General features: G+C 36.0%; 90 protein-coding genes (2 of these 90 running past the window's edge). 35 read left to right on the top strand and 55 right to left on the bottom strand.

Translation table 11 applies throughout. From position 1 onward, the window contains the following. Both feoB and MG292_RS03440 read left to right on the top strand, forming a co-directional pair. On the top strand, positions 1-376 hold the final stretch of the coding sequence (gene feoB / locus MG292_RS03445; RefSeq protein ID WP_264534091.1) for a ferrous iron transport protein B. It extends 1,727 nt beyond the left edge of the window; the window shows 376 of its 2,103 coding nt (coding positions 1,728-2,103); its start codon lies beyond the left edge, outside the window; it ends in the stop codon at positions 374-376. Positions 377-382: 6 nt separating this feature from the next. Further along, complete coding sequence (locus MG292_RS03440; protein ID WP_264534092.1) at positions 383-505, top strand: FeoB-associated Cys-rich membrane protein; 123 nt, start codon at positions 383-385, stop codon at positions 503-505. On the opposite strand, the gene MG292_RS03435 is transcribed toward MG292_RS03440, so the two are convergent. Then, a complete protein-coding gene (locus tag MG292_RS03435) occupies positions 502-1,320 on the bottom strand; it encodes a ZIP family metal transporter (RefSeq protein ID WP_264534093.1) in 819 nt (272 codons plus the stop codon). The genes MG292_RS03440 and MG292_RS03435 overlap by 4 nt on opposite strands. 97 nt (positions 1,321-1,417) lie before the next feature. On the opposite strand from MG292_RS03435, the gene MG292_RS03430 reads away from it, so the two are divergent. The 15 genes from MG292_RS03430 (at position 1,418) to MG292_RS03360 (ending at position 15,888) form a co-directional block, all read left to right on the top strand. Beyond that, a complete protein-coding gene (locus MG292_RS03430) occupies positions 1,418-2,563 on the top strand; it encodes a lycopene cyclase family protein (RefSeq protein ID WP_264534094.1) in 1,146 nt (381 codons plus the stop codon). Positions 2,564-2,688: 125 nt separating this feature from the next. Beyond that, entirely contained in the window at positions 2,689-3,099 is a 411-nt protein-coding gene (locus MG292_RS03425) for a BrxA/BrxB family bacilliredoxin (RefSeq protein WP_264534095.1), read from the top strand. 195 nt (positions 3,100-3,294) lie between these two features. Next, a complete protein-coding gene (trhO, locus tag MG292_RS03420; protein ID WP_264534096.1) occupies positions 3,295-4,653 on the top strand; it encodes an oxygen-dependent tRNA uridine(34) hydroxylase TrhO in 1,359 nt (452 codons plus the stop codon). Beyond that, positions 4,653-5,894 (top strand): peptidase U32 family protein, encoded by a 1,242-nt coding sequence (locus MG292_RS03415; RefSeq protein ID WP_264534097.1) that lies wholly within the window; start codon positions 4,653-4,655, stop codon positions 5,892-5,894. The genes trhO and MG292_RS03415 overlap by 1 nt, the downstream gene beginning before the upstream one ends. Beyond that, positions 5,894-6,124, top strand: a complete 231-nt coding sequence (locus MG292_RS03410; RefSeq protein ID WP_264534098.1) for a ferredoxin — start codon at positions 5,894-5,896, stop codon at positions 6,122-6,124. Before MG292_RS03415 ends, MG292_RS03410 begins: the two co-directional genes overlap by 1 nt. A 157-nt stretch (positions 6,125-6,281) precedes the next feature. Next, positions 6,282-7,544, top strand: a complete 1,263-nt coding sequence (locus MG292_RS03405; protein ID WP_264534099.1) for a PSP1 domain-containing protein — start codon at positions 6,282-6,284, stop codon at positions 7,542-7,544. Between the two features lie 8 nt (positions 7,545-7,552). Beyond that, the gene (locus tag MG292_RS03400; RefSeq protein WP_264534100.1) at positions 7,553-8,032 is read left to right on the top strand and encodes a gliding motility lipoprotein GldH; all 480 of its coding nucleotides are present in this window, start codon (positions 7,553-7,555) and stop codon (positions 8,030-8,032) included. A 16-nt stretch (positions 8,033-8,048) separates the two neighbouring features. Next, positions 8,049-10,355 carry a penicillin-binding protein 1A gene (locus MG292_RS03395; RefSeq protein WP_280158310.1) on the top strand — a complete coding sequence of 769 codons (2,307 nt, stop codon included), beginning with the start codon at positions 8,049-8,051 and terminating at the stop codon, positions 10,353-10,355. A 177-nt stretch (positions 10,356-10,532) separates the two neighbouring features. After that, complete coding sequence (locus MG292_RS03390; RefSeq protein WP_264534101.1) at positions 10,533-11,249, top strand: CoA transferase subunit A; 717 nt, start codon at positions 10,533-10,535, stop codon at positions 11,247-11,249. 13 nt (positions 11,250-11,262) lie between these two features. Further along, positions 11,263-11,607: a four helix bundle protein gene (locus tag MG292_RS03385; RefSeq protein WP_264534102.1), complete on the top strand. Its 345-nt coding sequence runs from the start codon at positions 11,263-11,265 to the stop codon at positions 11,605-11,607. A 50-nt stretch (positions 11,608-11,657) separates the two neighbouring features. Next, positions 11,658-12,314, top strand: coding sequence for a CoA transferase subunit B (locus MG292_RS03380; protein ID WP_264534103.1), 657 nt, complete (start codon positions 11,658-11,660; stop codon positions 12,312-12,314). Positions 12,315-12,643: 329 nt separating this feature from the next. Then, on the top strand, positions 12,644-13,801 hold the full coding sequence (locus MG292_RS03375) for an esterase (RefSeq protein WP_264534104.1): 1,158 nt from the start codon (positions 12,644-12,646) through the stop codon (positions 13,799-13,801). Positions 13,802-13,983: 182 nt separating this feature from the next. Beyond that, positions 13,984-14,835: an ecotin family protein gene (locus MG292_RS03370; RefSeq protein WP_264534105.1), complete on the top strand. Its 852-nt coding sequence runs from the start codon at positions 13,984-13,986 to the stop codon at positions 14,833-14,835. A gap of 80 nt (positions 14,836-14,915) precedes the next feature. Further along, on the top strand, positions 14,916-15,284 hold the full coding sequence (locus MG292_RS03365) for a hypothetical protein (RefSeq protein ID WP_264534106.1): 369 nt from the start codon (positions 14,916-14,918) through the stop codon (positions 15,282-15,284). 145 nt (positions 15,285-15,429) lie between these two features. Beyond that, positions 15,430-15,888, top strand: coding sequence for a toxin-antitoxin system YwqK family antitoxin (locus MG292_RS03360; RefSeq protein ID WP_264534107.1), 459 nt, complete (start codon positions 15,430-15,432; stop codon positions 15,886-15,888). A gap of 362 nt (positions 15,889-16,250) precedes the next feature. Here the strand turns inward: MG292_RS03360 and MG292_RS03355 are convergent, their stop codons facing one another. The 13 genes from MG292_RS03355 to hemA form a co-directional block, all read right to left on the bottom strand. Then, entirely contained in the window at positions 16,251-17,852 is a 1,602-nt protein-coding gene (locus tag MG292_RS03355) for a fumarate hydratase (protein ID WP_264534108.1), read from the bottom strand. 505 nt (positions 17,853-18,357) lie between these two features. Further along, positions 18,358-19,797 (bottom strand): nucleoside recognition domain-containing protein, encoded by a 1,440-nt coding sequence (locus tag MG292_RS03350; protein WP_264534109.1) that lies wholly within the window; start codon positions 19,795-19,797, stop codon positions 18,358-18,360. Between the two features lie 77 nt (positions 19,798-19,874). Next, positions 19,875-20,345, bottom strand: a complete 471-nt coding sequence (locus MG292_RS03345; protein WP_264534110.1) for a DUF1572 domain-containing protein — start codon at positions 20,343-20,345, stop codon at positions 19,875-19,877. A 101-nt stretch (positions 20,346-20,446) separates the two neighbouring features. Continuing rightward, complete coding sequence (locus MG292_RS03340; RefSeq protein ID WP_264534111.1) at positions 20,447-21,160, bottom strand: 3'-5' exonuclease; 714 nt, start codon at positions 21,158-21,160, stop codon at positions 20,447-20,449. Positions 21,161-21,301: 141 nt separating this feature from the next. Continuing rightward, entirely contained in the window at positions 21,302-21,772 is a 471-nt protein-coding gene (locus tag MG292_RS03335; RefSeq protein WP_264534112.1) for a methylated-DNA--[protein]-cysteine S-methyltransferase, read from the bottom strand. Positions 21,773-21,881: 109 nt separating this feature from the next. Then, a complete protein-coding gene (hemB, locus tag MG292_RS03330; RefSeq protein ID WP_264534113.1) occupies positions 21,882-22,877 on the bottom strand; it encodes a porphobilinogen synthase in 996 nt (331 codons plus the stop codon). 27 nt (positions 22,878-22,904) lie between these two features. Continuing rightward, positions 22,905-23,267 carry a four helix bundle protein gene (locus MG292_RS03325; protein ID WP_264534114.1) on the bottom strand — a complete coding sequence of 121 codons (363 nt, stop codon included), beginning with the start codon at positions 23,265-23,267 and terminating at the stop codon, positions 22,905-22,907. Between the two features lie 40 nt (positions 23,268-23,307). Then, positions 23,308-24,210 (bottom strand): oxygen-dependent coproporphyrinogen oxidase, encoded by a 903-nt coding sequence (hemF, locus tag MG292_RS03320; RefSeq protein ID WP_264534115.1) that lies wholly within the window; start codon positions 24,208-24,210, stop codon positions 23,308-23,310. A 38-nt stretch (positions 24,211-24,248) separates the two neighbouring features. Next, complete coding sequence (gene hemE, locus MG292_RS03315; RefSeq protein ID WP_264534116.1) at positions 24,249-25,274, bottom strand: uroporphyrinogen decarboxylase; 1,026 nt, start codon at positions 25,272-25,274, stop codon at positions 24,249-24,251. A gap of 113 nt (positions 25,275-25,387) precedes the next feature. Further along, entirely contained in the window at positions 25,388-25,996 is a 609-nt protein-coding gene (locus MG292_RS03310; protein WP_342032616.1) for a uroporphyrinogen-III synthase, read from the bottom strand. Next, a complete protein-coding gene (locus MG292_RS03305; RefSeq protein ID WP_264534118.1) occupies positions 25,996-26,622 on the bottom strand; it encodes a putative polyvalent protein kinase domain-containing protein in 627 nt (208 codons plus the stop codon). The genes MG292_RS03310 and MG292_RS03305 overlap by 1 nt, the downstream gene beginning before the upstream one ends. 47 nt (positions 26,623-26,669) lie before the next feature. Next, complete coding sequence (gene hemC / locus MG292_RS03300; RefSeq protein ID WP_264534119.1) at positions 26,670-27,593, bottom strand: hydroxymethylbilane synthase; 924 nt, start codon at positions 27,591-27,593, stop codon at positions 26,670-26,672. Continuing rightward, on the bottom strand, positions 27,586-28,848 hold the full coding sequence (hemA, locus tag MG292_RS03295) for a glutamyl-tRNA reductase (protein ID WP_264534120.1): 1,263 nt from the start codon (positions 28,846-28,848) through the stop codon (positions 27,586-27,588). Before hemA ends, hemC begins: the two co-directional genes overlap by 8 nt. Before the next feature lie 230 nt (positions 28,849-29,078). Between hemA and MG292_RS03290 the strand changes: the two genes are divergently transcribed. The 6 genes from MG292_RS03290 to MG292_RS03265 all read left to right on the top strand — a co-directional run bounded on the left by MG292_RS03290 (position 29,079) and on the right by MG292_RS03265 (position 34,289). Continuing rightward, a complete protein-coding gene (locus tag MG292_RS03290) occupies positions 29,079-29,951 on the top strand; it encodes a helix-turn-helix domain-containing protein (protein ID WP_264534121.1) in 873 nt (290 codons plus the stop codon). 11 nt (positions 29,952-29,962) lie between these two features. Beyond that, on the top strand, positions 29,963-30,967 hold the full coding sequence (hemH, locus tag MG292_RS03285; protein ID WP_264534122.1) for a ferrochelatase: 1,005 nt from the start codon (positions 29,963-29,965) through the stop codon (positions 30,965-30,967). Between the two features lie 74 nt (positions 30,968-31,041). Next, complete coding sequence (locus tag MG292_RS03280; protein WP_264534123.1) at positions 31,042-31,596, top strand: CopD family protein; 555 nt, start codon at positions 31,042-31,044, stop codon at positions 31,594-31,596. Between the two features lie 60 nt (positions 31,597-31,656). Beyond that, positions 31,657-33,072, top strand: a complete 1,416-nt coding sequence (locus tag MG292_RS03275; RefSeq protein WP_264534568.1) for an ATP-binding protein — start codon at positions 31,657-31,659, stop codon at positions 33,070-33,072. A gap of 11 nt (positions 33,073-33,083) precedes the next feature. Next, on the top strand, positions 33,084-33,866 hold the full coding sequence (locus tag MG292_RS03270; protein WP_264534124.1) for an enoyl-CoA hydratase/isomerase family protein: 783 nt from the start codon (positions 33,084-33,086) through the stop codon (positions 33,864-33,866). A 21-nt stretch (positions 33,867-33,887) separates the two neighbouring features. Beyond that, complete coding sequence (locus MG292_RS03265; protein WP_264534125.1) at positions 33,888-34,289, top strand: hypothetical protein; 402 nt, start codon at positions 33,888-33,890, stop codon at positions 34,287-34,289. A 93-nt stretch (positions 34,290-34,382) separates the two neighbouring features. On the opposite strand, the gene MG292_RS03260 is transcribed toward MG292_RS03265, so the two are convergent. The 3 genes from MG292_RS03260 to MG292_RS03250 form a co-directional block, all read right to left on the bottom strand. Continuing rightward, positions 34,383-35,036: an HD domain-containing protein gene (locus tag MG292_RS03260; RefSeq protein WP_264534126.1), complete on the bottom strand. Its 654-nt coding sequence runs from the start codon at positions 35,034-35,036 to the stop codon at positions 34,383-34,385. A 165-nt stretch (positions 35,037-35,201) separates the two neighbouring features. Next, on the bottom strand, positions 35,202-36,188 hold the full coding sequence (locus MG292_RS03255; RefSeq protein ID WP_264534127.1) for an acyl-ACP desaturase: 987 nt from the start codon (positions 36,186-36,188) through the stop codon (positions 35,202-35,204). 9 nt (positions 36,189-36,197) lie between these two features. After that, positions 36,198-36,935, bottom strand: a complete 738-nt coding sequence (locus MG292_RS03250) for a lysophospholipid acyltransferase family protein (RefSeq protein ID WP_264534128.1) — start codon at positions 36,933-36,935, stop codon at positions 36,198-36,200. A gap of 125 nt (positions 36,936-37,060) precedes the next feature. Between MG292_RS03250 and rnpA the strand changes: the two genes are divergently transcribed. The 3 genes from rnpA to MG292_RS03235 all read left to right on the top strand — a co-directional run bounded on the left by rnpA (position 37,061) and on the right by MG292_RS03235 (position 39,987). Continuing rightward, positions 37,061-37,456 (top strand): ribonuclease P protein component, encoded by a 396-nt coding sequence (gene rnpA / locus MG292_RS03245; protein WP_264534129.1) that lies wholly within the window; start codon positions 37,061-37,063, stop codon positions 37,454-37,456. Positions 37,457-37,528: 72 nt separating this feature from the next. Further along, positions 37,529-39,166 carry a S41 family peptidase gene (locus MG292_RS03240; protein ID WP_264534130.1) on the top strand — a complete coding sequence of 546 codons (1,638 nt, stop codon included), beginning with the start codon at positions 37,529-37,531 and terminating at the stop codon, positions 39,164-39,166. Continuing rightward, entirely contained in the window at positions 39,166-39,987 is an 822-nt protein-coding gene (locus tag MG292_RS03235; protein ID WP_264534131.1) for an OmpA family protein, read from the top strand. The genes MG292_RS03240 and MG292_RS03235 overlap by 1 nt, the downstream gene beginning before the upstream one ends. Here the strand turns inward: MG292_RS03235 and MG292_RS03230 are convergent. From MG292_RS03230 to MG292_RS03180, 11 genes are all read right to left on the bottom strand, one after another. Then, a complete protein-coding gene (locus MG292_RS03230; RefSeq protein WP_264534132.1) occupies positions 39,984-40,433 on the bottom strand; it encodes a GNAT family N-acetyltransferase in 450 nt (149 codons plus the stop codon). The genes MG292_RS03235 and MG292_RS03230 overlap by 4 nt on opposite strands. Continuing rightward, positions 40,411-41,433, bottom strand: coding sequence for a DUF4837 family protein (locus MG292_RS03225; RefSeq protein WP_264534133.1), 1,023 nt, complete (start codon positions 41,431-41,433; stop codon positions 40,411-40,413). The genes MG292_RS03230 and MG292_RS03225 overlap by 23 nt, the downstream gene beginning before the upstream one ends. 48 nt (positions 41,434-41,481) lie before the next feature. Next, on the bottom strand, positions 41,482-43,449 hold the full coding sequence (locus MG292_RS03220) for a LysM peptidoglycan-binding domain-containing protein (protein WP_264534134.1): 1,968 nt from the start codon (positions 43,447-43,449) through the stop codon (positions 41,482-41,484). 270 nt (positions 43,450-43,719) lie between these two features. Further along, complete coding sequence (locus MG292_RS03215) at positions 43,720-44,907, bottom strand: phosphoglycerate kinase (protein WP_264534135.1); 1,188 nt, start codon at positions 44,905-44,907, stop codon at positions 43,720-43,722. Between the two features lie 179 nt (positions 44,908-45,086). Further along, positions 45,087-45,695, bottom strand: coding sequence for a porin family protein (locus MG292_RS03210; RefSeq protein WP_264534136.1), 609 nt, complete (start codon positions 45,693-45,695; stop codon positions 45,087-45,089). A gap of 143 nt (positions 45,696-45,838) precedes the next feature. Further along, positions 45,839-46,813, bottom strand: coding sequence for a PorP/SprF family type IX secretion system membrane protein (locus MG292_RS03205; protein WP_264534137.1), 975 nt, complete (start codon positions 46,811-46,813; stop codon positions 45,839-45,841). Positions 46,814-46,830: 17 nt separating this feature from the next. Beyond that, positions 46,831-55,647 carry a T9SS type B sorting domain-containing protein gene (locus MG292_RS03200; RefSeq protein WP_264534138.1) on the bottom strand — a complete coding sequence of 2,939 codons (8,817 nt, stop codon included), beginning with the start codon at positions 55,645-55,647 and terminating at the stop codon, positions 46,831-46,833. A gap of 58 nt (positions 55,648-55,705) precedes the next feature. Beyond that, positions 55,706-57,814, bottom strand: coding sequence for a PorP/SprF family type IX secretion system membrane protein (locus tag MG292_RS03195; RefSeq protein ID WP_264534139.1), 2,109 nt, complete (start codon positions 57,812-57,814; stop codon positions 55,706-55,708). A gap of 1 nt (position 57,815) precedes the next feature. After that, positions 57,816-59,249: a gliding motility-associated C-terminal domain-containing protein gene (locus MG292_RS03190; RefSeq protein WP_264534140.1), complete on the bottom strand. Its 1,434-nt coding sequence runs from the start codon at positions 59,247-59,249 to the stop codon at positions 57,816-57,818. 86 nt (positions 59,250-59,335) lie between these two features. Beyond that, the gene (locus MG292_RS03185) at positions 59,336-60,622 is read right to left on the bottom strand and encodes a hypothetical protein (protein WP_264534141.1); all 1,287 of its coding nucleotides are present in this window, start codon (positions 60,620-60,622) and stop codon (positions 59,336-59,338) included. Positions 60,623-60,706: 84 nt separating this feature from the next. Continuing rightward, positions 60,707-61,150 carry a hypothetical protein gene (locus MG292_RS03180; RefSeq protein ID WP_264534142.1) on the bottom strand — a complete coding sequence of 148 codons (444 nt, stop codon included), beginning with the start codon at positions 61,148-61,150 and terminating at the stop codon, positions 60,707-60,709. Positions 61,151-61,350: 200 nt separating this feature from the next. Here MG292_RS03180 and MG292_RS03175 point away from each other — a divergent pair, with 200 nt between their 5' ends. The 3 genes from MG292_RS03175 to MG292_RS03165 are packed head-to-tail and all read left to right on the top strand — an operon-like array spanning position 61,351 to position 63,411. Then, the gene (locus tag MG292_RS03175) at positions 61,351-62,499 is read left to right on the top strand and encodes a DNA polymerase III subunit (protein ID WP_264534143.1); all 1,149 of its coding nucleotides are present in this window, start codon (positions 61,351-61,353) and stop codon (positions 62,497-62,499) included. 4 nt (positions 62,500-62,503) lie between these two features. Next, on the top strand, positions 62,504-62,887 hold the full coding sequence (locus MG292_RS03170; protein ID WP_264534144.1) for a DoxX family protein: 384 nt from the start codon (positions 62,504-62,506) through the stop codon (positions 62,885-62,887). Positions 62,888-62,895: 8 nt separating this feature from the next. Further along, positions 62,896-63,411, top strand: a complete 516-nt coding sequence (locus tag MG292_RS03165; protein ID WP_264534569.1) for an acyl-CoA thioesterase — start codon at positions 62,896-62,898, stop codon at positions 63,409-63,411. Positions 63,412-63,687: 276 nt separating this feature from the next. On the opposite strand, the gene MG292_RS03160 is transcribed toward MG292_RS03165, so the two are convergent. From MG292_RS03160 to MG292_RS03145, 4 genes are all read right to left on the bottom strand, one after another. After that, positions 63,688-64,578: a PorP/SprF family type IX secretion system membrane protein gene (locus tag MG292_RS03160; RefSeq protein ID WP_264534145.1), complete on the bottom strand. Its 891-nt coding sequence runs from the start codon at positions 64,576-64,578 to the stop codon at positions 63,688-63,690. A gap of 28 nt (positions 64,579-64,606) precedes the next feature. Next, a complete protein-coding gene (locus MG292_RS03155; protein ID WP_280158098.1) occupies positions 64,607-70,312 on the bottom strand; it encodes a LamG-like jellyroll fold domain-containing protein in 5,706 nt (1,901 codons plus the stop codon). Positions 70,313-70,564: 252 nt separating this feature from the next. Next, positions 70,565-83,221, bottom strand: a complete 12,657-nt coding sequence (locus tag MG292_RS03150) for an Ig-like domain-containing protein (RefSeq protein ID WP_264534146.1) — start codon at positions 83,219-83,221, stop codon at positions 70,565-70,567. 119 nt (positions 83,222-83,340) lie between these two features. Continuing rightward, a complete protein-coding gene (locus tag MG292_RS03145) occupies positions 83,341-83,604 on the bottom strand; it encodes a hypothetical protein (protein WP_264534147.1) in 264 nt (87 codons plus the stop codon). Between the two features lie 290 nt (positions 83,605-83,894). Here MG292_RS03145 and MG292_RS03140 point away from each other — a divergent pair, with 290 nt between their 5' ends. After that, positions 83,895-84,968, top strand: coding sequence for a helix-turn-helix domain-containing protein (locus MG292_RS03140; protein ID WP_264534148.1), 1,074 nt, complete (start codon positions 83,895-83,897; stop codon positions 84,966-84,968). Between the two features lie 54 nt (positions 84,969-85,022). On the opposite strand, the gene MG292_RS03135 is transcribed toward MG292_RS03140, so the two are convergent. Next, positions 85,023-85,904 (bottom strand): PorP/SprF family type IX secretion system membrane protein, encoded by an 882-nt coding sequence (locus tag MG292_RS03135; RefSeq protein WP_264534149.1) that lies wholly within the window; start codon positions 85,902-85,904, stop codon positions 85,023-85,025. Positions 85,905-85,930: 26 nt separating this feature from the next. Continuing rightward, entirely contained in the window at positions 85,931-90,580 is a 4,650-nt protein-coding gene (locus MG292_RS03130) for a T9SS type B sorting domain-containing protein (RefSeq protein WP_264534150.1), read from the bottom strand. A gap of 451 nt (positions 90,581-91,031) precedes the next feature. Here MG292_RS03130 and MG292_RS03125 point away from each other — a divergent pair, with 451 nt between their 5' ends. Next, entirely contained in the window at positions 91,032-91,997 is a 966-nt protein-coding gene (locus MG292_RS03125; protein ID WP_264534151.1) for a helix-turn-helix domain-containing protein, read from the top strand. 175 nt (positions 91,998-92,172) lie between these two features. Then, a complete protein-coding gene (recA, locus tag MG292_RS03120; RefSeq protein ID WP_264534152.1) occupies positions 92,173-93,180 on the top strand; it encodes a recombinase RecA in 1,008 nt (335 codons plus the stop codon). 146 nt (positions 93,181-93,326) lie between these two features. On the opposite strand, the gene MG292_RS03115 is transcribed toward recA, so the two are convergent. Continuing rightward, positions 93,327-94,067 (bottom strand): lysophospholipid acyltransferase family protein, encoded by a 741-nt coding sequence (locus MG292_RS03115; protein WP_264534153.1) that lies wholly within the window; start codon positions 94,065-94,067, stop codon positions 93,327-93,329. A 203-nt stretch (positions 94,068-94,270) separates the two neighbouring features. Here MG292_RS03115 and MG292_RS03110 point away from each other — a divergent pair, with 203 nt between their 5' ends. Then, positions 94,271-94,807, top strand: a complete 537-nt coding sequence (locus MG292_RS03110) for a DUF2975 domain-containing protein (protein WP_264534154.1) — start codon at positions 94,271-94,273, stop codon at positions 94,805-94,807. 3 nt (positions 94,808-94,810) lie between these two features. Beyond that, a complete protein-coding gene (locus tag MG292_RS03105; RefSeq protein WP_264534155.1) occupies positions 94,811-95,020 on the top strand; it encodes a helix-turn-helix domain-containing protein in 210 nt (69 codons plus the stop codon). A gap of 31 nt (positions 95,021-95,051) precedes the next feature. On the opposite strand, the gene MG292_RS03100 is transcribed toward MG292_RS03105, so the two are convergent. The 19 genes from MG292_RS03100 to MG292_RS03010 form a co-directional block, all read right to left on the bottom strand. Beyond that, entirely contained in the window at positions 95,052-96,428 is a 1,377-nt protein-coding gene (locus tag MG292_RS03100; RefSeq protein WP_264534156.1) for a murein hydrolase activator EnvC family protein, read from the bottom strand. Between the two features lie 20 nt (positions 96,429-96,448). Next, positions 96,449-97,228, bottom strand: coding sequence for a lipoprotein insertase outer membrane protein LolB1 (lolB1, locus tag MG292_RS03095; RefSeq protein ID WP_264534157.1), 780 nt, complete (start codon positions 97,226-97,228; stop codon positions 96,449-96,451). After that, positions 97,225-98,427: a tetratricopeptide repeat protein gene (locus tag MG292_RS03090; protein WP_264534158.1), complete on the bottom strand. Its 1,203-nt coding sequence runs from the start codon at positions 98,425-98,427 to the stop codon at positions 97,225-97,227. The genes lolB1 and MG292_RS03090 overlap by 4 nt, the downstream gene beginning before the upstream one ends. A 6-nt stretch (positions 98,428-98,433) precedes the next feature. Then, positions 98,434-99,444, bottom strand: a complete 1,011-nt coding sequence (locus MG292_RS03085; RefSeq protein WP_264534159.1) for a sugar phosphate nucleotidyltransferase — start codon at positions 99,442-99,444, stop codon at positions 98,434-98,436. A 101-nt stretch (positions 99,445-99,545) separates the two neighbouring features. Beyond that, positions 99,546-99,980, bottom strand: a complete 435-nt coding sequence (gene dut, locus MG292_RS03080) for a dUTP diphosphatase (protein WP_264534160.1) — start codon at positions 99,978-99,980, stop codon at positions 99,546-99,548. A 1-nt stretch (position 99,981) separates the two neighbouring features. Continuing rightward, positions 99,982-101,445: a lipopolysaccharide biosynthesis protein gene (locus tag MG292_RS03075; protein ID WP_264534161.1), complete on the bottom strand. Its 1,464-nt coding sequence runs from the start codon at positions 101,443-101,445 to the stop codon at positions 99,982-99,984. Positions 101,446-101,534: 89 nt separating this feature from the next. Beyond that, the gene (locus tag MG292_RS03070; RefSeq protein ID WP_264534162.1) at positions 101,535-101,975 is read right to left on the bottom strand and encodes a GNAT family N-acetyltransferase; all 441 of its coding nucleotides are present in this window, start codon (positions 101,973-101,975) and stop codon (positions 101,535-101,537) included. A gap of 70 nt (positions 101,976-102,045) precedes the next feature. Next, positions 102,046-102,906: an ATP synthase F1 subunit gamma gene (atpG, locus tag MG292_RS03065; protein WP_264534163.1), complete on the bottom strand. Its 861-nt coding sequence runs from the start codon at positions 102,904-102,906 to the stop codon at positions 102,046-102,048. Positions 102,907-102,981: 75 nt separating this feature from the next. Next, complete coding sequence (atpA, locus tag MG292_RS03060; RefSeq protein ID WP_264534164.1) at positions 102,982-104,559, bottom strand: F0F1 ATP synthase subunit alpha; 1,578 nt, start codon at positions 104,557-104,559, stop codon at positions 102,982-102,984. 36 nt (positions 104,560-104,595) lie between these two features. Beyond that, positions 104,596-105,129 (bottom strand): ATP synthase F1 subunit delta, encoded by a 534-nt coding sequence (gene atpH, locus MG292_RS03055; RefSeq protein ID WP_264534165.1) that lies wholly within the window; start codon positions 105,127-105,129, stop codon positions 104,596-104,598. A gap of 2 nt (positions 105,130-105,131) precedes the next feature. Continuing rightward, on the bottom strand, positions 105,132-105,632 hold the full coding sequence (locus tag MG292_RS03050) for a F0F1 ATP synthase subunit B (RefSeq protein WP_264534166.1): 501 nt from the start codon (positions 105,630-105,632) through the stop codon (positions 105,132-105,134). 117 nt (positions 105,633-105,749) lie between these two features. Further along, entirely contained in the window at positions 105,750-105,941 is a 192-nt protein-coding gene (gene atpE / locus MG292_RS03045; RefSeq protein WP_008255642.1) for an ATP synthase F0 subunit C, read from the bottom strand. A 103-nt stretch (positions 105,942-106,044) separates the two neighbouring features. Beyond that, entirely contained in the window at positions 106,045-107,160 is a 1,116-nt protein-coding gene (atpB, locus tag MG292_RS03040) for a F0F1 ATP synthase subunit A (RefSeq protein ID WP_264534167.1), read from the bottom strand. A gap of 123 nt (positions 107,161-107,283) precedes the next feature. Beyond that, positions 107,284-107,694, bottom strand: a complete 411-nt coding sequence (locus MG292_RS03035) for a hypothetical protein (RefSeq protein WP_280158090.1) — start codon at positions 107,692-107,694, stop codon at positions 107,284-107,286. Then, positions 107,691-107,924 (bottom strand): AtpZ/AtpI family protein, encoded by a 234-nt coding sequence (locus tag MG292_RS03030; protein ID WP_264534169.1) that lies wholly within the window; start codon positions 107,922-107,924, stop codon positions 107,691-107,693. Before MG292_RS03030 ends, MG292_RS03035 begins: the two co-directional genes overlap by 4 nt. Beyond that, positions 107,914-108,294, bottom strand: coding sequence for a bactofilin family protein (locus MG292_RS03025; RefSeq protein WP_264534170.1), 381 nt, complete (start codon positions 108,292-108,294; stop codon positions 107,914-107,916). Before MG292_RS03025 ends, MG292_RS03030 begins: the two co-directional genes overlap by 11 nt. A gap of 3 nt (positions 108,295-108,297) precedes the next feature. Next, positions 108,298-110,895, bottom strand: coding sequence for a type IX secretion system periplasmic lipoprotein PorW/SprE (gene porW / locus MG292_RS03020; RefSeq protein ID WP_264534171.1), 2,598 nt, complete (start codon positions 110,893-110,895; stop codon positions 108,298-108,300). 87 nt (positions 110,896-110,982) lie between these two features. Beyond that, a complete protein-coding gene (locus MG292_RS03015) occupies positions 110,983-111,678 on the bottom strand; it encodes an ABC transporter ATP-binding protein (protein ID WP_264534172.1) in 696 nt (231 codons plus the stop codon). A gap of 74 nt (positions 111,679-111,752) precedes the next feature. Next, a complete protein-coding gene (locus MG292_RS03010; protein ID WP_264534173.1) occupies positions 111,753-113,222 on the bottom strand; it encodes a DUF5687 family protein in 1,470 nt (489 codons plus the stop codon). Between the two features lie 257 nt (positions 113,223-113,479). Here MG292_RS03010 and MG292_RS03005 point away from each other — a divergent pair, with 257 nt between their 5' ends. Further along, entirely contained in the window at positions 113,480-114,532 is a 1,053-nt protein-coding gene (locus tag MG292_RS03005; protein WP_264534174.1) for a ferredoxin--NADP reductase, read from the top strand. A gap of 233 nt (positions 114,533-114,765) precedes the next feature. Here MG292_RS03005 and MG292_RS03000 read toward each other — a convergent pair whose 3' ends face one another. Next, positions 114,766-115,343, bottom strand: the 3' portion of a protein-coding gene (locus tag MG292_RS03000; protein WP_264534175.1) for a glycosyltransferase family 9 protein. Its footprint extends 436 nt past the window's final position; the window shows 578 of its 1,014 coding nt (coding positions 437-1,014); its start codon lies beyond the right edge, outside the window — the gene reads right to left on this strand; it ends in the stop codon at positions 114,766-114,768.

The following is a 115,343-nucleotide window of genomic DNA, read 5'->3' as shown; positions in this document are numbered from 1 at the left end:
TAAAACCATTGAGCCTGTAATTTCACCTTTGGGTTACGATTGGAAAATTGGCGTAGCGATTATTAGTTCATTTGCGGCAAGAGAAGTATTTGTAGGAACACTCGCGACCATTTATAGTGTAGGCGACAGCAACAACGATACAACCATTAGAAATAAAATGCAGGCAGAAATCCATCCTGAAACAGGCCAAAAGATATTCAATTTTGCCTCAGGAATTTCGCTACTATTGTTCTATGCTTTTGCCATGCAATGCGCCAGTACCATTGCCATTACTAAAAAAGAAACCAACTCTTGGAAATGGCCTTTAGGGCAATTACTATTCATGAGTAGCTTAGCCTATCTAGTAGCTTTGATTGCTTTTCAGATTCTAAATTAACAGGATATGATTCAAGAAATTTTAGCCTTTGGAATACTCCTATTTGCCCTTACTTTTTTAATTCGAAAGTATTTTTGGAAGAAAAAATCAGACAAAAATTGTGGTAATGGCGATTGCGGTTGTAATTAACCTAAAGCAACGTCCAACATCATCATCACAATAAATCCTCCAATAAACCCTAAAGTAGCTATATCAGTATTTTTATCCTGTTGTGTTTCTGGGATTACCTCTTCTACTACTACAAAAATCATAGCTCCCGCAGCGAATGCCAAAGCATACGGCAACAACGGCGTAAAAAAAGTAACTGCAATTGCTCCTAAAACTCCTGCAACTGGCTCTACCAATGCTGACGCCTGACCATACATAAAACTTTTTCTTCTACTCATTCCCATCCGGCGTAACGGCATTGAAACAGCAATTCCTTCAGGAAAATTTTGAATTCCGATACCAATAGCTAAAGTCAATGCTCCTGCAATTGATGCCTCTGGGATTCCAGCTGCTACCCCCCCAAATAAAACTCCTACTGCTAAGCCTTCGGGTATATTATGCAAGGTAATAGCTAATACTAATAATGTGGTTCTTTGCCAAGGTGATTTAACTCCTTCTGTTTCCTGAAAATTAATATGTAGATGAGGCAAAATTTTATCTAACCCAAAAATAAATAATGCCCCTAAGAAAAAACCTAATGAAGCGGGTACTACTTTAAGAAACCCTTCTCCTTCACTCATATCAATAGCTGGTGCTAATAAACTCCAAAAACTAGCTGCTACCATAACTCCTCCCGTAAAACCAAGCATACCGTCTAAAACCATTCTATTCATAGTTTTAAAAAAGAAAACGAACGAAGCTCCTAAAGCAGTTAGAAACCAAGTAAAAAGAGTAGCATACAAAGCCGCCAAAACAGGGTCAATACTCTCGAAGTAATTTATAACCGTTTGAATCATAATTATTTTTTTTACAAAACTACTATATTTATCATTTTTTCAATTATAATACTCCTATTTTTGACATTTGTAATTCTATATTATTTAGTAAATTGTAATGAAGCAATACGACTACATTTTTACAGGTGCGGGCCTATCCGCTTTGATGACAGTATATAAAATGGTCGTGTCAGGAAAATTTCAAAACAAACGCATTTTGCTTTTGGATGAAAATGCCAAACAAACCAACGACCGAACTTGGTGTTTTTGGACAAGAGAAGCAACACTTTGGGATTCGGCTGTTTCTAAAAAATGGGATTCGGCTTTATTTGCTAATGTTCATTTTCAAAGGAAATTAGAGTTACATCCTTACCAATACAATAAAATTCAGGGATTGGATTTTTACAATCAAGTGTTCGAATTGATTGCAACGGGAAAAAATATTGATTTTGTCCAAGAAAAAGTACTCGAAATTGAAGAATCAGAAAGCATAGTTTTGGTGAAAACCGAAACCCAAAGTTTTTCGTGTAGCCAACTTTTTAATTCGATTTACAACCCTTCTCTGGTAATCAATCAGTCTAAATACCCCTTGTTGCAACAGCATTTTGTGGGTTGGTTTATCCAAACCGAAGTACCTGTTTTCAATCCGGAACAAGCTACTTTTATGGATTTTTCGGTAGCGCAAAAAGGCAACACTCGATTTATGTACGTTTTGCCCACTTCAGAAACTGAAGCCTTGTTGGAATATACTTTGTTTTCAAAAGACTTGCTTTCAAAAAAAGAATATGAAACCGAAATCGAAAGTTACATTCAAAAATTAGGTATTCAAAACTATCAAATTGTCGAAAAAGAAGCTGGAACCATTCCCATGACCTGCTATCCTTTTTGGAAACACAACACTCAAAATGTAATCAATATTGGTACTGCAGGAGGTTGGACCAAAGCGAGTACGGGTTTTACCTTCAAAAATGCAGACAAAAAATCAACTGAATTAGTTTCATTTTTAGAAGCTCAAACCAATTTTAGGAAGTTTCATAAAAAGAGTAAATTCTGGTGGTACGATTTACTGCTCTTAGACATTTTGGATCAAAAAAATGAAACGGGATCTGCTATTTTTTCTGCCCTTTTCAAAAAAGGGAATCCGCCACTTATCTTCAAATTTTTAGATGACGAAACTTCGTTTTGGGAAGATTTGCAAGTCATTTGGAAATGCCCAAAAGGACTTTTTATTGAGGCTTTGCTAAAAAGGCTATTTCATTTTTAATTTAGGCTATATAACGATAACAAATCTTTATGATTAGAATCATTCTAAAGACACAATTTCTATTTATCTTTGCCTAAGATTTTTTTAAATCTAACATCGTATATCATAAATCTAATATAATAATTATGTATCCAGAAGAAATGGTAAGACCAATGAAAGCGGAATTAGTTGACGCTGGTTTTCAAGATTTACATACTGCTGAGGCTGTAGAAAACGCCATCAAAGCAGCAGGAACCACTTTAGTAGTAGTGAATTCTGTTTGTGGTTGTGCTGCAAGAAACGCACGTCCAGGAGCAAAAATGAGTTTAGAAGGCGCCAAAAAACCCGATCATTTAGTAACGGTTTTTGCAGGTGTGGACAAAGAAGCCGTTGATGCTGCACGTCAACACATGTTCCCTTTCCCTCCTTCTTCGCCAAGTATGGCTTTGTTCAAAGACGGTGAATTGGTTCACATGTTAGAGCGTCACCATATTGAAGGTCGTCCAGCCGAATTAATTGCTGAAAACTTACAAGACGCTTACGCTGAATTTTGTTAGACTAGCCACAAAGAAAAATATTTACCGCAGATTCACAGATTTTTAATACCAATCTGTGAATCTGCGGTTTATTTTTTAGTCATAATTTGCATTTCTATTATAATTCTTTGTAGGCTTTGTGGTGAAATACTACCTTTGCAACCGAGTTCTTCCATTTAGAACTCATACATAATTTCTCACTTAAACGTTTATAGCATGCAACTGTACAACACCTTAAGCGCAGAAGAAAGAGCCGAGCTAATTGATCAAGCCGGAAAACAAAGACTTACTTTGTCTTTCTATGCCTATGCCAAAATTGAAGACCCTAAAAAATTTAGAGACGATTTATTCATTGCTTGGAATGCCCTTGACGCCCTTGGTCGCACCTATGTGGCCAAAGAAGGAATCAACGCTCAAATGAGTGTTCCAGCCGAGAATTTTGAAGCCTTTCGTGAAACCTTAGAAGCCTATGATTTTATGCGTGGCATTCGTTTGAATGTGGCGGTAGAACATGACGATCATTCGTTTTTAAAATTGACCGTAAAAGTTCGTGATAAAATTGTAGCTGACGGATTGAACGACGAGACTTTTGATGTGACTAATATTGGCGTACACTTGAAAGCGAAAGAATTTAACCAAATAATAGAAGACCCGAACACCATTGTAGTCGATTTTAGAAATCATTACGAAAGTGAAATTGGGCATTTTAAAGGCGCCATCACACCTGACGTGGAAACTTTTAGAGAAAGCTTACCCATTATCAACGAGCAGTTAAAAGATTTTAAAGAAGATAAAAACTTGGTGATGTACTGTACAGGCGGTATTCGTTGCGAAAAAGCATCGGCATACTTCAAGCACCAAGGTTTTAAAAATGTGTACCAATTAGAAGGTGGGATTATCAATTATGCCAAACAAATCAAAGAAGAAGGTTTAGAAAGTAAATTTATTGGAAAAAACTTTGTATTTGACCACCGCTTAGGCGAAAGAATTACAGACGATATCGTTTCGCAATGCCATCAATGTGGAAACCCGTGCGATAATCACACCAATTGCGCTAATGACGGTTGCCATTTATTATTCATTCAATGTGACGAATGCAAAACCGCAATGGAAAATTGTTGTTCTACCGAATGTCAAGAAACGATTCACCTTCCAGTTGAAGAACAAATAAAACTTCGCAGAGGAAAACAAGTTGGCAATAAAGTGTTTAGAAAAGGAAAATCAGAAAAATTAAAATTCAAACATTCGGGCGCGCTTTCGGATACTGCTTTGGCCACAGCCTCAAAGACAACTGATATTCGTCAAAAAATAAAAGTAAAAAAAGTTCTTTTAGGCAAAGTAGAACATTATTATGTTAAAGCACAAGTAGGTCTTTTTATCATTGAAAATAGCGAATTAAAACTTGGAAATAAAATTCTAATATCTGGTCCAACCACAGGAAATCAAGAATTGATTTTAGAAAAAATGTTAGTGAATGGCTCGGAAAATTCAACTGCAAAAGTTGGTGATAAAGTAACATTTGAAGTGCCTTTTCGAGTGCGAAAATCCGATAAATTATTTAAAATAATCAACTAATGACGGCTTCAGGAAAAATAGAATTAATGGCTCCTGCGGGGAATTTCGAATCCCTACAAGCCGCATTAGATAATGGTTGTGATTCGGTATATTTTGGGGTAGAGCAATTAAACATGCGCGCGCGTGCGACTGTGAATTTTGTGTTAGACGATTTACCAGAAATTGCGCGTCGATGCCAAGAGAAAAACGTTAGAACCTATTTAACCTTAAACACCATTATTTACGATCACGATTTATCGATTGTAAAAACGCTTTTGTCCAAAGCAAAAGAAGCGGGTATTACAGCAGTGATTGCCTCAGATCAAGCAGTGATAATGGCTGCAAGAACCATTGGGATGGAAGTTCATATTTCGACTCAATTGAATGTGACCAATATTGAAACGGTAAAATTTTATGCCCTATTTGCTGATACTATTGTGTTATCTCGTGAACTAAGCTTACGTCAAGTAAAAAAAATAACAGACGAAATCGAAAAAGAACAAATCAAAGGGCCGAGTGGAAATTTAGTAGAAATAGAAATTTTTGGTCACGGTGCTTTATGTATGGCGGTTTCGGGCAAATGTTATTTGAGTTTACATTCGCACAATTCATCAGCCAATCGCGGGGCTTGTAAACAAAATTGTCGAAAAAAATATACCGTAATCGACCAAGAATCAGGTTTTGAGATTGAAATTGACAATGAATACATGATGTCGCCCAAAGATTTATGCACTTTAGATTTTTTAGACCAAGTCATTGACTCAGGCATTAAAGTGTTAAAAATAGAAGGACGAGGTCGTGCGGCTGATTATGTCGCTACTGTTATCAAAACCTATCGTGAAGCTATTGATTCGTATTATGAAGGTACGTTTACCAAAGAAAAAATCAACACATGGATGGCAAGTTTAGCAACGGTATACAATCGTGGATTTTGGAGTGGGTATTATCTAGGGCAAAAACTTGGCGAATGGTCAGATAACCCGGGATCAAGTGCCACACAAAAGAAAGTTTACGTTGGAAAAGGAATGCACTATTTTGTAAAATCAAGCATAGCCGAATTCAAAATTGAGGCCTATGATATCAAAAAGGGTGATAAAATTTTAATTACGGGTCCTTCAACTGGAGCTCAAGAATTAATTTTAGAAGATTTTTTCGTAAATGATGCTACTTCTGAAAAAGCAACCAAAGGAGATAGTTGTACTTTTAAAGTGCCTTTCCGTATTCGTTTGTCTGACAAACTCTATAAAATAGTAGAAAACTAATGGTCATTGTTACGCTTCAAAGAGAGAAATGCATTGGTTGCAACTACTGTGTAGAAATGGCGCCAGCACAATTTCAAATGTCTAAAAAAGATGGTAAATCGGTTTTGATCAAATCCGTTAACGCCAAGGGTTTTTACACCTTAAAATCGCCTGATCATACCATTGTTGAAACTTGTGAACTCGCTGAAAAAGCCTGTCCCGTAAAAATAATTTCAGTAAAAGAGGTTTAATCACGATTTTACTGTTTGAAAAAATCCCATTTAGTTTACAAAATGGGATTTTTTCTTTAACAAAAGGTTATAAAACTTACAACTAAAAAATACTATCTTTACACCTGATTCATTTAAGAACTTAAGTTGCATCTATTGCAACACTACATATAAAATTATGGCATGTACAAGTTGTTCAACTACTGATGGTGGCGCACCGAAGGGTTGTAAAAATAATGGGACTTGTGGCACCGATAGCTGCAATAAGTTAACAGTTTTTGATTGGCTTTCAAATATGAGTGCGCCTAATGGCGAAACCCCTTTTGATTGTGTTGAAGTCCGTTTTAAAAATGGTCGAAAAGAATTTTATCGTAATACCGAAAAATTAAGTTTAAGTATAGGCGATATCGTTGCCACTGTTGCTTCTCCAGGCCACGATATTGGAATTGTAACTTTGACAGGCGAATTAGTTCGTGTCCAAATGAAGAAAAAAGGAGTCAATCCTGAAAGCACTGAAATTCCAAAAGTATATAGAAAAGCATCTCAAAAAGACATCGATATTTGGTCTACGGCAAGAGATCGTGAAGAGCCAATGAAAGTTCGCGCACGCGAACTAGCTATTATCCAAAAATTAGAAATGAAAATTTCGGATATTGAATTTCAAGGAGATGGATCAAAGGCCACTTTTTATTACACAGCAAACGACCGAGTTGATTTTAGACAATTGATTAAAGATTTTGCCAAAGAGTTCAATACCCGAATTGAGATGAAACAGGTAGGTTTCCGTCAAGAAGCGTCTCGTTTAGGAGGAATTGGTTCTTGTGGAAGAGAATTGTGTTGTTCTACTTGGTTAACTGATTTTAGAAGTGTCAACACTTCGGCAGCACGTTACCAACAGCTCTCATTGAATCCGCAAAAATTAGCAGGACAATGTGGTAAATTAAAATGCTGCTTGAACTATGAGTTAGACACCTATATGGATGCCCTAAAAGATTTCCCTGATTTTGATACCAAATTACACACTGAAAAAGGAGATGCAATCTGTCAAAAACAAGATATTTTTAAAGGTTTAATGTGGTTTGCTTATACAGATAATTTTGCCAACTGGCATGTCTTAAAAATCGAACAAGTCAAAGAGATTATTGCCGAAAACAAACTAAAGAAGAAAGTAGCTTCCCTAGAAGATTTTGCTATTGAAACAGTTGAAGAACAAGAAAAAAACTTTAATAATGCTGTAGGGCAAGAAAGTTTAACTCGTTTTGACCAACCTAAGAAAAAGAAAAAATCAAATAAAAAACCAAAACAAAACGCAGAAGTAACTGTTGGAATAAATAAACCTGCAAATCAAAACACCAACAAACATTCTGGAAATAATAGACACCACAATAAACGTCCCAATTCTAACAATAGAAGCGGTGAAGAAAAAAAATCTGCTAATTAACACCTGAAATGAATATCAAAAATAGTCTTGTTTTTCTTGTAATAGGAATTCTCTTTTTTTCTTGCGATAAAAAAAGAGTGTTTGACGAATACCATTCGGTAGGCAGCGCTTGGCACAAAGACAGCACGGTTACTTTCCAATTACCCGAATTAGACTCAACTAAACGATATGATTTATTTGTAAATTTGAGAAGCAATGACAATTATCCATTTAACAATTTATTCTTAATTGTAGCTTTAGAGTTGCCTAATGGATTTACCAAAGTAGACACTTTAGAATACCAAATGGCTAATCCAGACGGGACATTGCTTGGCGAAGGATTTACAGATATCAAAGAGAGTAAATTATTTTACAAAGAAAATGTAAAGTTTAGAGGAAAATACAAAGTGTACATCAAACAAGCAGTTCGTGAAACGGGAAAAGTACCAGGGGTAGAACAGCTAGAAGGAATTACAGACGTAGGTTTTAGAATAGAAAATAAAGAATAGAATTATTATGGCTTTTATTAATCGTAAAAAAAATCAAGTACCAGACTCAGAGAAAGACATTCAATATTACTCTAAATTATTTTGGAAGTATTTCCTTTATGGTTTAGGGGGTATCGCCTTGTTTTTTCTCTTTGCTTCTTGGGGGCTTTTAGGTTCCATGCCTTCATTCGAAGATTTAGAAAATCCTGATTCTAATTTAGCTACTGAGATCATCTCTGCTGATGGGGTGGTCATTGGAAAATATTTTGAAAAAAATCGTTCCCAATTAAAATATTCCGACCTTCCTAAAAATTTAGTACAAGCCCTAGTAGCTACCGAAGATGCTCGGTTCTACGAACATTCAGGAATTGATGGAAGAGGAACATTAAGAGCTATATTAAGCTTTGGAACCAGCGGTGGAGCCAGTACGCTAACCCAACAATTGGCTAAGCAATTATTCCACGGAGAAGGTTCAAAATTTTTGCCTTTCCGTATTATCCAAAAAGCTAAAGAATGGATTATTGCCATTCGTTTGGAAAGACAATACACTAAAAATGAAATCATTGCTATGTATTGCAATGTGTATGATTTTGGAAACAACTCTGTTGGGGTGAACTCCGCAGCCAAAACCTATTTTTCTAAAGCTCCTAAAGATTTAACCACAGAAGAATCTGCGGTTCTAGTTGGGATGTTCAAAAATTCGGGCTTATACAATCCTGTAAAAAATCCAGAAGGAGTACGAAATCGACGCAATGTCGTATTGAAGCAAATGGAAAAAGCGGAAATTATTACCGAAGCACAAAAATTAAAATTACAAAGTTTACCTATCAAATTAAACTTCAAATTAGAAAGTCATAAAGACGGAACAGCTACTTATTTTAGAGAGTACTTGAGAGAATACATGAAAAAATGGGTGGAAGACAATAAAAAACCAGACGGCTCTGATTATAATATTTACAAAGACGGATTGCGTATTTATACTACTATCGATTCGCGTATGCAATTGTATGCAGAAGAAGCGGTAGAAGCGCACATGGCTAACTTACAAGAAGAATTTTTCAACCAAGCTAAGGAGAATAAAAACGCCCCTTTTGTTAATATTTCTCAAGCCGAAACCGATCGCATCATGAAAAAAGCTATGAAAGCATCGGCTCGTTGGAACATTATGGAATCGATGGAGAAAAGCGAAGAAGAAATCATCGCTTCGTTCAAACAAAAAACCAAAATGAAAGTCTTTACTTGGAAAGGTGAAAGAGATACGATTATGACTCCTTTGGATTCCATTCGTTACTACAAACATTTCTTACAATCTGGTTTGATGGCTATGGAACCACAAACAGGCAATATCAAAGCGTGGGTTGGAGGTATTAACTATAAATATTTTCAATACGACCACGTAGGACAAGGAGCAAGACAAGTAGGATCTACTTTCAAACCGTTTGTGTATGCAACTGCTATAGAACAATTAGGCATGTCGCCTTGTGACTCTATTCTAGATGGCCCATTTATGATTCGTAAAGGAAAACACAATGTAACTGAAGACTGGGAGCCTCGAAATTCCGATCAAAAATACCGAGGAATGGTGACTTTAAAAAGAGCTTTGGCCAATTCTATCAATACGGTATCGGCCAAATTGATAGACAAAACTGGCCCAGAAGCCGTTGTCGAATTAACACATAAATTAGGAGTTACTTCTGAAATCCCAGCACAACCTTCTATTGCTCTTGGAGCTGTCGAAATCACGGTACAAGATATGGTAGCGGCTTATAGTACGTTTGCCAATCAAGGAGTATATGTGAAACCACAATTCATTAGAAAAATAGAAGATAAAAGTGGCGTGGTTCTTTACGAACCTGTTCCTGAATCGCACGATGTGTTGAACAAAGATATCGCCTTTGCTGTAATCAAATTGTTAGAAGGAGTAACCGAAGGTGGATCTGGAGAACGTTTACGTACTGAAGGTGGCGGAAACGGAGACAACCGTTGGACAGGCTATCCTTATATGTTTAAAAACCCTATCGCAGGTAAAACGGGAACAACTCAAAATCAATCCGATGGATGGTTTGTTGGAATGGTACCTAACTTAGTAACTGGTGTTTGGGTAGGTTGTGAAGACCGTTCGGCGCGTTTTAGAAGTCTTACCTACGGTCAGGGAGCAACAGCACTACCCGTTTGGGGTTACTTTATGAAAAAATGTTATGAAGACGAAACTCTCAACGTTTCGAAGGAGGAATTTGACAGGCCTGCTAATCTTTCTATAAAAGTAGATTGTTATTCTAAGCCAGCCGCAGTAGTCAAGGATAGTACGGATACCGAACAAAGTACCGAAGAATTCGAGCTATAAAATAAATTGCGAGAGACATACTATGTCTTGGAGCTATTTCCCGCCATTCACTGTATCTTTAAGGCTGAACACCAGCCTTAAAGGATGCCGTTGCTGTCAGGGCTAAGGTTATGTTTTCAATAAGACTAACCAAATCTAAAATACTGTTTTTCATTTCATGACTTAATACCAAAAACCATGATTAACAAAAAAGTAGCCTCCGTACAAGAAGCCCTTCAAGGTATTGAAGACAATATGACACTCATGTTGGGTGGCTTTGGATTGTGTGGCATCCCCGAAAATGCAATTGCCGAATTGGTTCGCAAACAAACCAAAAATCTCACTTGTATTTCCAACAACGCAGGAGTTGATGACTTTGGCTTGGGCTTGTTATTACAACACAAACAAATCAAAAAAATGATTTCTTCCTATGTGGGAGAGAATGCTGAATTTGAACGCCAAATGCTTTCTGGCGAATTAGAAGTAGAACTCATTCCGCAAGGAACACTGGCCGAACGTTGCCGTGCAGCACAAACCGGAATACCCGCTTTTTTCACTCCCGCAGGTTATGGAACCGAAGTAGCACAAGGAAAAGAAACACGAGAATTCAACGGAAAAATGCACGTTTTAGAACAGGCCTTCAAAGCCGATTTTGCGATTGTCAAAGCTTGGAAAGGTGACACGGCGGGCAATCTTATTTTTAAAGGAACGGCGCGCAACTTTAATCCGTGTATGGCGGGCGCGGCTACAATCACCATTGCCGAAGTCGAAGAACTAGTCGAAGCAGGTACTTTGGACCCTAATCAAATTCATATTCCGGGTATATTCGTGCAACGTATTTTTCGAGGAGATTTTTTTGAGAAAAGAATTGAACAAAGAACGGTAAGAAAAAAATGTAGCGATGAATTAATTTAAAAATATACCAATTATGCCCCCTGAAAATATAATTTTAAATAAATCGATTGATTTCTCTTTAGACATTATTAGCTATTGCGAAATCCTAGAAGAGAAAAGAAAATATGTAATTGCAAACCAATTATTAAAGTCTGGAACAAGTATTGGTGCTAATATTCATGAAGCTCAAAATGCAGAAAGTAAAGCTGACTTCATTCACAAGATGAAAATCGCAGCTAAAGAAATTGAAGAAACAAAATATTGGTTGATCCTTTGCGAAAAAGCCAACTCATACCCATTTAATGAAAATTTAAGACAAAAAATTAAAGAAATTTCATTAATCATATACAAAATAATTGCGTCTAGTAAAAAGAAATAACTTAAACCCATTGCTACATTAATAAATTGATAAATTGATACATTAATGCTATGTTAACAAAAGAAGAAATCGCAAAAAGAATCGCACAAGAAGTCAAAGATGGCTACTATGTTAACCTAGGAATTGGTATTCCAACTTTGGTGGCCAATTATGTGCGCAATGATATTTCAGTTGAATTTCAGTCGGAGAATGGCGTGTTAGGCATGGGGCCTTTCCCTTTTGAAGGTGAAGAAGATGCCGATATCATCAACGCTGGAAAGCAAACCATCACCACACTCCCCGGAGCCAGTTTTTTTGATTCGGCATTGAGTTTTGGAATGATTCGTGGGCAACACGTCGATTTAACTATTTTAGGCGCGATGGAAGTAGCTGAAAATGGCGATATTGCCAACTGGAAAATCCCAGGAAAAATGGTCAAAGGAATGGGTGGCGCTATGGATTTAGTGGCCTCTGCCGAAAATATAATCGTGGCTATGATGCACGTCAACAAGGCCGGCGAAAGTAAGATTCTTAAAAAATGCACCCTCCCACTTACAGGCGTAGGTTGTGTCAAAAAAGTCGTAACAGAACTTGCCGTCATGGAAGTCACTCCAAAAGGGTTTCAACTACTAGAACGCGCACCGGGTGTAAGCGTAGAACATATTATTGCTGCAACAGAAGCGAACTTAATCATTGAGGGAGATATTCCCGAAATGAAAATGGACTAATACATTCCATTTATCACTTCAAGTTAATGTCTTTAATTCCGTAGGGATGACATAGCTGTAACACTAGACATACTAAGGAGATAAAGTCCCGTAGGGACGATATAGTTATTTAACCACATAGTGTGCAACTTGACTTATGTATATGTACCCATACAATTAATTAATCCCGTAGGGATTGTATATTGGTAACATAACGGTCTACGGAAAAGAAAAAGTCCCGTAGGGACGACATAGTTCTTCCAAAAAAAATCAGAAAATATCTGCTCTAAAATCCGTAAATTAATTTTATATTGCGACATATTGACACAATGAACCTAACGCAACCAAAAATGAAAAAAACCCTTTTAATCCTTGCTTTACTTTTTTTGAGTATTGGAACACAAGCACAAGAAAATGTTGATTTTTCCAAAAAGAAAGACATCATTTCACCCGAAATTAATGCTGACAATACCGTTACTTTTCGACTGGATGCCAAAAATGCCAAAGAAGTAAAAGTACAAGGCGATTGCGTTCCTGAAGGTGGTTTGTTAACCAAAGGCGAAGACGGTATTTGGAGTTTTACTACCAAAAAACTTAATCCAGAATTGTACAGTTATTCGTTTTTTGTAGATGGCGTTAAAGCTTTCGACCCAAATAATGCATTTTTAATTCGCGATGTATCCACAGTGGTAAACGTATTTTTAGTGGGTGGTGGAAAAGCCGATTTGTATAAAGTAACTGACGTCCCTCACGGAACGGTGGCAAAACGTTGGTACACTTCGCCAAAGCTGGAAACTACACGCCGATTGACTGTTTACACCCCAGCGGGATATGAAAACAGCAAACAAAAATACCCTGTATTGTACTTAATGCATGGTGCAGGTGGCGATGAAAATGCTTGGATGGAATTGGGTCGTAACGTTCAAATTATGGACAATTTAATCGCTCAAGGTAAAGCAAAACCGATGATTGTGGTCATGACAAATGGAAACGCTGATCAAACCGCAACTCCAGGAGAATCTAGCGAAGGATTTGTGAAACCTATTTTTATGCGTCCCGCCACTTTTTCTGGACGAACGGAAGCGGCTTTTGGAGACATCATCCAATTTATTGAGAGCAATTACCGTGTAAAGAAAGAAAAGGCGTCTCGTGCCATTGCAGGGCTTTCTATGGGCGGCATGCACAGTTTAGTGATCTCGGCTAATTATCCTAACACCTTTGATTATGTAGGGGTATTTTCATCGGCGATGTTACAACCTAAAGATTCACAAGCAGCTGTGTATAGAGATTTTACTAACAAACTGAAAGCACAAAGAGACAATGGGTTCAAATTGTATTGGATAGGTATTGGCAACTCTGACTTCCTTTTTGAAAGATCCAATGAATATAGAAAACTACTCGACAGCCTGCAAATCAAATACGAGTACCACGAAACTACGGGAGGGCATACATGGTCCAACTGGCGTGATTATTTGTCTGAATTTGCACCTTTGTTGTTTCAAAAGTAGTCTACAAAACGACCCTTTACAGTTACATACTAACCTACAAGGTTTTTTATTTGCCCTATTGTATAATTTATTTTGCCTCCTTTTCCAATTGCAAAACAATTTTTCTTACATTTGAACTGCCCTGTGACTGCATTTGACCCCAAATCAAATTCCCTTTACAGTATATAATTTAATCCCTATTTATGAAGTCTACTATTGCTTTATTGATGATGGTTGCCTCTTGTGTTGCGTTTGCACAATCACAATCACCTTCTGAATTAGATTTTTTCCCAAAAGCTGAACAAGGTTACCAACAGCTATACATACAGCTGCCAGCCACCGAAAATGACGAAAACCATCACATTGAAGTATTTATTGGCAAAAATGAAATGGTCGATTGTAATTACCACACCTTACTAGGTGAATGTAATGAAATCACTTTAGAGGGCTGGGGATACCGTTACTATAAGGTAGCGTCCAATGGAAACAGCATCACGACCCTAATGGCTTGTTTGGACAATGTAAAACAAGAAAAATTCATCCATCTCCCTCCTAAAATAATGCCCTACAATAGTAAACTGCCTTTGGTTTTTTATGTGCCTAATGGATTCAAGGTTAAATATAAAATATATTCCGGGGAAGCATTTATTGATGCTACACCTGTTGAGAACACACCCCAATTAGGAAGCATTGATTACCAGCTTCTATCTCATTTTTTTGTAAAAAATAACGCTAAACTTCCTGTAAAAAACAACCGGATAGACACTCAAAAAAAATTTGATAGTCTCTTCGGTGCTGCGAGCGTGATGGGAAAAGAAGGGCAAGCCACAACCGTTGATTTTAATCGCGAATTTATAGTACCCATTATATTACAAGAAACTAATAAACCCACCACAATTGAGATTAAAGGTGTGGCTATGGGTGCTATGGGTACTATTATAGTACATTATAAAGTGACAACAGGAAATCCCGTTTCTTATACACTCCGCCCTTTTGCCGCCATCCGATTGGATAAAAAATACCGAAACAAAATTATCTTGCAGCAAGAACCCTAACCCAACATTTTTACCCTTTGCGACACCTTCTGTATGTACTTATTTGTAACTGTTCTAGTGCTTTTCTTTACGCACAAGGAATGGCTGTTGAATTGGGATACCAATACCAAAACACCTCCTATTTTCAAACAGGGGTTAGTTACCGATTTTCTGACAATTATACCAAAAACCCTTTCAGTATGAATGCCGCATTAGCAACAAATTTTTCGACAGAAAACCGGATAACACTTGGGGTGCAACAACGGTTTCTACAAACTTTTGAAGGAGGTATTGCATTTTCTAACAAAGACCTTCAGCCTAGCCTAGGAATCAATGTTTTAAACGCAATTAAACTACACATAGGCTATTGTTTCCCTTATCAAAACAAACTAAACTCGTCGGTAACTTTTGGACTAGTCTTTGCTCTTGGCCCCAAAAACTATTACGACCATCTCGTTATTGGATTTTAATACAAGCCCACTACATGCATACATTAATGAACCCAATTAGTACTCCCCCTGTTGCTGCGAACATCTTACTATTTCCCTCGCCTTCACCCTAAATGAAATTCAATGAACCTAATATTATAAAAACATAACCCTAAATCCATAAGCTATGCTCCAAAGATTCCTATTTTCAGTAGTTATTATAATTAGTCTTGTATCCTGCAAGTCCAAAACCAATCAGATGGTCAATCATCATCGAGAGGGTAAATGGATTACTGTAGACACGTTAGATGAAATATACACTATCAAAGGACGTTATCGTAAAGGCAATGAAGTAGGTACTTGGAAACACTACCGCAAAGGAAAACTCGTTAAAAAAGAAAAATACCATACCAATTCCTCACGGTTAACTTTCTATTATCCCAATGGTAAAATCATGAAAAAAGGGCATACCCAACTAGACCACAATGAAAAAGAAGACCATTGGTATTATATAGGAGATTGGTATTTTTACAATCAAAATGGCTCACTCGATTCTATAAAAACGTATAAAAAAGAGGAGTATACAAATAATGTGATTTCATCTGTCATTCCGACGCTTCGAGACAGAAAGACAGAAAGAGACTAGTTTTGTATTTGTCATTTCGATCAACGTGAGAAATCATATAACGAGAGTAACTAATGGGATTTAGCTTCGCTGAACAGACGTTTCTCCTTACGTCGGAATGACATTGACTAAACAAAAATGATTTAGTGAAGAACATTAAACGTCTCCTTCAAGATAGACCGCGTTAGGGATGGAAGCGGCATCCTTTTGTTTTAGATTGCAGCGTCGTGCCTCCTGGTAATGACTGAAACAAAAGATACAGCGTACAGCCCGGCCAACGCCCAAAAAATAAAAACCTGCAAGACAATTATGCTTTGCAGGTTAATTTTTTATACCTATATGGTTTGATCCCGACGCTTCGGGACTTGCAGGAAAACTAGTTTTTACAAATTCTCAAAGAAATCATTCCCTTTATCATCGGTAATGATGAAGGCTGGGAAATCTTTTACCTCAATTTTTCTAACAGCTTCCATACCTAATTCTGGAAAATCAACTACTTCAACCGATACGATATTTTCTTTGGCTAAAATCGCAGCAGGGCCACCAATGGAACCTAAATAGAATCCGCCGTAGGTTTTACAGGCATCCATTACTTGTTTGGTACGGTTTCCTTTAGCCAGCATAATCATGCTTCCGCCTGCTTTTTGGAACTCTTCTACATACACATCCATACGACCTGCGGTAGTAGGTCCAAAACTTCCTGATGGCATTCCCTCTGGGGTTTTAGCCGGTCCTGCATAATAAATTGGGTGATTTTTAAAATAGTCGGGCATTGGTTTACCGGCATCTAATAATTCCTTGATTTTGGCGTGAGCGATATCACGAGCTACAATCAAAGTTCCGTTTAATTTCAAACGGGTTTTGATAGGGTATTTAGATAATTCAGCTAAAATATCCGCCATTGGTCGGTTCAAATCTACCTCAACGGGTGCCTCCAAATGCGGTGGCGTAGCCGGTAAAAATTGTTTTGGATTGGTTTCTAATTGCTCTAAGAAAATACCGTCTTTGGTAATTTTTCCTTTGATATTTCTGTCTGCCGAGCACGAAACGCCTAAGCCAACAGGACAAGAAGCGGCATGACGTGGCAAACGAATCACGCGCACATCGTGAGCAAAATATTTCCCGCCGAACTGCGCTCCAATATGACTTTCTTGGCAAAATTCCAATACTTTTTGCTCCCATTCTAAATCGCGAAAGGCTTGACCAGCCATGTTTCCAGAAGTGGGTAAATTGTCAAAATAACCTGCTGAGGCTTTTTTCACGGCAGCTAAATTTGCTTCGGCAGAAGTACCGCCAATCACTAACGCCAAATGGTACGGCGGACAAGCCGAAGTACCCAAATCTTTGATTTTTTGACGAATAAAAGTCTCCATTGACTTCTCATTCAAAAGCGATTTAGTTTGTTGGTACAAAAACGTCTTGTTAGCCGAACCGCCTCCTTTTGCTAAAAACAAAAACTCATACGATGCGCCTTTTTTAGCATAAATATCAATTTGAGCCGGTAAATTCGATCCTGAATTTTTTTCTTCAAACATCGATATCGGAACAATTTGCGAGTAACGCAAATTCTTACTTTGGTAGGTATTGAAAATTCCTTTGGACAACCATTCGGCATCATCGGCTCCAGTGTATACATTTTCGCCTTTTTTAGCCATTACAATTGCTGTTCCGGTATCCTGACACGATGGCAACTGCCCTTCTACCGCCACAACTGCATTTTGCAATAAATTGTAGGCCACAAAACGGTCATTATCTGTCGCTTCTGGATCGTTCAAAATGTTGTTTAGTTTTTGCAAATGTGCCGTACGCAATAGAAACGAGACATCGTTCATGGCTTCTTGTGCCAATAATTCTAATCCTTTGGGATCAACAGTTAGAATTTCTCGATTCCCTAATTGTTCTAGTTGTACAAAGTCAGAAGTTAATTTCTTGTATTGTGTATCGTCTTTTAAAATTGGATACGGGTCTTGATATATAAAGTCCATGATTGAATTTTTAAAAACGTAAAGTTACGGAATGTTTGGCATTTACTCTGCTGTTATTTTGCTAAATTACTATACTTGGAATTGTGTTGTATTTGTCCCTAACCCATTAGATGAAAATCAATTGTTATCATAATGCCAACGGATTGAAATTCGTTGCAACAAAATTGATCATTCCTTATAAAATAAATTGTTCCTACACCAACGGATTAAAATCCGTTGCAACAAAATGAGTCGTTCCTACGGAACTTGGATATGTATAAGAGCCATCGGCTCGGCTCATTTTAGAAGGCTGGACTTCAGTCCGGTCGAACCACAAAAATGAGCATCCATAACTAAGATCAATCTGCAACAAAATGAGTTGTCCCTACGGAACTTGGATATGTATAAGAGCCATCGGATCGACTCATTTAAGAAGACTGGACTTCAGTCCGGTCGTTCTCCAAAAGGAAAATATCATAACAAGCCATCGTTCGTACACTTTTACAAACCTTGCAGGATTATAGTTTTAAAAAAACCAGCTCGCTACCAAAATCGCAGTAATCACACAAATCAAATCCACCAAAAGCATCGTGCTTAGTGTGTATCGGGTGTTTTTTACTTTGATAGATCCAAAATACACAGCAATTACATAAAAAGTCGTTTCGGCACTACATTGGAAAATAGAACTCAATCGGCCGGTAAAAGAATCTGGTCCAAAGGTGCGCATCGCATCAATCATAAACCCACGTGATCCACCTGAACTAAAAGGTCGCAACATAGCAACTGGAAGCGAATCGGTAATTTCTTTGCTTACACCAATGTTTGAGAATACAAAAGAAATTCCGTTACTGATGATTTCAAATAAACCACTATTTCTAAAAAACGAAATCGCCACCAACATTCCCATTACATAAGGAAAAATAGTAACCCCCGTTTTTAAACCATTATTGGCACCTGTTACAAAAGTGTCAAAAATAGTAGTGTCATGAGCCACAAATTTTTTCTCATTTACAAAAGAAAAAATCAAGGTAAAACCAATAATAGCTACCAACATTAATCCTGAAAGATTGGAGGTAAAAAAGTTTTTACCAATTAAATCCAAGGTGTTGATGTAAAACAAAAGACCCACAATTCCTGCAATAATTGTCATCAAAGCGACTAACAAGGAAGCGCTTTTAAAATTGACCCTTTGGCGAATCCCAACAATTAAAAAGGCGGCAATTGTTCCTATGAAGGAAGTTAAAATACACGGTAACATGACATCGGCTGGATTGGCAGCATTTTCAGCAGCACGATAACCAATGATAGAAGTAGGAATTAAGGTCAATCCTGCAGCGTGTAAACACATGAACATGATTTGTGCATCACTAGCTTTGTCTTTTTCTGGATTTATAGCCTGCAAACTTTCCATTGCTTTTAGACCAAAAGGTGTGGCAGCCGAATCCAATCCAAGGAAATTAGCCGCAAAATTTAAGGTCATATACGAAATCGATTCGTGGTTTTTTGGGACTGAAGGAAATACTTTGGCAAACATCGGACTCAATTGGCGTGCTAATTTCTCAGCTGCCCCAGAAATAATCAACAGCTCCATAATACCGCAAAAGAAAGCTAAATAAGCAATCAACGGAATTATCAAGTCCAACAAACTGTTTTTACAAGTAGGTAGCAGGCCATCTGACTTTTGAACACCACTGTAGATTTTTACGGTTTTATTTTGGAAAACATAGGTGGTATCGGCATTGATGGTGTCTCGGTTGACAACCATGGTTTGTTCAGGAGCATTTTTAATACTATCTTTTACAAAAGCTGGGACTTGCTCCAAATATTTTTCTGAAATTAAAATCGGATCGTCTTTTTTTCCATTCAGCACGTGGTCAATGGTGTAATTGCCTCCTGAAAACAAACTGAAAACTACAAAAGCTATGGAGGAAATAAAAATAGCCAACCAAAATCTACTTAATACCATAATTTATATTTTTTGTAAATGTAATAAATCAATTGTAAAGACAATTTCAAATTACAATATCAATAAAGAAACCGTTATTATCCTTTTTGTTGTATCATTTTTTTTATCAAAGTTATTTGTCCCAAATGATAATACGCGTGTTCAATAATTCCTACTATATTCCTGAAATAATTTCCATATTTTTCTTCTGAAAAAACTTCATATAATTTCAATTCATCTAATTTTTCAATCTCTTGAGCAAACAGCTCTGCTTCATCCATACTCTTTTGAACAAATTTTTTCCATTCTTCCTGAGACGTAATCGCCGGACAATCAAAACTATACTTGTCACTTGCATTCAGAGATTCTCCTTCTAAAACCTTTAGAACTCTATTTATATAATAATTAGAATGGAAAATTAAAACTGCAATAGTATTGAAATCCTGATGTTTTGTGATTGCTTCTTGCCAACTAATATCTGCCAAAGTATCTTTGAAGTTGACACAAGTCCAGTTGGCACCAAAATAAAGTTCCCTTAAATGTTTCGCTAGTTGTTTCGTTGTGTTCATAAAAATGAAAATTTTCTGTTATTCTATAATTTATCTTTTTAATACTGATGATACAAATTATACTAACTCAATTGGTGGAATCTGTGCAATTTGTGTTCCGATTAAACATGAATAATCTCGTCATCAATCAATAAGTCTTCGCGTCGCAAACGTAGAAAAATCTGTGCTACGGCAATCGTGTCTTTTTCGCAATAGGTTACAATTCGGTCGATGTCTTTTTCTACATAATAAACATGCCCCACCTGACTGCCATCGATATCGCCTTTTGAGGAGGGAATTCCTAATACTTTACACATCAATTTCAACGAAGTGAAATGCTTGTAATCACCAAATTTCCACAACTCCAACGTATCCAAATGCGGAATTTCCCAAGGTTTTTTGCCAAATAAATTCAGCTTATTCGGAATAGGAATTTGGTTAATAATCATACGGCGTGCTAGAAACGGAATGTCAAATTCCTTAGCGTTGTGTCCACACAAAATATGTTGGGCTTGATTGAAATGATTGTTCAATAGATTATTAAAATCGCGCAAAATTTTCTTTTCGTCGCCAAAAAAAGACGTCACTCTAAAATTACGCACATCGCCTTTAACGACAAAATACCCCACCGAAACACAGACGATTTTACCAAACTCAGCCCAAATGCCTGCACGGTCATAAAACTCCTCGGGGCTACAATCGTCTTTGCGTTGGTACTGGGTTTTGTTTTCCCAAAGCGCTTTCATTTCGTCGTCAAGCGAATGGAAATGTTCTGCTTCAGGAACGGTCTCAATGTCTAAAAAGAGAATGTGATTGAGGTTGATTTTTTCGATCATGGGATAGAGGGTTGAGATTATTAGACTGGTTAGATGGTTAGTTTTTTGGATTAACAGTAGTATAAAAATCTAAAAGTAATAAACTGTAATTATTTTTTAGAATAAAACATATCTAAATTTCTAACAATCTAAGAAGTCTCATTAAAAAAGACTTTGTTGCGTGCTTGGATTTTCGTGTTCGAGTAACCACTTTTTACGCCACAAACCGCCGGCATAACCGGTAAGTGAACCGTCAGTTCCAATTACGCGATGGCAAGGCACTACAATCCATAACGGATTTTTACCATTGGCCGAAGCAACCGCACGAATCGCTTTTACATCGCCAAGTTGTTTGGCTAATTCCAAATAACTCATCGTTTTACCAAAAGGAATTTCGCATAATCCTTTCCATACTTTTTGCTGAAAATCAGTTCCAGCAGGATTTAATTTTAAATCAAAATGCGTTCGTTTTCCATCAAAATAGTCTTGGAGTTGCGTCACCGCTTCTTGTAAAACAGGCGGGATTACCTTAGAAATTTCTCCTTCATCAGCAATCGAAATTATTGCAATGCCGTTTTCGTCCCCTTTGATGGTGGCCATTCCTAAAGGTGTTTTGATATTCACTGTTTCCATTAGATAAAGATAATCGATTTTGGTTCAAAATAAAAAACCACCCGAGTAGTCGAATGGTTTTTATTGTTTTCAAAGCTTCCAGCCTTCAAAAGGCTGGAAGCTTTGGCTATTATTTCTTCAATAATATCGCGGCTTCTTTTGCAAAATAAGTCGAAATCAAACTGGCTCCAGCACGCTTGATGCACATCAATTGTTCCATCATAATTTTGTCATTGTCGAGCCAACCTCTTTCGGCTGCAGCCTTAATCATCGCATATTCGCCAGACACATGGAAAACTGTTACTGGAACATCTACGGCATTTTTTACTTCGCGAACAATGTCCAAATAGGCAATTCCGGGTTTAACCATCACCATATCAGCGCCTTCTTCAACGTCCCAAAGAGCTTCTTTAACGGCTTCAATACGATTGGCATAATCCATTTGATAGGTTTTTTTGTCCTTTGGTACTTCAATATCGGCTTCTTTTGGTGCACTGTCTAACGCATCTCGAAACGGACCATAAAACGCCGAAGCATACTTAGCCGAATAACTCATAATACCTACATTTTCAAAGCCTGCTGCATCCAGGCCTTGGCGCAAACGCAATACGCGTCCGTCCATCATATCGCTTGGCGCAACAAAATCGGCTCCCGCTTGTGCATGCGAAACGGCCATTTTTACCAAAGCATCATTCGTTGCATCGTTAGCTACATCACCATTTTCAATGATTCCATCGTGACCATAAACAGAATACGGATCCAAAGCCACATCAGGCATCACAATCATCTCAGGACAAGCCGATTTGATGGCACGAATGGCTTGTTGCATTAATCCGTTGGGATTCCATGCTTCTTTGCCTGTGTTATCTTTTAAATCTTCGCCTACTTTTACGTAGATATTCACGGCACGAATCCCTAAATCGAATAATTCTTGAACTTCTTTTACGGTTAAATCTATCGAACGACGATAAATTCCAGGCATCGATGGAATTTCGACTTGCACATTTTCTCCTTCTGCAATAAACATCGGAAACATAAAGTCGGATGGACTTAAGGTGGTTTCTCTAACTAAAGAACGAATGCTTTCGTTCACACGTAATCTTCTACCTCTGTGTAATGGGAACATATCTTTTAGCTTTATAGCATTCAGCTGTTAGCTGTTAGCTTTATTTAACTTTGTTATTAATCCGTTTAACATTTTTTTTACTTCTTCTATTTGAAAAAGAAGTTTTTGGCCATTTTCCAGCTCAATAAATTTTAAATCAATACTCAATAATAGTTGATATTCTAATTCGTTAGCAGAACCAAATGCAATATAAAGAAATCTACAAAAATCTTTGTCAGAATTTCTTCCACAACCTTCAGCTATGTTCATTGGAATTGAACTAGAAGCTCTTTTAATTTGACTTGTCAATCCGAAAATTTCTTCTTTAGGAAATGAACTTGTAACTTTATAGATAGCTAAAGTTAAAGCGTGTGATTTTTCCCAAACTAAAAATTTCTTATAATCTCTCATAATTCAAATTGCTAACGGCTGAAAGCTAAAACCTAACAGCTTATAACCATTCAACTGGTTTTTCTAATACTTTCAACAATTTTTCTTCTTCGCTTCCAGCCACAGGATGATAGTCATAATGCCATTGAACGTGTGGTGGCAAACTCATCAAAATACTTTCTATTCGGCCATTGGTTTTTAGACCAAATAAGGTGCCTTTGTCGTGAACCAAATTAAATTCAACATAACGACCACGGCGAATTTCTTGCCAAGTTCTTTGTTCTGGTGTATAAGGCACGTCTTTTCTTTTCTTTACAATTGGTAAATACGCTTCAAGGAAAGAATTCCCAACTTCAGTAACAAAGTTGTACCAATCTTCCATCGATTGTTCTTCGGTTGCTTTCAAATAATCGAAGAATAAACCCCCAACTCCTCGCGCTTCATTTCTATGTGCGTTCCAAAAATACGCATCACATTGTTTTTTGTATTTTGGATAAAAATCTTTGTTGTGTTTGTCACAAGCGGTTTTACATGTTTGGTGAAAATGAATCGCATCTTCTTCAAACAAATAATACGGAGTTAGATCTTGGCCTCCGCCAAACCAACTATTGATTACCATACCCTGATCATCGTACATCTCAAAATAACGCCAGTTGGCATGCACCGTTGGTACCATTGGGCTTTTAGGATGAATCACCAAACTCAATCCGCAAGCAAAAAAATCAGCTTCGCCTACGTTGAATAATTTTTGCATTGAATCAGGAAGTTTTCCGTGTACGGCTGAAATATTAACGCCTCCTTTTTCAAATACGGAACCGTTTTCTATTACGCGCGTTCTTCCACCACCGCCTTCGGGTCTGTCCCAAAGATCTTCACGGAATTTAGCTACCCCATCAATATCCTCTAATCCTTTACAGATTTGGTCTTGAAGGGTTTGTATGTATTGGTAAAACTTGTCTTTCATTTTAAATAGCTTTTAGCTAATAGCTGTCGGCTGTGAGCTTATTTATTGTATTCATTCACCGCCTCCACAAACGCCTTCGCATGATCCACAGGAATGTTGGGTAAAATTCCGTGACCTAAGTTGACGATGTAATTGTCCTTGCCAAATTCGTCAATCATTTCATGCACCATTTTTTTGATGGTTGGAATTGGAGACAACAAACGACTTGGATCAAAATTTCCTTGTAAGGTAATATTGCCTCCTGTTAAATAACGTGCATTTCTTGGCGAACAGGTCCAATCTACTCCTAAAGCCGAAGCTTTTGATTTGGCCATTTCGCCTAAAGCAAACCAACACCCTTTTCCAAAAACAATTACTTTAGTTTGGTCAGCTAATGCCTCTACAATTTGGTTGATGTATTGCCAAGAGAATTCGTTGTAATCTGTTGGCGACAACATGCCTCCCCAAGAATCAAAAATCTGAATGGCGTTACAACCTGCTTTTACTTTTTCTTTCAAATATAGAATAGTAGTATCGGTAATTTTTTGTAACAAGGTGTGCGCCGCCACTGGATTGGAAAAACAAAATCCTTTGGCAGTATCAAAACTTTTAGAACCTTTTCCTTCCACAGCATAACAAAAAATCGTCCAAGGAGAACCAGCAAAACCAATCAATGGCACCTCATCGTTCAACATTTCTTTGGTCAATTTGATGGCATCAAAAACATAACCTAAAGTTTCGTTTACATCTGGAACAAATACTTGATTCACCTGTTCCATGGTGCGAATTGGATTCGGGATTATCGGCCCTAAATTGTCTTTCAATTCTACGTGAATACCCATCGCTCTTGGTACAACCAAAATATCAGAAAACAAAATCGCCGCATCTGGTTGCACAATACGAATAGGTTGTACTGTGATTTCAGCAGCTAATTCAGGGGTTTCGCAACGTGTAAAGAAATCGTATTTGTCACGTAACGCTCTAAATTCCGGCAAGTATCTTCCTGCTTGACGCATCATCCAAACGGGTGGACGTTCTACTTTTTCATTATTTAAAGCTCTTAAAAAAAGGTCGTTTTTAATCATTTTCATTTGTTTTGCCACAAAGGCGCAAAGGCACTAAGTTTAATTATAATAATATTCTTTAACTTCTGTAACTACATTTTCAACCGAAGGATGTTCTGCAATTATGATGTTTTTTATGTGTTTGTTTTCCAAAGCCTCAGCGGTAGTTTCGCCAATGCAAAAGCACATTTCTTTTTAATAGTATTTTCTTTCAAATAACTTTCAACTCCTGACGGACTAAAAAATAAAATCGCATCTACCGTAGTCGTTATCTTGTGTGGGTTCAATTTCGTTTCGTATACTTCAATTTCGTTGAACTCAATTCCATCGGCTTTTAGTGCCAAAGGCAAGGTTTCTTTTCTCAAATTGCCGCTGAAAAAAGTATAGCTTCCATTGGCATAAATCAAACTGATGATCTCGGCTAAGTCCGAAGCATAATCTGTGTAGGCTACTACTTCAAAACCCGCATCGGTCAAAATTGTTTTACTTTTTACGCCTACGCAAAAAACTTTTTTCTGCTGAAATTCCGATTTTAATTCCTCCAATTTTGGGTGAGTTAAAAAACTTCGCACCGCATTCTGACTCGTAAAAATTAAATTGTCTTTAATTCCTTTTAACTCAAAATTTTTGGTTTCCACTTGAATGAAATTGGACTCCAAAACCTCCAAACCAACATCCGTCAAGACTTGTTTCTGATGACTCAAAAGCACTTTCGTCGATACAATTCGGGTTAGATTTTTCATTATTTATTATAAAATACAGTATCAATGAAATACAAAACACCTTCTTGAGTTAACACATTTTCATCATGTAAATCTTCAAGAATTATTTTTAATATTGGATGATAATAATCGTGATTTCTGGTGTTTTCAAATCCGTTAGCCTCCATAAACTCTTTTACTTGATCTAAATTAGTCGGCTGATTTGCTTTTACAAATGCTTGTTCAACTAAAGCATAAAGCGTTTTGTCAATGTTACAAAATCCTACAAGTGTGTAGGACGTTTCTGGGAAAAAATAATTGTTTAACATTAAGTTTATAAAGTACTCGTGCCAAGTTGAGTAATAAATAGAATCATTTAATTTATAAACTGTTTTGTTGTTTTTAATGTAAACCTTCTGTTCTGCCCCTTCAGATACAAATAAATCAAAATTTACTTTGTCATTTACCCAAAGATTGTTTTGGTCAATATAATTGATTAAGCTCTTTGTTTCTTCTTGTTTGTAATGCTTATCGTCTTCAGCCATTGTGCTTGCTCTTTGGCTTGTTCCAAGGTAACTGGCAATTGCTTGGATAAGAGTTTTTTGGCTATTTCCGCTCTTTCCTTGAATGATATCTTGTAGTTCATCTTTAATGATTTTTATATCCATACAAATATACTACTTTTTGTCTAATCGTTATCAGCTGTAGGTACAACCTATTTTTTTAAAGTTGCTTTGATTTTTGTCATCAATTCGGCACCTCCGTTATTCAAAATTTCTTGAGCAGAATAGAAACCTAATTTTTTCCATTCGGATATATCCACTGATTTTTCAATTTCGATTTTTTGTTTTCCATCAACGGAAAACAACACTCCTTTGAATTCGATTGTGTCTTTTTCTTCGTCGTATTGTGCCAAAGCGCCAATTGGTGCGGTACACCCACCCTCTAAAGTCTTTAAAAATTGGCGTTCAATATAGGTACAAATCTCGGTTTCAATATCGTTCAACTGACTCACGGCGTCTTTGGTAAATTCGTCATTCGCCATCGCAACTACCAGCATAGCCCCTTGTGCGGGAGCAGGAATCATCCAATCGAGGTTGATATAATTTTCTGGTTTGAGATTGATTCGTTCCAAACCTGCTGCGGCAAAAACAGCTCCATTCCAATCGCTTTCGGCTAATTTTTGCATGCGGGTATTGACATTGCCGCGCAAATCCACCACTTGATGACTCGGATATTTGTGCCACCATTGTGCTTGACGACGCAAACTTCCGGTTGCAATAGTTCCTGTTGTAGTTAGAAAATCCAAATTGCCTTTGTGAACCAAAATATCAAGGGTGTTGGCGCGTTCCAAAACAGCGGCTTGTACAATCCCTTGTGGTAAAGCCGTTGGCACATCTTTCATCGAATGTACTGCAATATCCACCTGACCATTAATCATAGCAATATCCAAAGTTTTGGTAAAAATTCCAGTGATTCCTAGTTCGTATAAAGGTTTGTCAAGAATAATATCCCCTTGCGATTTTACCGCCACAATTTCGGTGGTATAACCCAAATCATTCAATTTTTTCTGAACGGTATGCGCTTGCCAAAGAGCCAATTCGCTATCACGGGTTCCTATTCGTATCGTTTTACTCATTCTTTTGTGTTGTACCAATATTAAACACTTTCTCAATCCACTCAATACTTTCATCCACCATCGTTTCTTCGTCTTTGAGATGATTCGCAAAATGATTCGTGATTTTTTGAATGATTCTATTGCTGATGATTTCGGCTTGTTCCTCGTTAAAATCGACTAGTTTTTTACGTTGAAAACTCAGCTCTCCTTCTTTTATTGAATGCAATTTTTCTTTTAAAGCGTGAATCGTTGGGGCAAATTTTCTGCCTTTGGACCAAGTCAAAAATTCGTCTTTGATTTCTTCAATAATGGCCTCAGCAGCTGGGATATGTTTCTTTCTGTTTTCTAGGGTTTCATCCGTGATTTGCGACAAATAATCCATGTGAATCAAAGTAACTCCTTCAATATCTTCTACATTTTCATTCACGTTTTTAGGGATGGATAAATCCAAAATCAACAACGGTTTTTTCAAATTCAAAATCGTTTTGTCCACCGTTGGGTTCTGAGCGCCCGTAGCCACTACCAAAACATCCGCTTTCTGAATTTCCAATTGTAAATCAGCATAATCTTTAACTACTACATCTAATTTTTGTGCTAATTTCTCGGCTTTGTCTTTGGTACGATTGATTAAGGTAATTTGTTCGTGTTTCGAATGTTTCACTAAATTCTCGCAGGTGTTTCTTCCGATTTTACCGGTACCAAAAAGCAAAATATTTTTGTTACCAATATCATCCACATTATTCAAAATGTATTGCACCGAAGCAAACGAAACCGAAGTCGCTCCCGAAGAAATCTCGGTATCTGTTTTGATTTTTTTACTGGCCTGAATTACTGCATTGATTAAACGCTCTTGAAAAGCATTCACTAAACCAACGGATTTGGCTTGAAAAAAGCTCGTTTTAATTTGGGAAATAATCTCAAAGTCGCCCAAAATTTGACTGTCTAAACCGGTTCCCACTCTAAAAAGGTGGCCTACCGCTTCTTTATTTTTGTAAACAAAACCATATTTTTGAAAGGCTTCAACCGACCCTTGACTGTTTTCACAAATCAATTTAATCAGTTGAAAAGGGTGTTCTGCAAAACCATAAATTTCAGTTCTGTTGCACGTAGAAGTCACAATCAAACTTTCAATTCCTTCTGTTTTTGCTTGATCCAACAAGCGCATTTTTGCAACCGCATCCAAACTAAATTTTCCTCTTATCTCCGCATCAGCTTTTTTATAGCTTACGCCAACGGCATAAAAAGAATGAGGTTTTGATGTATGATGGTTCTCCATAAAGTATACTTTTCTAAAAAGTGGAACAAAAATATCATTAAGGGCTTGATAAAAATAACGCTACAAGGGCTAATTGTGTCGCTGAATGATTTTTTGAATTGAAATCGTACTTTTATAGTAAAAAAATCTATTTTTGTACTAAAATCAAGTAGGTTTAAATTCGGTTTTGAAACAATTTTAAATCCTACTCAAGGATTTTAATCCTTTTTAGTTGCTAAAAAAATATCGCTATGGGTTCACAAGAAGTTATAACCATCGAAAACGACTTTACGCTAATTCGCTTTCAAAATGATAGCGACACTCCTTTTCATGCGCAACGCGAAGTGGGCAGTGGGCTGATTCAGTTTCATTTTGGAATTAAAGGAAACGCTAAGTTTATTTTCAATCAAGGGAATTATGCCTTGGAATTAAAGGAAGAAAAATCACTGCTGCTGTACAATCCACAAAAAGAATTACCGTTGAATTTAGAATTGGCACCTAATTCTTGGGTGATTTCGGTAATTATTTCCATCAAAAAATTTCACGCGTTATTTTCTACCGAAGCCTATTATATCACATTTTTAAGTCCCGATAATAAAGACAAAAAGTATTATAACGAAGGAAATATCAGTCCGTCGATGGCAATTGTATTAAGTCAGTTGTTTCATTATAGCTTGCATCCTTCCATTAAAAATTTGTATTACAAAGGAAAAGGCTACGAGTTGTTGAGTTTGTATTTCAACAAAACCGAAGACCCTAATGCCGAACAATGTCCGTTTTTAATTGACGAAGACAACGTTTTTAAAATCAAAAAAGCCAAAGAAATCATCATTGCCAATATGGCTGAACCGCCTGGCTTACAAGAATTAGCCGACCAAGTGGGACTCAATTTGAAAAAATTGAAAATGGGATTCAAACAAATTTATGGCGACACAGTTTATGGCTTCCTTTTTGATTACAAAATGGACTACGCTCGAAAATTGCTCGATAGCGGCTCCTATAATGTCAACGAAGTAGGGTTAAAAATTGGTTACAGTACCGGAAGTCATTTTATTGCGGCTTTCAAGAAAAAATTTGCCACCACCCCAAAGAAATATTTGATGTCAATTAACACAAACGTATAAAACCTCAACCCATGAAAGGTGTATTATTAGTCAACTTAGGTTCGCCAGACAGTCCAGAACCTAAAGATGTAAAAAAATATTTAGGCGAGTTCCTTATGGACGAACGCGTTATCGATATTCCGTACTTGTTACGAACGTTGTTAGTCAAAGGAATTATCTTGAACACTCGTCCAAAAAAATCAGCGAAAGCTTATAAAAAAATCTGGTGGGACGAAGGCTCGCCTTTAGTAGTTTTGTCTAAAAGATTGTTGGACAAAGTGCAAAAACTAACCCCAACACCTATTGCATTAGCCATGCGTTACGGGAATCCATCTATTGAAAGCGGCTTGAAAGAATTACACGAAAAAGGCGTTGACGAAGTACTGCTCATTCCGTTGTACCCGCAATTTGCGATGGCGACTACAGAAACGATTTTGGTATTGGCAGAAGAAATTCGCAAAGCCCAATTTCCAAACATGAAATTCCGTTCTATTCCTGCATTTTATAATGACGAAGATTATGTGAAAAGCTTGTCCAATTCCATACAACGCGACCTTAACAAGGGGCATTACGATTACTTATTGTTTTCGTATCACGGAGTACCAGAACGCCACATCAAAAAATCGGATGTTACAAAATCACATTGCAAAATTGACGGTTCGTGTTGCAACACGCCATCGGCAGCGCACGAATTTTGTTACCGTCATCAATGTTATGAAACCACAAAAAACGTGGCTAAAACATTAGGTTTAGAAGAAGGAAAATACGGCACTTCATTTCAATCCCGTTTAGGAAGAGACCCTTGGCTACAGCCTTATACGGATGCTACTATCGATGGTTTGGCACAAAAAGGAATCAAAAACTTGGCGGTAGTTACACCTGCTTTCGTTTCTGATTGTTTAGAAACTTTAGAAGAAATTGGTATGGAAGCCGCTCATAGCTTTAAAGAAAATGGAGGCGAAAATTTCCATACTATTCCATGTTTGAATGATGATGACCAATGGTGCGAAGTAATTGCAAAATGGATTAATAATTAAATTAGTTTCAGGTTTAACGTTTCAGGTTATTAACGGACTTGAAACTTGAAACTTGAAACTTGAAACTTGAAAATATGGAATACTACAACTACCTAAAATCGTTGCACTTAATCTTTGTCATCACTTGGTTTGCAGGATTATTTTACATTGTGCGCCTTTTTGTGTACCAAATTGAAGCTTCGGAAAAACCATCGCTCGAAAAGGAAATTTTGCAAGAGCAATTCAAGATTATGAGCTACCGTTTGTGGTATATTATCACTTGGCCTTCGGCAATTTTAGCTAGTTTTTTTGCATTTTGGATGTTGTTTTTTACCGAAATGGGCAATGCTTGGCTTCAAATGCCTTGGATGCATGTCAAATTAGGTTTTGTATTTCTGTTGTATTTATACCATTTAAAATGCCACCAAATTTTCAAACAATTGCAAAATAATGAAGTAAAACACACGGGGAATTTCATGCGAATTTGGAACGAAGGAGCTACTATAATTTTGTTTGCAGTGGTGTTTTTGGTCATTTTGAAAAATGCGGTCAATTGGATTTTTGGCGTAATTGGGATTTTCTTATTTTCCATTCTCATTATGCTTGGATTCAAATTTTACAAACGCATTCGCGAAAGAAATCAATCCTAAATCATGGCTAAAAGCTTTAAAATAACAATGCTTTCTCTTCGAACTAGGATTTTCCTATCGATGATTGTATTGATTATTATGGCTTCTATTATTTTAGCTTCTATTTCGATTATTCAGTTTAAAAACGAAGCGAGAGAATACCACCAAGAGCGTTTGGAGCGCAAGGAAAACGAAGTCAAAGAACACATCAATTATGTGCTTTCGACAACAACCTATCCGTTGACAATGCGTAATTTGCCTTTGATATTTAAAGATAAAATTCACGAATTGGCTCAAATTCACGCCATCGAAATCAACATTTACAGCCTAGATGGGAAATTGCTTAAATCTTCCAAAGAGTCTTTTTCAGTAGACAAAGTAGCGCCTCCTATTCCGAAGTACATTTTGAAATTAGTGCGTTCTTCCATCGAAAAACGCTTCGTTGATATCAAAACTATTGACGGCGTGAAAAATCGGTCTTCGTATAGTCAAATTAAAGACGACAAGTTCAAACCGCTGGGTATCTTAAATCTACCCTATGTCGAGGACGATGGTTTCTATGAAAAAGAATTGAACGGATTTTTGATTCGCTTGGGGCAGGTGTATTCGTTCATGTTGTTAGTCGCCTTTGGCTTGGCTTATTTTCTTTCGACTTATATTACCAAATCACTAAAAACGATTTCTGATAAATTGAGTGAAACTAGTTTGAATCAGAAAAACGAAAAAATTGGAGTGGAAGCCAGCAGTAAAGAAATCAATTTATTGATTAAATCCTATAATGCGATGGTGGACGAATTAGAAATTAGTGCCGTGAAACTGGCTCAAAGTGAACGTGAAGAAGCTTGGCGCGAAATGGCAAAACAAGTCGCCCACGAGATTAAAAATCCGCTAACGCCAATGCGATTGACTGTGCAGAGTTTTCAACGCAAATTTGAACCCAGTGATCCTGAAATCAAACAAAAGATGAAGGATTATTCCGAAACCTTAATTCAGCAAATTGACACGATGAGTGCCGTAGCTTCGGCCTTTTCGAACTTTGCTTCGATGCCAGCCCAACAAAACGAGACGCTGAATGTGGTAGAAGTGGTGGAATTGGCTTTGGATATTTTCAACGAGGCGTATTTGGTCTTCGAAAAAGAATCAGAGGAAATTATTGCTAAAATTGACCGCACGCAACTGATTCGTATCATTACGAATTTGGTCAAAAATGCCATTCAAGCTATTCCAGACCAACAAGAAACCAAATCCATTGTGGTTCGAGTTGAGAAAAAGCAAAAAAACGTTTTAATCACCGTGAAAGACAACGGAATTGGTATTAAAGAAGAAGATAAAACCCGAATTTTCGAACCTAAATTCACCACCAAAAATAGCGGAATGGGATTGGGCTTAAGTATCATCAAAAATATTATCGAAAATTACAAAGGAAGCATTACATTTGATACACAATATGGTCAAGGCACCACTTTTACGGTGAGTTTGCCTATTTTAAATTCTTAAAATATACCCAGATGAACTACGAAAATCTTTTGATTGCTATAGAAAATAAAATAGCATTGGTGACTTTGAATCGTCCAGCAAAATTGAATGCACTAAACAAGAATACTCTTGCCGAATTGCACGCTGCTTTTACTGATTTAGAAAGCAACGAAGCCGTTCAAGTAATTATCTTGACCGGAAGTGGCGAAAAAGCTTTTGTGGCAGGTGCCGATATTGCTGAATTTGCCAATTTCTCTACTCAAGAAGGAACGCAACTCGCTGCCGACGGACATCAAAAGGTATTTGATCACATTGAAAACTTAAAAAAACCAGTCATTGCTGCTGTTAACGGATTTGCCTTAGGAGGCGGATTGGAATTAGCAATGGCATGTCATTTTAGAGTAGCCTCTGAAAATGCCAAAATGGGGTTGCCCGAAGTGACTCTGGGTTTGATCCCAGGGTATGGTGGCACACAACGTTTACCTCAACTAGTAGGAAAGGGTCGTGCAATGGAAATGATTTTAACCGCTACCATGATAACCGCTACTGAGGCTAAAGAATATGGCTTAGTCAACCACGTAGTCCCTCAAACCGAACTAATTGAATTTTGCCAAGGCTTGGCACAAAAAATTAGTACGAATGCACCTGTTGCAATTACGCAGGCTATTCAAGCAGTAAACGCTAGTTTTGATAAAACTCAAAACGGTTACCAACAAGAAATCAATGCCTTTGGTAGATTGTTTGGTACTGCTGATTTCAAAGAAGGGACGACTGCCTTTTTAGAAAAAAGAAAAGCTAATTTTAGCGGAAAATAATTCAACTTTTAAACGTAACAAATGTCTTTTCAAATCGAATTTGCCCATTTTTGGGAAAGTGTAAAAGAAAGTATGTCGAATTATACTTTTGCCAAATTAACCTTGGCAAAAACCATTGGCGATACCGAATTAAAAAACATTTATATGCGTCCCATTCTAGTGGATGATCAAGTGCGTATTTCACTTATTGCACGTTACAAAACCGAGGAGGTGGAAAGTTTACATACCTTAGAAGAAGCCTTCTTTATGCTGTCTTCGTATATGAATAATCCTTTTTTAACGGCATTATTGTTCACTACCGAGCATGACTTAACCTTCAAATTGAACAAAAAAAGAGTAGGCAGTATTGTGGAACAAGCTCCTACTTTTAAAAGTGCTTCGGATGTAGTTTTAGAAATGCAGGAAAAAGGCATTGTATTATAATAAATGAATAACATATCGTCCCTACGGGACTTTATTTAATGATTCTTTGTTTTTACCAATATTCTACTCCTAACGGAGTAAAATAATAACCCCTTATTTTCTCCCCTCCCATTCGGCATAAAACTGTTCCAAAAAATCTTCCATATAACGGTGGCGTTCTTGGGCAATTTGTTTTCCTGTTTGGGTATTCATTTTGTCTTTCAACAACAATAATTTTTCATAAAAATGATTGATGGTAGGCGCCTCATTCTTTTTATATTCTTCTTTCGTCATGGATAAATTCGGAGCAATTTCAGGATTGTAAAGCGCTCTGTTTTTGAAACCCCCATAATTAAACGTTCTGGCAATGCCAATGGCACCAATAGCATCCAAACGATCCGCATCTTGAACAATATCTAACTCGATGGAAGAGAACTTTCTTGCTACTTTGCCACCTTTGAACGAAATATTTTCAATTATTGCGATTACGTGGTCAATCGTTGCTTGCACCACATTTTCAGACTCTAAAAAAGTTCGTGCTGTTTTAGGACCAATAGTTTCATCTCCGTCGTGAAATTTACTGTCTGCAATGTCGTGAAGCAAAGCGCTTAATTGTACTATTTCCAAATCACAATTTTCAGATGCAGCAATCAACAACGCGTTTTTATACACACGCTCAATATGAAACCAATCGTGACCGCCTTCGGCTTGGGCTAACGTTTCTTTTACAAACTGTATTGTTTTTTCAATCAAATTAGAGGCATTCATTTTAAAAATGGTTTTATAAAAAAGCGTCAAAAAAGTCCTGTTTTTGTCAAACTGAACTCGTTTCAGTTTCTATAAACAATACTGTTTTATAGTTTCCGAAATAAATTCGGAATGACAAAATTGACACTTTTTTGACGCCTAATTTTATTTAAAAATACTCTTTTTTTACAATGTAGCAGGCTCTACCCATTTAAAAATATAGGATTCTTGCGGAATCACTAATCGTTCTGAAATTTTAGCCATTCTTGCTGGTAATTTCATCAAATAATCGCGGGCTTTTTCGGCTTCGTCAGTCAAACTTCCAATCTTATCAATTTGCCATTTGTCGATTAATTTTTGCATGATTTCTACATAATCACTCGCTGTGTATACACCAATACGTTGAGCCGAATCAGAGAAATTTTCAAATGCAGAACTGATTTTTTGCCCTGACTCCCTCAAAAAATGCGCTGGCATTGTAATTTTTTGTTTCATCATGTATTGAAACGCTAACATCATTTCGCTTGGGTCTACTTGAAAAATTCGGTTCACAAATTCGCTATACGCATGGTGGTGACGCATCTCATCACCTGCAATCATCTTACACATTTTAGACAACTTATGATCTCCGTGTTTTTTGGCAATTTGCGACACCCTGTTGTGCGAAACGTAAGTCGCTAACTCTTGGAAACTCGTGTACACAAAGTTTTTATACGGGTCTCTTCCTGTACCAATATCGAAACCGTCGTTAATCAAGTGTTGGGTGGTAATTTCTACCTCGCGCATGTTGATTCGACCAGACAAATACAAGTATTTATTCAAAACGTCTCCGTGACGGTTTTCTTCTCCTGTCCATTGACGAATCCAGCTTGACCAACCGTTTCTTTCTAAATTATTGACTCCTTCTACTTCCATTAACCAAGACTCATACGTTGGTAACGCCTCTTCGGTAATGGTATCTCCCACCATAGCTACCCAAAAATCGTATGGTAAATCTTTAGCAATTTCTCTCAGTTCTTTTACTTCTTCAAAAAAGTTTTCACTTTGTGAATCTGGTAAAAAATCGGTAGGTTGCCAGATCTTTTCAACTGGAATTAGGTACTGTTCTACGAAGCTATCCACGTTTTTTTCCAAAAACTGCATCACTTCTAAACGAATGTTTTTAATTGACATTTATATTTATTATTTAATTTGTATTCCTTGTACTACGGCTCTTTCTGTTTGTTCTATCAACTCCTCAAACGAATAATCACTCACTTTTAAAGGTGTGTGAATTGTAAATTGGAGTCGGTTGCCCAAACCCATTGGGAAAGTGCCAAATCGCACCATTTTCCATGAATTGTTAATGGTAATTGGAACCACATAAGCAGAAGGGGCATACTTACATAATATTTTCAATCCGCTTTGCGCGAACGGTTTTGGTTTTCCAGTTTTACTACGCGTCCCTTCGGGAAAAATCACTGCAGAACGGGTATTTTTTTCAATATATTCAGACAATCCTTTGATCACAGGAATGGCTTGTTTGGGGTCTTTTCTATCGATGAGAACAGAGCCTCCATGATTCAAATTATACGACACGCTTGGAATTCCTTTTCCCAATTCTTTCTTACTCACAAACTTGCAATGGAAGTCTCTCAAGTACCAAATAATCGCCACAATATCATACAAACTCTGATGATTGGCCACAAAAATTAGGGGCACATTTTTAGGAATAACTTCTGTATTTTCAAACTGATAACTCGTTCCTAAAAGATTCGTGCAACGCACTAAAAACAGGTTTAAATAATCGACACTTTTTTTGTGTGCTTGGTATCCAAAAACATTGAAACATACCCATTGAATTGGATGAAAAACAAGCAAACAAAGTCCAAAACACAAATAGTAGATGATGGAGAGGGGATACGAAATTAGTTTCTGCATGCGTTAATAATGAGCTACAAAAATACGAAATTAATTTTTAGGGCTATTTAAATCCTAAAGAATAACGCCTATTTAGGGTTTAATTGTACCTTTGCCAACTAAAATTAGTGGTATTTTTCTCAGAAATGAACTTCAATTATCCAAAAAACGAAAAACTAAAAAGCAAGATTACGATCGGATTGTTATTTTCCGAAGGGAAATCAGTATCAAAATACCCCTTGCGATTAGTGTATCATTCGGGTGCTTTAGGAGACGAGCAACAATTAAAAGTTGGGGTTTCGGTTTCTAAAAAATACTTCAAAAAAGCCGTTGATCGGAATTATTTCAAACGTGTTTTGCGCGAGACCTATCGTCTGAATCAACATTTGCTAAAAGATCACCTCAACCAACCCTATGCGTTAATGCTTTTTTACCAAAGCAAAGACCGATTGTCGTTTGAAGAAATCAACACCAAAACAGTTCAGTTATTTGAAAAGTTTTTGGCGCAAGTTAACCCTGCTACAAAAGAAGATCCAAAATAAAACGGTTTTCAAATCGTTCAGTATTGCCAATTTATTCTTATTTTAGACCTTTCAATCTAAGCTTTTAGTACTATGATGTCCTCATTCAAGAAAAGATATATTATTCCTGTTGTTGCTGGTGCCTTTTTGTATGTAGGTGTAAGTTTTAAGGAAGATTTTTTTGAGGTAGCCAAGCAAATTGAAATCTTCACTACACTATTCAAAGAATTGAATAAAAACTATGTAGACGAAACCAACCCTGGCGAATTAATGGACAGAGCCATCAAAGGAATGTTAGCCAGCCTTGACCCGTACACGGTTTTTTTCAACGAGCAAGATGTAGTGAAATTCAAAATCAACAATACGGGAGAATATACCGGCATTGGTGTATTAATCACTCGTAAAGAAGACCGACTAATCATCAAAGAACCCTATAAAAATTTTCCTGCCGACAAGGCCGGACTGAAAGCTGGGGATGAAATTATCCAAATTGGCGATGTTCTTTTAGCCGACTTTAAAGACGATGCTTCGCAATTATTAAAAGGGGCAAAAAACACCAAAATTGACATCAAATACATTCGACAAGGAAAAACCAATACTGCCCAAATTGTATTGGACGAAGTCGAAATCAAATCGGTACCGTTCTTTGGAAAAATAGACGACAAAACGGGTTATATTGTATTGGCACACTTCAACAAAAAAGCGGGGTTGGAAACCAAAAATGCCTTGGAACAACTCAAAAAAGAAGGTGCTGAACGTATCGTTTTGGACTTACGCGATAATCCAGGTGGATTATTAAACGAGGCGGTGACTATTTGCAATTTATTTGTCCCTAAAAACGAAATTATTGTTACCACAAAATCGAAAATCGACAAGCACAACAATACCTACAAAACCACCAAAGAACCTATTGACACTGAAATTCCTTTAGCGATTATTGTCAACGGAAGAAGCGCCTCGGCTTCAGAAATCGTTTCAGGAGCTTTACAGGATTTGGACCGCGCTGTCATTATTGGTAGTCGTAGTTTTGGGAAAGGATTAGTCCAAAGACCCATTGATTTGACGTATGGAACTCAGTTAAAAGTAACCATATCGCGTTACTACACGCCTTCGGGTCGTTGCATTCAGGCTTTAGATTATGCTCACAAAGACAAAAACGGAATTGCTACAAAACGTGACGAGAAAAATTATACCGCTTTTAAAACCAAAAAAGGAAGAACGGTTTATGATGGCGGTGGCATTCAGCCGGATATAGCGCTAGACGAAACTAAATTAAGTCCTATTGCCGAAGCCTTAGAAAAAAACGATGCGATTTTCAATTTTGCGACTCAATATTATTACAAAAATCCAAACCTAGGCAACACGATTCCGACTATTTCAGAAGCAGATTACCAAGACTTCAAACAGTTTTTAAAATCAACTAAATTCTCTTTTGATACCCAAACGGAACTGGCATTGAAGGTAACTTTGGCTGCAGCCAAAAAAGAACAAATTGACGAAACTATTACCACAGAATACCAACAATTATTGACTGCGCTTCAAAAAAGTGAAACCGCCTTATTGGATAAAAATCAAAAAGAAATCAAGAACTTAATTCGGGAAGAACTGATCAAACGCTACCAATACCAAGAAGGTTTATACCTGTTCTATCTTAAAAATAATCTTGAAATCAAACGCGCCGTTCAAATATTGAACTCGCCTGCTGAATACAAATCCATCTTAAAAATGTAATGAAAAAATTATTCAAAATAGGATTTTTAGTACTGTTCTTAAGCGGATTTGCTCAAGAAAAAATTACACAAAATATCTATTTTGACTTTGACGTGGACCAACTTCGAGAAAACCAAAAGAACATTCTTTGTGATTTTTTTCAAAAAATTGACAGTAGCCAAATCCAATCTGTTCGCGTTTTTGGGTATTGTGACGATCGTGGTTCGGCTCCTTACAATTTCAATTTATCGGACAGGAGAGTCGGTACCGTTGAAAAAATCTTACTGAACATTGGACTGAATCCTAAAAAATTAATCGCTTTAGAAGGCAAAGGAAGGGTTTTGGTCAACAAAGACACGGTGCCTAATCTAGATCAAACCCGTTATCAAAATAGACGCGTAGAAGTTGTAATAGAAAAAAAAGCTCAAAGCGCTTATTTTATGGGTATTCCTCGCTTATTTTCTGATTTTCATTTGCCTCACAAAAAAGGAGATAGAATCTATTTAGAAAATGTACGCTTTGGTGTTGGAAGCAGTTACTTGGACTTAAGATCCCGAGCTATACTGGACAAGATTGTCGTGATTTTAAAAAACAATCCTTACATTGAATTTGAAATTCAGGGTCATGTTTGTTGCACCCCAAAGTATTATTCAGATGCTATTGATAAAGATACCAAAGAAAGAAAGCTGTCGTACAATAGGGCCAAAGCTGTGTACCGCTACTTAGTAATGCGAAAAATCAATCCGTACAGAATGACTTTTAAGGGCTATGGCAATCAATTCCCTATTGGTAAAGAACCTGAATTAGACCGAAGAGTCGAGTTAGTGATTACCAAATGTTAGTGACTTTTCTCCATTTGAATGTGCGGAATATCGTCTTCTAAATACATTTCGCTTGTTTGAACAAATCCGTGACTTTCATAGAATTTTTTTAGGTACAATTGGGCGCCAATCGTAATTTCGGTTTCGCCATAATGATGTAAAACACCTTCTATAGCTTGACGCATTAATTCGTGACCCCATTTTCTATCTCGGTACTTAGAGTGTACCACAACTCTGCCAATAGATGCATGAACAAATGAAATTCCGGGTTTAAAAAGACGTGCATGTGCTACAATTTTGCCTTCAAATGTTCCAAAAAGATGCAATGCTTTTTGGTCTTTGCCGTCCAAATCAAGATAGACACAATTTTGTTCAACAACAAAGATTTCGCTTCGCAAACGAAGAATATCGTACAACTCGTGTACAGAAAGTGATTCAAAAGATTTAATCTTCCATTCTAGTGCCATGAATTTTCTTTTTATGTGGGGTAAATGTATTGCTTTTAAGTAAATGAACCGAATGGATAATGGCTTCTAATTCGTGCATGACGTCTCTTTTATCCTTAGAGGGTGAATAACAAAATCCTTCCAAAACTAGTACCTTATTAGTAGCGGTATCTACTAGAGTATAATTGATAAAAGGGCCAGACATATAATCATTATGAAGTTGCCAAGTACCTCTTGTTTCATATGCCAGTCGATTATCCAATTTTGATTTAAAAAAATAAGGCGTATAACCTGTCTCGCTAATCATATAGGTATTAGGTTCTCTTCCTTGAATAAATTGCCCAATGGAATCTCTCATTTTAAGAATGGCTAGTTCCACTCGCTCTTTTGTAATCGTTTTCAGTGGTACCTGATACAGTAACAAACTACTGCTACCACTTATTATTTTTTTCTTTAGCCAAACAAAATTAGGCTTTTGCATTACTAATTGAAAATGGGATGGGATTTGGATTGCTATATTGAAACGTCGTCCAATAAAACTATTAGACGCTATTAATTTTTTATTGATTCTTTGACTTTCTTTGATCTCGCCCTGCTCAATCAATTCTATCATCTCTTGATAATGTTGTTCGATCAAATCCAAGACTTCCGTAGCAGTTGCTCCCGAAAGATGAAATACTTTTTGAGGAGTGGCGTATTGATTGTTCTTGATCTCGAATTTTTTCTTGAGACCTTTTTTCACCACAATAATTGCGCGAGTATTAATAGCAAATCCTTCCATTAATTTGACAGGATATTGATTAATAGTAAAAAGAGGTTCTTCTTCTGGTAGTCCTATTACCGGTGATGCAAATTTATTACGGATGCTATCGCCAATTTCTCCATTCCACAACTGATCATCTATAACTACTGAAATGGTGTTGATTTTACCCGTTGTTTTACGAGGTAAGTTGGATTCTTTTTTGAAACAAGAAAACAATATAACCGAAAGGAGCAGACACAAAAAATGAGTTTTATTCATGATTCTTACCTAATGAAATAAAACCCAAATTTAAATTGATTCATTGGATTATCCGTTAATTTTTAATTTCATCCCTGGTTTCAACTCTTCATCTTTGATGTTGTTCCATTTCTTTAGATCTGAAATAGTTACTCCTGGATATTTTTTTGATATACTGTATAGAGAATCTCCTTTTTTTACATAATACTCTGTTGCTGGTGCTGAATACTCTTCTTTCTTTTTAAAACTTGCAACTGGCGCTTTGTTTGTTACAATTGCAATCTCATTTTTAGCAACAATCAAAGTACTTCCTAAAGCAATTGAATTTGTTGTTAAATTGTTCCATTGTTTTAAATCGTCTAGAGATACTCCGAACTTCTTAGCTATATTTCCTAAATTGTCTCCTTTTTGTACAACATACTGAATGTCCTTTCTTTCAGGTGCGGCTACCACATCTTCTTTAATTGAATTTTTAGCAATCTGAAGAGAAGCCCCTAATTGAATATTGTTGTTAGTTAATTTATTCCACTCTTGTAAATCTGCTACTGAAATGTTGAATTTCTTAGCAATAGCACTTAGATTATCACCCTTTTGGACTACATAAAAAGAATCCATTTTAGAGCCTAAACTATCTTTAATAACTGCTTTTTTGTCCACCTCAACCTTAGCTACAGCCGAAAGTTTCTGTTCTACATCAGTTCCGTTAATTCTAAGATTCTTTCCGTAAGCAACTTTATTTCCTTTTATATTATTCCACTTCTTAAGGTCTTCTATTGCCACATCATATTTTTGTGCAATTGTTGTCAAATTATCCCCTCGCTTAACACGGTAGTATCGCACTTTAGCTTGCGCCAATCGTTGCAATGTATTGATTGAATCTTGAGGTACAATTGGACGTACAATTTGAAACGGCTTTTCTCTTAAATTAGCTTCTCTATCTACATAAGCATAGATTTTAGATTCATTAGATGTAAATACTGCCATTTTATCTTGAGGCAATCTTAAATAGTGTGCTTGATCTTTATAAGAAGGCACTATATTCAATTTAAATGATGGATTCAAAATTTGCAATTGCGCTATTGGAATGTCAATTAAGTCTGAAATTTGCTTAAATGAAATCTGCTTTTTAATCATCACCGTATCGGTAGCAAAATGCTTAATAGGCGCTCTTTCAGGTTTAATACCATGTTCCTTATGGTATTCATAAATATACATGGTGGCTAAAAATGCAGGAACATATCCTTGTGTTTCTTTAGGTAAGTTTTTACGAATATTCCAATAATTCTGTTGTCCTCCTGAACGTCGAATTGCCTTGGCAACATTACCTGGACCTGAATTGTAGGATGCTAAAACCAAGTCCCAATCACCAAAAATAGCATACATGTTTTTCATATATTGGGCTGCTGCCTCACTCGCTTTTAAAGGGTCGCTTCGTTCATCAACATACGAATCGATTTTCAATCCATATTGTTTTCCTGTTTGATACATGAACTGCCAAAGTCCGGTTGCACCCACTCTAGAAACCGCTTTTGGATTTAATGCTGATTCCACCACTGCTAAGTATTTGATTTCAAGCGGAACATTTTGTTTGTCTAAAGCTTCTTCAAATAAAGGAAAATAATATTCTGAAATTGCCATCAAACGTTCAAAAGCACGTTTTCTATTTTTCAAGAAAGACTTAATTATATTTTCTAATCCTGGATTGTATTCTATATGAAATGGTGATTTTTCATCCATTTCTTGAAGTCTCGCTTTTAATACTTCGGTAGGTAGTTCATAGTCTACTTGCTCATCAAAATTAATGGTTTGAATATCTTGCGAAAGATTGTTATACAAATCTAAATCGGTCAACTCCTTTAACCATAAACTATCAACACAAGAAGCCAAATCGTCTCTAACAAATGTTTTTTTGATTGAATCTAAGTAAGATATTTTAATTTCGGGCTTTGGAGCATCTCTTTTTTCAGCAACTTCTTGTGAAAAAAGGGATAATGAAATTAACAGAAAAAAAGAAAGTATATATTTTTTTATATTCATAGTTTATGTAATCAAGGGGCTAAATTCCAAACGATTATACAATCATTTTTACAAACTTACTAGGTTCTAACTGAAAAATTACATAAATATTGTTAAAAAATCAGTTTTAGGGGTTTATTTTAAACTTTTTAGTTGATTTAACACGAACTCCTACGTTTAAATCGCTTTAGTGTAAACTTGGTAATTTTAAAAAATGGAAAAACCTTAGCTGTCTAGCTAAGGTTTTTTATTTACTACACCTTGTCTAAATGGCACAGGTGTTTTAGTGATTTATTCTAAAATAGCCGCAATTCCAGGCAACACTCTACCTTCTAACATTTCAAGCATTGCACCTCCTCCTGTTGAAACATAGCTTACTTTATCTTCAAAACCAAATTGTTTTACAGCTGCAACAGAATCTCCACCACCTACAAGTGAGAAAGCTCCATTTGCTGTTGATTCAGCAATAAACTCACCTAAAGCAATTGTTCCTTTTGCAAAAGTTGGCATCTCAAAAACTCCTAAAGGTCCATTCCAAAGAATTGTTTTAGATCCCAAAATTACTTTTTTGAAATTTTCTAACGATTTTGGCCCTGCATCCATACCTTCCCATCCGTCAGGAATAGCCCTTACATCAACTACTTGTGTATTGGCAGTGTTAGAAAAATCATCTCCCGCAACTACGTCTACTGGAATATGAATTTGAACTCCTTTTTCTTTTGCTAAACGCAAAATTTCTAAGGCTAAATCTTGTTTGTCATCTTCGCAAATCGAATTCCCGATTTTTCCGCCTAAGGCTTTTATGAAAGTAAAGGTCATTCCACCACCAATAATCATGTGATCTACTTTGTCTAAAATATTTTCGATAACCGTGATTTTTGAAGAAACTTTTGAACCTCCAAGAACTGCCGTTACAGGTTTAACACTGTTTTTTAAGACTTTATCCAAACTTTCGATTTCTTTTGCTAACAATGTTCCAAAACATTTATCATTTGGGAAAAATTGCGCAATAATTGTAGTCGAAGCGTGCGCTCTGTGCGCAGTTCCAAAAGCATCGTTCACATAAATATCTCCTAATGATGCTAGTTCTTTGGCAAAAGCCACATCTCCAGCTTCTTCTTCAGCATGAAAACGTAAATTTTCTAATAACAACACTTCGCCTGCTTGTAATTTATCGGCTGCTGTTTTAGCCTCGTCACCTACACAATTTGCAGCAAATTGAACTGAAACACCCAAAATCTCAGACGCTGTTTTTAAGATGTGTTTCAATGAATATTTTTCTTCGGCTCCTTTTGGACGGCCTAAATGTGACATTAAAATTACGCTCCCACCATCAGACAAAATTTTATCAATTGTTGGTTTAGCTGCTTCAATACGAGTAACATCTGTGACATTGAAATTTTCATCTAAAGGCACGTTAAAATCAACGCGGATGATGGCTTTTTTATTTTTGAAATTAAAATCGTTTACCGTTTTCATTGTATCTGTTTTTTAGTTTTTCTGAAAGAGAAACAAAGATAGTACTTTTAGCGTAGGGTCAAATTGCGAAAACGGATAAAAAATCAGATTTTCTTAACGAAATCGTTGTAAATTAATTAATCTGTTATTTTTTAGTCTCTTTTTTTCAAAAAACCAGACTTTAATCGTGAACGGGTCATTTATTTAAATAAATATCCAATTCCTGCTGAAAAACCATAGTTTTTTGAATTTTCAAAAGGAGATTTTAAAGTATTAGAAAAACCGATGAGATAATTTGTATTTACAAAAAAATTTGATTTGACTTTATAGGATAACCCAATAACACCCCCAAATTCAAATTTTTCAGCTAGATCTGTCTGTGTGTAAGAATCAGAAGTAAACCGATCGTTTACTAAAAAATTAAATGATGGTCCTATTTCAAATGAAAAATTCTTAACTAAATACAGTTTTGCCAAAACAGGAATCTTGATATAATCTAACTTGTGTTCAGCATTAACTATAGGCATGGTTCCAGGAAGAGTTGAGGGATAATTTACAAATGCTTTCCCTTTTATTCCTTGACTTGAATATACTATTTCTGGCTGAATTGAGATTTTTTTGCTTAATGGAATTTCAACAGTTGCTCCAAGATAAAGTCCAGTCTTGAATTTTTCATCATATAAATAATCATTAGAAGTCATGTTTGTAAAATTGACACCTCCTTTTACTCCAAATTGGATTTTTTCTTGCGATTTTGCTGTTGGAATTATTAAAACTGTGACTGCGATAATTAAAATTATTTTTTTCATAAGAATGGTTTGTAGGTTACAATTAGTTTCAAATGTAAGTTTTTTTTTAAATATTCGAGTGACGGTTTACTATTTTAACAGTTTGAAAATGAACTATTTTGAAAAGCTACAATAAATTAAGTAACTTGGGAATCCTAAAAAGATTAATCGTGAACGGGACTTTGTGTACAAGGACAATCACTTATTCCTTGAAGGAAATCAAATCCTAAAGTAATCACGTGTGTTCCTGAGTTGTAGGCGGCAATTTGATTCAGTGTCACTTGATAGGAATATCCAAAATAAAAATTTGACTTCTTAAACCCCGCCATTGGACCTACAGTTAACGGCTTAAATGGTTGATCGTTTAAAAAACGATAGGAAACGCCTGCCCAATAATAATCATCATAACTATTATACCGACGGTATTTAAAATTAATATCAGTTGTAGAACGTTTATCTCCAGCAAAAAATTGATAATATACAGAAGGCTCTATTTCTACATTTCTGTTATAACTACTTTTTATTACATAACCCGAATATAGTTGGTAGTTCAACACCAAACTAGGTTCGATACCTAAATAATTATCTTTAGTTTTGGGCAACATATTAGCTGCATTGAAACTCAGATAAAACCCTTTATTACGATACAAAAGTCCCACATCAAAATTATTGTTAGAAATGGATCTGTTGTTTGTAATACTTGGGTCTATCAATGGAATTTCATGGGTAGTGTTAAATTTATTTATGTCTATTTTAAAATTATTGATGTTGTACGACAGTCCAAAAGACAAGTATTGTTTTGAATAATAATCTAAAATAATATGGTGTGCAAAAGAAAATTTAGCACCCGTTTGAAATGTATTCCCATTACTGTCATTGTACAATGAAAGACCTACTCCTGACCTACTCCCAATTCTAAAATCAGCATATAACGACTGATTTTGTGGCGCCTCTTTGATACCCACCCATTGGGTTAATCCATTGGCTCGTATCCTTAAATTATCCCCAATTCCAGCAAACGTAGGCGATAAAACAAAATTATTATCTGCCAAGTATTGTGTAAAAACAGGCAAATGCAATTCTTGGCTAAAGCCTGAAAAACAGATAGACAAAAGGGTATATATAACTATTCTTTTCATTGATTTTATTTAATGAATTATCTATAGAGTGTAAAATGACCTACGAATTCTCTGTCATCTTTTGAATTATTCAGTTTCAACACGTACCAATAATCCCCAGAAGGAAGTGCTGCTTCTTGGTATTTCCCGTCCCAAGATTCTCCATAATGAAAAGTCTGTATTTCTCGTCCGTAACGATCGAGTACTGTAAAACTTAAGTTCTTATAATTAATGGTACAACCGGGCGCCCAAGTATCATTAATTCCGTCTCCATTAGGGGTAAAATAATTGGGTATGCAGATGTCGATGTAATTGAATTTTTGAGTCACCGATGTTGTACACCCATTTGCGTCTTGAACTGTAACGAAATAATCTTGTGTTTTATAGTAAATATAACTCGGGTTGGTTCCATTGGGTTGACCCTCAAAAGTAAATGTATAATTTCCTCCTCCTCCTTTTGGCACCGCTATAATTTCATTTAACCCACCTTCTTGTACAACCAATGTTAAAGGTTCTACTTTTTTAATACTAAAAACAGGGGAGTCTTTAACACATCCATTATTGTGTTTTACTCTTATAAAATGATCTCCTGGGGTAAGGTTAGAAAATACATTACTCGATTGATAGACTCCTCCATCTAACGCAAATTGGACTAAAGAATAATCAGAAACACTAGTATCTAATACCACTTTTAATTGATTGTGCTGTGTGTTATTCACACAATCATAATTGACAATTGTGGTTGGGTTCAATTTTATCGACGCATTCAAATTTACTGTCCAATCCAACGTACAATGATGTGCGTCTTGAATATAAACAGTATGAGATCCTCCGGTCAAATTAACAAAATCAAATTGGGTTTGGGTAGCACTTCCTGTTGTAAATGGACCAATTGGGTTGTCTAAAGATATAGTATAAGGGAGTGTTCCTCCCGAAATAGCAATACTAAATTGTGCATTTTTATCATCATAACATAATTCCTGAACAATTGATGTGCTAAGTGTTTGTGCTGATAAAACTGTAGGCTCCCCAATGGTAACAACCTTTTTATCATAGCATCCTAAGGCATCTTGAACCAACAAATCATAACTGCCAGGTGCTAAATTCTCGAACAAATCCGATTCTGTAAACTGACTCAAATTAGGTGAAATAGCATGCTTTATAACTACTGTTCCTCCTGAAGAATTAATTTTTACTGAGCCATCATTAGACCCTGCACACAGCGCGTCTGTTAACGAATAGGTAGGTGTTAATTTAGACGCAGGTTCTGTAATCGTAACAATTGTTGATTCTGCTGGAACGCAATCGGAACTAATTACTTTTACCTTGTATTTTCCGGCAGCCAAACTTGTAAAGTTGCCTGTTAGTTGAGCTGCTCTAACCAAATTATCCTTGTCGTCTAATAGTGAATAGGAATAATTTCCTAAACCGCCTTGGGCTGTTGCCAAAATAGTTGCTGTACTTTCTCCGGTACAATTTACTTTGGCAAGCGTAGTATCTAAAAGAACAGATAGCCCTTTAGGGAGTTCAATAATTATATCATTGGACTGATACGCTCCGCACCCATTGTTATCTTTGACATAATAATGATTCGTACCTGTTTTACCATTTAAAACACCTGATAGGAACGGACTAAAAACACTATTATCAGTACTAAACCTATAAGGAGGCGTTCCTCCTGAAATCTGTAAATCCAACTGGGCAGGACTCAAACAGGTTGGTGCATTTAACACCGATAAGGTGGCAACAACAGGGTCTGGTTCTTTAATTTCTATTTCTCCTGAAGAGGCTATACAAGACCAATTGTCTGTTACGGTTACAGTATAAATTCCAGCGTCTAATTTTTTAAATTCATTGGATTTTTGCTGACCCCAAACCTGTGGACTAGGACTTTTTTTCTCCAATGTATACCAATAATTACTTCCTTGTCCTCCTGAAACGTTTGTAATCGAAATGGTTGCGGTTTGATCCCCAAAACAGCTTAATAGCGATTTATCAGCAGCTGCTTTAAGAGATATTGGCAAAGGATTATTTAAGATAAGTTGCTTGTTTACCTCACACCCTTTTGCGTCCCGAACATAAAACGTATAGTTCCCTTGTGTTAGATTATTAATCTCAGTAATGTCTCCCCAATTTTGAATTACTATTCCCTCTTTTTCCCATTTGAATTCATAAAAATCAGCCCAACCGCCTTGAGGTAAAGCAGTAATTTTTCCGTCGTTGTTTCCTACTGCACAGGTAATGTCCGAATGAGATTCTGACAGTGATAGAGTAGCTATTGGTTGACTAATCGTGACTTTTTTAGTCAGACCACAAAATGGCGCGTTGCTCAAAGTTGCTGTAATAGAATACGTATCTGCTTTTAAATTTGAAATGGTTATAGGGCCAGTCGATGTAGTGGTTGAAGATTGAACTAGATTGCCCAAACTATCTTTAATAACATAACTAAAAACTCCTGCTCTACTTGGTGTGCTTTGATCAACCAATGTAATAGTAGCGCTTCCATTACTCCCTCCAAAACAACTTACATCTACTACCGAATCTATGGTCAAGCCAAAAGTGTTCGGTTCATTAATAGTGTATACCTCTTGAATTGTACAATTGGTTACTGTATTCTTTACGGTAATTAGATATTCTCCAACGGTTAATCCAGAAAAAATTCCGGTTAAATTGGAAGGAAAAGTTGTTCCAATTAAACTTCCTGATATAGGGCTTAACGAATAGTCTAAATTAGTTGGTACACCCCCAATGGCTGAAACAGAGACTTGGATAGTTTCGTTAGTAATACAGCTAATTGGGCTTGTGGAATTGACATTGAGTTTATCTAAAACATAAAACGGTGCAATTGTTGTTGAAACACTGCTCTCACACCCTTTGTCATCATACACCTTGACAGTATAACTACCGCCATTTAAGTCCGTCTCAATATACGTTGGTTTCGGTCCAAATTGAACGCGTGTTCCGTTTTTTATAAATTCATATTGAGTATAGGTTCCTGAACCTCCCGTAATTTCACTCACCGTAATGGATGCGTTATTTAGATTATTGGTTGAATTACAACCAAATTGAATAACTGATGGTGGCGGAATACGAATTGCTTCTGGCTCGCTAACTGAGATAACATCAGTTGTTACACATTCTCTTCCTGAAATTACGGTAACAGTATAGGTGCCTTTCATTAATCCTGTAAAAATATTCGATGCTTGAAAATTTACTCCATCAATACTGTATTTGTACACAGGATTGTCATTGGTTCCAATTGCAGGGGTAGTAATTGTTGCCGTTATAGAACCATCATTCCCTCCATTACAACTCACCTGTTTTTGTGACAGAACCAATCCCGTAATAGGAGTTGGTGCTTCTAAATTTACTGAAATACTTTTTGCACAGTTAGTGGTGGTATCTTTAAGCTCAATTGAATGATTCCCCGAGCTTAAGTCTGTAAAATTGGGACTAGAAACAGCACTTCCTCCATCTATTTTATATTCATAATTACCTGAACCGCCCAAAACCATTGCTTCTATTTTACCATCAGCAGTGTTACAAGTGGGCAATTGAATGACTTTTGAAGATAGTCCCAATGGACTATAAATGTTTAAAGACTGTGTATTCGAACATCCATTTACATCTTTTATAGTAATGGTATACTTCCCTGAATTTTGATTTTGTAAAGTATATGGTTCTATAACTGGACTAAAATCGCTCCCGTTAACACTTGCATAATAGGGTTTGATACCAGGAGTGAGAGTTGTTAGTTCAATTTCAAATTGTCCTTCTATAACACATGCATTTGCTACAGCAAGACTAATGATGGGTTCAGTATCTTTTGGAAGTGTAATTTCCATTTTTCTAACACATCCATAACTGTCTTTTACAAAAACTAAATAGTCTCCGGCATCAGCTGTAAATGTATTGGTATTAACCCAAGTAATTGGTTCAGAAGGAGGTGGAGGTGGAACCAAACTAGACCCTCCTGAAGCATTCTTGTTAACGATTTGATATACATAAGGAGCTTTTCCGTCTTGAGCTTGCAAACTAATTATTCCTTTCGCTAAACAATTTGCGTTTTTTAAAATCTTTGCATTCAAGATTAAATCTTTTGCGCTTTCGGTAATATTAAATGGAATTGAAGCTACGCTACACGCTGGATTTGGAGCCCCTGTTTCTTCTTTAAGTTCTACTATATAATTCCCAAAAGGGAACAATCCAAGATCGGTAATAGTGACCTCTCCATTGGCGGGTATACTAACCGTTCCAGAAACTCCAGTTACTGGCAATAAAGATTGTGAATGAAGCGCTTGATATGAAATAGGAGTTGTAACAGCATAATTATTTTTAATCGTAAAAGATACTTTCCCGTCTGCGTTACCTTTACAACTGATATTTTTTATTTGTAAATCTCTTATTTCTAAAGTCGAATTTGTAGCTATTGCACTTTCTGCGGTTTCAAAATAATAACAGCCCGTGGTTTCATCATAAACTACAAAAGTATATTTTAACCCTGGTTTTAAATGGGTAAAAACGGTTTTTTTAGACCCCGCAGCATCTTCATTTTGCCAAATTCCAATAGGATAAGCCGGTATTTCACCTGTATAAATTGAAAAATGAAACGGCCCTGAAGAAATGCTCCCTGTTGCAGTCCCTACAGCAACCAAAGCCGTACCTCCAATTGCACAATCTGCTATTGTAGTGGTTACCTGAATATCTAAATCTTCAGGTGGGGAAGCTACTAAGACATCTTGAATTAAAACAGAACATCCATTACTATCAATAACATTAATTTGGTATAAGCCAAAATCAACTACATCAAATGTATGTGAAGTAGTTCCAGAATTATTTAACTCCTTTTCGTCATAACCATTTACGCCTGTAACAAAATAATTATAGGGAGGAATTCCTCCTTTTACACTATCTACCACTACCGCTCCTTTAGAAATTCCTGAGCCATTACAGGTAATAGGAACTGCATGAAAAAGTATTTTTATTTCTTCTGGTGCTGTTAAAGTAATCGTTTTCTCGGATGACGAACAGCCTTTACTATCTTTAACACCTATTGTATAGGTTCCTGCTGCTAAATTGCCAAATACTGGGCTATCTTGGGTGATTGTATTGTTCAATGTATATGTAAAAGGGGCTACTCCTTTGGTTGTGTCTAAATTAACTATAATGGCTGCTGTTGTATCAAAATGGCATAAAATAGATTGACTTTGTGTTAATGAAAGTACTTCTGGATATACCTTAGGTTGAATAGTAATTGTATTTGTACTTTTAGTACAACCATTAGCATCAATAATCTCAAAACTATAGTCTCCCTTATTCAAATCTGAAACAAAATATGTAAATGAGGCATCTGAATTAGGAATGGTCACATCGGCAGAAGCGATACTACTGCCCTCTTTTCTTACTTTATAACGTAGCGGTTTAACTCCTCCTTCTACTGCAATTTTAATAATTGCATCTGGGTTTGCTGTACAATCTAAATCTTTAATTAAACTTGCGGCAACTTTTAATTCCTCTCCAATTGTGCTATTGGATGTAATTGCCTCACAATTATTGCTATCAACTATTGTAACCCAGTAGTTTCCTGGAAAAAGAGATGAAAATTCATTACTTGTTTGCGGTGCAGCTCCATTTAAACTGTAAGTAAAAGGCGGTGTTCCTGAGGTTACATCAATTATAATTTTTGATTGATTTACAGTATCATAACATAAATCCGAATTGCTATTAATAGCGGGTATCGGTTTTGGTGATTCTAAAACTGTGATTGAGAAATCTGCAGTGTTTTTACATCCGTTCGCATCAGATCCACGGATAGTATATTTACCAGGGGTAACATTTTCAAAAATTGCTGCATTTTGCCTTGGACGTATAATAGAGGTATTGAACTCATTCCATAATTCATACTTATAAAACGGAGATCCTCCAGTAGTAGTAACAGTAATTGTTGCTCCTTGGCTACAAGTGGCTAAAGTAGTAATTGTTGCTGTTGTCAATAAAGGGGCTGGTGCTGTAATTATAATTGGTGAAAATGACTTTACACAAACTCCTGTCGAAGTTGCATTATATCGTATTTTTATGGAATAAGTACCCTTAGATAAATTACTAATAGTGAACGGTGATGTCATAACTGTTTGCCATGTTATCCCATTATCTTTAGAATATTGATACCCTTCGGTAGGATTATAATTTTGGGCAGTAATTGTAATTTCCCCATCATTTGAATTTGAACAACTGCTGTTTTTTTGACTGGTTATGCTAGCATCAAAAGCTTTTCCTGAAGGGACAACAAAATTAATTATCCTAGTAGCTGCACATAATTTAGGGATTTGATAAGCCGTAATATCATCAATGGCAACATCATTACCTCCTTGTTGCTGTTGAATAGAACGAACTGTAAACCGCAAAGAGATATTATTTCCTGGATTTAATGAAAGAGAATATTTTATCCAATCTTCTGTTTGAGGTATATTTCCTGTATCATAGGTTGAAATTTGTATTCCTGTAGCGTCTTCTAAAGCAATTCTTAGATTTGGAGCCCAACCACCTATAGTTTTTTTCAATAAATTAGTCGCATAAAATTCAACGCTTATAGGTTGATTAGGGACAATATCGTTAATAATTTTAGAGTAAATGATTGGTTGCGTATTATCCCCTTTTATGTTTACAACTAAATAACGTCCTTTTGCAATTGATGGATTTGTATGGTCTATGGGTCTAAACCATGCCCCATGAGGATATATAATGTAAGAGGTAACAGAATACTCTCCATCATTAATATGAAGCCACCAACCTTTATCTAAATTACAAATAACTGGAGGGGTTTGTTTTTCAAAACAATAAGCTGCACTCATTCCTGGCGAAGTAGTATCGGCTCCATAACCAAAATCTTCTTTTAATAAATTACTTGGAGTGGGTACGATTAACGGTTGATACTTCACTTCTAATTGATGATTTCCTGGAGCTAAATTTTTAAAATTATTACTCGATTGAGCTACTCCGTCCAAAGTATAGGTATAGGAAAAATTAGTTGCGGTGACATTTGTAATTGTAACGGAACTATTTGCTGTGCCATCACAATTAAAAGAGTCATTAGTTACCGTAATCGATGGGACTCCTATATTTTCTACTATTACCTTGTTTAATGCCGAAATACATCCAGTAGCATCCTTGATATGAAAAACATAACTCCCTGCAGGTTGTAAGACGGAAGTGTTTGTGGTCCAACTAGCTTGATTGTCAAAACTGTATTGGTATGGCGGTATTCCTCCTTGCGGATTGGTAATTCTAATTTTAGCCTTATCTTCATCAGGAGAAGGCAGACAGCCAATTAATTCAGAAACACCTGCGGTAGCAGATAAACCAAATTGAGGTTGAACCAAAATTATATCTTCGTTTAGTAGGCACTTTACCCCTCCATACGTATACTCTATGACTGTTTTGTAAGTAGTCCCTGCAGGTGTAGCAGATAAACCTGAAAATACTGGATTTGTCGAAAAAGTTTGACCGTTGTTTATACTATATCGTAAACTATTCCCATTGTCATTGGTCACATTAAACTTAATTTGCCATGAATTGGGATAGTAGCAATTTTCATTTACCTTCTGAATGGTATAAACTGGAGGGCTCTGACTCGGGACATTAACTGAAACGGTATCAAATTGATTGTTACTATCTACAACTTTAATGGTGTAGGTTCCCGAAACAGGCACAGCAATTTTATTGCTCGATTCTGGATTAGTCTTACCATTAAAAAAAAACTGATACGGAGGTGTTCCGCCAGAAACAAAAAGTTCTACATATCCAGGCTGGCAAGTCACGGGTTGTATTGTGTATGTAATTTGAAAAGGCGAAATGGAATTTATGGTAAAGTCGCCTGTTTTCCAGTCGCAGTCACTTGTTTTTACTCCCCATGTATAATTACCCGCATTCAAATTTGGAAAACCATATTCGCTTTCTAATAAAGGCCCTACTTGATTGATTATTGTACTCCCCTGCATTAGCTTATAAAAATACTGCTCACGAACATTAGATGTTGTAAGTTGGATTGATCCTTTTTGAATAGAAGATGTGGGCTGCGTAACGGTAGTTGAAACCCCCAATTCCTTACTTTCAATAGTTATGGGTAGTGTAAAAATACAATCTGAAGTGGTAGCGCCTTGTCTCCTTACCCTAAGTGTATAATCTCCTGCGGTATTAATGGAAAACACGTTAGATAATTGATAGTTGGTTCCATCTAAACTATATTCATATCCTGTGAGTTGTGCTACTCGTATTTCTCCTGATTTACCACAATATATAGGGGTATACGTCATTGGAATATCTAATCCATTTTGATATACATTGAAAAAATAGACTTGGTTTCCATTCTCTTGATATCGTACCCTAAATTGACCTGAAGTTGTTGCAATAAATTGAACCCCTGTACCTACGGTGGTCCAACTGCATGCAGTAGCTATATTGGGACAATCTTTTGTGGTATTGGGGGCACAACTAGTTTCATTTAATTGTTCCCAAACTATAGCTGTTGCTCCCGTTGAAGGTATAGAAAGTGTTCTCGAGCTCGTGCTTCCGCACAAAAAAATCTTAGCTAATTCTGTACCATCATCAGGACAAACAGAAGTTAAATCTGCTTGAGTCGTAAATGGATTAGTATTTGTTGTTGTTTGTACAACAGATAATTTTTTGTTTTGTGCAAACCCTACAACAAAACAAAAAAATAGCATTGCAACACTCGCTATAAATTGACATTTTTTTAAAATTACTACTGACGATTGATTAGGTATCCCTTTGGACTTTTGGATATAATTTTCAAAAATTAATTTTAACCCTAGGGCTCGTAGAATCAAACTATTCATGTTGTCTATTATTTTAATAACTACTATGGGGTCTAGTTAGATTTCTTAATTTTAATAATTAGTTTTCAATTTTTACAATTGCCATTTTGACACTATAGGCTGTTTTTTCTTTGTTATTCAGTGCTTTTTTGGCTTCTTCTAACGAATTAAATTTTTCAGTATAAATAAAGTATTTACTTGAATTTGAGTCATAGAAAAAATCTACTTGACTAGCTCCTGCCGAAACAACTTTAGTAACAAAATCATCTCTTTTACTAACTTGATTATGTACGGCCAAAATCAAATAATACCCTGAATCTGTATTTTTAACTCCTTTAATTATTTTAACATCGTGCTGTTCTTCGCCAAAATCCAACTCTTCTTCTTTTAACGGGATTGTGCTAAGAGGAGTCGTGCCCTTAATTCGTTCTAATGTGGCTCTGTCTTGTGCATATCTTTCTTTATCATCAACAAAATTGGCTCGTTTGATTCTTCTTTTTTTCTCAATTTCTGTAGCCTCATTGATTTGTTCTAAAGAAGATTGTAAACGATTATTGGTTTGAATAGTTTCTAAATGTTTTGATTTAAGAGTGATTACAATTCCCTCCAGTTGTTTAGCCCATTCTGGATTTGATTGTTTTTTTTGTGATTTGGCTTCCAAAAACAAACTTTCTAATTCTCTAATTTTATCTTTTTGTGTGTTGGTTATTTCTGTCAACTCTTTCTTCAATTGTTCTACTTCATTATTTTCAGCTGTAACGCTCTTAAATGGTTTTGGTTCACTATAAATTCCTTTTTCGCTCAAATCATTTTCTAATTTTAAATCAACCAAATTTTGTTGTTTGTTTGCTACTTTTAGTTCTAATCGGTTTAACAATTCTTGTTCTTTTATCTGCTCTTCTTCGAGTAATTTTACCATTTTGTTTACCGCTAATTCTTTTGGAGTTGAGGGCACTATGGTTGCAATAGTATCTTTTGATTGGTTGAGTATTTCTAATTGTTCTTCAACTAAAACCTCGGTTGATTTGGGTTTTTTTTCTTGAGAACGTACAATACTACTTGATATACTGTCTTTTTCAATTGGTTTTGTACGCTCTACAACTACCGCTTCAGGTTGTGGTTTTGGAGAAGTGGTAGTTTTGTCTTGAATTGTAACCGCTTCATTTCGTGTGTTTTCAATTATTGGTGCCGATGGGCGTTTTACATTAGAATAAAACACTCCCGGTTCTTCTTTTGGTTTAATAATCGAACCTTCTTTCTCTTCCTCCCAATAGTTATAATTTTTTGTTTTCCATTTGTATGCTAAAGTAAGCTCGTGTGAAGATCCAAATTGGGTTAAGCCACCCAGGTCTCTTTCATAATTATATTCTAAAGCTATTGTTGAAGTAATATTGATCCCAATCCCTGCCGAAATTCCAAAGATAGAATGGTATCCTAATTGAGTCCAAACCCCAATAGGCATTGAAAGCATCGCTTGACCTGAAATTGCTGTTTTGTTTTTACTAATTTCTGTTTTGGCTAAAGCCGAAAACCTACTCCCTCCAAAAAATCCTTGCGACTCAACATAGCCTGTGTGCATAGCGTGAAGCGAAACTTTTTGGAATGGGTTGTTATTAACCAATTGTGATATTCTCAAATTATACGCTAACAGGTTGGGGAAAGAAATTCCAAAATCTAAAAATTCACCCCCGTAATTTAATCCTGGTTGTACCACCAAGAATGCAGAGGAAGAGGTGTTTTCTAAAACAGGATCAGTATAATTAACCACCACTTTTGATGTGTTTAATCCGCTCTGAAAGTATCCTACAGTAAGGCCAAAGGTGAGATTGTTTTCTTGGGAAATTCGAATGTTTTGCGCAAAATTTGCTAGTCCTCCAAAATTTGAGAAAACCCCATAATTTTGTTGAAAAACAGCAAGGCCAATTCCTTGATTATCTCCAAATCGACCCGAATAAGTTGCTAAATTGGTTTGTGGCGCATTTTCAAAATCAATCCATTGCTGTTTTGAATACAAAGAAATAAAGGTGTTTTGTTCTTTTACCCATGATAATGCAGGGTGTATCAAAAATCGATTGAATTTTAATGAATTTCGTATCGGTAAATCCAAAGATACTCTATCTGCCTGTTGCGCATAAATAACCGGGAGATTCATTCCCAATGCCAATACAACTATACTTAAATATTTCATGTTATTGGAGTAGCGTTAGGGATCCTTTTTGGGTTTTTTCTGGTGTAGTAATTATATAATACAATACCGGAAAATTCACTTTATAATTACTATTGGGCCAGTCGTTTTTATAGTTGAATGTCTTTAGAATTTGCTCTCCGTTGGCATTCAACAACAACACCTCAACATCGTCTTTGAAAGAATATTCTTGAGGAATAACCCATGTATCATTAATACCATCGCCATTGGGACTAATTAAATTAGGAATTACAAGACTATTAGGATCACCTCCAAATTGTACCCTAAATGATAATTCACTCGATAATGAACAGCCTGAGGTTTGATTGATTACCACTTTATAGGTGCCCTCATCGCCTACTTCATAAACACTATTGATAGCGTTTGGAATTAAAATGTCATTCCGATACCATTGGTAAGTAGGTAAAACCGCATTTGTAATTACATTTACCTTTTTTGTGTCTCCTTTTAAAAGAATTATTGAATCGGGTATATCGAGTTGATTTGTTAATTTCAAAGCATTTAATGTAAGTACTGCTTTTTCTTCACAGCCTCCATAATTTACCACCACAGCATAGTTTCCTTCTTGATTAACAGAAAGTGTTGAATGAATTGCGCCTGATATTGGATTATTATCTTTATACCATTGATATGCATTTGCTTTTTCTGTACTTAAAACCAATGGTAACTGATTTGGACAGAAAGGATTGCCTATTGAAGATTGAATCGTTGGTTTTGTACCAGAATAAGGCGAAATAAGCACCGTATTAGAAGTATAGTTAGCATTTGAACACGCTCCATAATCAATTTCGACAAAATAATTACCAGTAGTGGTTACTGCTAAAGAACTTCCTTTTTCCGATGAAATTAACGCCCCATTTTTATACCAATTGTATTTTAATGTAGTAAAAATCAATGGTGAGATTTGATTGCTCCCAGCAACATTATCAATAACAAGTTGGAACGTTCCTGCGGGACAGATAGTTGCTGTAGCCGATTGATTATTAATCGTAAAGTTTTTTTCAAATGGCTTGTAGTAAACTGGAAAAATCGTTTGGTTAGATGCATTTGCAAAAGGTGGGCTAACCGTGTTCACACTACTTTTTACCTTTATCTGATAGGTTTCAGAGCCTATTAAAGTACTTGGGATTGCAAATTTTATTGTTTTTCTAGTGCTTGAAACATCCGTAACAGCAATGGTTGTAGTTTCGATTAAATCTGTTGACGTACCAGAACTGTTATTAAGGACAACTAAAAATGTGGTTCCGTTTGGAAATCCAGAGTAATTAAACGTGGCGCTGAACTCATTAAACTCTCCAGCACAAATACGATTAAACTGTAATGGTAATGGACTAATTGTTTGTGCAGTTGAAATTGCTGTTATTGACCAGGTCAATACCAGGAAATATAAAAAAGATTGGTTCCAAATTGACTTCATTTACGGGGGCTTTAAAAGGTCAATTAATTAGAAAACAAACTCTTAAACAGAGATGGTTTTTGTTGTGGCATTTTCAATTAGTCTATTTAATCGTTTTTAGAAGCAGTTATTTTGTCTATACTAAGTCTAAAATCTGGTGTTTTTTCATTTGCAGAATCAATAAATGTATCCTTGTATTGCCCATTCGAATACACATTGAAAAAAGCGGCATTACCATACCAATTTTCCAAATCTTCATTGTTGGAATTATTTTCTATGAAAATATTCCCTTTGCATAAATTAAAATACATCTCTTTGAATTTGATTTTGTTCAAATTTTCATCATTAATAGCAATTGTATTTTGTAAAATTACTGCTGGGTTAAATCCCGAAATCACGCTTTTATTCAGTTCAATACTGGTATTTTCTCCTACATAAATGGCTTCTCTTACTAGTCCAGTATTAACATCATTGCGAATATCTTGACTGTTGTTTACCAAAGTGATATTAGTTGCCAATACTTTAGTCATTTTTTTCGAAAAATCTACTTCATCTCTTTTGTCATAAGAAACAGCATGCAAACAACGTGATCCTAAATTATTAGTTAAAAAAGGGGATCGAATAGCGATTGAATTATCAAGAATACTTTGTGCTCCATAATTAAATTTAAAGTCATCTTTGCTACAACGGTACGAAATTGCTTTTTTAAGCGTTACCTCTCCACCTAACACCTCAAAAGAATCTCCTGTGGCATAACTTACCATAATATTTTCTAAAATTGTTTTGCTTCCCACACCTGCAAGTAAAAGTCCATTAAATTCGCCATATTCTTTGCTCTTTGCGCCAGCAAACTCAATACGAACGTATCTTAAAATTCCCGAATTACTGGAACTGTTATTTCCTCCAAAAGAGGTCAAGACTCCATTAGAGTCAAGGTTGACAGAAGCTACTCCTCCTAATCTATTGATGGGAGCGTCTCCTAAAATTATTACTCCTCCCCAATCTCCTGATTTTTTCACACTCCTGTTAGAAGTAAAAACAATTGGGTCTGTTTGAGATCCGTCAGCAATTAAAGAGGCTCCTTTGGTAATAATTAGGGCTCCTTTTGATTCATAATCTCCAATAATTACAGTGCCTGGTTCTATAGTTAAAGATGCATTGTTGGTTACATATACTTTACCCAATAGTAAATACGTGTGCTTTTTCAATAATTTTGCATTAGTTGAAATTGTTCCAGACAAAATTTGATTAGGTTCATTATATTCCGTTTTTATGGGCTTAAAATCAGTCCATGGACTTAGCCAATTCTCAAAACCTGTTATACCCTTTTCTTGTTGAGCAAAAGAGGAAATAGTTAGTAAAAAAAGAAATACTATCGAAATGGTCTTTTTCATATTCGGTGCAGATTTATTTTATTTGAAAATTCCCTAAAAGAAATCTTAAATTCTATTTAGAGTAAGAAATTAAATGATGAATTATTATTCTTGTTCGTTTAATTCATGCATTTGTTTCAACACACTCTCATAAAAAAGAATCGCTTTAATTAGACTTTCTTTGTCTGAATACGGCAACATTCCTTTTTGAAACTCAGTCGTAATATCAAGAAATTTATCTGTTGCATCGTGTTGTGTGTCTAACAGACTAATATTCTCCGACGTAAATGGAATGCCTAAATCGACCATTGTGACTCCTGGTTTTGAAGCAAGGGCAATATACGGAAGGGTTTTTATAAGGGTCTTGGTCCGTTCTACATAAAGCACTAAAAGTTGTCCTTTTTGCATGCTTTGTAATTCTTTTTTGTCGTAGAATTTAAGAATAGATGCGTTTTGTTTGATAATACTTTTAGGAACACTTTTGTTTTGAGAAAACAGAGTTCCAGCAGTAAAAAAGAAGAAACTTAAAACAAGGTATTTTGCTTTCATAGATTTGGAATATTTAAAGATTAACGGGTGATTAACCAAAAACAAAATTATATATTTAAATATAAAAAGCAAGTTTTATCTGTTTTTTTTTAATTCTACAGCTACTATATTGTTCAATTCTTTATTATTTTTTGTTGTATTTCATCTTTATTCCTTGAAATTGAAGATTCAAATCTTCCTTTTTCTGTTATCTTTGCTTTATGCTTTTTTCAGAAATTTTAGGACAAGAATATATTAAAAGTCATTTGACCCAAAGTGCTAACTTGGGTAGGATTCCACACGCTCAATTATTTGTAGGGCCAGAGGGTAGTGGCACACTCCCAATGGCTATTGCTTATGCACAATACATTTTGTGTAGCAATTCTAATGGAGAAAATAGGGGCGAAAATGAATCCTGCAACCTCAAGTTTGATAAAATTTCGCATCCTGATTTACATTTTATATACCCAACTGTCAGTACAGAAGATGTAAAAAACAAACCCAAAAGCATTGATTTCATTTCAGATTGGAGAGCATTTGTGCTTCAAAATCCATACGGCGGGTTATTTGATTGGTACACCACGCTTGGCGTCAATAACAAACAAGGTCTGATTAGAGTAGAAGATGCTAGCGATATTGTAAAGACATTGTCGCTAAAATCATATGAAGGAGGTTATAAAGTAATGATTATCTGGATGGCCGATAAAATGAATGTAGAGGCATCTAATAAATTGCTGAAATTACTAGAAGAACCACCTGAAAAAACCGTTTTTATCCTCATTTCTGAACAAGAAGAAGACATCATTCAAACGATACGGTCTCGATGTCAAGTAATTCATTTTGGCGTATTGTCAGAAAGCTGTATTGCTGAGGCTTTGGTAATCAACAACAAAATAGATCATAAACGAGCCGCAACTATAGCACATCAAGCACAAGGAAATTACAATAAAGCCTTGCATTTATGTAAAAATGAAGACGATGAATTTCCTTTTGATGAATGGTTTGTCACTTGGGTTCGTGCCGCTTTTAAAGCCAAAGGAAATGCTGCTGCAATTCAAGATTTAATTCAATGGAGTGAACAAATTGCTGGTTTAGGTAGAGAAACACAAAAGAAGTTTTTAGTATTCTGTATTGAAATGTTTCGACAAGCATTATTACTTAATTATGAAACTCCAAGCTTAGTATATTTAGAACCTAAGGTTGAAAAATTCCAATTAGCTAACTTTGCTCCTTTTGTAAATGGAAATAACATACAGGACATTTTCAATGAATTGTCTGATGCTATGTATCATATTGAACGCAATGGAAATGCTAAAATTATACTTACCGATTTATCTATAAAATTAACCCGTTTAATCCATAAAAAATAAAACTATGAATAATACTGCATCTATTTTAATTTTAGTTTTTTTGGCTATCACCTTTCTACAATCTGGTTACGACAAGCTCTTTTATTGGAAAGATAATATAGCTTGGCTAAAAGAACATTTTGCAAAAACTCAATTAAAAAATCATGTCCCTTTGGCCCTATTACATGTGTTAATTTTAGAATTAATTTCAACTATATTATGTGCTGTTGGCGCGATAGAATTACTGTTGAGTAGCGGCAGACTTTTTGGATATTATGGTGCTGTTTTTTCTTGTATCACATTATTGATGCTTTTAGTAGGACAACGTTTAGCCAAAGACTATGATGGCGCAAGAACTATCGTGATTTATTTTATCCCGGCAGTAATGGCCGTGTATTGGCTTAATTAATAGTTATGATGACACCTAAATACCCTTCAGATTCTTTAACTGTTTTAACCGACTTAGTTTTACCAAGTGAAACCAATCACTTGAATAATCTTTTTGGAGGAGAATTGTTAGCCCGAATGGATAGAGCGGCGAGTATTGCAGCGCAACGACATTCGAGAAATATTTGTGTGACTGCTTCTGTGAACCATGTGGCGTTTACCAAAGCCATTCCGCTAGGAAGCGTAGTAACCGTTGAGGCCAAAGTATCCCGATCATTCAATAGTTCTATGGAAATTTATATTGACGTTTGGATTGAAGACCGTGCCTCTGGCAATAGAACCAAAACAATGGAAGCGATATATACTTTTGTTGCTGTTGATGCTACCGGAAAACCTGTTGAGGTTCCGCCAATTATTCCTCAAACCGAATTAGAACAACAGCGTTTTGATGCCGCATTACGTCGCAAGCAATTAAGTTTGGTTTTAGCAGGCAAAATGAAACCCAACGATGCCACCGAATTAAAAGCTCTTTTTTTAAAAGAATAGATTGAGGTACGATATACAATATACGAAGTAATATACGATATACGAGGTACGATATACGAAGTAAGAACTCAACCTAATACTTGTCATGCTGAATTTAGTTCAGCATCTACATAATTTGAATGTTGAACTTGGAATGTTATGTTTGCATCACTTCGATCGCAATGACCAATAAGCATCAACAAATTTTGAACTAGATATTAATAGCCACGAATTGGTGAATTTTAAAATTCGCTAATTCGTGGCTCCAAATAATAACATTGATTGTTGACTATCGACTTAAAATTTAAATCGTAAAAGCATTTCGTTAGTATTTCTAGCAGCGGCTAATGAGGCTTGGGTGCTCATCTCATAAGCAAATCCAAATTGTAATCTATTACTAATTACTACAGTTGCCATAGCCCCATAGGCTTTATCTGTTCTATACATTCCTCCTATTTCAAAGGTTTTGTCTATTTGTAACATCGTTGTAAGATCTAACGAGGTTGGGGCACCACTGACATAACGTAACATCGCTGAAGGTTTTAAAATTAATCTAGAAAACTCCCCACTCAATGGAATATCGTATCCTCCACTTAAATAGATGTGTGGACTATCAGTAGCTACACTAGCATAACCATCATCGTTAGTAGCACGTTTAGAATTCAATAATCTTGGAATAGATAACGATACATACAAGTCGCCTTCTTTATATAAAGCTCCTACTCCAACATTAGGATTGAAGGTACTTATCGAAGCCAAAGCTGGGTCGGCCTGTACATTGTACATCTCTAAGCCCGAGGTATTCACATTGTATGAATTCCCTCCTGCTTTTATACCAAAATATACATCTGCTGTCTCACTCATTTTTAACTTATAGGAAAAATCCAAACTAACATAGGTTTGTTTTTCTATAAAGGTTTTGTCGCTAATAACAGTTACTCCAAAACCCACTTTTTTTCCTAATGTAGTCCCAAAGGACACGGCCTGAGTCTCGGGTGCATTGGCAATACCTGTCCATTGCTTTCGTAAGGTGGTGGTTGCTACCGTTATACTATCCATCCCTACATAAGCTGGATTAACTAAATTCATATGTTGACGGTAAAAACTATAAACGCTCTCTTGTTGTGCCATAACAGCACTACTTACAAAAAGTAGTGCTGTCGCTAATATATTGTGAATTTTTTTCATCGTTTATTTATTATTCTTTTAATACTTATTATTTTGTAATATATATCCATCCTTGAGCATCAATAGTACCATCTCCTGATAAATCAATTTGATAAAAATAAGAGCCTATTGGTAACATTTCGCTGCTGCCTTGGTAATTTCCTGACCAATTATTTTGATAATTAGCCGAGTAATATACTTGAGCTCCATTTGGGTTGAATACACGAACAATAGATCCTGGATGGTTCTCAATGTTATAAATTACCCAAGTGTCATTAATACCATCTCCATTTGGTGTAATACCCTCTGCAATGTTAAGTTCAACTGTATCACAAACATCTCCTAATCCATCACGGTCTCTATCAGCTTGATCTCTGTTTGGTATGTTTGGACAGTTATCTGAAGTATTATTCACTCCGTCTCCATCCCTATCTGGATCACAACTATCAATGATCCCGTCTGAATCCATGTCAGTACCATTATCTGGTATACCATCGCCGTTTACATCAGCATCACAAGTATCTAAGATGCCATCATTGTCATCATCTGTATCAGCATTATTCCCAATACCATCTCGGTCCGTGTCTAACCACTCCGTTCTGTCTAACGGAAAGGCGTCGTTAACATCTAAAACACTATCCCCATCATCATCTGTATCAACAGAATCTAATATTCCATCGCCATCAGTATCTTGATCTATAAATAAATTAAAGGTTACTGTTCCGGTTCCGTCTGAGTTGGTTCCTGAAATGGTATAACTACGTGTAGCCATAGCTACTCTAGGGGTTCCTGTTATAGCTCCAGTTGTTGTATTAAACGACAAACCTGTTGGTAGAGCCGGACTAATTGAATAATTAGTAACCGGACCTCCTGCATTTGAAACCGTAATGGTAGTAAAGGCAACTGAAACAACTCCTACATAACTATTTTGAGACACACTCAAAACAGGAGTTTCATTTATATTGTTTATCGTTATTGTAAATACTTTTTCAAAATTCAAACCTCCTGCATCAGTTGTTCTTACTCTAATACTATAACTATTCTTAAGTTCATAATCAAAAGCTTCTGCTGCTTTTAATTGGTTTCCAACAATTGTAAAACTTGCGTTATCTGTATTACCATTACCACTTACTAAAGTATAACTGTGAGTATCTCCCGCATCGGCATCAGTACTACTTAAAGTACCTATAACAGCTCCTACAGCATTGTTCTCACTAATTGAACTTGAACTTAATGTAATATTAGTTGGGGCTACATTTACCACAACATTTACAGTCTTACTAGCTGATAAAACGATACATGGATCGTTTCCTAAACCTCCGAATTCTACTACATATCCTTGAATACCACCCAATGATAATGGATAATCGTTCCAAGTACCATCGATTACAAAATGAGCATAATCTTCGCCTGAGCCATAATCATTTGGTTCGCCTGGGTACCAATTATTGTAAAACCCTCCTACAGCTGAACCATTACTTCGTCCTTGCCAAAACTGTTGACCTGCCTCTGGTCCTGTCATCCATTTCCAAACGCCCTCTGTTTGCTCATCACTTGCGCCCATCCAACCTTGTCCTTGAATCTTTGAACGAACAAATTGATTTTCAGCAGCGCTAGTTACAGTAGTTAAATAACCTTGCATACCAAAAAAGGTTAATTGCTCAGCGGCTGCTTTTGCATTTGTCCAACTAATTCCTGGGGCAGTAATAAACTGATAAAAGTGATTATTCTCTACAAAAGGCAAGGCTGAACCTAAGGTAAAAGTTACCGTTCTGTCTTGTGGATTATTTGAAGTAGTGTTAATAGTAACAGCACGTAATATCGACTGAGCTTCTGAAGGAGTCATGTTTCCTGTAAAAGTTAATACCCCTGTACTCGAATTATAACTTTGACTCACACCACTTGGAAGTGATCCTGTATAAGTTAAAACGTCACCCGAAACAAATCCGCCACTAATTAATACCATAGCGCCATTAATCGTATTGGTATCATTAACCCCCAAATCAGAGTCTACTACAATTGGGGTACCCGCTTGTAGCGTAATTGCTCCCGATGAAGTAGCTATCTTATCTGGATCCACCTGAACCGTAAAAGTCTGTGAGGTTACTCCTCCATTTAAATCATTAATAGTAATAGTAACTGTCGAAGTGCCAAACTCTCCTGAAACGGTAGTGTAATTCATCGTTCTTGCTCCTGTTGTGCCAGAAAAACTAATATTAGATATTGGTAATAAGGTCGCATTTGACGAAGTTACCGAAATACCTAAGTTGGCCAACGGAGTCTCCAAATCACCTACCACAAACTGAACAGGACTAGGTGTACGATTTGCACATAAAATCTGATTCGAAATCGTTGATATTGTTGGTAAAGCGTTTACTGTAACAGTATAAGTAGTACTTTGATTGCAATAAGTATATGTAATTACTACTGTTCCTCCTGATACTCCAGTAACTACTCCAGTACTAGCATTAACCGTAGCTACTCCGGTAGAAGCCGATGTCCATGTACCTCCTGAAATAGGGTGAGCTAATGTAATCGTATTTTGTGCAACCAAAGTAGTTGGGCCTGTTATTTGTGGGAAGAAACCAGACACATAGTTACTAGTGTTTCCTGATAAAGCAAAATTAACTAAAGTCCCATTATTAATATTTGAGGTATTATCTAGTAAAGAAGTAATACTTGAATTAGTTCCTCCAATAACCCCTTGATTAAAATTGAAATAATCAACCAATCCTGTTTCAGTTCCAGACAATGGAACGTTCATTGTAGATTGAATGTCGCTTTGGCTTCTTGAAACGTTCCAAAAACGAACTTCATCTAATAATCCTGCATAGTAATTATCAATGAAACCTAATTGATAAGTTCCTACGACATTCACTGCATTTGGCGCTGGTGTCGTAGCTGCTAAATTTCCATTAACATATACTTTAAATATTGTTCCTTCCTTAACTAAAGCAATATGACTCCATACGTTTCTCGAAATTAAAGCCTGATCTGTTAAAAGATCGAAACGAGTATTTGTTCCATCTTCATAAGAATCTATATGGATTTTTCCATCTTTTAAATAAAAAGAAGGATTTCTTGAAGTATTACCTTGTTTACCAAAAATAGCATGATATTGACCATCCCAGTTAGAATTGTCTGGCTTAATCCAAGCTTCGATAGTGAAGGCTGTAGCTCCGTCTTGTATACTGTTTGAAGTTAAGTCTACTCTGTCGTTTACACCGTCTAAATGAAGTGCATTATTAGTCGCTACAACCACAGGAGTTCTTAAACTACCACAGCCATTACTATTAACCGATTGTGCATAATAAGTAGTTCCGGCAACTAACGCAGTTGTACTTGCCAAAGCGCTTCCACCAGTTGATGCCGCATACCACTGAATAGTATCTCCAGCGGTAGGAGTAGCTTGCAAAGTTGCTACCGTTGCTCCTGGGCAAAATAATTGTGTAGCAGCAGCTGTTGGAGCCGAAGGCAATGAGTTTACATTGATAGTTACAGAAACAGGAGTTGCACAAGAATTTGTTGGATCTATTACTGTATAAGTAGTGGTACTAGTAGGGGTTGCAATAACTTGTGCTGTATTAGTAGCACTTAATCCTGTATTTGGGGACCATTGATAACTAGACCCGTTACTAGCTGTTAAGGTTATTGGTTGTCCCGCACAAACTGTAGGAGTAGAACAGTTGAAATTCTCAGCCCCAAAAGCAATATTAGCATACGTTTCGTTTTGATCGTATTGAATCGTTATACTAGTATGTGTTCCTGGAAATTTTACTATGGTAAATCCTTCTTGACCCGTCAAAGTAGTATTTGAATTATAAGTCATTCCTGAACCGTTCCAAATCACTTGGTACGGAACAGACGTGGTTAGACCTACTGGAGTAGTTGGATTACCAATACTTGAAAAAGCGACCTGAGGATTATTTACTGGCTGATCAAATGTAAACGTAAAAGTACCTGCTAAGTCATTACGAAGTGTTGCTCCGTTAGGCACACTATATTGTGCTGGAAACGAGTTGTGATTAAACATGGAAGATGTTGTAGACAAACCTCCTGCTGAATGAGTTACCATTACGTTAACATTCCCTATTTTACCCGAAGCAGTGGTTGCATTAACGGTATTCCATGTGGACCAATACAATCCTTGACTTGCACATAAAGAGTTTTGAATCCCTAACAATGCTGCCGTATTAACGGTTCCTGATGCTGCTACATTTTGTGTAGTAGCTCCTGTTGAGGCTACGGTAATGTTACCGCTCTTTGCTCCAGCTGTAGCCGTAGACACTAATCGTGTATACACGGTGGTAGCAGCCAAAGTGCCTGAAGCAGGAATAGTAACCGATGATCCAAAGCCTGTCCCACTTGACAACGAAACTTCAAAACCTGTTGGCGCGGTTACAGTAACGTTTCCTGTTAATAAAGTCCCTGAAACCGTAAACGATTGATCGGCAGAAGCAGTCCCTGTACAAGTTGAAAAACCTGTTAAAGAGGCTACAGAAGAAGTTAGAACGGAAGAAGGGGTTCCAACTGTTAAATTAACTTCGTCTACAGACGCTGTACAAGTACCGCTAGTCACTGTCCAACGATACACATAAGAACCGTTAGTTAATCCTGATAATGTTGCAATATTATTTGTTTGAGATAAAGTAGGAGTATTAGGGCCACTAACTCTAGTCCAAGTGCCTATTCCTGACGTAGGTGCTGTAGGTGTCAAAGTTGTAGATGTTGTTCCTGTTGCTAAAGTAACATCACTACCTGCATTTGCTGTTGAAGGTAAATCATATATTGTTAAACTAGTCCCATAAGTCTGTTGTTGAGCATTTTGCCTTGTTACAGTAACATTTACAATAAAGTTGCCTACAGTATTGTATACTTTAGTTGGTGTAGCAGAAGTAGACGTAGTACCATCCCCGAAATTCCATGAGTAACTTACAACTGGGTTGCTGCTATTATTATCAATAAAATTAAATGTAGATTGATTAGAGGTAATACAATTTCCTGTTTGCGAGATTTGAATTGTACCCATTAACCAAGTTAAAACATTGGCTATTAATTTATCACCGTTAGCATAATATCCACTTGAATAATCTGGCCAAATTGCTAAATCGATTACCCTTCCATATCCAGATGTTCCCACATTTTCAAGAGCTTGTAAACCTGGACGCCCATCTGAAAATTTAAAAATTGAATATGCACCAGAAGCCAAAGTTGTTCCAGTTGAACTAAAAGTACTTCCTATATTCCATGTAGAAGTATTAATATTATATGGAAACTTTAATGCGGGATGATCCGGCAATTGAACTGCTCCAATAGAAGTTGGTCCATTTGATTGAGATGCTGGAATCAAAACTTTATATGGCCAATTATTCCCTAATGGTATAGAGGCATTTGCAAACATCATAACTGCAACTCCTCCTCCTGCATTTACATAATCCCTTAGTGTAGCATCAAATCCCCAAGAAGCTGAATATCCTGCATTTGTTGCTATCATCACGGCATCAAATTGATTCAAATAACTCAAAGTAAATTGAGATTGAGTAGTTGAATTTAAATGTACACCCGTAACGGAATTAAAAACATTCAAATTGCGCAATCTAGTTGCTAAATTTGTTGCTGTAGTTAAATCTGGTCCAGAAGTTGAACCAAAAATAACTAGTACATCTTGAGAATACGTAATACTTGAAAATAAAAAAACTAATGTAAGAAAAAAGTTTCTAACTGAGTTTTTTGAAAAAAGTAATTTTTTCTTCATAAAGAAATTATTTGTGGGGTGAATAATTAAGTGTTTTAAATTAGCTGACAAAAATACTATTAATCTTATATTTTCCATTTGTTTTTATGTATAATTTGTCAAAAAAAATATTTTTTTTGACAAATTTACCTAAACTAGTTGCTGTAGAATTAACAACATTTGATTGTAAACTATTTTATTAAGTGCTTTAAATTAATGTACTATAAAAAACGCCCTTATATAATAAGGACGTTTTTATTGTGGATAATCAATTTATTTAGTAATATACATCCATCCTTGAGAATCAATAGTGCCATCGCCACCTAAATCAATTTGATATAAATAAGAACCTACTGGCAACATCTCACTGCTTCCTTGATAATTTCCTGTCCATTCATTTCGATACGTAGTAGAGTAGAACACTTGTGTGCCGTTAACATTAAACACCCGAACAATAGAGCCTGGATGGTTCTCTAAGTTATGAATTACCCAAGTATCATTAATACCATCTCCATTAGGTGTTATGGCTTGTGTTACATTCAATTCAATGGTATCACAAACATCCCCTAAGCCATCACGATCTCTATCGGCTTGGTCTCTATTAGGAATATTTGGACAGTTATCTGAGATATTATTGACGCCGTCGCCATCTTTATCTGGGTCGTTATCATCGTTAATTCCATCTCTATCCATATCAGCACCATTATCTGGAATACCATCTCCATTAACATCCACATCAGCATTGTCCAAAATACCATCGTTATCATCATCGGTGTCTGCATTATCTCCGGTTCCGTCTCTATCAGAATCTTTCCATTCTAATCGATTCGTTGGGAAAGCATCGTATATATCTAAAATACCGTCGCCATCATCGTCTGTATCTACAGCATCTAAAATACCATCTCCATCTGTATCTTGATCAATAAATAATCTAAAGTTTAAAGTTGTTGTACCTGCCGCATTACTCACCGTTATTGTAAACAAAGTAGTAGGTATTGGAGCGGTAGGACGCCCAGAAATTACCCCATTTGTACTATTTAAAATGATTCCGGCTGGTAATGCTGGAGTTACAGTGTAAGTGCTTGGCCCTCCAGTATTTTGGATGTTAATTGGGGTTAAAGTCTCCCCAACAGCTCCGCTAAAATTAGTTTGGGCCAAACTTACAGACGGCGGAGCTAAGGTTTGAATGTTAGTATTTGTAACACTTGCCACTGGACTAGCAAAGGCATCCTGATAAGCTAAAGTTAGATTATAAGTTGCAAAACTTAATGCTGTACCAGAAACAACATTAGCAATTGTCGTTGGGTTTGTTCCTACTACATAAGCAAAATTGGCAGTAGTAGCATTATTCATTGTCCATACAATAGGAGCTCCTCCAGCGGTTGGTGTAAATAGCAATTTAACAGAGCCCGATAAAGGGAATTCAGGTAAGGTATAGTTAATTTGTAAGGTTGTTGCTCCAGTTGTATTGGTTGCCGGTGAAATCAATACTGGAGATTGAGTTGTTCCTACTCCTACGGTCAACTGAGTTGTAATTGTTTGAGCGTTATAATTAGCATCGGCAGCCTGAATTGCGGTAATAATAGCCACCCCTGAACCCGTAATTGTTACTGTATTTCCAGAAATAGTGGCCACTGCTGGGTTGCTAGAAGTATACGTTACTAATCCTGTTCCGCCTGAACTAACAGGAGGTGTTATAACAAATGGTGTATCATCTGTAGTTTTGTTTATAGAATTAAAATTACTTAAAATAGGTGTCGCCTTTGCAACAGTTAAAGTGGTCGTGGTAGTAGCTGCAAGATAATTAGCATCAGCGGCTTGAGTAGCTGTGATGGTAGCTGTCCCAGCACCTACAATTGATATTGTATTTCCTATACTCGTTGCCACACTAGTATTACTTGAAGACAGCGTAACCGTTCCAGAAGAGCTACTCGTTGGTAAACTAATCGTAAAATTAGAGTCGCCATACGTTTTCAGAATCGGAGACATTGAGGTCAAAGTAGGCTGCGCTTTGTTTACTGTTAGTATAAAAGAAGTACTTCCTGGGTCGTAATTAACATCTGCGGCTTGGTTTGCTGTAATAGTCGCTGTTCCAGCACCTACAATTGTTATCGTATTTCCTGTACAAGTCGCCACATTAGTATTACTTGATGAAAAAGTAATCGCCCCTGTTGAATTACTTAATGGTGTTGTTATTGTAAAATTAGCATCGCCATAGGTCTTCGTAATAGCAGGTAGTGCACTAATTGTAGGTAACGCCTTGTTCACAATTAGCGAAATAGTGGTAGAACCAGAAAGATAATTGGCATCTGAAGCTTGTGTAGCTGTAATTGTAGCAGAACCTATTCCTACAATTGAAACGATATTTCCTGTAATTGTTGCGACAGAAGTATTACTCGAAGTATAACTAAAAGCCCCTGTGGCACTTGTTGAAGGTGGTGTTATCGTGAAATCAGTATCTCCAAAATTCTTAGTTATCGTGGTAGTAGGTCCAAAAACTATTGGGGCTTTACTTACCGTTAGACTCACAGTAGTAGAATCAGCAAGATAATTCGCATCTGTAGCTTGAGTAGCGGTAATCGTAGCCGTTCCTGCTCCAACTATAGTTACCGTATTCCCATTGATAGTAGCAACATTCAAATCACTTGAGGTATAACTAAAATTTCCTGTTGAATTAGTGGTTGGAGACGTTAAACTGAAATCTGCATCACCATATACCTTATTAATTGCTGTCATTACTCCTAAGGTTGGTGAGTTTTTAGCAACCGTTAACACGCAAGTTGTTGTTGCGGATAAATAATTGGCATCTGTAGCTTGTGTTGCAGTTAGTATAGCCGTTCCAGCACCTACAATAGTAACTGTAGTACCACTAATTGTGGCTACATTAGTATCGCTTGAAGTAAATGTTATGACTCCCGTTGAAGCTGAAGTAGGAACTACTAAATTAAAAATAGGATCTCCATACGTTTTTGTAATAGCCACCATATTTGAAAGAGTGGCAGTTGCTTTATTTACTGTAATGATTGTGGTTGTACTTCCTGACAAATAATTGGTGTCTGTAGCTTGAGTTGCCGTAATTGTTGCTGTTCCAGCACCTACAATAGTAATCAAATTTCCACTGAAAGCAACCACGTTGGTATCGCTTGATGTGTAACTAAACGTTCCAGTGGCATTACTTACCGGAGCTACTATATTGAAATTAGCATCTCCAAACGTTTTAGTAATCGTAGCAAATGACCCTATTGTTGGGGTGGCTTTATTAACTGTCACTGTCGTTGTAGTACTTGCGGTATCATAATCATTGTCAGAGGTTATTGTAGCCGTAATTGTAGCGTTTCCAACTCCCACTACGGTAAGTGTATTTCCATTTACTATAACTACTGATGGATCACTAGAAACATAACTGAAAGTCCCCGTAGAATTAGTTGTTGGGGCAGTAATAGTAAAATCCGCATCCCCATACGCTTTGGTAATCGCTGCGAATGTTCCTATAGAAGGAATTCTTTTATTAACGGTAATTGGCAATTGTACTGAAGTGCTTCCTACAGCATTGGTAGCAGTAATTGTATAATTGGCTGTTGGGGTGTATGCTGATGGATTACCTGAAATTACCCCTGTTGTGGTATCCAATACTAATCCTGCAGGCAAACTTGGTGTTACACTAAACGTTATTGGTGTCAAACCAGATACCGTTGGAATTAAATCAGGAATCGCTACACCTGCAGTATAATTGGATGGCGTTACATAACTAAGCACTGGTACATCTACTACAGAAATAGTAAAAGTATCTGTAGCATTTGGTGTAAACCCATTATTAGCCGTAACGGTATAACTTTGTGCTGATTGAATAGTTGTTGGCATACCCAAAATTTGCCCCGTAATGGTATTAAATACCATTCCTGCTGGCAACGATGGACTTATACTATATGTTACAGGGGTAGTAGAATTTATTGTTGGAGTAATGGTGTTCATTATTGCATTTCGTGCCAGAATTAGATTGCCTCCATAACTTAAATTAGATGCAGGGCCACCAATAGTAATTTCAACACTAGTTACCGATCTTCCCATAAAGTTGAAAGCGGTTATAGTATATACAGAATTAGCTGTGACTTGAGTAGGAGTACCACTAATTATTCCCGTTGTGGTGTCAAAACTTAAGCCTATTGGTAACGAACGATCTATACTATATCTAGTAACTGCGCCACCATAAACCGTTGGTGTTAATGGAGTTATTGCTACACCTACTGGGAAAACAACAGGTGTGGTATAACTTAAATCCGTTGGTTCATTATCGTTTACTAAAATCGAAATAGTTTTAGTTACTGAACCTCCCGAATTAGTTCCTGTTATGGTATAGTTTGTAGTTACTGAAGGAGAAGTTGGTCGGCCAGAAATTGCCCCTGTACTTGTGTTAAAGAGTAATCCTGTTGGTAAACTTGGTGAAATTGCATAACTAGTTATCGCGCCACCTGAATTCGATGGTGTTAATGGATTGATCTGAACTCCTTTAAAAAAGACATTAGGCGTTGAATATTCCAAATCTGTGGGAGCCATATCTGTTACAGTAATTGAAATAGTCGCTGTTGTGCTTCCACCTGAATTAGTTCCTGTAATTGTATAAGTGGTAGCTGCTAGTGCAACTAAAGGGGTTCCTGAAATGGTTCCTGTTGTTGGGTTAAGTAGCAATCCCCCTGGAAGAGATGGACTAATAGCGTAATTAGTAATACCACCTCCTGAATTAGTAGGAAATAATGTAGTAATCGAAGTTCCAACAGAGTATACATTTGGGGAGGTATAACTCAAACTAGAAGGAGGTGTATCGATTACTGCTATAGTTAAATTAGCAGTGGAATTTCCAGTCGAATTAGTGCCCGTTATTGTATATGTAATTGGATTAGATAGAGTTGTTGGCGTACCACTAATAACCCCAGTTGTAGTATTAAATGATAAGCCTCCATAGGGTAAAGGGGGATTAATACTGTAACTAGTAACTGCTCCTCCTGTTGATACCGGAGATAAATTAGTAATAGCTACCCCTTTAGTATAAATATTTGAACTAGAGTAACTGATTGCAGGAGGAGCATATGTAACTGTCAATGTTGTTGAAATACTTCCTGCATTAAAACTTCCAGAAGCGGGTTGTAATGCCGTAATAGTAGCGGTACCTATCCCTTTAATTGTTGTAGTGTTTCCGTTGATTGTACCAACATTTGGCATACTACTGAAGTATGTAAAAGCAGAGTTGCTTGTACTTGATGGACTGCTAATTGCAAATGGCGCATCACTTACATATTTTGATAAAGGATTGAAGTTAGTTAGTACGGGGTTTGTATTAGACCCTAAACCAACGGTTAAAACTGCCGAAATACTCGATGACCTATAAATGCCATTAGCAGCTTGTACTGCTGTAATTATAGTAATTCCTGGTGCAACTAACGTCACTGTTGATCCTGAAATTGTCGCTACTGCCGGATTACTACTGTAATATGTAAATCCACCCGCACTATTAGATGTTGGTGCCGTTAATGAAAAGTCTGGATTACTCATCATTTTGTTACTATTCGCAAAATTACTGAGTGTTGGATAAACTAAATTAGCAGCGCCAACAGTAATAATTGATGTTGTAGTACCTGCAGTATAATTACCACTGGCAGTTTGATTAATGGTAATTACAGCTGTGCCTGTACCCACCACAGTTAATACATTCCCTGAAATTGTCGCTACTCCAGCAGAACCACTGCTATAAGTAATGGCCCCCGGAGAATTGGACACCGCATTAAGTGTTATTGATCCATCGCCAACTGTAGCAGTAAAATTGGGTAAATAAATAAATGGTGATGTTTTTACCGTTACCGTAAAAGTTATGCTTCCTGTAGTGTAATCGTCAGTCGCTGCTTGCGTGGCTGTAATTGTAGCGACACCTACTCCATTGATAACAGCCATAGTACCATTGATACTGACAATAGAAGGATCGCTGCTAGTGTAAGTAATACTGCCGTTACTGTTACTAGATGGTAATGGTAATGCAAATGTAGGGTCAGTAGTAACTTTTGAAATATTTGCAATACTCCCTATAGTAGGGTTTAATGGTGTAGTATTTCCATATACAAAACCGGTTGCTGTTGCCGTTCCGCCAGGAGTAATCACTGAAATAGTTCCTGATGTTCCTGCACCTACAACTGCTGTAATTGTAGTGTTATTAACAACCGTGAAGGATGTTGCTGGTGTACCTCCTAAAGACACTGAAGTAGCATTATTAAAATTAGTGCCCGTAATGGTAACTGTTGTCGCTCTATTTGTTTTGGTAGGGGTGAAGCTAGATATGGTTGGTGCAGGAACAAATGTAAATCCAGCTAAAGTTGCAGCCCCTGCCGGGGTGGTAACACTTACGCTTCCTGAAGCGCCCGTGGCAACTGTAGCGGTGATTTGTGTTGGACTATTAACAACAAAAGAAGTTGCAGCAACACCTCCAAAACTTACCACTGTAGCATTACTTAATGCTTTTCCTGTAATAACAACACTTCCATTATTGCCTGAGCTTACTGGCGTAAATGAATTAATTACTGGAACAGCATTAGAAAGCATAAATAAAGTACTACTAAGCGGCCCTGTATATTTGTTAAATGTAACTGAATTATCCGTTCTTGTTATTGAACCCACTGTTTGAGCGACCCAATTACCAGAAACAAATGCATATAAAACAGGATCTGTCACAAGTCCTACGATATCTGATGAATTCCATTCAAAAGTTAAATCTGTACCATAACCCGCAGTATTAGCGTTGTTTTTAGTTATTTTCCAAGTTCTATTAACTACATTATTCATTGCTGTACCTGTTGTACCGCTTGTTAAAACACCATCTGAAACACTAACGGAATACATATCTATTGTACCCGTATTATTGGTTAAAGTTACTGGATTGTAAGCGCTATTCCCTACAGGAAATAATGTGGGCACTGTACTAGTAGAAATAGTCAAAGCTCCCGTTCCATTTGTTTTTACATAAGACGTTGGTGATGATTCTAAAACAGCTCCCCAAGTTGCATTATAATTCCCTAATGTGGCAATATTTCCATTTAATCGTAAGCTTCCTGAATTTGAGTATGTAGCACCACTACTATATGTTGAAGCACTATTAGCTAAAACGAATACGTTCGAAGCTGAAGTAAAATTAATAGGAGATTGATTCGTAACTGTCTTCCATGACGTTAACGTTTGCATTGCATTAGCCCCCGCAGCAGTTGTATAGTAAGACTCAGCTAACCGCAACTCAATAGTAAATGACAACGAACAGTTATTGCAATCTGAGGCGGTTAATCTGTAAAATCCAATTTGTGGGTTGTATGTGGGATCACTATTGAAATCAGTTATAGACAAGTCTGCAGAATAATCATATGGGGTAAATGTAATGTTATCCGGACTATAGCTCCACTCGTAGTTGGTACATCCAGTAGTAGTTGTTACTGGTACACTTAAGTTAAAATTAGCTCCTTTAGAAACGTAATTAATTGTTTGAGGTGCCTTACGTATGTAGGGAGCATTCGCTAAATCAACTGGGAAAATCTTAAACTCTGATAAACCCAATGGTCTATTATTTTGTACTCTAACATATCGAGCATTAACAGCTGCAAAATTAAATGAGCCATAACCCTCATTAGCAGGAACATAATTCCAACTAACATTATCAAAATATGCATCTATCCAACGCGTTCCACTAATGTTAGCAACCACAGTAGTCCATGATATCCCATCAGTGCTAACTTGAATAGATCCTCCTTCGGCATCATAACTATTTTCATATGCCCCAGTTTTCTCTACAAGATCTAAAATATCATTGTAACTATCAAGAACAGGTACTGCCCTATATGAATCTGTAACATCTCCAGCATAAGGATTCCATGTGGAAAGCCCTGCTAAATCCACCCTATTAATTAATTTACTACTTCCTAAATCTAAGGTAATATAGGCTTGACCAGCTGAAGAGTTGTTTACTATTAACCCTGTTTTACTGCCACTATCATTTTGTCTAATTGTTTCTGGATTACCATAATAATCTGACGATCTATCTCTTAAACTTGACAATCCACTAGAATAAGTAGTTTCTTTCAGATAACTAATAGCCCAATATTGACCCGTATTATTATCATAATAGTTATAAAAATAACCCGGCGATTCGTAGTTTAACCAAGATGAAATTACACTAGTATTAACACCAAATGCAGTCGGAATCGCTGCAGTAGCCGATGAACAACTTCCAAAAACATCTGCTACATTCAAAATTGCAACATTACTATAATTTACACAACCTGCCGACTTAGTTAATTTAAGCCTGTACTGGTATTTATGGATAAAAGGTACAGCAGTGTTAATGGTTAGTGTAGTTGTAGTAGCTGTGGTACCGCTAAATCCAGAATAAGTAACATTCGGATCTATAGTGGCCGTTATATCTGCCCAGTTTAAACCATTATCCGTACTTCGTTGCCAATTAAAAGTAGTTTGATTAGCTATATTAGCTGAGAAAGTAACAGCAGAATTAGTAATTGCATTAACACTTGCTATAGTGTTAACAGTTGGTCCGTTATACACAATATCCACTTTAGTTCTAGGACTACTAACACAACCATTTATATCAGTTACTGATGCATAATAACTACTACTTGATGCCGAATTTAAAACTCCTGTAGTATAAGAGTTTCCAGTAGCTAAGCTAACTCCTCCTGATAAAGAGCTGTACCAATTTACAGCCGTATTTGCTGGAGGTGTTACGCTAACGGTTGCGGAATTACCAATACCGCATAAAGTAGTGTGTATTGCAGTAGGAGCCGCTGGTAAATCAAACATAGTTGCGGTAACAGGGGTTTTAGGGCTTTCACATGTGCTTCCAGACGCAGTTAAAACAGCCGAAACATATCGTGTTGTAGTCGCTTGTATATTACTAACTGTTGCGGTTGAAATAGAGCCCCCTGTATCTGCTGTATACCATTTCAAAGAGCTTCCAGAAGTACTCGTTGCTGATAAAACAACGTTAGAATTTTTACATCCCACATTCGAAATCGTATTAATAATAGAAGGAGTATTTACAACCGTTGCGATTACTGGAGTTCTTGTAGCGGAGATGCCATTACAGTTAATCCCTTCAGCATAAAAAGTAGTGGTTGAGGATATCGCTGGAGTTACAAAAACGGTTCCAGTTCCAATAGGAGACCCTCCAGTGGCTGTTGCGTACCAATTGATGCTAGCGCCAACATTAGTTCCTCCAGTAAAATTTGCGGTTACTGTTACTGAACCTGTATCACATCGGGATCCTGGTGTAGTAGTTAATGTAGGCGGAGTAGTTATTATAGTAGCTTGAACTGCCATTCTTGCTGAAGTAGCAATACATCCATTTGACGTTTCTGCTTGTGCATAATAATTGGTTGATGCGCTAATTGAAGGGGTTGTAAAAGTATCGCTTGTTCCTAATGCAACACCACCTGTTGCTGTGGCAAACCATTTTACTACCCCTCCTGAACTCGTTGCTTCAAGAGTAACCGTAGATGTCCCACAAGCAGTAGCAGGTACATTAGCAGTAATTGTTGGGTTAGGGGTTACTGTAATAGTAATGGGATTTGTAAAATAAAAAACCGTAGGAGCTGTAGACAAGGCTGCTGCTCTTCTATAATAGGTTGTGGTAGTTAATGCGGAAGGAATGGTATATCCAACCGTATTTGTTGAAGCAATATCTGCCCAACCACTTGTTGGAGAAGTAGATTTTTGCCATTTATAAGTAATTGTTCCTGCAGTAGAAAAGGCTGCTGGAGTTAAAGAGGTTAATGCCGCTGGAGTAGTATTATAACAAATCGTTTGATCCGTGCTGATTTGTCCAGCCTCTGCCACTCTATTTCTAAAAACTACAATTCCATTTGTGCCATTTGCAGTAATAATATCAGGTTTATTATCTCCATCAATATCTGTAATTTCTACTTGTGAGTAGGTCACTCCAGTTGCAGCATAAAGCGTAACTGAATTAGCAAAAGAAATGGTTCCAGATACAGAAGTATTCTCTAGATAAGCAATTTTAGAATTGGCTGCATTATCAGTAACTACAACATCCGGTTTACCATCTCCATTCATATCGGCTAATGCCAAACCATAAGTTGCCGTCAATCCAGTTAACGAAAAATGTTGCGCATCTGTAATGGACAAATTCAGGTTAGCCGAATCATTTCTAAAAACAGAAATATTCCCAGAAGTACTATTAGTAGCAATTACATCTAATTTCCCATCCAAATCTAAGTCGGCTAATTTTACTGTATAACCAACTCCAGCATTAATTGCTTTTGTTGTTGCCTCTATAAAACTAAAACTTTTCATGTCAGGGTTACCTTGCGTTGTCGTGTTTTTAAGAACCGATACTCTTCCAGTTCCTGATAAAACAACATCGGCCTTACCATCACCATTCAAATCTCCAGAAGCTCCAGAATAATAATTCGTGCTATTCAATTTTTGATTGAACGAATCGGTATTAGCTGTATTTCCTGTTACAGAAGAAAACGTGGTTCCTGTAGTCGTATTTTTAATATAATACATAAGAGCTTGAGTACTATTAGTACCATTCAAACCAAAGATATCGGTGCGCCCGTCTAAGTTAATGTCTATAGGTAAAAACGATGCATTTACTTTGTACTTGCTCGTTGAAGATAACAATGAATTGTAATTTTGTAATGCAGGAGTTCCCAAAGTTGAAGTATTAATATTCGCAAAACCACCATTAGTAGTTATATCATTAGAGTTGGCAAAATCAATTTTACCATCATTATTTAAATCGGTAGCCAGTACATTTTTAGGTGTTGGAGAGGTAGGTATTACTCCAGTAATGGTAGCGTTTGCAGCAAATGTGCTTGAATTAATAACTCCCGCAGTAGCCGTATTTCTTAATACTTGAGGCACACCTGTAGAAGAGTAACTAAAAATATCTGCTTTGCCGTCTATATCAACATCTGACAATACAAACTTTTGATCTGGACTAGACGCAAATGTTCCTGTGGTAAATGTTACTGGAGACTCAAAAGAAGTCAAGGAGTTGGAGTTATAGCTCAATCCTGAAAGCGTAGTGTAAATTGGAACAAATTTATCGCTGCTAAAACAACTTAAATTTGAAGTTGTATTAAGCACAGAGAAATTGTTGAAACTAGCATTTACCGGAACGGTAACGGTAATGCTATTAGTTGTTGCAGCGGTGATAGCACATTTTACTCCTCCTAAATAGACCACATTATTGGCTGGACTAACTCCAAAAAACTCTCCTGATATTGTAACCGAACTTCCAACAGCACCAGATAGTGGTGCAATGGATGTAATTTTGGGAACTGGAGAAAACGTCATGGCTACTTCGTCAATGGCTAAAGGCCCACTGTTTTTACCATTTGAAACATAGGTGGGTATTGGGGAGGTATAACGCAACGAAGTATAAATAACTCCCGTTGTCCCTAATGGAACAAAATATCGCATATTCGCGGTACCTTGACCAGAAACAATTTGGGCACCGTTATCTACACTCCATTCAAGCCCATAATTGTTCCCATCATTATTACTAGTGAAAGTGTAGTCCATATAACCACCAGGAGTGTACCCTGAAGCAGTGGTTTGTATACTCCCTCCCGTTGGATACTTAGTTATAGGTGAAGTTTGTGTATAACTGGTTTGATAAGCGGCCGACCATTCAAAAACAACTCTGTAGGTTTCTCCTGGGATTAAATCTTCACTTGTATAAGTCAATAATCTATCTGAGCTCATCGGAGCGTTATTTGTATAGGTCGTCCAGTTAGTTGCATTACTTAAATAAGTTGCCATTTCTGCACCCACAATATATTGATTCCCATTGGTAGGCAATGAAGGAAAACTATTGGCTAATGCAAACAAACATCTTGGTTTTGGATCATCATTCCCAGCATTTTTATATTTGAACGATAATGATATCGATGAGGCATTCAACGGAACAACAACATCTTTGTAAATATAAATTTTACTATTGGAAGCTTGTGGGTTAGTTACTGTATTTGTTGTGCCGTTATCAGATACAAATGCTCCATTGCTTCCGAGTGTTTTTCCTGCGCTACCAACAACCCATTTATTCACATTAGAAGTATTAAGAATAGTCCATCCATGTGTTCCTTCAAAACCTCCATCAGTTGTTGGATTAATTAAATAATTGGTTGTATCTACTGTAAAATTAGTACCCGTTGCTATTCCGTTTGGTGTCTCTACAGTAATATTCCCTGAAGTTGCGTTAGAAGGAACCACCGCACTAATACTTGTAGCACTGTTTACAGAGAAACTTGAAGCATTTATTCCATTAAACTTAACTGCTGTAGCTCCAATAAAATTAGTTCCAGTTAAACTAACTGTTGTTCCTGTCTGACCTTGCGTGGGAGCAATAGTTGTAACAGAAGGTATGTTAGATGTTATAACAACATTAGCATAATATTGGTCAATAGCTGCTCCCTGATAATTGGCTGTTTTAAAATTAAGTGTATGTGTACCTGGTGTTGTTGCGTTTCTGATTATGTTTCGAAACACAAATTTAATATTTGACCCCGCAGGAACAGTAACCCCAGCATATTGAATTTGGATACCACTCCAATTATTCCATGCTGCGGTATAACTTAACAATGATTTATTTACAGGTTGATTGTTAATATAAAAATCATAGTCTGCAGAAGGTAAGGGACTATTGGGTGTCATTAAAAAACCAACAAAATCTGGCATAGCCAAATAGAATATATTACCATTACAGGGTTGTGTGGTAGTATACTCGAATGTATATGTGGAGACAGCTCCTGCAGTACTATTCTCAACAGTAACAGTTTGTGAACGGGTCAATTGAGATGATAAAAAAAGTAGTGTTGTTACTACAAATTGAGCGACTGAAATGATACATTTATTCTTCATTGTTGTGGGGATTCAATTCTGATGGGTTGGAATATATTTTAAAACCAAAAAAGCGTAAATCAACTTCTAAGTAATTTACGATTAGGATTAAGTTTAGATTATTAAATAAAAGAAAAAAATTATTCTTTTTTCGTTGGTGATTTTAAAATCACAAAGATTTGGCCAGTATACTTTATATTGTTAACTAAAGTATCTCGTTTAACAACATTAACAGACTCAATTTCTTCTGGTTTTATAGCCACCAATTCTTCTTTAAAAACAGGTTTGTTTTTAATAAAATAAATGACATTATCACCAATTGATGATTTCGATTTTGTTTTTAATTCTTGGGAAAAACCAGATAAACTAACCAATATAATGGTAGACAAAAAGAATAATTTCATGATAATTGTGAGGTTACAAACTTCTATAAACTTAATTACTTTACAAAAGTACATCTTTTGAAGTTCCCTAATTTTGTCTAACAACCCTAGATTTGTCAAAAAAAAATTTTTTTTGACAACTTTTATGAGCTAAAAATGCCTACTTTTGTTTAAAAATCCCCACATCTATGCTTTTATACGTTTCAATATTTACAGTTTTATTGTCCTTACTGTTATTGTATAACAACTGGAATATAAACAAAAATGCAGCGTATTTATCTTTGTTTCTGATTTTTTCATCAATCTATGGCATGGCTCATTATTTTGCCATCTATGGTAAATCTCCTTTTTGGTTAGCCATTTTTTACAATCATTTTACACCTTTAATGTTGTTGTTAGGCCCTTTATTATTATTTTATGTTAGAGGTACTTTAAACGATACATCTAGGTTAAATAAATGGGATATTCTTCATTTTATACCTGCACTAATTCATTTAATAGGAATCATTCCATATTTTTTTCAACCTTTTGAAGAAAAAATTAAAATTGCTTCCGCCATCATTGAAAATGTAGATACTATTATAACAATTAATACGAACTATTTTTATACCAGCACTGTTGGTTTTATTACCAGACCCGTATTGCTTTTGGTTTATATTTTGTACTGTATGGTTTTGATATGGAATCGTTTTACGGTATCTAAAGAAGACCAAAGTATCCCTCAAAAGCAATTGTTTTTTTCACTTCGCTGGCTTATTGTTCTCATAATGAGTTTGTTTTTTATAGTTGTAGAGTTCTTAATTATCACGTACAACTCTATCTTTATTAAACCTAGTATAGGACTAATAAATTCTTATCCATTATACATCTTATCTGGTGTTGCTTATTGTATTATGTCCTTCTCGCTACTACTCTTTCCTAATATATTATATGGAATTCCAAAACGAATCATTACAGGAGGAGACACTAAAAAAGCAAAAGCTCAGAAAGCTATTCCTATTTCAGAAGAATCCACCACAAACAATGAGGACCCTTTTTATGATCTTTCTGAAAACATAAAAGAATACTTGGAAAGAGAAAAACCTTTTCTTAACCCTGATTTTTCTGTTAGTGACATCGCTTTAGCTCTTCAAGTGCCTCAAAATCATGTGCTATATTGTATTAATGATATCATGCAAACTAAATTTTCTACTCTAAAATCAAATCTTAGAATAGCATATGCTGTTGAATTACTTTCTGGAGACTTAAAAGAATCGTTTACCATTGAAGGTATTGCACAACAGTCTGGCTTTAACACTAGGGCCAGTTTTTATAATGCTTTTAAAGACAAAACAGGCATGACACCAACAGAGTTTATAGCCATTCAGAAAGCTAAAATAACATAAAAAAACTCCATTAATAATGGAGTTTTTTTATTTATTTGCAACTAATTTAATTAGTTAAAACTTAAATTGTAACAAGATCTCGTTAGTATTTCTAGCTGCGGCAAGTGTAGGTTGCAGACTCATTTCATATGCAAATCCAAAAAGAAAACGCTTGTTAAGTCTTACAGTAGTCATAGCTGCATAGGCTTTATCTGTTCTATACATCCCTCCTAGTTCAAAATTTTTCTCTATCTGTAACATTGTGGTTAAATCTATAGATGTTGGCGCACCATTAACGTAACGGATCATTACAGAAGGTTTTACTACAAAAAAAGAATTGATGTTAAAATCATACCCTCCACTTAAATAAATATGAGGTCTATCAGTAGCTGTCATTGCGTAACCCGATTGATTTACCGCTTTGCTTGTATTAAGTAACCTTGGAATAGACAAAGAAGCATACCAATTATCTCTTTTCAATAAGGCACCCACTCCAAAATTAGGATTAAAAGCATTGATAGAGGCTAGCGCTCTATCTGACTGCATATTATATGTTTCTAAGCCAGTAGTATTAACATTGTAGAAATTACCTCCTGCTTTGATTCCTAAATACAAATCAGTTGTAGCGTCCATTTGAACTTTATAACAAAAATCAACACCTAAAAAAGTTTCCTTCTCTATAAATGTTCTGTCATTGATTACAGATACTCCAATTCCCATGTTCTTGCCTAGGGCTGTTCCATAAGAAACGGTTTGTGTTTCAGGAGCTTCTTCTATTCCTGTCCATTGTTTTCTTAAAGAACTCGTCCAGAGTGTCTCGTTATTTACTCCAACATAAGCTGGGTTAATTAAATTCATATGTGATTTGTAGAAGGCAAAAACACTTTCTTGTTGAGCCATAGCAAAACTACTTACCATAAGAAGTGCTAAACCCGCTATATAATTTATTTTTTTCATTTGTCTAATTGTTTTAATATAGAATCCTATTCTCTGATATATAACCACCCTTGTGCATCTATTGATCCATCACCATTCAAATCGATTTGATAGAAATAAGAAACGGCTGATGGTAAAGTCTCATTGTTATCTTTATAATGTCCTGTCCAATCATTTTGGTAATTATTTGAATAGAACACTTCTTTGCCCCATCGGTTAAATACACGTACAATACTTCCAGGGTGATTTTCAATGTTGTAGATTACCCAAGTATCATTTACACCGTCTCCATTTGGGGTAATCGCTTGCGAAACATTAATTTCAATTAGATCACAAACATCTCCTTTTCCGTCACGGTCTCTATCTGCTTGATTAGCGTTTGCGGTCAGCGGACAATTATCTCTAGTGTCTAAAACCCCATCATTATCATCATCATCATCACAAGCATCACCTAAACCATCATTGTCATTATCAGCTTGATTAGCGTTTGGAGTTAATGGACAATTGTCTAAACTATCTACTATTCCATCATTATCAGAATCTAAATCTCTAAAATCAGGGATTCCGTCTCCATCGGTATCCATCGGAGAAATTCCGCTACCTTTTTCAAGGGCATCAGTTGTTCCATCGTTATCAGAATCCAAATCTCTATAATCCGGTGTGCCATCATTATCGGTATCCAATGGTGATGTTCCAGGTCCTTTTTCTACTGCATCGGTAATTCCATCATTGTCTGAATCCAAATCTCTATAATCCGGTGTGCCATCATTATCTGTATCCAATGGTGTTGATCCAGGTCCTTTCTCAACAGCATCAGTAATACCATCGTTATCAGAATCTAAATCTCTATAATCTGGTGTGCCATCATTATCTGTATCCCTTGGAGTAGCTCCGGTTCCTTTTTCTACTGCATCGGTAATTCCATCATTATCTGAATCCAAATCTCTATAATCCGGTGTACCGTCATTGTCAGTATCTAATGGTGATGTTCCAGGTCCTTTTTCTACTGCATCGGTAATTCCATCATTGTCTGAATCCAAGTCTCTATAATCAGGTGTACCATCATTATCAGTATCAACTGGACTAGCTCCATTTGTGCCTTTTTCTATAGCATCGGTGATTCCATCGTTGTCTGAATCCAAATCTCTAAAATTAGGAGTGCCGTCATTATCGGTATCTACTACTCCATCTACTGCATTAGGAATTCCGTCATTGTCACAATCAGAAGTATTCCATGATGTGCTTGGTGCTAACGTTCGACTAGCCACAACAAAATCACATGAGTTATTTTTATTAGTCCCGTCCAAAATTTCTTGGTTATCTAACACTCCATCACCATCTGAATCTCCAACTAATGGATCGGTATTGTTTAATATTTCTTGTCTATTGTTGGTTCCGTCACCATCACAATCTGCAGCATTCCAAGTAGTACTTGTAGCTACCGTTTGATGTGCTTGAATAAACTTACATCCATCTTTCGCATCAGTACCATCTAACTTTTCAGTACCATCTATTACTCCGTCTCCGTCTGAATCTGGGTTCAATGGATTAGTACCATCCGTTAGTTCGTCGCCATTTGAAACACCATCATTATCACAATCTGCTGTATTCCAAGCGGCATCTGTTGGCTCTGTTTGATGTTCTAAAACAAAATCACAAGAGTCTTTTTCATCTGTATTATCTATTTTTTCAGTAGCATCTAAAACTCCGTCAGCATCACTGTCTAAATCCAATCTGTTTGGAGTTCCATCGCCATCAGTATCAATATCTAAACAGGCGCTTGCATCGACTAAGCCGGCAATTCCTAGAGAAAAATCACAATAATATTCATATGCTCTTCCTGTAAAAGAAACTTCAGACACATTCCCATTAAATGAAATCGTTCCGCATCCTTCAGCACCTGGTAGTGCTGTAATTGGTGTATTCAATGCAACACCAGGAAAAGCGTTATTTGATTTAATTAATTGTCCAGGTTGCGATAAATCTAAAGTCTTATTCAAAGAAGATATAAAGAATCTTGGATTATTGATAGGTTGATCAAAAACAAATCGATGTTGGCCTAATGTGGTACTCCTGAACGAATTAGCTCCTCCATTACCACTTGGTTGTGGTGCCCAATATGAAGTGCCACAATAAGGTGCCATTCCATAATCAATAATAGAATTGTTTGAATTAGTTACAGAAACATTCACAATAGTTCCTGCAACATTTACAGTCCCTCTTAAAACACCTCCTGTATATGAATTCCAAGTAACATAATAAAAATTTGTTGGGTTCAAAGTATTACTAACTGAAGTGCTTGCCGAACAGTCTTGTTCTTCATAATCTAACAATCCATCATTATCATCATCTGGATCATTAGCATCTGTCAATCCATCGCCATCTGAATCGATTCCTCTAACAGTAATTACCTTAGTTGTAGTATTATTACATTGTGTATAAGTAATTGTAGCGGTACCATCTGTTAATCCAGAAACTAATCCATTGCTATCTACAGTTGCAACACTAGTAGCATTACTTGACCAAGTCCCACCTGCTACAGGATGAGACAACTGAATAGTAGTTCCTGTATTAACTTGGGATGCTCCTGTAATTTGAGCAAAATACCCCGCAACAAAATTACTGGTTGTTCCTGTTTTTGCAAAGTTAGTAAGTGTCCCATTGTTAGGTGTAGAGGTGGAATCAAACAAAGTAGTTATACTCGCATTGTTACCTCCTGCAATTCCTTGATTAAATTGGTAATAATCAACCAAACCTGTTTCATTACCTGTTAAAACAGTATTTAAGTTATTAGCAATTTCAGAAGCGGTTCTAGAGGTATTCCAAAAACGAACTTCATCCAATAATCCCGCATAATAATTATCTACAAATCCCATTTGATACGGATTGTTCACATTAACAGCTGTAGGAGCAGGTGCGGTGTGAACTAAATTTCCATTTACATATACCTTAAAAGCCGTTCCTTCTTTAACTACCGCTACATGAGACCATACATTTTGAAGGATATGAGCATTCGGAGTTACAAAACCAAAATCAGCCAATGTATTATCTTCCCATGCAGATAAATGGATTTTTCCACTCATCAAGTAAAGTGATGGTACTCTTGTATTGTTAGCTCCTGATTGTTTTCCAAATATAGCGTGCCATGCCCCATCAAAATTAGAATTATCTGGCTTAATCCAGGCTTCAATCGTAAATGCTGTAGCACCATCTTGTATAGAAAGACTACTTAAATTAACAACATCATTCACACCATCTAAATGCAAAGCATTATTTGTTACAGCAGTAACAGCTGTTCTTGTACTAGCACATCCCGTAGTAATATCATTAGCCTGAACATAATATGTAGTTCCAGCAACAGCTGATGTAATTCCGGTAATTAAGTTTCCTCCCGTTGGTGCGTCATACCAAGACAAAGTAGTTCCTGTTGGTGCAGTTGCACTTAAACCTGTAACCGCGTCTCCAGTACAAATTAATTGTGAAGCTAAAGCTGTTGGGGCTGATGGAAGTGAGTTTACAGTTCCCGACACAGCGACATTTTGTGAAACCGAACCCGAAACCACGTTTATGTTACCACTTGGTGTTCCTGTGGCTGTTGATGCCATTCGTACATAAACCGTTGTAGCAGTTAATGTTCCCGAAGCTGTTATTGTAACACTAGTACTATATCCAGAACCATTTGTTAAAGAAACTTCAAAACCTGTAGGGGCTGTTACCACTACATTTGCTGTTAAACTTGTTCCAGAAATAGAAAAACTTTGAACAACTGATGCTGAACCTGAACATGCCGAAAATGGTACTAATTGCGAAACAGAAGTTACAACAGCTGAAACACCTGCTTGAGTAATAGCCAACTCACTAGTTGTAGTATCACTTAAGGTATAACCCGCTGTATTCGTAATTGTTGCTGTAACAGGATAAGTATTTCCAGCCGTTAAAGCTGTATTCATCGGTAAAGACCAAGTACTTCCTGTAATTACCAAACCATTAGTAGTAGTATAAACTACTCCATTAACCGTTACAGATAAGGTTTCTCCATTTTGTAAAGTTGCTGTTCCTGAAATAGTTGGTGTTGTATTAGATGTTGTTTGTGATGTTACTGTTACAGGACCTGCTGGTCGTAATCCTTGTGTTACCGTTAAATACGCATTCAAATCATTTAATAATCCAGAGGTAGCCGCGTTTCCTGAAACGTTGGAGCCATCTGTAAATGTCAAGTTAGCTCCGATTTTTTTGAACCCTAAATCACTTGTGGAACTAATCGTATAAGTAGAAGATCCTCCGTAGGTAAAATTGATGGGGCTTATTGAAGAATTTGGTAAGATACCAAACATATTTACCGTTGATCCATTAGTATTTCTCCAAACAATAGCTCCCGGGAATTCAATGATCTGACCTGAAGATAGTTGTAAACGAATCGTTCCTGGAATATCATTTCCTTGATACCCTGAAGGTATTTCAAAAATACCAGAAGCAGACTGCTGTACAAAAAACGCTTTAGCTATACCTAAAGTAGTAAAAGTAGTGATGTTTGTCGCGTCCTGCGGATTAGAACCTTTTATTCCTATAAACCCTTCCGAAAAAGGAACACTAACTTCTACTTGAGCATGAAGTGTTGTCAAAAAAAATATTGAAAGAAACAATATTGTTTTTTGAACATGTTGTTGAATACGTAAGATACCTTTTTTGTTTTTCATAAATAAAAATTTAAGCTATTTTAGAAATTAAAATGCTGGAGGGGAAACTGCATTCTGATAATAAGAAAAGGAATCTTAATTATTTTTAATAATATAATTTGATTGCAAAGTAAAATCTAAAATAAGCTGACAAAATAAAGTTGTCCTGCAAGTTTGTCCTCTAAATAGATTATTTTGACAAATTCTTTTTTGAGGTCAATACTTCCGTTAATGATTTTTTTACTTTTGTTGTAACTATTGAAACCCCACATTAATGCTATTGTATCTATCTGTTTTTACAATTTTGATATCCTTTGTCCTGCTTTTTTTTAATTGGAAATCAAATCGAAACATGTTTTTTTTGTCCTGTGTTTTTATACTAACCTCTTTGTTTGGAATTGGGCACTATTTTATAACCTCTAAAAATTCTGCCTTGGGGCTGGCTATTTTTTTCAACCATTTTGCCCCACTTATGTTTCTAATAGGCCCTTTCGTATATTTCTATGTAAGAAACACATTAACAGGTTTTTATAGATTACACAAATACGATTGGATTCATTTTGTGCCAACTATAATTGCTACAATAGGTAGTTTTCCTTATCTTTTTTTGCCTTTTGAAAACAAACTCCAATTGGCCAATCAGATTATTCATGACTTGAATACAATAAATACTATTGAAGTAAATTTATTCTATACTTTTCAACAAAGTTTCGGTTTACGAACCCTTTTAGTTTTTGTATATTTATTGTACTGTTTTTACTTACTTTGGAAGTACTATCCTTCGAAAAAAACAGAAAGACAAAATCCTAAAAAACAATATTTTATAATTTACCGGTGGCTAGTTTTATTTTTATCTAACATGCTTTTCATTTGTATTAGCTTTACTTACTTAGCCTTAAACGCAGGATTCTCTATGTCTAATGAATCTATAAGCAATGGATATTTGTTATACATTATGGCTGGTTTTGCCTACTCTTTAATGTCTTTTTCGCTTTTGTTATTCCCTGAAGTCCTTTACGGAATACCTAGAAATAGCACTTCAAATCTGACCAAGAAAAAGAAAGAAAAAAGAAAAACTATACCTGAAGAAGATCCTTTTTTTGAACTGTCAGTGCAAATTCAAAACTATCTTCAAGAAAAAAAACCATACCTGAAATTTGATTTTACAATGAGCACTATAGCTATTGATCTTAAAATACCCCAAAATCAAGTTGCATATTGTATCACACATTTAATGAATATTAATTTTTCAAAACTAAAAACTAAATTACGAATCGCTCATGCAATTGAATTGTTAGAATCTGGAACTAATTCAATAGTAACTATTGAGGCTATTGGAAAACAGTCGGGATTTAAAACCCGATCGAATTTTTATAGTGCTTTCAAAAAAGAGATTGGAATCACTCCAAGTGAATATGTTCAAAATATGAATCAATGATTTTTTATTAGTTTTTTGAATGAATTTCTAAAATATCCCTTCCTACTAGAGGCATTTCTATATTTTACAAAATACCTTTTGAAACTTCAAAAAAAAACCTAATTTTACGAAAATATAACACGTATCTATATACGTGTTTTTCTCTTAAATTGACAACTAATTAGATACATAAAAGATGAGTTCAGAAAAAGAAGCCAAACTAAAAGCCCTACAACTTACACTAGACAAACTAGACAAAACCTACGGAAAAGGAACCGTAATGAAAATGGGGGACAAAGCCATTGAAGAAGTAGAAGTAATCTCTTCGGGTTCTCTGGGAGTTGATTTAGCTTTAGGTGTAGGTGGCTACCCAAAAGGAAGAATTATTGAAATTTATGGTCCTGAATCATCTGGAAAAACAACCTTAACATTACACGCTATTGCCGAAGCTCAAAAAGCAGGCGGAATAGCGGCCTTCATCGATGCTGAACATGCCTTTGATAGACATTATGCTGAGAAACTAGGCGTAAATATTGAAGATTTAATTATCTCACAACCAGATAATGGAGAGCAAGCATTAGAAATTGCCGAAAACTTAATTCGTTCAGGAGCAATTGATATTGTGGTAATTGACTCAGTAGCTGCTTTGACTCCAAAAAGTGAAATTGAAGGCGAAATGGGAGATTCTAAAATGGGACTTCATGCCCGTTTAATGTCACAAGCCTTACGTAAATTAACAGGAACTATTAGCAAAACAAACTGTACTGTTTTCTTTATCAATCAATTAAGAGAAAAAATTGGGGTAATGTTTGGAAATCCAGAAACTACAACTGGTGGTAACGCCTTGAAATTTTATGCGTCTGTTCGTTTGGATATTCGTCGTGCTTCACAAATTAAAGATGGTGAAAACGTAATTGGAAACAGAACTAAAGTAAAAGTGGTGAAAAATAAAGTAGCTCCCCCATTTAAAACCGCAGAATTTGACATTATGTATGGCGAAGGCGTGTCTAAAACTGGAGAAATTTTAGACTTAGCAGTAGAATTTGAAATTATCAAAAAATCAGGTTCTTGGTTTAGCTATGGAGATACAAAACTAGGACAAGGTAGGGATGCTGTTAAAGCCTTAATCAAAGACAACCCAGAATTAGCCGAAGAATTAGAAGAAAAAATCAAGTCACAAATCAAAGAATTAGGCGCTGAATAACGCTTCAAACTCATAAAACAAAAGCTGTCTTAATTGCATCGTGCTGTCATTCCGAATTTATTTCGGAATCTTAACTTAAAAAGTTAAAGAAACTGAAACAAGTTCAGTTTGACAAAAGGTGTTTTAAGACAGTTTTTTTATTGGTATTAACTCTCGAAGGCAACTAATTGGTCATAAATAATCTGATACACTTCCTCTTTTATTGCTTTCCTATCGTCCAACGTCTTGCCTTTCGTCTCCAAGTGTTGATGGATTTTTACTCGCATTAATCCTGGACTTCCGCTAAAAAAAGTATACGACAATCGTTTTTTGTTATCTCCAAAAGAAATGGGAACAATAGGAATTTGATGTTCTATTGCTAAACGAAATGCACCATCTTTAAAACTATCTAAAACAATCGATTCGTCATAAGGAACTCCCCCTTCAGGAAAAATACAAACACTCAAACCTTGATTTAATTTCTTTTGAGCTCTTTCAAAAACAGCACGTCGGCTTTGCGCGTTGTTCCTGTCTACTAAAATACAAGTCCGCTTATAAAAAAATCCAAACAAAGGAATTGCCGCTAATTCTTTTTTCCCAACAAAAACAAAAGGACGATCAACCACGGCTAACATTAACATGATATCGGTCATCGAAGTATGATTGGCTACAATCATATAACTAGTGTTAGGTTCTAACCTTTGAATAGTTTCTACTTTGTAATAGAATCCCATAGTAAACAAAATAAACTTCCCCCAAATTCTTGCCATGACAAAAAAATAAGGGTAGCCACGTTCCGAAACTATTGACAATACTAAAAAAGGAAACATGATCAATATAGGCAAAGCAATCATGATGTAAAACCATACGCGCCACAACAACCAAAATAGCATTTTAACTCCTCTCATAAGTTCAAATGTATGAAATAGATTGACATTTTAAAAATAGTAGTGAATCCAAGAAAATTATTGAATCTTAATCCTATATAAATGCACACTAATAAATTGGCAATAAAATGATTTTTTGTTAAAAATATAATTTTTTTCAATAAAATTTTATTGATTATCAATAAAAATTTATTTTTGTATCCATAATTAAAAATTAACTAGGCATGAAAAAAAATAATGCGGCTATTTTAAAAGGACTGCATGTTGCTTCTTGGATCATTTTTATTGGACTTTGCATAGAAGCCGGTGCGCTACTATTTAATTTTGTTTTTACCTTGTTCAAACCAATCGCAACACATAACGTTTATAATGGATTAGATCTTTCCGAATTGTATGAAAAAGAATTTCCTCACTTTGTAGGATTAATGAGTTGTATCGTTGTTTTAGCATTTCTTAAAGCCTACTTATTTTATTGGGTAGTACGCTTATTCACTAAATTGAATATTGAAGCTCCCTTTAGTCTGGCTATAGCCAAAATCATAGAAAAGATAAGTTACGAGGCGTTTTCAATAGCAATTCTAAGTATAATTACAAAAGAATATGCTAAAAGACTCATTCAAAACGGATACGAACTAAGTGATGCCAGTTCGTATTGGAACGATACAGCAGCATTTTTGATGATGGGCGCAATTGTTTACGTTATTTCACAGATTTTCAAAAAAGGAATTGAATTACAAAAAGAAAACGACCTAACAATTTAAAGTATGGCAATAATCGTAAACCTAGATGTAATGATGGCAAAACGCAAAATGTCACTCAACGAATTATCAGAAAAAGTAGGGTTGACATTAGCCAATTTATCTATTTTAAAAACAGGAAAAGCAAAGGCCATAAGATTTAGCACATTAGAAGCTATTTGCAATGCTTTAGACTGTCAACCAGGCGACATTTTGGAATACACCGCTGAAAAATAAAAAAGCACTACTTTCGTAGTGCTTTATCTAATTAATTTGATAACCATCCCGCAGGATTGATATACGAAGTATTTTGAAGTATTAAAAATTTAATCACCGTTTTACCCGTTTCTCCATTGGAACGAACTCTTCCTATTGCTTGTTTTCTGTTTACCTTTTCTCCTTTGCTTACAGAAACAGAACTTAAATTTTGATATACCGTAAAGTAATCTCCGTGCTGAATCATTACGGCTCTATTTACGGGAGACAAACTAATTACACTAGTCACAATCCCATCAAAAACTGCTCTAGCACTAGCTCCTTGGTCGGTTGTAATCTCTACACCACTATTATGCACCATTAACGATTTATATACCGGATGTGGTTGGTTTCCAAAACCTAAAGTAATGCTTCCACGTTCTACTGGATACGGCAATCTTCCTTTATTGGCTCTAAAATTATCCGAAACAATTTTAGCTTCGGGAGTTAAATCAATTTTCGTAGACGAAATAGATTCCCTTGTTGTGGGTTCTGGTTCTTCCTCTGTTTCTACTGGTTTTGCTATTGGTTTGGCGTTTTTTGTTGTCTTATTGGCGTTAGCTAGCTCTTTTGCAGCAGCTAGTGCAGCCGCTTTCTTCTCTTTAGCCGCAGCGGTGGCAGCTGCTTTTTGTTTGGCTCTTTCGGCAGCCGCTTTTCTATTCGCTTCTGCAATGGCCTGACGAATTAAACGGTCTATTTGACGATCTATCGCTTTGGCTTCTTGTTGTTTTTTCTTAATGTCATTAGCAATTTTATTCTTGTCTTTTTTAATCGCATTTACTAATTTTTCTTGTTCTTTCTTTTCTTGTTCTAAAGACTGACGTTCTTTCTCTTTCTCTTCAATTAATTTTTGCTTGGCTGATTTTTGTACTTCTAATTTTTGATTGTACACAACAAGTTCTTTCGATTTTCCTTGAATTTCTTCTCCTTGAATTTTTCTAAAACTAGTATATTGTTTCATATACTGTAATCGTTTGTATGCCTGCTGGAAATTTTTTGACGACAATAAAAACATGGCTCTGCTCTCTTCTGAACGACTTTTATACGACTTCACAATCATCTTTGCGTAATCTTCTTTTAAAATAACTAGTTCTTTCTTAAGCTTGTTAATCTGTACTTGATTAATATACATATCGTTACTTAACAACTTCGCTTGTTTCTCTGTGGTCTTTATCAAATTTTCTTTCAGCGCTATTTTTTTCTCTTGAATAGCCATGACACTCACTGCCGATTTTTCTTTTTTCTTAACGGACTGTAATAGTCTTTCATTCTCTTTTATTTCTTGCTGAATTTGAGCTTTTCGTTGTTCTAACCTTTCTTGTTGCGACTCTTGGCTCCAAACCAATGAGGTGGTGCAAATAAACAATAGACTAAGGAGAAATTTTGGCATGGTAAAATATTTTTGCAAATTTACTTAATTAAAATTCTTTTGTACCCATTTGGAACGCTATATGGAAAAGAAAGCGCTTCATTGAAACTAACCGCATTGTAATTAAAACTGATTTCGGTTTTTCCTTTCGCTTGTAAAGCGTTTATCAAAACCTGCATTGGAACTGCCCCTTCATTAAATGAAGCGCGTTCTGAATAACTCACCTGAATCATTCGGTCTTGTTCTGGCTGACTTATTTCTTGTTTTTGAATCTGAAATTTTTCTGTATCAAAAACGTAATTTTTCTTCGTTTTTTCGGATTGTAAGTCGACTAATTCAAACCCCTGTTCGCTTTTTGACAAGACATATTTCCCCTGTTGTAAATTATCAAAAGCTTCGCCCAACAACATATTTTGAATTTTAGAAAAATCCAAATCAGTCCCAAGCCATTGACTCAATCCGCTGAAATCGCCCTCAAAGTACGTTCCGTTCATCTTCTCATAATAACTCACCGATGTAGGTGTAATTAAGGCTTTCGCCATCGTAATTCCTAAGAAACGCACGCTAATCAAAATTTGTTCGTCTTTCTTAATTTTAATTTCTGCCGTTACATTCTGTGTTTGTTTTTCATCAGAAAAACGCACATTCGATTTAATATAAACCGTCGAAAAGTTGATTTTGTTATTGTAATGATTCGCTATTATTTCTCCAGCTGAAATCTCTTTTGTTTTAGGAACTTCGGGCGTAGTTATCGCAATGGCTTGTTGGGTTTTACACGAAACCAATGCCATTAAAAACAACACCATGATTATCTTTCTCATTTCTTTTTCTTTTGTATTAGCTGATTTGCTTGCGCAAAAAAACTGTCTTTCTTGTTAAAATCGCCCAAACCGTTATAAGCTTCTGCCAATTGCAAATTAAAATTGATTTCCAAATCCAAATCGTCTATTACAAAATCCAAACCCGTTTCTAACGTATCCTTCGCTTTTTTAAATTGACGCAATTGGTTGTTGGCTAGACCAAAATAATAATAAAAATAGGCTTGAGCGGGATACAATTCAATTCCTGCTGCTGATTTTTGAGCCAATTTTTCAAACTGCTGTGTCGTTGTATACGCTTGAAGTAAGAGTAAATTAGTTTCCACCGCTCCTACTTCTTTTTGAAGTGCCAATTCATAAAACCGAATAGCTTTCTCCGTTTGATTTTTGTTTTGATAGAACTTTCCAATAGCTTGTGCCACATTCACTTCTTTGTCTGAATCAAAAAACGAAATTGCCTTTTCTAAATTGCTTTCAAATTGCGGATTTTTAAATGCAAAGATCAAAAATTCATTCACTACTCGATGCTTAACCGTATTGGGGATTTGGGTGTTTACCAATATATTATTCATTAATTGAACCGCTTGGTTTCCATCATTGGCATCCAAATATTTTTTAAAATCACCTACTTCTTTCCAGTCGGAAGTTTCGTTTTTGGTAGCCAAAAGAATTTGGTTTTTAAATTGCGTTCTTTCTTGCGATTTGCCATATTTAGCATCCATTTCCTTGATTAAAGCTAGCGCTTTTTCAGACTGATTCGTCATCATGTACAACGGAATCAAATCGTCTTTATTTCGCTCGTCAAACAAAATCAATTGTTGTACCGCAGCCATTGCCCGGTCGTAATTCTTGGTTTGAAAACTCAAATCATAGATTCCTACCCAAAACCATCTGTTTTTAGGCTCAATTTGAGTCGCTTTTTGAAACGATTGGTAGGCGTTTTCATATTGCTTTAAAGCCAAATAATTTTTGCCTAATTCAAAATGAATTGTTGCATTATTCGGTTGGCTTACCAAACATTTCTCCAAAGCCACAATCGCCTTGTCGTAATTCTCAATGCCTTTTTGCAAAAGCGATTCGTAAAAAGAATCCTGAAATTCATCAGAAACCATAGCAATATCCTCTGGTTCTGTTTGTGTCCATCCCGAAAACGGCAATACAAACAGACTTAAAAAGAAAAAAACTATAGTCTTTGTATTCATACTTCTTTATTCCAAAACCGAATAATCCCCAATACTGATGCTAGTGAAATTACCATCGAAACTCGCATGATTTCCAATCATAGCATTGTCTAAATTGGCATTTTTAATATGCGAATGGGTTTGTACCAAACTGTTTTTGATTGTACTATTAGTAACATGACATCCTTTTCCTAAAGAAACATTAGGCCCAACAGTCGCGTTAATCAATACCACGTCTTCACCAATATAACACGGCGGAATAATCGTTGCATTTTCACATTTTACCCCAGAATGGACTAAATTTTCTCCGTCTTGTTGTAAAAAACCTAACATTCTTCCGTTGGTCTCCACTGTCACATCTTTGTTGCCGCAATCCATCCACTCAGCCACTTCACCAGGAACAAAACGTTTACCATTAGCCATCATTCGTTTAATTCCGTCGTTGATTTGGTATTCGCCTCCATGAATGATATTGTTATCCAATACCCATTGTAATTCGTTTTTCAACACTGCTACATCTTTGAAATAGTAAATTCCAATTACGGCAAGGTCTGAAACAAACTCTTTAGGTTTTTCTACCAATTCTACTATTTCGTTGGCTTCATTCAAATTAATTACGCCAAATGCTTCAGGTTGATCTACTTGTTTTACCCAAATCACGCTATCTGCATTTTGATCCAAATCAAAGTCGGCACGAATTAACGTATCGGCATAGGCAATCACCGCTGGACCGCTCAAAGAATCTTTGGCACACATAATGGCGTGACCTGTTCCTAAAGCTTCGTTTTGGTAATAAATCGTTCCTTTAGACCCTAGTTTTTCAGCAATAGCAATCAAATCAGCTTCGACTTGTTTTCCAAAACTTTCATGGATAATAAAGGCAATTTCTTCAATATCTTGATTCAAAACTCCCGCAATATCCTCCACCAAACGGTGTACAATTGGTTTTCCTGCAATAGGAATTAATGGTTTAGGAATCGTTAATGTATGTGGGCGAAGACGAGAACCACGTCCTGCCATTGGTACTATTATTTTCATTCTTTATATTTTAACGCAAAGCTCGCAAAGATTTTTCGCAAAGTTCGCTAAGATTATATTTTTGATTTTTTTCTGAACAATTTATGCTGAACACTGAACACTTATTTTACCCCCGTACTACCAAAACCACCTTCGCCTCTGGATGTTTCAGATAATTCCTGAACTTCAATCCATTCGGCGCGTTCGTGTTTGGCAATAATCAATTGAGCGATGCGTTCGCCATTCTCAATTACAAAATCTTCATTAGATAAATTGACTAAAATCACCCCTATTTCTCCTCTATAATCAGCATCGACTGTTCCTGGAGAATTCAAAACGGTAATCCCTTTTTTGATAGCCAAACCGCTTCTTGGGCGAACCTGCGCCTCAAATCCAATGGGTAACTCGATAAACAACCCCGTTTTCACAATAACACGCCCAAGTGGAGCCAATGTGATGGGAGCGGTTAAATCGGCTCTTAAATCCATTCCTGCTGAAGCAAGTGTCTCATAATTAGGCAACGGATGCTGCGACTTATTGATGATTTTTATTGTCATTTTATTTTTTTCGTTTAATGATAGACAAGATCGTTGCTTTTTCGTTGTGGTACACAAAATACACAAACAACAATAATAACGGAATTCCAACAAAATAATTTTCTCTGAATCCGTAAAAAGAAATGGCCGAAAATAGAATAGATAATCCTAAATAGCCTCCTATTTTTTCCATATCATACGGAATGGGATAATAGCGATTTCCTAGAACATAGGAAATGAACATCATACTTCCATAAGCGGCAATAGTTGCAATAGCTGAGCCAAAATAACTGAATTTTGGAATTAAAAGGTAATTCAGTACTAATGTTAAAACAGCGCCCACAATTGAAATATAGGCTCCCATTTTGGTTCTGTCGGTCAATTTATACCAAACCGAAAGGTTATTGTAAATTCCCAAACAAAAATTGGCTAAAATAATCAATGGCACCACTTTCATCGCCTCCCAATAGGATTTGTTGTCCAAAAGTAGAAACTTCAAAATGTCGGCAAAAACTATTACTCCTAACAAAATGAGTGAACCAAAAATCACAAAATATTTGGTAATCATCGCATAGGTTTGTGGTGCTTTTTCGTGATTGGAATGACTAAAAAAGAACGGTTCGATTCCCAATCGGAATGCTGTAGCAAACAACACCATAAACAAGCCTAATTTATAACAGGCGGAATAAGCTCCTACTTCCGCCTTGGCTACGTTGTCTGGTAACCAATAGCCCAATAGAATTTTATCAAAATGTTCGTTTACTGCAAATGCAATTCCGGCAACCAAAATTGGTAAACCGTATTGCATCATCTTTTTCCATAGAGCCGCATCAAATTTTCGAGTCAAAGAAAGATAATTGGGCGAAAGTACCAATAAGGTTAATAAACTTGCTGCTAAATTAGAAACGAAAATATAGCCAATTTCATAATTATCAACATATAAATTTCCTAAAAAAGAATTCGGATTAGAGTCGGCTATTTTAGGTAACACTAATAAAAAAAAGACATTCAAAAGTAAATTTACCGCAACATTACCTATTTTAATTACTGCATAAATAATCGGTCGTTGATTGGCTCGTAACTTTGAAAAAGGAACAATTACCAATGCGTCTAACACTAAAATCCAAATAGCATACGTAATATACTGTACTTCTACATTGGCCAAAGAAGCCAAAGTTCCTCTAAAAATTAAGGCGCCAAAAAGAAAAACAATAGACGACCAAAAAATAGAAATAGTCGAGGTTGCTATCACATTTTCTTTATCGGTCTCTGAATTATAGAATCGGAAAAAAGCCGTTTCCATTCCGTACGACAACACCACATTGAAGAAAACCATCCACGAGAGTACAATAGACACTTCTCCATACTCGCCTGTGGGTAAAACCTTTGTATACAAACGCACGAGTAAAAAGCTCAACATTCGAGGCAAAACCGTAGCTAATCCATAGATGGCTGTTTGTTTAAAAAGACTTTTATATAATCCCAAGTTGGTCTAGTTTAGGTATTGATGAAAACAAAAATAACGAAATCTTTGGTTTAATTTGGGTTTTGAAATTAGATTTGTTAACAGCCTTTTTAAGATAATCCTCCTTCGTTTAGGGTTTTAATAAAATGAAATCCTCTAGGATAATAGCCTTGGTTATAATAAAAACGGTGTGCTGTAAAGTTTCCTGTAAAAGCATCCAATACAATCATGGTACATCCTGCTGCTTCTGCCTTTGTTTTGATATAATCGGTCATTATTTTAGCTGCTCCTTTGGAACGATGATCGGGATGCACAATAAAATTGTCTATCTCAAAATACCGCCCAGACCATAATTTAATTCCAGACCATAAACCCGAAAGTCCAATGCATTGTCCCTCTTCAAACACAGCGATTTGAATATAGTTATGAGGAAGCATTTCGGTTAAATACGCTTTGTATTTTTCTAAAGTAAAATTATTGCTATACAAATGCTGCACTAAGTCAAACTGAGCTAGCATTTCTTCTAATGTAGTAAGTTCTTTAATTTCCATAATGTATGTTGTAAAAATGAATTAAAAAAGCCCCGCAATGCGAGGCTCTTGTAATTTCTTTTGAAAGGCACTATCCATTCAACGCCTCAGCACCACCAACAATCTCTAAGATTTCATTAGTAATTGCTGCTTGACGTGCTTTATTATAAGTCAATGTTAATTGGTCTTTCAATTCTTTGGCATTATCTGTTGCTTTGTGCATCGCCGTCATACGAGCACCGTGTTCAGAAGCAAATGAATCTCTAATCCCTTTATACAATTGTGTTTTCAATGATTTTGGAATCAATGTCAATACAATTTCTTCTTTAGAAGGTTCAAAAATATAGTCTCCTGAAGTAGCCGAAGCCTCTGATTGAATTGGGGCTAAAGGCAAAAATTGTTCTGTTTGAATAATTTGAGTTGCCGCATTTTTAAATTGGTTGTATACCAATTCGATGCGATCGTATTCGCCAGCAATGAATTTTTGCATTAATAATTCAGCGATTGAAGCTACATTATCAAAGGTCAAATCGTCAAAAACACCACTTTGATTTGCAATAACATTAGAAGATTTACTTAAAATATCATTCCCTTTTTTACCAATCGCAAAAACATCAACTTGTTTCCCGACATAAAAATCAGTACGGTTTTTAACCTCTTTAATTACATTTGAATTAAATGCACCACACAATCCTCTATTCGAAGTAATGGCAACTACCAAAACTTTTTTGATTTCGCGTTGTGCTGTATAATCTCCTCCTACATCACCATCTAAGGTTGCTGAAAGATTTTGTAATAATTCCGTTAATTTTTCGGCATAAGGGCGCATTGCTGTAATCGCATCTTGTGCTTTTTTTAGCTTTGCCGCAGAAACCATTTTCATTGCCGATGTAATTTGCATCGTAGATGAAATGGAAGTAATCCTATTACGTATTTCCTTTAAGTTTGCCATTCTAAATATGAAAATTTATCAATTTATCAATGTGTAAATCACAGTTATTTACACATTGACATATTGTTATATTGATTAATTGTATTTCGCAGCAACTTCTTTTGCTACTTTTTCGATAACATCCGTAATCGTGTCATCTAATTTTCCAGCTTTTAAAGCATCAAGGGTGTCTCTGTGTTTGTTGTTCAAGAACTCTAAGAAATCTTTCTCAAATTCTTTTACTTTTTCTACAGGAACATTTCTTAATAAGTTTTTAGACCCCGCGTAGATAATAGCCACTTGATCTTCTACTGTAAATGGTTCGTTCAAACCTTGTTTCAAAATTTCAACGTTTCGTTTTCCTTTTTCAATTACGTTTAAAGTAACAGCATCTAAGTCAGAACCAAATTTAGCAAACGCTTCCAATTCACGGAATTGCGCTTGGTCTAATTTTAAAGTACCTGATACTTTTTTCATGGATTTAATTTGAGCATTACCTCCAACACGAGATACCGAAATACCTACGTTAATTGCAGGACGAACCCCAGAGTTAAACAAATCTCCATCCAAGAAAATTTGACCGTCTGTAATCGAAATTACGTTAGTTGGGATGTATGCAGAAACGTCTCCCGCTTGTGTTTCGATAATTGGTAAAGCGGTTAAAGAACCCCCACCTTTTACAATTCCTTTTAAAGAATCTGGTAAGTCGTTCATGTTTTTTGCAATATCATCATCAGCAATCACTTTACAAGCACGCTCTAATAAACGAGAGTGTAAGTAGAAAACGTCTCCAGGATATGCCTCACGTCCTGGTGGTCTTCTTAATAAAAGAGATACCTCACGATACGCCACCGCTTGTTTAGATAAATCATCATAAACAATCAAAGCTGGACGTCCAGAGTCTCTAAAATACTCCCCAATTGCAGCACCCGCCATTGGAGCATATACTTGCATTGGAGCAGGGTCAGAAGCATTAGCGGCAACGATAATCGTATAGGCCATAGCTCCTTTTTCTTCTAACATTTTTGCAATTCCTGCAACAGTAGAAGCTTTTTGTCCAATAGCAACATAGATACAAAATACAGGTTTTCCTGCATCGTAAAATTCTTTTTGATTTAAGATCGTGTCAATACAAACCGTTGATTTTCCTGTTTGACGGTCACCAATAACCAACTCACGTTGTCCACGTCCTACTGGAATCATTGCATCAACAGCTTTTACTCCTGTTTGTAATGGTTCAGTTACTGGTTGACGGAATACAACTCCTGGCGCTTTTCTTTCCAAAGGCATTTCGTATAATTCACCACCGATTGGTCCTTTACCATCAATTGGTTGTCCCAAAGTGTTTACTACACGTCCTAACATTTGCTCTCCTACTTTAAGAGACGCAATACGTTGTGTTCTTTTTACAGTTGAACCTTCTTTGATTCCTGTTGAAGCACCCAAAAGTACTACCCCAACATTGTCTTCTTCCAAGTTCAATACAATAGCCTCAAGACCATTTTCGAATTCTACTAACTCTCCGTATTGAACATTTGAAAGCCCGTAAACACGAGCAATACCATCTCCAACATTAAGTACTGTTCCTACTTCTTCTAGTGTAGCACCAGATTCAAAACCTTCTACTTGCTTTCTTAATATTGCTGAAATTTCAGCAGGTTTGATTTCCGCCATCTTACTTTATAATTTAGACACTTTTATGTGTAATAACTAATTACTAAACTCTCTTTTTAATACTTGTAATCTATTAGCAACAGAAGCGTTGTATTGCTTGTCGCCTATTCTCAAAATAAATCCTCCTATAATAGAAGCATCTACTGTGTTTTCAATTGTGATTTTCTTATCTGAAAGGGTTGCGATTTTTGCTAAAACTTTAGTTTCTAAAGCCGCATCCATTGGAATAGCAGTAGTTACTTTGGCTACCTCAATTCCGTTCATTTCATCAGACAATTTATTGTATTCTAAAGCAACTGCTTCAAGGATTTCAAAACGTTTGTTTTCAAACAACAAATGAAACAATCCTTGTGTTACTGCATTTACTCCAGAAAAAACTTCCAATAACGCTTTTTCTTTTGCCTCAACGGTAGTCGTTGGGCTTTGAATGAAGGTGCTTAATTCTTCGTTTGCGTTGATTGTAGAAGCAATCCATTTCATATCGTTATTCACAACCTCAACCACTCCTTTTGAATTAGAGATGTTTAAGATTGCTTTTGCATAACGAATTGCTGCTCTTGTACCTGCCATAATTAGTTCAGTTTTACGTCACCTAACATTTTCTCCACTAATTTAGTTTGAGACTCTTTGTTAGATAATTCTTCCTTCAATAGTTTTTCAGCAATACTTAATGATAAGGTAGCTACTTGTGATTTCAAATCAGCCATCGCTGCATTTTTTTCACTTTCGATAGCCGCCTTTGCTTGATCAATCATTTTTTGACCTTGCTCTTGTGCTTCACTTTTTGCATCAGCAACCATTTTTTCTTTCATTTCTCGAGCCTCTTTCAACATTGCGTCACGTTCTGCTCTTGCCTCTTGAAGAATACGTTGGTTATCTGCTTGCAAATTTTGCATTTCGTTACGTGCGTTTTCGGCAGATTCCAAAGCATTTTTAATACCCTGTTCTCTTTCGTTTACTGCATCTAAAATAGGCTTCCAAGCGAATTTTTTTAATAAGAATATTAATCCAACAAAAATGACTACTTGCCAAATAAATAAACCAAACGAAAAATCATTAATTAACTTCTCCATTATATGTAATTATAAAATTGTAAACTTTTTTTTAATTGCATTGCGCAATTGAATCTGTTTTAATTTTTAAAAACAATAGTTACAACCAACCGTTGTAACTATCGTTCTTTGCTTTAATTACGCAGCGAATAACGCAGCGAAACCAATACCTTCAATAAGTGCAGCTGCAATAAGCATAGCTGTTTGGATTTTTCCTGAAGCTTCTGGTTGACGTGCAATTGCGTCCATTGCTGAACCACCAATTTTACCAATACCTAAACCTGCTCCGATTACAATTAATCCTGCTCCTACAATAGTTGGAATTTGCATAATATATATATTAAAAATTAAACATTCAATTTGATTTTTGATTGAAGATTAACGATTTAAGATTTAAGAATTATTCAAAAATCTAAATTCAAAAATCTGCAATCTAATGCGCCTCTTCGTGGTGGTGTTCTTCGTTTCCAGCACCAAAATACAAAGCAGACAACATCGTGAAAATATACGCTTGTAAAAACGCTACTAATATTTCAAGGATAGAAAGTGCAAATGCCAATCCAAATGACAACGAACTTCCAATCCAGCTTTTAAATATAAACATCAAACCTATGATGCTCATTAATACCACGTGTCCAGCCAAAATATTAGCATACAAACGAATCATTAATGAAAATGGTTTGATCACTGTACCTAATAATTCAATTGGAGCTAAAATAAATTTCATTGGTGTTGGCACTCCTGGCATCCAAAAGATATGCGCCCAATAATCTTTGTTAGCAGAAAAAGTGGTAATTAAATACGTTAAAATAGCCAACGAAAAGGTAATGGCAATGTTTCCTGTAACATTAAATCCTAGTGGTGTCAACCCCAAGAGATTTAAAAAGAAAATAAAGAAAAATATAGTTAATAAATAACTCATGTATTTCTTGTAGTTTTTCTCTCCAATGTTAGGAATCGCAATTTCGTCTCTTACATATAAAACTAACGGTTCAAAGAAACGTCCAGCTCCAGATGCAATTCCGCCATTTTTAGCATATGATTTTGCCAAACCTCTGAACAAGAAAAACATTAATAAAGCCACAAATAAAATTCCCACCACGCTTTTTGTAATAGACAAATCTAGTGGTTGCGCATTGGTAGGATGACCGTGCTCCTCAGTAAGCGTCCCTTTGGCATCAGTTTTATAAATTTTCTCGTGGTGTAATTTGTAGAAATTCCCGTTGTGCTCTGCAACATCTGTTACAGGTCCGTGGTGAAATTCAGCTGAAGAAAATATTTGCAACCCATTATCCCATAAAATAATAGGCAATGAAAAACCGTAGTGTTCTCCTGTTTCTTTATTGGCATTAAAATAAAAAGAATGTGAATCTAATAAGTGGTGATTGATAAACTCTTTTATTTCAGCTTTAATATCGGTAGATTCTTCATGAGCTACTTCTGTATGCTCTTTTTCCGCTTTTTCAACGGGATTAGCCAAACTAATCAAAGGAAGACAAGCTACTAAAGCTACTAGTATGAATTGAAGTGGTTTGTTTGAAATCACCATAACAGTTAAATATCTTAGTTTATTTTGGTTTCTAAAATTTAGGTGCAAAGGTACATTTTTTATTAATATTCAAAAGAATATGAAAAATTATTTTTTGCCTTATTTATCACTTTTATAGGTAATTTATTGTTTTTCATTTAATATCACTATCGTTACTATGGTTTCAATTGATAAAAAGACAATAAACATCCCAAAAAAATTAATTTTTTCAATTGGAGCAGTGCTAGAAATGCTTTTTAAAATGGGGTGCACAAAAACAAAAAATGCCACCATTTTTAGGGTAGTAATTATTAAAAAAGACATGCCTACCAAATCAAAATTACGAGCACTTACCCGAAAAACCGTCAGCAAAATAGCTACAGAAAAAAGCCCGAAAAAAAGATACAAACTCAGAAGTGAATACGAAAAAGCGTCATGTCTAATTCCTATCCATTCAAAAGCAAAGCGGTGTGCAAAATAAGACAGTATAATTATAGCTGCCCAAATTAATACGGCTGTTTTGTGTTTAGGATTTGGCAATAGTTGAAAATTCAATTGAAATCGGATTTGTTGATGTCATTTACTTGTCTTATGGTGTTGTAAAGCGCTAAAAAAACACCCAATAGAACACTTATTTTATGGTAATAAAAAATAGGGCTTGGATGTGTTTCATCTAACCAATTCCCCATATATGAAAAAACAAAAATAACAACCCCCATCTGAATGGGAATATTGATTAATGCCAACCATTTATTGAATGGTTTTTTGTTTTTTTTATTCTCCATTATTTGCTTGGGGAGGATTTGTTTTCATAGTACAGGTTGCACTAAAATCAGCACCGGGCTCTACCGATAATTTCCCCACAGTCACTTCGCCATAAATAGCAGCTGTTGCTTTGATATTCAGTAATTCAACCACTTGGATTTTTCCACTAAAACGCCCTTCAATATCGGCGCTTTTACAATCAATATCCCCTACAACTATTCCGGCTGGCCCAATAACTATTTTCCCTTCACATTGAAAATTACCCGTTAACTCTCCGTCTAATCTAAAATCAGCCACAGAATAAATATTTCCTTTTATTCGAGTTCCTTCAACAATTCGGTTCGTTTTTCCTAAAAGATCGGTGTAGGATTTGGTTTTTTTTTCAAACATAATTTACTGCTTTTTTGAGGCTAAATAGCGGTCTAAGTTTTTCTTGATTTGGACTATTTTATAATTATCACTCGAAATGACAATCGCGGGTTGATTAATCGTATATTGTTTATTTACAGTCATGTAATTGATTATATCATTGGCATAGGCCTCTGACTTTATATTATGAATAACTATAAAATTTTCTTTATCAGTATAGACATCATACGAATACGAGTGGTTGCTGATTTTCTCATCTTCAATGAATTTTTTGATTTTTGCTTGTGTTTCTTGAGTTAAAGAATCTGTTTTTAAACCTACTTTAAACAAAATTTTCCAACTTTTAGCCGCCGAACTAAACTCCATTTTTTCCAAAATCGGGATTTGATTGTTCAAGATTTCTTGTGCTTGTTTGCCTTCTTCGGAATTAGAATACTGTTCGGCCACTTCTTCCAATGCTTTTTTGTAAGCTTCTAGTCCAAACAATTTTGCCTGTGTATTGGCGCGTAACAACTCCATTTTTGGAAGAATTTCATCACCCGAAAATTGAATGATTGCAGTATTTAATTTTTCTAAAACTTCCACAAACTGTTGTTCTTGAAACAATTTATAAAATTGATTGTATATTTTTTCTGGAGTTTCGAGATTGGAACTATTGGTATCCGTATTACTGATAATTTGCGCATAACGCGAGCCCGGATATTGCGAGACAATACGGTTTTTCATTGCCGTTGCCTTAGTTGCATCTGTAATTTGATAGATTTTGTACAAATTATACATCGTTGGCAAAACCAATTTCTCTTCTGGATTTTGTTCCAATATTTTTTCTAATTTGGCTGTAGCCAAAGCGTATTCTTTGAACTTTTCTTTGTAAATAATCCCCAATTGATAAAACGCAAAATTGCGTATTTGATTGATGCTGTCGAGTACTTTTTTATCAGAAGGTATTTGATTTAAATAATAATCCACCGAATATTTGTCGTCCGGTTTGTCAATAGTTTTAGTGGTTACTTGTAGTGGTGTTGCATCGGATAAAGGGGTATCTGTTGTTGAATTTGCTGAACTGGTTTTCATTCTCCAAAACCCATTCGGATTTCGTTTTCCCCAATTTTTTTTGAATTCCAACTGACCAAAAGCCACTGTGGTAGGATTATAAAAATAAAATGTGCTTGAAGTGCTACTTCCTGAGTCTAATTTTGGAAGTGTTCGAACCGCCGTTTTGGTATTTAATAATGTTGTTCCTGGCAAATCGGAATTACCTGAGTGTTCGAAATTCTTTATAGCTTCTTGCTGTATTTTTACTAAAAGGGCTTGTTTTTCCTCTTTCTTTTTTAATTCGTCAATATATTTACCAAAATAAACGATCCTATCGGTTTCAGACAGAGACACTACTTTTAAAATGCTATCATTTGTTACTGCTAATGCGTCGTATTTGATCACATCGTCCAGGTTTTTTCGGACTTTTTCAATTTGTGCAAATTCTCTAGTTTTTTTATCTAACTTAACTAAAGTACTGTCATAATATTTTGCAGCCAAAGGAAAATTAGTGCTTTTAAAATACATATTACCTATATTTCGATAATTTGAAGCCGCTAAATACGTGTTGTCTTTTACTTTTTTTAATGATAGATTGTAATTTTTTAAAGCCAATTCTATATCATTGCTTTTATCATAAAACACCCCCATTTGATGGTAAATCAAATCTAAAAAAGGGCGGTTTTCCCGATTTTCAACCAATTGGGCAAACATTTTAGTTATTTGAGCTTTATCGCCATTTTGAAAATCAAATAATTGGGCTTTTCTCGCATACGCCTGAATACGGTATTCTCTATCTGCTTTTCGATTCATGTCAATCACTGATTGATAACTAGATAATGCCAATTCTCTTTTACCTAATTCTTCATACAACTGCCCTAAAATGAATCGATATCGGGCTTTCTCTGTATTAATTTTAGTTGCTTTTTCGGCCACCTGCAATTTTACTACCGCACTGTCCTTTTCTTCTAAATTCAAAAAGGCTTCTGCCAAAACGGCATTGGCATTCGCTACCAATTGTTTATTTAATTTAAAGTCTTTTAATAGCTTACTTAAATTTTTAATTGCTAAAGCTTCATTCCCTAGACGCATATTGGTTTTTTCGCGCCAAATTTTTGCCTCATGAATTTTACTACTATTGGGATATTTGTACAAAATATAATTAAACGCGTCCAAAGCAGGAACAAATCGCTGGCTGTAATATCTCGCTTTTCCAAGCATTAAATATGCTTCGTCTGTTTGATAATTGTACTCCTTTCCTCCAATGTTCATGGAGTGCTTCTGAATTCCTTTTGTGGCTTTTGTTTCTGCTAAATCAAAATTGGCATTCTTGGCAGTATCTAAAATTGAGCCGTCTGACATTTCCATTTTTTCGACGGGCAATCGTTTCCAAAAATTGTTTTTGCTTTTTGTATTAATATCTGCAATTCCTTTATCAAAAGCGACTCCCCCGTTATAAAGTACATTGTACTTGGTGGTTAGTGCGTGGTAATTTCGCGATACAAAAGTGTTTTTCTTAGTAGAACAAGCCACTATAAAAAGCAACAGAAAAAAACTGAAGATATGTTGAGATCTATTTATTTTCAATTGGAAACCATTTATAACTTTAACTTCTAATTCACTATTTTAGTGTATAGATGGGTAAAATTACGTTTCTTTTTGAAATATTGAAAGTTAAACCGCAAAAAAGGCTTCGAGTTCTTGAAGTGTTTCATCAGACGTGATAATATCTTTAACCACCTCTCCTTTATTTAATACCACAATTCTATCGCAAACTTCAACGGTGTGTTGTAAGTCGTGACTTGAAACCAAGATGGTTGTCTTTGGATTTTCGGCTAATTCTTTAATGATTTTTTTTAATCGATTGACTGTGGTGGGATCTAAATTAGCAAAAGGCTCGTCTAAAACCACCACCTCAGGATTACCTATCAAAGCAGCAATAATTCCCACTTTCTTTTGATTCCCTTTAGACAAATCGCGCAAGTATTTTTTATTTTCAAGTATTTCTCCATTAAAAAAATCTTGATGTTTTTGAAGTAAAGCATCAATCTCGGCTTTGTTTTGACCTCGTAAATCACCAATGAAATTGAAATATTCTTCGGGCGTCAAATACCCAATTAAGAAGCTTTCGTCTATGAAAGAAGTGGTAAAGGATTTCCAGTTTTCACTAGTAGAAACAGGAATTTCGTTATTGATGATTTCGCCGGTTGTAGGTTGGATTAAATCCAAAAGCAAACTGAAAAAAGTAGTTTTACCTGCGCCATTATTGCCTACTAGTCCAAAACTTTGTCCTTTTGGAATACTTAAATTATCGATTTGTAAAACGGTTGTTCCGTTGTATTTTTTTGAAAGTTGGTTGATTTGGATCATGGTGAATATCGTTTATGAGATTAAAAGTTTATGGGGTTAGAAAATGTTTATTACTGCTAACCGGAAACTGAATGTTAATTGTTTTGTTTGTAGGCTTGAATGGTTTTGTATTTCTCTATTTTGTAGACTTTTTCAATTTGAGAAAAAACCCGGTCGCGTAATGCAAAACCTATTAGTCCAGCACCTGCCACAAGAGCTAAGCCTGTGTTTGGACCTTCCATGTTTTTGCCTAAAGCATATAATAAAACTGGCAACAAGACTTTGGGTAACGAAATTAAAGTCGTTTGTAGATTAAATGCTTTTTTATCACCAAAAGCGCCTTTACTTGAGGTTAAATCAATAGGCGTTTTGGTATAAGCACCCGCGTACAAAACTAAATGAGAATTGATTCCAATGTTGTAAACCGCTCCCGCCAAAATGGTTAAATATACCTGCCAACCAAGATAAATATAAAAGGAAGCTAAAAGGGTAGAAAGTACAGTTGCAATCACAATTAACCACCATTTTGAAGTTAAATAGTTTTTGTATGAAATGTTTTGGGTCATCATCAATGGGTAATATTGGCTATCCCAACTAGGTACAAACTGACCAAAAGTGAACAAAAAGCCACCTGTGACAAAAATCCCCGCAAAAATTTGTATGGCTTGGGGTTGGTGGAAATTTTCATTGAAAAAAAGAAAGCCATAAAACAAAAACAAAATACTCATCCCTACCGTGGTTTTAGAACGCTTGTTTCGCTTGATTAATTTAATATCGTTTTTTAAAAACGTGCCTAAAGTCCCTAACTGATTTAGCCAAGTGAAATTTTCAGTTTTGGCAACCGTCGATTTAGTAGCTAATCCAGCATCTAAATACAATTGGTTTTTAAAAAAATCATAGGTGATTTTATACAATCCTATAAGCAATAGAAGTGGGACTAAAAATAATCCTGGAATGTGAAATAGGCTTTCAAAAAAAGGTGCCGAATAATCCGTAATGTTGAAATAGCCGTAATGTTGTAATCCGCCTAAAACAACTATAACTACTAGTAAAATTCCAAATAAATTGTCTTTGTTGCTAAAGAGCACATTAATGAAATTGTTGATGTACACCAACGAAAACATAGCCAAATGCCAAGAAAGAATGCTCTCAATTGGATGATTTTCTATGAACAACACCACTGAGAAAGGCAGAAAGAAAAAAACGTGCATTAAGTTAAAAAAAGACAAAGCGGTTTTCCCTAGAGAAAAATGAACAATTGTACTTTTTTTAATGGGCAAAATTAGCATAGGGCGAATGTTCATTACGGGGATTTTTTGCCATAAAAAACGCATCCCTAAATCAAAAAGGAAATAGTAAATCAAAAAGGTGTTGATTTGAACTAAAGGGTCTAAATGATTCTCTTTAAGGCCATAATACAACCCAATTCCCATGGATAGAAGCGCAAAAGAATACAATAAAGCCAGAATGGCCAATAGAATCTTTATAGCGAGATTCGTTCCAAAAGAAGCCGAACGGGAAAACGATTTCCATTCCAGCGAGAGAAAATGTAGAATAAACTTCATTAAGTATAGATTTGGTAAATAAGTAGTTAAAAGTAATAAAAAGTTACGAATTCCAATTTCTATATTTGAAGTTTTTTAATCCATTTAAATCCTTTAATCCGTGGCGAGGACTTTCATTTGGTAACTTTTCCAGACAATGACTAGAGCAAAAAAACTATTCTTTGTGCTTTTGCGCCTTTGTGGCAAATCCTACAAACCTGATCTTTATCATTTTCTAAAACCCCTATGGTTTACTATATTTGTCAAAAATTACAACTATGTCTTCCTTTTTAAAATTAATCATTAAAGAAGTGAAACGCGAAACCAAAGACGCTGTTTCCATACTTTTTTCAGTTCCTGAAGAATTACAATCCAACTATACTTTCATTGCTGGTCAATACATTAACCTGCGATTGACTTTGGACAATCAAGAAATTCGTCGCGCCTATTCAATCTGTTCTGCTCCGGATAGTGGCGAATTACGAATTGCGGTAAAAGCCGTTCCTAATGGACTTTTTTCGCAGTTTGCCAATACCAAACTTAAAGCAGGAGACGTTCTTGAAGTGGGAAACCCAGAAGGGAAATTCACTTTTGAACCTCAGGCTGATCGTCAACGTAACTATGCCGCTTTTGTGGCGGGTAGCGGTATTACACCTGTTCTTTCTATTTTGAAATCGGCGTTAAAAAGTGAACCAAAAAGCACCTTTGTTTTGGTATACGGAAACAAATCGCCTGAAGAAACCATTTTTCACCAAGAATTACACGATTTACAATCCCAATATGTGGGGCGTTTATTTGTACACTATGTCTATAGCCAAGCAAATGTAGCTGCTGCTTTGTCTGGACGCATTGACAAAACTACAGTGAATTATATCCTGAACGAAAAACACGCCAGTTTGGAATTTGACAAATTCTATTTGTGTGGGCCTGAAGCAATGATTAACAAGGTTTCGGAAGCTTTAAAAGAAAAAAATATCAAGGAATCCAATATCAAATTTGAATTATTTTCGGCTTCTGCCAAAGAACATACTATCGAACAATCGTTAGAAGGACATGCGCAAATTACGGTAATGGTGGACGATGAAGAAACGACTTTTGAAATGTCGGCCAAACAAACCATTCTGGATGCTGCTTTAAAACAAGGTATTGATGCTCCTTATTCTTGTCAAGGCGGAATTTGTAGTAGTTGTTTAGCGCGCGTTACCGAAGGAACTGCCGAAATGACTAAAAACTCTATCCTAACCGACAAAGAAGTCGCTAGCGGATTGATCTTGACCTGTCAAGCACATCCTACATCAGCTACGATTCGAGTGGATTTTGATGATGTTTAGTTTTTGCTGCTAACCTGCCTGCGGCAGGCGGGGGCGCAAAGTTTAAAAAAATAATTAAATATAGAAAAAACGAGAAGTGATGGCTTCTCGTTTTTTGTTTTGACTCCTTAGAGGTTTCCAAAACCTTGTAGATGTGTTCTTTTTTGTCAAGCTATCCGAAATCTAAGGGTTGTTGAGATTGCTTCGTTGTGCCTTCTCGCAATGATCAATCCGTGAAATGGGTGTAATCTGTGTTACCTCTTAAGAACCTCAGCTATTCGGGTCACCACTTGCTCAGGAAGAATAGTTCGCATGGCGTTTTCATAACCCGCTACTTTTTTATTGCCATAGACCGACGTCGGCAATTGTGGATATTGATTTCTGTCGGACACCAAAGCATTGTCTAATGTTTGATTAAAAGGCAAAAATCCCGCATATGGATGGGTGGCACCCCAAAGAGTAACTACGGGAACACCCAACATGGCCGCTATATGCGCATTGCCCGAATCCATAGACAACATCACGTCTAAGTTGCTGATCAAATCCAATTCCTCTTGAAAAGGGATTTTTCCTGCCATGTTGATGACGTTATTTTTATCTCCTGCTAAGTTTTGAAGTTGTTCTTTTTCGTTTTGGCCTCCGCCAAAGAGCAAAATAGTGTGTTCTTGATTTTGGGCTAAAGTATCGATTACTTCCTTCATTAAATCCAGTGGATAGACTTTGGAATCGTATTGGGCAAAAGGCGCAATCCCAATTAGCTTTTGTGATTGAGCCACAATTGTCGCTAATTCAAGTTGTGTAATAGGTGCTTGGAGAGGAAATTGAGGTCGAG

The sequence above is a fragment of the Flavobacterium keumense genome (assembly GCF_029866485.1).
Taxonomy (GTDB): domain Bacteria; phylum Bacteroidota; class Bacteroidia; order Flavobacteriales; family Flavobacteriaceae; genus Flavobacterium; species Flavobacterium keumense.
The sequence above is the reverse complement of the archived record's forward strand: the minus strand, read 5'-3'. Positions and strand labels throughout refer to the sequence as shown.

Bases quoted from the DNA above. Each gene is read 5' to 3' on its own strand.
- MG292_RS03440 (WP_264534092.1), top strand. From the start codon at position 383: ATGATTCAAGAAATTTTAGCCTTTGGAATACTCCTATTTGCCCTTACT.
- MG292_RS03435 (WP_264534093.1), bottom strand. From the start codon at position 1,320: ATGATTCAAACGGTTATAAATTACTTCGAGAGTATTGACCCTGTTTTG.
- MG292_RS03430 (WP_264534094.1), top strand. From the start codon at position 1,418: ATGAAGCAATACGACTACATTTTTACAGGTGCGGGCCTATCCGCTTTG.
- MG292_RS03425 (WP_264534095.1), top strand. From the start codon at position 2,689: ATGTATCCAGAAGAAATGGTAAGACCAATGAAAGCGGAATTAGTTGAC.
- trhO (WP_264534096.1), top strand. From the start codon at position 3,295: ATGCAACTGTACAACACCTTAAGCGCAGAAGAAAGAGCCGAGCTAATT.
- MG292_RS03415 (WP_264534097.1), top strand. From the start codon at position 4,653: ATGACGGCTTCAGGAAAAATAGAATTAATGGCTCCTGCGGGGAATTTC.
- MG292_RS03410 (WP_264534098.1), top strand. From the start codon at position 5,894: ATGGTCATTGTTACGCTTCAAAGAGAGAAATGCATTGGTTGCAACTAC.
- MG292_RS03405 (WP_264534099.1), top strand. From the start codon at position 6,282: ATGGCATGTACAAGTTGTTCAACTACTGATGGTGGCGCACCGAAGGGT.
- MG292_RS03400 (WP_264534100.1), top strand. From the start codon at position 7,553: ATGAATATCAAAAATAGTCTTGTTTTTCTTGTAATAGGAATTCTCTTT.
- MG292_RS03390 (WP_264534101.1), top strand. From the start codon at position 10,533: ATGATTAACAAAAAAGTAGCCTCCGTACAAGAAGCCCTTCAAGGTATT.
- MG292_RS03385 (WP_264534102.1), top strand. From the start codon at position 11,263: ATGCCCCCTGAAAATATAATTTTAAATAAATCGATTGATTTCTCTTTA.
- MG292_RS03380 (WP_264534103.1), top strand. From the start codon at position 11,658: ATGTTAACAAAAGAAGAAATCGCAAAAAGAATCGCACAAGAAGTCAAA.
- MG292_RS03375 (WP_264534104.1), top strand. From the start codon at position 12,644: ATGAAAAAAACCCTTTTAATCCTTGCTTTACTTTTTTTGAGTATTGGA.
- MG292_RS03370 (WP_264534105.1), top strand. From the start codon at position 13,984: ATGAAGTCTACTATTGCTTTATTGATGATGGTTGCCTCTTGTGTTGCG.
- MG292_RS03365 (WP_264534106.1), top strand. From the start codon at position 14,916: ATGGCTGTTGAATTGGGATACCAATACCAAAACACCTCCTATTTTCAA.
- MG292_RS03360 (WP_264534107.1), top strand. From the start codon at position 15,430: ATGCTCCAAAGATTCCTATTTTCAGTAGTTATTATAATTAGTCTTGTA.
- MG292_RS03355 (WP_264534108.1), bottom strand. From the start codon at position 17,852: ATGGACTTTATATATCAAGACCCGTATCCAATTTTAAAAGACGATACA.
- MG292_RS03350 (WP_264534109.1), bottom strand. From the start codon at position 19,797: ATGGTATTAAGTAGATTTTGGTTGGCTATTTTTATTTCCTCCATAGCT.
- MG292_RS03345 (WP_264534110.1), bottom strand. From the start codon at position 20,345: ATGAACACAACGAAACAACTAGCGAAACATTTAAGGGAACTTTATTTT.
- MG292_RS03340 (WP_264534111.1), bottom strand. From the start codon at position 21,160: ATGATCGAAAAAATCAACCTCAATCACATTCTCTTTTTAGACATTGAG.
- MG292_RS03335 (WP_264534112.1), bottom strand. From the start codon at position 21,772: ATGGAAACAGTGAATATCAAAACACCTTTAGGAATGGCCACCATCAAA.
- hemB (WP_264534113.1), bottom strand. From the start codon at position 22,877: ATGTTCCCATTACACAGAGGTAGAAGATTACGTGTGAACGAAAGCATT.
- MG292_RS03325 (WP_264534114.1), bottom strand. From the start codon at position 23,267: ATGAGAGATTATAAGAAATTTTTAGTTTGGGAAAAATCACACGCTTTA.
- hemF (WP_264534115.1), bottom strand. From the start codon at position 24,210: ATGAAAGACAAGTTTTACCAATACATACAAACCCTTCAAGACCAAATC.
- hemE (WP_264534116.1), bottom strand. From the start codon at position 25,274: ATGATTAAAAACGACCTTTTTTTAAGAGCTTTAAATAATGAAAAAGTA.
- MG292_RS03310 (WP_342032616.1), bottom strand. From the start codon at position 25,996: ATGAAAAATCTAACCCGAATTGTATCGACGAAAGTGCTTTTGAGTCAT.
- MG292_RS03305 (WP_264534118.1), bottom strand. From the start codon at position 26,622: ATGGATATAAAAATCATTAAAGATGAACTACAAGATATCATTCAAGGA.
- hemC (WP_264534119.1), bottom strand. From the start codon at position 27,593: ATGAGTAAAACGATACGAATAGGAACCCGTGATAGCGAATTGGCTCTT.
- hemA (WP_264534120.1), bottom strand. From the start codon at position 28,848: ATGGAGAACCATCATACATCAAAACCTCATTCTTTTTATGCCGTTGGC.
- MG292_RS03290 (WP_264534121.1), top strand. From the start codon at position 29,079: ATGGGTTCACAAGAAGTTATAACCATCGAAAACGACTTTACGCTAATT.
- hemH (WP_264534122.1), top strand. From the start codon at position 29,963: ATGAAAGGTGTATTATTAGTCAACTTAGGTTCGCCAGACAGTCCAGAA.
- MG292_RS03280 (WP_264534123.1), top strand. From the start codon at position 31,042: ATGGAATACTACAACTACCTAAAATCGTTGCACTTAATCTTTGTCATC.
- MG292_RS03275 (WP_264534568.1), top strand. From the start codon at position 31,657: ATGATTGTATTGATTATTATGGCTTCTATTATTTTAGCTTCTATTTCG.
- MG292_RS03270 (WP_264534124.1), top strand. From the start codon at position 33,084: ATGAACTACGAAAATCTTTTGATTGCTATAGAAAATAAAATAGCATTG.
- MG292_RS03265 (WP_264534125.1), top strand. From the start codon at position 33,888: ATGTCTTTTCAAATCGAATTTGCCCATTTTTGGGAAAGTGTAAAAGAA.
- MG292_RS03260 (WP_264534126.1), bottom strand. From the start codon at position 35,036: ATGAATGCCTCTAATTTGATTGAAAAAACAATACAGTTTGTAAAAGAA.
- MG292_RS03255 (WP_264534127.1), bottom strand. From the start codon at position 36,188: ATGTCAATTAAAAACATTCGTTTAGAAGTGATGCAGTTTTTGGAAAAA.
- MG292_RS03250 (WP_264534128.1), bottom strand. From the start codon at position 36,935: ATGCAGAAACTAATTTCGTATCCCCTCTCCATCATCTACTATTTGTGT.
- rnpA (WP_264534129.1), top strand. From the start codon at position 37,061: ATGAACTTCAATTATCCAAAAAACGAAAAACTAAAAAGCAAGATTACG.
- MG292_RS03240 (WP_264534130.1), top strand. From the start codon at position 37,529: ATGATGTCCTCATTCAAGAAAAGATATATTATTCCTGTTGTTGCTGGT.
- MG292_RS03235 (WP_264534131.1), top strand. From the start codon at position 39,166: ATGAAAAAATTATTCAAAATAGGATTTTTAGTACTGTTCTTAAGCGGA.
- MG292_RS03230 (WP_264534132.1), bottom strand. From the start codon at position 40,433: ATGGCACTAGAATGGAAGATTAAATCTTTTGAATCACTTTCTGTACAC.
- MG292_RS03225 (WP_264534133.1), bottom strand. From the start codon at position 41,433: ATGAATAAAACTCATTTTTTGTGTCTGCTCCTTTCGGTTATATTGTTT.
- MG292_RS03220 (WP_264534134.1), bottom strand. From the start codon at position 43,449: ATGAATATAAAAAAATATATACTTTCTTTTTTTCTGTTAATTTCATTA.
- MG292_RS03215 (WP_264534135.1), bottom strand. From the start codon at position 44,907: ATGAAAACGGTAAACGATTTTAATTTCAAAAATAAAAAAGCCATCATC.
- MG292_RS03210 (WP_264534136.1), bottom strand. From the start codon at position 45,695: ATGAAAAAAATAATTTTAATTATCGCAGTCACAGTTTTAATAATTCCA.
- MG292_RS03205 (WP_264534137.1), bottom strand. From the start codon at position 46,813: ATGAAAAGAATAGTTATATATACCCTTTTGTCTATCTGTTTTTCAGGC.
- MG292_RS03200 (WP_264534138.1), bottom strand. From the start codon at position 55,647: ATGAATAGTTTGATTCTACGAGCCCTAGGGTTAAAATTAATTTTTGAA.
- MG292_RS03195 (WP_264534139.1), bottom strand. From the start codon at position 57,814: ATGAAATATTTAAGTATAGTTGTATTGGCATTGGGAATGAATCTCCCG.
- MG292_RS03190 (WP_264534140.1), bottom strand. From the start codon at position 59,249: ATGAAGTCAATTTGGAACCAATCTTTTTTATATTTCCTGGTATTGACC.
- MG292_RS03185 (WP_264534141.1), bottom strand. From the start codon at position 60,622: ATGAAAAAGACCATTTCGATAGTATTTCTTTTTTTACTAACTATTTCC.
- MG292_RS03180 (WP_264534142.1), bottom strand. From the start codon at position 61,150: ATGAAAGCAAAATACCTTGTTTTAAGTTTCTTCTTTTTTACTGCTGGA.
- MG292_RS03175 (WP_264534143.1), top strand. From the start codon at position 61,351: ATGCTTTTTTCAGAAATTTTAGGACAAGAATATATTAAAAGTCATTTG.
- MG292_RS03170 (WP_264534144.1), top strand. From the start codon at position 62,504: ATGAATAATACTGCATCTATTTTAATTTTAGTTTTTTTGGCTATCACC.
- MG292_RS03165 (WP_264534569.1), top strand. From the start codon at position 62,896: ATGACACCTAAATACCCTTCAGATTCTTTAACTGTTTTAACCGACTTA.
- MG292_RS03160 (WP_264534145.1), bottom strand. From the start codon at position 64,578: ATGAAAAAAATTCACAATATATTAGCGACAGCACTACTTTTTGTAAGT.
- MG292_RS03155 (WP_280158098.1), bottom strand. From the start codon at position 70,312: ATGAAGAAAAAATTACTTTTTTCAAAAAACTCAGTTAGAAACTTTTTT.
- MG292_RS03150 (WP_264534146.1), bottom strand. From the start codon at position 83,221: ATGAAGAATAAATGTATCATTTCAGTCGCTCAATTTGTAGTAACAACA.
- MG292_RS03145 (WP_264534147.1), bottom strand. From the start codon at position 83,604: ATGAAATTATTCTTTTTGTCTACCATTATATTGGTTAGTTTATCTGGT.
- MG292_RS03140 (WP_264534148.1), top strand. From the start codon at position 83,895: ATGGCTCATTATTTTGCCATCTATGGTAAATCTCCTTTTTGGTTAGCC.
- MG292_RS03135 (WP_264534149.1), bottom strand. From the start codon at position 85,904: ATGAAAAAAATAAATTATATAGCGGGTTTAGCACTTCTTATGGTAAGT.
- MG292_RS03130 (WP_264534150.1), bottom strand. From the start codon at position 90,580: ATGAAAAACAAAAAAGGTATCTTACGTATTCAACAACATGTTCAAAAA.
- MG292_RS03125 (WP_264534151.1), top strand. From the start codon at position 91,032: ATGTTTCTAATAGGCCCTTTCGTATATTTCTATGTAAGAAACACATTA.
- recA (WP_264534152.1), top strand. From the start codon at position 92,173: ATGAGTTCAGAAAAAGAAGCCAAACTAAAAGCCCTACAACTTACACTA.
- MG292_RS03115 (WP_264534153.1), bottom strand. From the start codon at position 94,067: ATGAGAGGAGTTAAAATGCTATTTTGGTTGTTGTGGCGCGTATGGTTT.
- MG292_RS03110 (WP_264534154.1), top strand. From the start codon at position 94,271: ATGAAAAAAAATAATGCGGCTATTTTAAAAGGACTGCATGTTGCTTCT.
- MG292_RS03105 (WP_264534155.1), top strand. From the start codon at position 94,811: ATGGCAATAATCGTAAACCTAGATGTAATGATGGCAAAACGCAAAATG.
- MG292_RS03100 (WP_264534156.1), bottom strand. From the start codon at position 96,428: ATGCCAAAATTTCTCCTTAGTCTATTGTTTATTTGCACCACCTCATTG.
- lolB1 (WP_264534157.1), bottom strand. From the start codon at position 97,228: ATGAGAAAGATAATCATGGTGTTGTTTTTAATGGCATTGGTTTCGTGT.
- MG292_RS03090 (WP_264534158.1), bottom strand. From the start codon at position 98,427: ATGAATACAAAGACTATAGTTTTTTTCTTTTTAAGTCTGTTTGTATTG.
- MG292_RS03085 (WP_264534159.1), bottom strand. From the start codon at position 99,444: ATGAAAATAATAGTACCAATGGCAGGACGTGGTTCTCGTCTTCGCCCA.
- dut (WP_264534160.1), bottom strand. From the start codon at position 99,980: ATGACAATAAAAATCATCAATAAGTCGCAGCATCCGTTGCCTAATTAT.
- MG292_RS03070 (WP_264534162.1), bottom strand. From the start codon at position 101,975: ATGGAAATTAAAGAACTTACTACATTAGAAGAAATGCTAGCTCAGTTT.
- atpG (WP_264534163.1), bottom strand. From the start codon at position 102,906: ATGGCAAACTTAAAGGAAATACGTAATAGGATTACTTCCATTTCATCT.
- atpA (WP_264534164.1), bottom strand. From the start codon at position 104,559: ATGGCGGAAATCAAACCTGCTGAAATTTCAGCAATATTAAGAAAGCAA.
- atpH (WP_264534165.1), bottom strand. From the start codon at position 105,129: ATGGCAGGTACAAGAGCAGCAATTCGTTATGCAAAAGCAATCTTAAAC.
- MG292_RS03050 (WP_264534166.1), bottom strand. From the start codon at position 105,632: ATGGAGAAGTTAATTAATGATTTTTCGTTTGGTTTATTTATTTGGCAA.
- atpE (WP_008255642.1), bottom strand. From the start codon at position 105,941: ATGCAAATTCCAACTATTGTAGGAGCAGGATTAATTGTAATCGGAGCA.
- atpB (WP_264534167.1), bottom strand. From the start codon at position 107,160: ATGGTGATTTCAAACAAACCACTTCAATTCATACTAGTAGCTTTAGTA.
- MG292_RS03030 (WP_264534169.1), bottom strand. From the start codon at position 107,924: ATGGAGAATAAAAAAAACAAAAAACCATTCAATAAATGGTTGGCATTA.
- MG292_RS03025 (WP_264534170.1), bottom strand. From the start codon at position 108,294: ATGTTTGAAAAAAAAACCAAATCCTACACCGATCTTTTAGGAAAAACG.
- MG292_RS03015 (WP_264534172.1), bottom strand. From the start codon at position 111,678: ATGATCCAAATCAACCAACTTTCAAAAAAATACAACGGAACAACCGTT.
- MG292_RS03010 (WP_264534173.1), bottom strand. From the start codon at position 113,222: ATGAAGTTTATTCTACATTTTCTCTCGCTGGAATGGAAATCGTTTTCC.
- MG292_RS03005 (WP_264534174.1), top strand. From the start codon at position 113,480: ATGTCTTCCTTTTTAAAATTAATCATTAAAGAAGTGAAACGCGAAACC.